Origin of the sequence: Rufibacter radiotolerans (assembly GCF_001078055.1) — a bacterium.
Classification (GTDB): domain Bacteria; phylum Bacteroidota; class Bacteroidia; order Cytophagales; family Hymenobacteraceae; genus Nibribacter; species Nibribacter radiotolerans.
The window spans coordinates 1,900,863-2,016,205 of sequence record NZ_CP010777.1; the positions used below are offsets into that span (position 1 = coordinate 1,900,863).

The following is a 115,343-nucleotide window of genomic DNA, read 5'->3' on the forward strand; positions in this document are numbered from 1 at the left end:
ACTGTTCCAGAGAATCTCAATATTGGGGGTGTTCTTCACCCGGTTCTGCATGATAATAGAGGCGCGCATCTCATCGCGGCGCACAATCATGTAGACTTTCTTGCAAAGGTTGGAGAGGTAATGGGCCTCTTCACAGGCGGTATCGCCGGCACCCACAATAGCAACCTCCTGGCCGCGGTAAAAGAAACCGTCACAAACGGCGCAGGCAGAAACGCCGTTCCCGTTTAGGCGGGCCTCAGACTCCAGACCCAGCCATTTGGCCGAAGCCCCGGTGGCAATGATCACGGTGTCTGCCTCTATTTCTTTCTGCTCATCTATGGTGACGCGGTGGGGCTTTCCGGAGAAATCAACGGAAGTGGCAATGCCATAGCGGACATCTGTGCCGAAACGCTCTGCCTGCTGACGGAACTCCTCCATCATTTGCGGACCGTTCACGCCTGTAGGGTAACCTGGGTAATTTTCAACGTCATTGGTGATGGTCAACTGACCGCCCGGCTGCAAGCCTTGGTACATGACCGGCTTTAACCCGGCACGCGAAGCGTAAATGGCTGCGGTATAGCCCGCAGGGCCAGAACCGATGATAAGGCATTTCACGCTTTCCTTTTGGTTTTCCATATCAGGTATAATTTGGGAGTGCAATATTACGAAAAATTTCACGGACGGGGGCAGGTTCACTCCTCCTTCCCGCACCGTCAATTTTCCCGGGTATGCCACTCGCTTTAATTTTGTCTAGTACAGGGCCTTTCTCCCCAGCGGTAAAAGTACCACCTATGATCTAAAGTATCGCTTTGCCGGTGGTAACCTGAGGTAAACTTCCCTTTTAGGTAAAAAGGACAATTTCCTGTTTTGGGCCTGTTTTCCAGAAAACACCCCTAAAACAGGAAGGATAGTTTTGGAAACCGCATAAAAAAAGCCCTGGCCGGTGAGAGCCAAGGCTTTTAGAAAGTTAAAGGTTAGATCCTTATCCCAGGTACGGCTTCAAGGCCTTGCTGCGGGAAGTGTGGCGTAAACGTCTGATCGCTTTTTCTTTGATCTGGCGCACGCGCTCACGGGTCAGGTTGAATTTCTCGCCAATCTCTTCCAGGGTAAGGGAGTGCTCTCCGTTCAGCCCGAAGTAAAGGGTGATCACGTCAGCCTCCCGCTTGGTCAAAGTAGATAAGGCTCGTTGTACCTCTTTGCGAAGAGAGTCGTTCATGAGGCCGGTATCCGGAGACTCTTCGTCTTCGTTTTCCAGTACGTCTAACAGACGGTTTTCCTCGCCTTGCACGAAGGGTGCATCTACCGACACGTGTCTGCCAGAGATCTTCAAAGTATCCACTACCTCAGCGGTGGTAAGTTCCAGTACTTCAGCGATTTCCTCTGGAGAAGGCTCCCGCTCAAATTTCTGTTCCAACTCTGAGAAAGACTTGGAGATTTTGTTCAGGGAACCTACGCGGTTCAAAGGCAAACGTACAATCCGGGACTGCTCGGCTAAGGCCTGCAGAATAGACTGACGGATCCACCATACGGCGTAAGAGATGAATTTAAAACCGCGGGTCTCATCAAAACGTTTCGCGGCTTTGATCAGGCCTAAGTTGCCTTCATTGATCAAGTCACCCAGGGAAAGCCCCTGGTTCTGGTACTGCTTTGCCACCGACACCACGAAGCGAAGGTTGGCTTTGGTTAATTTCTCGAGGGCGAATTGGTCGCCTTCTCTGATGCGCTGGGCAAGCGTTACCTCCTCGTCCGGGGTGAGTAGGTCCACCTTACCAATCTCCTGTAAATACTTGTCAAGGGATTGGCTTTCACGGTTGGTAATCTGCTTGCTTATTTTCAGCTGTCTCATTGGAGTGTATTTCTATCTGTGTAAGTCTCTTAATTGGTAGGCTGGTTAAAGAACACCTACCTAAGCTCCAAAAGTTCTCATAAAATGAAAACACCTGCTAACTGTTACAATTCCAAGACTTTTAACCTGTCAAAAAAAAGGTAAAAGCCCTTTCGCCTGGCCGTACTTATCCTTTTAAGAACGAGTTTGGCCAGGCGAAGGACGTAATATGGTTAGTCGTTTTTAGGAGCTGCTTCTGAGCGCTCTGGTCTTGGCAGCAACGCTTTGCGAGATAGCTTGAATTTACCGGTCTTAGGGTCAACGTCTACCAGTTTCACCTGGATTTCCTCCCCTAGTTCCAGTACACCTTCCATACTTTCCAGACGCTCCCATTTCACCTCAGAGATATGCAACAGGCCGTCTTTGCCGGCCATGAACTCTACAAAGGCCCCGTATGGCTGGATAGATTTTACCTTACCGGTGTACACCTCTCCTACCTCAGGAACAGCCACAATGGCTTTGATCTTAGAGACGGCCATTTGCATCGCTTCCTGGTTCGTGGCGAACACATTCACGTAGCCTTTGTCGTTTTTCTCCTCAATTTGGATAACGGCACCAGAATCACGCTGGATCTGCTGGATTACTTTACCGCCTGGCCCAATGATAGCGCCAATGAATTCTTTCTCAATGATGATATTGGTAGAACGCGGGGTATGCGGTTTGAAATCTGCGTTAGGCTGAGAGATGGTTTTGTTCATCTCACCTAAGATGTGCAGACGGCCGTTTCTGGCCTGTGCCAATGCCTGACCCAGGATCTCAAAGGATAGACCTTTCACTTTGATGTCCATCTGGCAGGCGGTGATGCCTTTAGAAGTACCGGTTACTTTAAAGTCCATGTCACCCAGATGATCTTCATCTCCTAAGATGTCAGAAAGAACGGCAAAGTTACCTGTGGTTTCGTCCATGATCAGACCCATGGCTATACCAGAAACCGGTGCTTTGATCTGGATACCAGCATCCATCAGGGCCAGGGTTCCAGCACAAACGGTAGCCATGGAAGAAGAACCGTTAGACTCCAGGATGTCAGAGACAATACGGATGGTGTATGGGTTTTCATCTTCCGGCGGCAATACCTTCTTCAAAGAACGCATGGCCAGGTTACCGTGTCCTACTTCTCTACGGCCGGTACCGCGCATAGGCTTGGCCTCACCGGTAGAGAACGGTGGGAAGTTATAATGCAGCATGAATTTGTTGTAGCCAGAGAACATGGCGCCATCAATCATCTGCTCATCTAATTTAGTACCTAAGGTAACAGTGGTCAACGACTGGGTCTCACCGCGGGTGAATACCGCAGAACCGTGCGCCGACGGCAGGTAGTTGATCTCTGACCAGATAGGTCTGATCTCGTCCAGGGCACGGCCATCTAAACGGCGACGCTCTTTTAAGACCACGTCACGTACGGCGTCTTTCTCTGCATCATGGAAATATTTTCCGATGAGGGTGGCGTCATAGGTATGATCTTCTGGCAGAGAAGCGACAAACTCTTCTTTGATGGCTTTAAAGGCATTCTTACGCTCGCCTTTAACGGTATTGCCAGAGGCAGCCACGGCATACGCTTTTTCATACACTGCCTTGGTGATCAATTCCTTCAATTCAAGGTCATTGCTCTCATGGCTGTATTCCCGCTTGTTAGTCTTTCCTACCGCCTGGCCTAACTCTACCTGAACAGCTACCTGCTCTTTGATGGCCACATGGGCAACGCGAATAGCTTCCAGCATGTCTTCTTCAGACACCTCGCTCATCTCACCTTCCACCATGGCCACGCTGTCTGCGGTACCGCCTACAATCAGGTCGATATCGGCGCGCTTCAGGTCAGAAAGCAAAGGGTTGATCTGGAACTGGCCGTCAATACGGGCCACACGCACCTCAGAGATTGGTCCGTTGAAAGGAATATCAGAAACAGACAGGGCAGCAGAAGCGGCCAGGGCAGCTAACGCATCTGGTAAGATCTCGGCATCGGCAGAGATAAGGTTGATGATCACCTGGGTCTCAGAGTGGTAATCATCTGGGAACATAGGACGAAGGATACGATCCACCAAACGGCTGATCAATACTTCATAGTCAGACAGACGGGCTTCTCTTTTCAGGAAACCACCTGGTATTTTACCCGAAGAGGCGAATTTCTCCTGGTAGTCAACAGACAATGGAAGGAAATCAACTCCTTCACGGGCTCCAATGTTAGAGACCACCGTGGCCAGCAACATGGCATTTCCGCAACGTACCACCACAGATCCGTCAGCCTGCTTGGCAAGCTTGCCGGTTTCAATGGTAATATCACGGCCATTGGCCATGCGGATGGTTTTAGTTATAGCGTTATATGACATCATTCTTGAGATAAGAGGCAATCAATGTAAAAGGCGCCCAAAGGCAGAGAGCCAGGGGCGCTAAAAGAAAGAGAGGAAAGCAAAGGCAAAAAAAAAGATTAGGGAATCCGGTTAATGAATTCCCTAATCTTCTTAAGTATGTTATTTACGAATGCCTAATTCAGCGATAATAGCGCGGTAGCGCGTAATGTCAGTCTTAGTAAGGTAATTCAATAATCTTCTTCTCTTACCAACCAGTTTCAAAAGACCCAACCGAGTGGAGAAGTCTTTTTTATGAACTTTAAGGTGGTCTGTCAGGTGATTAATTCTGGCAGTAAACAATGCGATTTGTGATTCAGCAGACCCGGTGTCGGTATCTAATTTTGAAAAACCGCTGTTTTGGAAGATCTCTTTTTTCGCTTCGGTAGTTAATTTCATTGCGTCTAAATGTACTAATCTTTTTTTTGCAGTCGAATATATAAGCCGCAAAGTTAGCAATCAAACCCAAATATTCAAATTCTTCATTAAATAAACTACCTGTATTTCTTTACGCCACCTTAGCCCGCTTGAACCTGGCGGCTATTTTCCTCCAGAAATCTACCTCAAGCAAGCTGGAGTCATTACGGGCCTGGTACAGGAAGAAAATTCCCACCGGTAACAGAATCAGGTTGGCTGCCCACATGCCCAAAGCCACCGGCGCTACTCCTTCCCTTCCCCATTTCTCGCCTAGAATGCTCATCACGTAGTAGACAATGAAAAAGGCGATGGAAATGATCACCGGCATGCCCAACCCGCCCTTCCGGATAATAGCGCCCAACGGGGCTCCAATCAGGAACATGATAAAGCAGGCAAAGGCTTGGGTGAACTTGCGGTAAATCTCAATCTCATAGTTGTTGCGCTCGCGCTTGATGGTGGCCAAGCGGGAGGTATAGGAACTGGTAAAGCTTTTCACGTTGCGCGCCGCATTGGCCGCGGTGCGCACGTCATCTACCGTGACGGCCGGAAGGGCAGCTAATTTGTAGTTTTTAATGTTGGAACTGTCTGCGTACGGCTTGGAGGCGAAGTAGGAATAGAAAGGACGAACATTAGGCTCCAGCAGCTTGGTCTCCGTGGAGATCTGTTTTTGTAGAGAATCAGTGACCTGGCTCAGCTGATTGATGTTCTTCATCATCTTGTTTTCAGAAAACCACTGCGAGTTGGTGCGGGTCATCTGAAAGGAGGAAAGGTTCACCACAATCTTGTTCTTGGAGAAAGCCTGCCGCAGATAGCCCGAGCTTTGCCCGTAGGCGTTGGGGTTATTGGACCGGTCCTCGGCAAAGGTCTTCCCGTTGAACATCTCCAGCACCAGGTACTGGTCATTGAACTGGGTGTACATCTTACCTGAGTCTGCCAGCATGACAATGGCGTTGCCCTGCCCGTTGCTGTGGTCATAGATCATGATGTCTTTAAGCGTTTGCCCGTCTGGGAACTTCTTTCCTACCCTAATGCTGCGGTTGGGCAAACCATTGTAGAAAGAGCCTTCCTTTAAATCAAGGGAGGGCTTTTTCTGCCGGATGTCCCACATTAAGCTGTAGGCCTTGAGGTTGGCCTTGGGCACGATGGTGTTATGGAAGAAAAAGGCGGCAATAGTCAACAGCACCGCAAAGAAGAAGACCGGGCGAAGCGTTCTAATGAGGGAAATGCCGGAGGTTTTGATGGCCGTGAGCTCATGATGCTCGCCCAGGTTACCGAAGGTTATGAGCGAAGAAAGCAGGATGGCCAGCGGGAAAGCCATGGGCGCCAGGTTCAGGCTAAAATAGAACAGAAGCTCCGCAATTACGCCCGCGCCCAGGTCTTTGCCTATGAGGTCGTCCAAGTATTTGAGGATCACCTGCAGAAGCAGAATGAATTCCACTACCGCAAACGTGAGGACAAAAGGCCCTATAAAGGACGTAAGAATAAGTTTATCTAATTTTTTCATGCAAGCGAGCCAGTTCCGTGTGCCCAGGCAAATAAAAGGTCCGGCACATCAGAATAGGCCAAAATTACGAAAAGAGGCCGAAACTATGGTTATCCGCCAATCAACTCCCGTAACGTCAGCACCTGGTTATCCCAAAGTTCGGCTAGCTGTTCAACGTCTCCCACGTCTGTGTAGTCTGTTACGCGCAGATATTGTTCCTGGGTTAGCTCACTTGATTCTATGGTGAAGTCTATGTAGCTGTAGTCATGGGGCACGCCATTACCAGTCTCCGGAAAAGTCAATCGCACGGATTTGTTGGTCCGGTGGCTGGTCATTTCAGCAATATAATTCTGATTATCCCAGGTGAGGCGGTATCTACGGTCACCAATCTGCTGGGCGGCTTCGCACAGCCATTGGGCCAACCCAGAGGCCGTGCTCAGGTAAGGGTACAACATTTTGGGCGAGGCGTTGAGGGAATACTCTCGGACAAACTTTATTTTACTCATAGACACTATAGCAAAAAAGTAAAGGGTAATGAAAGGGTATGGTAAGATGGGGGCGGCTTATGTTTCTCAAGTAAAGGAAAATATTTTATACAAAAAAACTTGTGTGGTTATAAATCTTTCTCCTACATTTGCACCCGTAAAAGGCGGGGTAGCTCAGTTGGTTAGAGCACAGGATTCATAACCCTGAGGTCAGGGGTTCAACTCCCCTCCCCGCTACAAAGCTCCACCTGGCGGTGGAGCTTTTTTTATTTATATCCTGAAGGTGAACCGGTTAGCTACCTGCCCAGAATTTCAGGCGCCTTCTCCAACTTCAAATAATCCTGGTTTGAGACCGTTTTAAGAAAAACGGCCCTGAAACACCTCCTCCCCTATTTTACCGGGTTCTCCTCCTATTCCGCTGCTGCTAGTGTAATTTCCTTGCTGGTCTCCCGGCATTAAAACGATTTATTTTTCTGGTTCTCCCTTAAAAAGCAATCCCTTTAAAAGCAAAAAGCCCCTGCCGCCAGACGCGAAGGAGCTGTTTGAGGATGGGAAAAAGCAGGCTTTACCAATTTAGGAGTCATAGGCAATTTCTACCACCTGTACTACTTCTTCCGTTGGACCGAATTTTAGAGGAAGTTCCTGCCCCAAGGAGGCTCCCTGCAGGGCTTTGGCAATGGGTGCGACAAACGCGATGCGGCCTTCCGGCAGAGAGGCTTCGTCTACGCCTACAATGGTGAAGGTGCGTTTAAGGCCAGGCTTAGGTCCTTTCTTGGTTTCAATGGTGACCCTGGCGCCAAACCTAACCTGGTCCTGTGGTTGGTCGGTGGGGTTGATTACCTTGGCGCTGTTTAGTCTCTCCAGTAAGGCGTTGGTCTGAGTTTTTAAGATGGTGAGTTGGCGGGTGCGGTTGGCCTGGTCTTCGCGGTCCTGTTCCACTTTAGCCCTTTGTAGTTCCAGTTCCAACAGCTCGGTTTTTAGCTGCTCCAGGCCCCGGGGAGTGACATAGTTGGGAGTTCCCGCAGGCAAGGCAGCCCGGGGCGCAATAATCGGGGCCTCGCCCGCATCATCTTCTTTTACAAATGCACGACTCATGCCGGTATTAACGCAACAGGTTCCTAGGTGGTTATCTGGCTACGTCCTTTCCAGATTTACAGGCATTTAAAACTCTGTCAGAGAAGGAATAACTGGAGTTACGTTTTGGGCCTACTTTCAGTAAAACAGGCCCAAAACGCAGGAAGGGTTTTCAGAAATGGAAGGCTAAAGAGCGGGAAGTGCGTCCGCCTTGAGCCGAAGTATCCGTTCTTTCTCAGGGTCCATTTCATCTACCTGGGTAAGTAGGCCCACTACCAACCCTACGGCTCCCATGGCTAAAAATGTATTTCTGGCCTTGGTGTTTTGCGCAAAGCCAAAAGCCCAGGGGGCCGCCAGGGAAAATACGCCAATGGCCAGGTCCAGGGCAACGTGCGCTTTAAAGGGCATGACCGGGACAGCTCCCCATTCGGCCTTGGTGATGAGGCCAGAAATCATTGTGCCGGCGCTAATAGCCCGGCAAAGGGTGGTGGCAATGGGTTCTTCAGTAAAGCCCACCGTTTCAGGGGCGGTCGCTACGGCTGGCACAAAGGAAGCGTCTGCAATACCATGATATAGCCTAGGAATAGGTTGCCACATAACAAATCTCGTTTTAGGTGAATCAATAAAAAACCACTCAATGCATGGTGATTAACTATTACCTTACGCACCTCCAAAAGCATAGTTCCTGGGTCTGGAAAGACCGCGGGTAGAAAAGAGGGCAAATGTTTACTGACTTGCCTGAAACTAAGCCTCTGTTTTTTCCACCTCTTTCGCCGTGAGTATTTCTCTACCGGACCAATCCTTTTTTAAATGATAATCTGATTTTACTATTTTAAATAAATTATTTACCTTTTCTAATATAATTGTCTTTTATCTGGAACCTTTTTGGGTTTTATTGGCTTGCCTATACAGCCAAAGCTGCCACCATTTCTTCCCTTACCCTTACTACATGAAGATAAATTTACCCTTCCTTTCTGTTTTACTGGTTTTCCCTTGTTTTTTCAGCCTTGGCCGTAGTTATGCCCAAACAGGTAATTGGACGCCAGCCAATGCAGATCTGAGTTTTCCGCGCACCTTACTAAAAGCGGCGCAGGTTCCGGCGGTGCAGCAATCCATTTCCTCGGGCGAAAGATTAACCCTTTACGCTGGGGTATATGGCAGCTCAAACACCACAGAGTTTTCTGATAATACCACCTCTAATGGACGAAGGGCCCGGGCCACCATCGCCAAAAACGCCGCCTTTGTGTTGCTGCTTGACCGCAAACCGGATGCTGGAACTGTTATCACCCTTCCGGCAGCTGAAAGAACTAACCTGCTGGCCAAAACCAAAACGTTGCTGGAAGGAATTAATACTAACGTGGAAGTATACGCATCCTTTTCTGGGGCTTCCTACACAGAATGGCAATGGCGTTCAAAGGAGCTAATTGATTACATGATTGCCTATGACTTGTTAAAGGGAGCCGGGCAAACCAATGAGTCCCTGTCCTTGGCCCGGACCAAACTGCAGGAATTTGCAGGAAACCTTTACAAGCAAGCCACCACTGCCTTTTTGGGGAACGCCTTTTTTAACCAGGTCAAGAACAACCACACGCTCATGACCACTTCGGCCCTGGGCCTGTCTGCGGTGGTTTTGAATGATGTGGGCGGCACCGATCCCTGGCTCCAGCCTACCAATTGGATTAACACGGGCCTTTACCACCTGGACAATGTGCTTTGGCGCGATGCCAGCCGGCAATCAGATACCCTGGTTGTGGCGGGCTACGCCGAAGGCCCTTATTACTTCAAATACGCCTTCCTGAACTGCCTCCCGTTCATCAGGGCCATTGGCAATTTCCTGCCAGACGGCCGGTTGCCTTATACTTTTAACACCACTACCAAAAGCATCCGGAACCCTTTCTATGACCCGGCCTATGACAAGCTGTATGATTGGATTGCCACTATACAGATGCCCGATGGCCGCACTCCTGCCCTGGAAGATTCTTTTATAGACATGGCTATGCCAGAGCTAGCCCTCACCGGGAAAAGCAAATATTTGAACCCCATGGCCTTTTCCAATTTTGCCAGTAGCCAGATGAATTCCCTGCCAAGGCAACTTTCGGATATTACCGTAGACATGCGGGCCGCATTTCTGGCCTCCAATCTTCAGTATTCTACACCGGCAAACCAAAAGCTCACGGCACTTCCCGCCAGCGGGAACCTTGTCTTCCGTTCAGGGAACGACTCTCTGGCCAGTTACCTGCACGTGTATGGCAAAAATGGCCGTGCCCAGCAGGTTACAGGCGGTCATAACCACGGCGATGCCAGTTCTTTCCTGCTGCACGCCAAAGGACAGTTATTGGCCCTAGACCCAGGGTATTTGAGCAACGGCAGCCGGGGCAGCGTGGGCGAAGGAGTGCACCATAACCTTATTCTGGTAGATGGAGCCGGTCCCACCATGGGAACCTCTGGTGCCACTAATGACGCGGAAGGGTTTGTCCAGAATGCAGTCTCAACGGGCCGATTGAGCTACGGCGAGGTACGGACTTCCTACCTGGGCGCCACCATTACCCGCAAAACTCTTTTTGTGCGCGATTCTTATTTCCTGCTGGCAGAAGCGGTGAGTTCAACCAGTGCGCATACCTACACCTGGCAACTGCACGGCTATGGGCTGGAAGGCGGCTCTGCGGCTACCGGTACGTTCACAGACAGCCTGGCCTTCCACTCAGGTACCTGGCAGAAAAACGGGGTAAACTTGAAGGCGCATGTGACCGCCACCAACGGGGCCTCCACTTACGGCAAAGCCGCCAATGTCCACGAACTCACTTATAATACCACGGAAAGCCATACCACCTTGCAGGTTCAGAAAGCCGGCGTGCCCAACGTGCAATTTTTGTCTCTGCTACACCCTTACACCACCAGGGCATTAGGGGTTAAAACCGTGAGTACTGCTCAGACTGCCGCCCTTGCCATGGGAGAAAATGAGTACCAGGACCTGGCCTTCGCGCAGGCGGATACGGTGGCGGTCAGCCTGTTCAGTTTGCCGCAGACGGTCACGGCGGATGCGCTTTTTACTTTCTTTTCCCTGGATAAAGCAGGAGAATTCGCGCAGGTATTCATGGAGACCGGGAAGACCCTCACCTACGGAAGTTCTTTCTACATGGCCTCCAGCAGGCGCGCCACCCTGGCCTGGCAGAAGTTGAATGACCTGGAATATGAAGGCTATGCCAGCAAAAGCACGGTCCTGACCATTACTCTAGATAAACCGCCAGTGACCGTGACCGGCGCCAACCTGGACCAGTACAGTTATGACCCGGTAGCTAAGGAAGTAAGCATCACCTTAAGCGGCCCTTCAGCGTTCAAAGTTAATTTTACCCCCACCCCACTTCCCGTAAAACTCACGCAGTTTACAGGCAAACGCCAGCAAAATAACGTGTTATTGACATGGGAAACCGCCTCTGAAAAAGATAACAAAGGCTTTGAGCTACAGCGCAAAACGGCGGAAATGCCAGGATTTGAGACTTTGACCTTTGTTAAAGGCAACGGCACTTCCAATGTAGTGAACAGGTACAGCTTTGAGGACGCCACCGCTCCTACTTCCACGGTGTATTACCGCCTGAAGCAACGGGACCACGACGGAAACTTTGAATTCTCCAAGGTCATTGCCGTGGCTGGCTCCAAAACTGCTGCTCCTCACTTCACCGTCTATCCTATTCCCGCCGATGAGGTCGTCAATCTATATTACAACCCTTCCGGCACCCCGGTCCAAATGAGACTTTCGCGCTCTGATGGAAAGGTTCTCCAGCAGGTTTCCTTTCAGGGGGAAATGCAACTGTCTACAGCTCTGTTGGTCCCGGGCTTGTATTTCCTGCATTTGCTAGACCTGCAAGGCAACCCGCTCTCCCCTGTCCGTAAATTGATTGTGAAGCATTAAGGGTTCCCTGATAACCAGAAATTGCTAATAAAAATACATCCTGCTGTTTTAGGGCTGTTTTATGAAAAACAAGCCTAAAACAGCAGGATGTATTTTCTCTTTCCTATCCTAGGAAACCTTATTTCTTTTTGAAGCCCTGAATGAAGTTGCGTGTAAAATCAGACAAAACCAGGGTTCCGCTAATGCCTGCTCTTTGGACTAAGAGGGTATCCCAATGCTCGGTCCCATGCCAGAATATTTGCTTCAAAGCCGAAAGCGCCTCGGGGCTGTAAGAGGCCAGTTTTGCGGCAAACGCCAACACCGCCGCATCCATTTCCTCTGTGGTCTCAAACAGGTGTGCGTACAAGCCTTTCTCTTTCGCCCAGGCCGCCGACCGGAATTCCCCGGCGTCTAAGGCTAGTTCGGAGAAAGCCGCCAATCCAATTTTGCGCTCTACGGCCGGTCCAACCACAAATGGTCCAATGCCCACGGCAATCTCACTTAGTTTCACAGAAGCCTGTTGGGTAGCGAAGCAATAGTCGGTGGCTGCCGCTACACCTACCCCGCCGCCAATTGCTTTTCCCTGCACACGGCCTATAATGATTTTGGGCGAGGTCCGGCAGGCATTGATCACCTTAGCAAAACCAGAGAAAAACTCCAGGCCCTGCTCCTTGTTCTGGATAGCGATCAATTCATCAAAAGAGGCACCCGCGCAAAAGGTCCGCTCTCCTTCGCTGCGCAGAACTATTACTCTAACGCTTTCATTTTCGCCAGCTTGAGTAATAGTGTGTGCTAGCTTATTTAAAAGTAGGCCAGGCAAGGAGTTATGCGATGGATGGAAGAATGAGATGACGCCAATGCCACCTTCCTGGAGCGTGAAGTCTACTTTACCTGTTTCGGTCATTTTATAGGATGCTTTGTTCTTTATGTTTTTGCTCAGGATTCCCGGCTAGCAATATTCGGCAAGCCTAAACTGAGTTTTACTTTTTGAAACGAGAGGAAATTTTGCTGAAGCTGTTTTGAAGCCGATTTACTGAAAACAGGCTCAAAACAGCTTAGGCATTTTAATGGCGCTTAGGCTTGGTCCAGTTTTTTGACCATGGTCATGATGGTGGCAATGGCTACAGTCTCCCCAATCTCATCAGTCACATCAACCAGCCATTTCACAATCCCTTTTGCCACGTCTTCCTCGCTTCGTTTTTCCTGGGCTACTTTTTCCTTCACGGTGAGTTTCACCCCAATGGTCATGCCTGGGTACACCGGTTTGGTGAAGCGGCAGTTCTCCAGACCATAGTTCAGCAACACCGGACCTTTCTTAGGATCCACGAACATGCCGGCCGCTTTAGACAAGATATAGTACCCATGGGCTACCCTTCCGGTGAACAAGGTTCCTTCCAAAGAGGTAGCGTCTACGTGGGCATAGAAATGGTCTCCGGAAACGTTGGCGAAGTTGGTGATATCTGCCTCGGTGACCGTATGGCGGTGCGTGACCCAGGTCTCAGAGATCTCCAGTTCCTCAAAATGCTTCCGGAAAGGGTGCACATCTTTCTCCATCTGTTTGGCACCCTGCTGGTACACACCTGTTATGGCGGTAATCATGGAAGGCGACCCCTGAATGGCGGTGCGCTGCATGAAGTGCTTCACGCCTCGTACCCCTCCCATTTCCTCGCCGCCCCCGGCCCGACCAGGTCCGCCGTGGGTGAGCATTGGCATGGGGGAACCGTGGCCGGTGCTTTCCTTCGCGCATTCGTTGTCCAGCACCAGAATACGCCCGTGGTGGGTTGCCGCTCCTATAGCGAATTCCTGGGCAATGGTTGGGTCTGCGGTGGCAATGGAAGCCACCAGGGAGCCTTTCCCAAGTTTGGTCAGTTCAATGGCCTCGCCCAGATCTTTGTAAGGCATAATGGTAGCCACCGGACCGAAGGCCTCCACCTCATGGGTATGAGTGAATTTGAAAGGCTGGCTGTTCAGCATGACAATGGGAGAGATAAACGCGCCTTTGTCCTGATTGGCCCCAATCAGATTCACCTTGTCTATGTCTCCATATACAATAGGCGTTTCGCGGGCCAGGTCGCGCACCTGGTCCTGAAGCTTTTTCAGTTGCTCCCTGCCCACCAATGACCCCATGCGCACGCCCTCCGCCTGCGGGTCCCCGATGGCGGTTTTGGAAAGCTCTTTGCCCAGCGCAATCTGTACGTCTTCCACCAGTTTTTCCGGTACGATAGCGCGCCGGATGGCGGTACATTTCTGACCGGCCTTGGCGGTGATTTCTTTTCTGATTTCCTTGATGAACAAATCAAACTCAGGAGTGCCGGGCACTGCGTCTTCACCCAGCACCGAACTGTTCAGCGAATCAGCCTCCATGGTGAAAGGAATAGCTTCCTGGATGATTCTGGGATGAGCTTTAAGCAAGCGGCCGGTATAGGCTGAGCCAGTGAAGGTGACCACATCCTGGTACGTGAGGTGGTCCAGAATGCCTTCGCCGGTGCCGGTCACTAGTTGCAGGGCGCCTTCTGGTAAAATGTTGGAGGCAATGATCTCGCGGACCACGGCTTCGGTGAGGAAGGCGGTGATAGGCGCTGGTTTCACAATGGCAGGCATGCCGGCCAAGAGGTTCACTGCGATTTTCTCCAGCATTCCCCATACCGGGAAATTATAGGCATTGATGTGCACGGCCACGCCTTCTTTGGGTACCAGAATGTGGTGTCCTATAAACGTGCCGCCCTTAGACAAACCAACCGGCTCATCTTCCACAAAATACGGCTTATCTGGGAACTGCTTACGCAAAGAGGCGTAGGCAAACAGATTTCCAATACCGCCTTCAATGTCTACCCAACTGTCAGCACGGGTGGCGCCGGTGCGGTAGCTGAGTTTGTAAAACTGTTCCTTCCGCTCGGTGAGGTGCAATGCTAGGGCCTTTAGCATGCGCCCGCGTTCCTGGAAGGTCATTTTGCGCAGGGCCTTGTTTCCTTTCGCGCGGCCGTATTCCAGCATGGCATTGAAATTAAGCCCGCCGCTGTAGGCCACACAGATCAAATCGCCAGTCACGGCATCTAAAATCTCGCTTTCTTTTCCAGAGCCGGGGGTCCATTGGCCCATGGCATAATTCTGCAATACTGCGGTCATATTTTTGATTGTTAGTTGCTGGTTGTTAATTGTTAGGAAAGATGAAAAAGGTGCTGGTTGGGTTTTGGGGCCGTTTTATGAAAAACAGGCCTAAAACACCGAGCCGCTGTTTCTTGCTAGCTTTTCCGTTCGTTCCAGGTTTGGTAGCTGGCTACTTGTTTCTTGCGGTTTTCGGGCACTTCCCTTAGGGGTTCGCAGGGTTTGAGCATGGTGTGGCAGTCGGCTGGGAGTTGCATGTAGATTTGGGTGCCATCCGTTTTCCAGGCCACCATCTCGTCACTTACCTGCTTGACAATTTTGGACGGGTTTCCCACCACCACACTGCGGGGCGGAATCTTTTCGTCGGCCTTAAGAAAACAAAGGGCGCCCACAATGCTTTCATCACCCACCTCTACCCGGTCCATGACCACGGCATTCATGCCCACCATTACGTTGCGGCCAATAGTGGCACCATGGATGATGGCCCCGTGACCGATGTGCACCATTTCCTTCAGTAGCACCGTGGTGCCCGGGAACATATGGATGGTGCAGTTTTCCTGGACATTGCAGTTATCTTCAATAATGATCTCGCCCCAGTCGCCTCTAATAGCTGCGCCGGGACCCACGTACACGTTCTTCCCGATAATCACATTGCCGGTGACCACAGCCTGCGGATGCACGAAAGAGCTTTCATGCACCACCGGAATATAGCCATTGAATTCGTAGATCATGCCCGTTCAATAATGGCGGCATACCCCTGCCCCACGCCTACGCACATGGTCACAAGCGCATACCGTTTGTTTTGTCTGTGTAGCTCAAGAGCCGCGGCGTTCAAGATTCTGGCCCCGCTCATGCCCAGTGGGTGCCCTAACGCGATAGCACCGCCATTGGGGTTTACGCGGGAATCCTGATCGTCTACTTTAAGACCTCTGAGACAGGCCAGCACCTGAGAGGCGAAGGCCTCGTTGATTTCAATCAGGTCTATGTCTTTCATGGTGAGACCGGCGCGTTGGAGGGCCATCTCAGTGGCCGGCACAGGCCCGAAGCCCATGTACCTGGGTTCTACCCCGGCAGCACCCATAGAGACAAAGCGGGCTTTAGGCGTTAAGTTATAATTTTTTAAGGCGTCTTCCGAAGCAAACAACAAGGCAGCAGCCCCATCATTCAACCCGGAGGCATTGCCTGCCGTCACGGTGCCTTCTTTATGAAATGCGGGTCTCAGTTTGGCCAGCACTTCCAGCGTGGTGGATGGTTTGATAAACTCGTCCTGCGCGAAAATTGTAGGCTCCCCTTTCTTCTGCGGAATAGAAACCGAGACAATTTCCTCCGCAAATCTTCCCGCTTCCTGTGCTTTAGTGGCTTTTTGCTGGGACCAAAGTGCAAAGGCGTCCTGGTCTTCACGGGTAATTCCCTCGCGGCGAGCCAGGTTCTCGGCGGTCTCGCCCATGCCATCCACCCCAAAGGCTTCTTTGATTCTTGGATTGATGAAGCGCCAACCAAAGCTGGAATCGAACATCTGGGCATCGCGGCCAAAAGGAGTGCTGGTTTTGGAGATTACCCAAGGTCCCCGGGTCATGTTCTCTAATCCGCCAGCCACAAACAGTTCCCCGTCCCCGCACTGAATGGCCCGGGCTGCCGCCACTGAGGCCGACAACCCAGAGGCGCAAAGGCGGTTCACGGTCTCTCCAGGTACTGAGAAAGGCAAGCCTGCCAAAAGCAGCGACATGCGGGCCACGTTGCGGTTATCTTCGCCGGCCTGGTTGGCGCAGCCTATGATCACATCGGCAATCGCCGTAGGGTCTGCCGTGGGGTTGCGCTTCATGAGTTCCTGGATGACCAGGGCGCCCAGGTCGTCTGGTCTCACCGTGGCCAGTGCACCCCCAAAATTCCCGATGGGCGTCCGGATGCCGTCCACTAAATATGCTTGCTTCATGTTGGTTGGTTTCTTTTGTGGTTTACGCGTTTTAGGGCCATTTTCCAAAAAACAGGCCAAAAACGGGTAAGTATACCTATTGGAAGAACTGCCTCTTTTCCCGCACCATCTGCCGAAGAAGTACACTGGCCCGGTACCGGTCTTCATGGTACTCCTGGTACAGGTGGTCCAGAGTTTCAAGTATTTTTTCCAGGCCCAGTTCATCGGCCCAGGCCAAAAGGCCTTTGGGGTAGTTCACGCCTTTGGTCATGGCCAACTCCAGGTCTTCTTTTGAGGCCACTTTCAGGTACAAGGCGTCTATGGCCTCATTGATGAGCATGGCCAGTATGCGGTGCAGCACCTGGGTTCCCAAGGCTTCGTCTTGGGTTGGTTCTGACTGAGTGGCGCCTTCGCGGTAATCATAGAAGCCACGTCCCGATTTTTTGCCGTAATACCCTGCCTCAAACAGGCGCTTTTGGGTAAAGGACGGTTTGTAGCGGGGATCATAGAAGAAAGAGGCGAAGACTGATTCGGTGACGCGGTAGTTAACGTCATGGCCAATAAAGTCCATGAGCGTAAAAGGCCCCATCTTAAAGCCGCCTAAGTTGGTCATGGCCCAGTCAATGGTGGCCATTTCAGCGATGCCTTCTTCCAGAATCCGGAGGGCCTCACCGTAAAACGGACGAGCGACCCGGTTCACGATAAAGCCGGGCGTGTCTTTCACGATCACCGGCATTTTACCCCAGGACTGCACCTGTTGTTTCATCTCTTCGGCCAGGCCCTCACGGGTTTGTACCGCCGGAATGATCTCCACCAGGGGCATGACCGGGGCCGGGTTAAAAAAATGGATACCGATGAAGCGCTCAGGCTTTTCACAGGCCGCGGCAATGGAGGCAATGGAGAGCGAAGAGGTATTAGAGGCCAGGATACAGTACTCTGGCACAATCATTTCCACCTCTCTGAACAAGTTTTGCTTTACCTCCAAATCTTCCACCACGGCTTCTAACACTAAGTCACAGCTCCCGAAATCCTGATAGGCTTCGGTGAAGTTCAGGCGGTCCAGTATCTCTGCGGCGTCTATCTCAGAGAGCTTCCCTTTTTTAGAAAGTTTGCCCAAGGTGTCTTTGATATTCTGAGCCGCGCGTTCCAGCGCCTTGGCGTTTTTGTCCAGCAGGTGCACCTTGTGGCCCGCCGTGGCCAGGACCTGGGCAATGCCCGTGCCCATGGCCCCACTTCCTATAATGCCTACTATCATTGCCCGGTAAAATTAGGTTGTCGCTTCTGAATAAAGGCCTCTACCCCTTCCTTGAAGTCCAAGGTCTGGCCCGCCTGTTGCTGGTAGGCTGCTTCATGCTTAAGTTGCTCTTCTAAGGAATGCTGAAAGGTTTTGTTGAGGAGTTGCTTGGTATAGGCTAAGCCTTTGGTGGGCATCTGGGCCATTTTCTGCGCCAGGGCCTGTACCTCTGCGGCAAAAGATTCTTCGGGGAAAGTCTTGTAAATCATGCCCATTTCTACTGCCTCGCGGGCAGTCACCTTGTCACCGGTCATCATCAATGCCGAGGCCCGCTGCATTCCCACCAGACGGGGAAGGAAAAACGTGCCGGCACTGTCTGGGATCAAGCCAATTTTACTAAAAGCCTGAATAAACGAAGCCGATTCCTTGGCCACCACAATATCACAGGCAAGGGCCAGGTTTGCCCCTGCTCCGGCGGCTACTCCATTCACAGCGGCTATCACGGGCTTGTTCAACTGCCGAAGCAGTAAAATAATAGGGTTATACTGCTGCACCACAATCTCAGAGATCTCCAGGCTTTCGGGGCCGGTGGCCTCAGCCAGGTCTTGGCCGGCGCAGAAGGCCTTGCCTTCACCGGTCAGAACCACGGCCCGCACCGTGTCATTGTTGGCGCAGGTGCGAAGGTGCTGCTGCAAGGCCAGTGCCATTTCGCGGTTAAAGCTGTTATATACGGTGGGCCGGTTTAAGGTAATGGTGGCTACGCCGTTTTCAAGGGAATAAGTGATGTAGGTACTTTCGGTCATAGTTTTATTTGAGGCACTTGAAATAGTCAAACGGTTCCAGGCAATCCAGGCACTGGTAATGGGCCTTGCAGGAAGTGGAACTGAATTGGCTGATTAGTTTCGTGTTTTCAGATTTACAAAGCGGGCACCGCACCACGGTGTCTCTCCCGAACAGCGCATGGATGTCGCCATTAGGTTCTACCGGCGGCGCAATGCCATAATCCTCCAGCTTTTGCTTTCCTTCAGGGGTAAGCCAATCCGTAGTCCAGGCGGGGCTGAGCTGCAGGTCCACCTTTACGTCTTTGTACCCTTCAGAGAGCAGTTTTATTTTAATATCAGTGGCAATGGTATTCATGGCCGGGCACCCCGAATACGTGGGTGTAATGGTCACTACTACTTTGCCATCTTCCTGCACTTGCACCTTGCGCAGCACTCCCAGGTCCAAAATGCTTAGCACCGGGATCTCCGGGTCCGTGACCTCCTCCAGCAGTTTCCATATTTTCTCTTCAGGGGTCACTTTAGTTGGTATCAAGTAGCTGGTATCAGGTAGCAAGAAAAAATTGTAAGATGCTTTTCCGTTTTGAGCCTGTTTTACTTAAAACAGGCTCAAAACGGAATTCCCTACCACTCCAGGCCTGGATAGGACCGTTGCAGGTATTGCAATTCGGTTAAGATGTAGCCCAAGTGCTCTGAATGCCGGCCGGTTTTGCCGCCTTTCTGCATGAACACATTTTGGGGCACCTCCAGGGTAGCCTCCGCGAACACTTTGGCCACGTGGGCGTCCCACTGTTCCTTTAAGCCAGCGTAGTCCGGAAGGATGCCCTGCTGCGCCAGTTGCTTTTCCGTGTCCGTCATCATGAAAAGCTCTCCCGAGTACATCCAGAGGTTGTCTATGGCTTTCTGAATGCGGCTTTTGCTTTCGGGGGTACCGTCGCCTAATCTAATTACCCATTCTGAACTCCATTTTAGGTGATAGCTGGCTTCTTTAAAAGATTTGGCTGCAATGCCAGCCAAGCCTTTGTCTGAGGTATTTTGCAACTGCTGCAGCAACTGAAAATGGAAGCCGTCAAAAAGGAATTGCCGCAGTACCGTATCTGCGAAGTCTCCGTTGGGTTGCTCTACCAGCAGCGGGTTCTTGTACTCTACGGCATCACGAAGGTAGGCCAGGTCATCTTCGGTGTGGCCCTTGCCTTCCAGTTCAGCGGCGTATTGAAACAAGCTTCGGGTTTCGCCAATCAAATCCAGGGCAATGTTGGCCATGGCCAGGTCCTGCTCTAAAATAGGTCCGTGGCCGCACCACTCTGATAGCCGATGCCCTAAGATCAGACTAGTATCGGCTAACTGAAGCGTATAATCCAACAGCAGCGCCCGAAGCTCTGGGGAATACTCCTGCACGCCTTGGGTGGGTTTATTCTGTAAGTCCATGGGCATTACATGTTTTTTATTTCGGGAGGCACTTCATAGAAGGTAGGGTGACGGTAGACCTTGTCATTGGCAGGGTCAAAGAAGGAGGCCGCCTCGTCTGGGTTGGACGCGTGCACGTTCTTTGATTCCACCACCCAAATGCTCACCCCTTCCATGCGGCGGGTATACACGTCGCGGGCGTTCTGGATCGCCATTTCGGCATCGGCGGCGTGCAAGCTGCCTACGTGTTTATGGTCTAGGCCTTGCTTACTTCTGATGAAAACTTCCCAGAGGGGCCATTCTTTCTGTTGCATGTTCTATTGAATGAATGAGTGGTTGAGAGATGGAGAGAATGAAAGGGTTAGGCGACTTGTTTTTCGGCTTCGCGGCGGGCGCGTTTCTCGGCGTGGGCCATAGCGGCCTCGCGTACCCAGGCACCTTCTTCGTGGGCTTTCACGCGGGTGTTTATGCGGTCTTTGTTGCAGGGTCCGTTGCCTTTAACCACGTTCCAGAACTCTTCCCAATCTACATCACCGTAATCGTAGCCGTTTTTAACTTCATTCCATTTCAGGTCTTTGTCGGGTACGGTCAACCCTAGAAACTCAGCCTGTGGCACCATCATGTCCACGAACCGCTGGCGCAGCTCATCATTGGTAAAGCGCTTGATTTTCCAGCGCATAGACTGCTCGGTGTTAGGTGATTCTTCATCCTTGGGCCCAAACATCATTAGCGTTGGCCACCACCACCGGTTAAAGGCTTCCTGGGCCATTTTCTTTTGGGCCGGTGCCCCGTTGCACAGGGTCATCATGATCTCAAATCCCTGACGCTGGTGGAAGCTTTCTTCCTTGCACACCCGCACCATGGCCCGGGCGTATGGTCCGTAAGAAGTCCTGATCAAAGGCACCTGGTTCATTATGGCGGCACCGTCCACTAACCAGCCAATGGCTCCAATATCGGCCCAGGATAAGGTAGGATAGTTGAAAATGCTGGAATATTTGGCTTTGCCCGAATGCAGGTCATTGATCATCTGGTCACGGGACGTGCCCAGGGTTTCGGCGGCGCTGTATAGGTACAAGCCATGGCCCGCCTCGTCCTGCACCTTAGAGAGTAGAATGGCTTTGCGCTTAAGTGAAGGGGCGCGGGTGATCCAGTTGCCTTCGGGCAGCATGCCTACAATCTCTGAGTGGGCGTGCTGCGAGATCTGGCGCACCAGGGTTTTACGGTACTGGTCCGGCATCCAGTCTTTGGGTTCAATGCGGATTTCGTTCGCGATCTTCTCCTCAAACAGCTCTTCCAGTGATTTATCTATGATCGTTTCCATACCTTCTTAACAGTTGAATTCTCTCTTACGTTTAAAAAAGCCTTAGCGGCATTAAATCTGTTTTAAGCCCGTTTTCTCAAAAACAGGCCTAAAACAGATTTTACTGGTCAAAATCTACCACCACCCGCTCGGTCAACGGACGGGCCTGGCAGGTAAGAATGTAGCCGGCGGCCACTTCCTCGGGTTCCAGGGAATAGTTCACGTCCATCTCTACTTCGCCTTCCAGCACTTTGGCCCGGCAGGTGCTGCAGACACCGCCTTTGCAGGAATACGGCACGTCGGCACCGGTTTCAGCGGCGGCGTCTAAGATGGTGTTGCCATAATAAGACATCTCCAGGTTAATGTAATTGCCGTCCAGTCGCACCTGTACTTTGCTGATCTTGTCTTCGGCCCCGGCCGGACGCTCCCGGCGCTCGGTGGCTTTCTGGCCTGCCTCCCCGGTGGTGAAGAGCTCAAAGTGGATCTTCTCTTTGGGTACTCCTGCTTCCTGCAGCGCTTCCTTCGCCCCGAAGATCATTTCCTCGGGTCCGCAGATAAAGCACTCGTCTATCTCTTCAGCTTTAATTATTTTCTGCAGGAACAGCTGGGTTTTCTGCTTATCAATGCGGCCAAACAAAAGGTCGGTGTCGCCGTGTTCGCGGCTCAAGATATGGTAGAGGCTGAAGCGGTCAAGAAACTTGTTCTTAAGCCCTTCCAGTTCTTCCTTGAACATGATGGAGTTGCGACCCCGGTTCCCGTACAGCAACAGCACCTGGCTTTTAGGCTCAGACAGTAAGATGGTTTTGATAATGGAAAGGATGGGCGTGATGCCGCTGCCGGCTGCTACCATCACGTAGCTTTTCTGCTGCTCGCGGTTCAATTGGGTATAGAAACTTCCCATGGGGGGCATCACTTCCAATTCCTCGCCGGGCTGCAGCCCCTCATTAGCGAAGGAAGAGAACCGCCCCTCCGGCACTTTCTTGATAGCCACTTTCCATTCATTCTCCAAAGGGCTGGAGCAGATGGAATAGGAACGCCGCAGCTCCTCGCCGTTGTGGTATCGCCGGAACGTTAGATACTGGCCCTGGGTGTAGCGGAAAGTATCTTTCAGTTCTTCCGGCACATCTAAGGTCACGGTCACGCTGTCATGCGTTTCGCGGTTAATGTTCTTGATCCTTACTTTATGGAATCTGCTCATAATTTTACCTCAACATATCTTTTCAAAAGGAACAGGCAACGGTTGGGTCCTTCTTTGTTTTGTCTAGCCACTAATTCCGGAAATCGACCCTCTCTAGGATTCCATGTTTCCGTTTTTCTCCAGCCCCTGGAAGAGAATGGTAAGGATGGAGTTTTCCAATTCTTCAATGGAGATACCTCTATCCTGCCGCCACCAAAGTTCTACCCAGCGCACCGCAGATAAGAGCGTGAACAGGGCCACGGAGGTATTCACCTCCCGCAGTTCCCCGGCCTGCTTTCCTGTCTCAATAAAGGCGGCCAGTTTATTCTCGTATTGCTTTCTAAGGTTCTTAAACTCTTGCAAGGACTCCGGCGAAAGGTATTTCCAGTCATTGTTGGCCACGGATACCTCCGCTCCCATGGTAGTCATGAGGTGAATATGCAGTTTCACCAGCGCCTTCAGCTTTTGGGTTAAGGTCAAGTTGGCTTGCTCAATCTCTGCCAGCTGGGTGACGTAGGTATTGGCAATGTCAAAACAAATGGTCTTCAGGATCTCATCTTTGGAGCTGATATAATGGTACATGGTGGCCGCATCCATGCCTACCTGCTCCGCCAGATCACGCATAGAGGTGCCGCCCACCCCTTTCTTCTTGAAAAGCAGGGCAGCTTCCTTGATGATTTCCTCGCGCCGTATGTCCTTTTTCTTCTTCATGGCTTATGCCCGACCTACGCGAACCTCTTTATTCATAAAATGCTCCAAGATCCAGGTTTAACAGGCAGGTAGAAGGTAAAGTACACTTCTCCTGGTACACCAAGTTTACAGGATTTAAACTAATAAGTCAAATGTTTGTTTGAATTTTTGAAGGTTATTCAAAATTTGTGGCTTTACTCCTTCCCTACTTCCTGTACTGCGCGTCTTAATAGTATATAAAGAGGTTCCTTCAAAAACTCCTATTAGTAAGGCTGAATTCTGCTTTGGAAACTTATCCCTTTAAAAGGCTTACCTTTGCATGGGGCAAGTCTTTTGCCCTCTATTTGATTTAGTGATTACCATGGAAGCGTTACCCAAGATCCTTAAGAACCTTAACATACCGCAGTTAAACGAAGTGCAGGAAGCGGCGCTGAATGTTACCGAGCAGAAAGACTTTGTATTACTGGCTCCTACCGGGTCTGGCAAGACGCTTGGTTTTTTGCTTCCTCTGTTGAAACGCCTTTCCACCACAGAGGCAGGCGTACAGGCTTTAGTGCTGGTTCCAACCCGAGAACTGGCGCTGCAGATTGAGCAGGTGTTACGGCAGATGGGCACGGGCTTTAAAGTAAACTGCTGCTACGGCGGGCACTCTACCTACCAGGAGAAAAAGAACCTGGCCCATGCGCCCGCGGTGTTGATTGGGACTCCGGGCCGGGTACTTTACCATCTTCAAAACGAGAACCTGGACCCCAGCTTTATTAAGACGCTGGTCCTTGATGAGTTTGACAAGTCACTGGAAATGGGGTTTCAGGAAGAGATGGCGGCTATTCTGGGGCAGTTGCCGCAAGTAGAGCGGCGCTTTCTTACTTCTGCCACCAACCTGAAGGAAATGCCCGCCTTTACAGGCATTAAAAACCCTACCGTGCTGGATTTCCTGCAGGAGGAAAGCATGGCCCCTGATTTGCAACTGAAGGTGGTACAGATTGAAGCCGGTGATAAATTGAACACATTGTTTAAGCTGCTCTGCGCCATTGGCCCAAAAACTACCCTGGTTTTCTGTAACCTGCGTGAGGCCGTGGAGAAGGTTAGTGAGTACCTGAAGGAAAAAGGGATGTCTTCCAGTATTTTCCACGGGGGCCTGGAGCAGCCGGACCGCGAACGGGCCATTATGAAATTCAGAAATGGCACCAATTACCTGCTCATCAGCACAGACCTGGCCGCGCGGGGCCTTGACATTCCTGAGATTGAAGCTGTGGTGCATTTTCAGTTACCAGACGCCGCTACCTTTACCCACCGCAACGGCCGTACTGCCCGCATGAAGGCCCAGGGTTCCAGTTACCTGCTGCTGCACCCAGAGGAAAAACCTGCGTATCTGCCTACATTGCCCAAACCGGAGAAATTACCCGCCAAAGCACAATTGCCCGCTCCTTCGCCCTGGGAAACTCTTTATTTGAGCGCTGGCAAAAAAGACAAGGTAAGCAAAGGCGATATTGCCGGACTCTTAATGCAAAAAGGCGGCCTAGAAAAATCTGAGGTAGGGCTGATTGAGATTCAGGACTCAGCCTCCTTTGCGGCCGTGCACCGTTCAAAAATCAACAAGACCGTTCAGTTGCTGAGGCAAGAGAAATTGAAAGGCAAAAAGGTAAAGGTGGAGCAGGCGAATTAGCCTGTCTTTGGTGGAGGGAGTGACTTTTGATATTGGAAGAAATGCTTTCTGGTCTTTATCGGCTTGAAGACCCATCTCAGAAAAGCCATTGTCGCGTTGGTTTGGGGCTGTTTTGGGAAAAACAGGCCTAAAACGTATTGTTTGGGTAAACCGGCAATGGATAGGAAGGGAATATACGGCAGGAGAGGTTTGAGAGGGAAAACACAATAATATAAGGGGGTAAAAAGAAAGCCTGCACCTCCTTTTCCCCATCTATATAACTTAAAAAGAATCCCTGAATTACTCGGCGGCGTCTTTGCTCTCTCCTTTGGCTGGTGGTCTTCTCCGGCTCTCGGGCGTGCCTACTTTGTTTTCCTCTTCTGGAGGAGTAGACGAGAAATTGCCAAACTTATCTACGTAAACCATCATGTTTTCCAGTCCGCCCCCAGCGGAGTTCTCCTGGCGTTCCTGTTTACGCTCTTCTTTGTCTTTTTTCTTTTTAAGTCTTTTTTGCTCTAGTTGCTTCTTCATGAAGCTGTTCTGTGATCTTGCCATTGCGTTAGGTAAAGTGAAACATAATTCTACCAACAGTCAAATCCTTATTCAGGAAGTGCGCGTTGCCAGTTTTGATACAGAGGGCAAAAGCCCCTTGTATCTTAATGAATACGGATATTCTAAAATGTTAGTCAGAAACAACCGGTAAATAGGTTCAGAAATCATGGTAGCACCCAGGAGGTAACGCACGCATGAACTTAGGAGGTCTTGAAAGGAAATGAAGCGCTTTTTAATACTACTTATTAGCGCTCAGGTATTTCTATGAAAAATTTCAAGATTTATCAGGAATCTTAAATCCAGCCGAAAAAAGCAGAAAGGAATAAGAGAAGAGATAATGGTTGCTTCCGGTACAAAGATAGGGAATAAAGGCCTGCTTTCCTAACCTAACGGCCCCTTTGGGCAGCTTTTGCTCCCTTATATACCTCTTTTAAAATATTCCCTTCTAAAACCAACAGACACAACCTTCCCTTAACCCAGGCTCTAAAAATTCTGAAGCAGAATTAAAGGACCTTTCTATTGTTCTATATAAATATGATTTCAGGATAAAGAGGAGGGTCTACAGGATAAAGAGCTTTAATACATTAAGAAACTTTCCTTAACCAAGGCTTGTGGCCAGATCAAACAAAGTCCTTCCTCCTCTTGAATTAAATTATTGAATGTAGAAAGGATTTTAACTAAGCATTTCTCCCACTTCAATTTGTTACCCTTGCCCATTTTTACCTACATTTTTTTATTAAACAGGCTTAATACTATGTAGGATTTGCTCGTAACCAAACACCTGTTAGCCTGTTAGATTCTTCTATATCTTTTTGGATATATAAATTTTATCCTACTTCAAGTATTCTTTATACAAGTTACTTAACATATTATCTTTTCCCCAACCTTAGTTTTGGATAACGGTATACGCGAAAAGTCCCGCATCCCCCTCTATACATCACGTTCTTATTATTACCTGCTTACAAGGTTTAATTCTACCCAGTAGACCACTCCTTGTACCAATTACACGAGAAGGACCCTGGCTCAGCGCAGGTGATTTCTTACCCATTCAATACCCGTCCTATTTTACAACCTAACAAACAAGTATGTTACACATCTATTCCAAACACTTGAAGAAAGCCCTTAGTGTTTTCGCCTTTTTAGTAGCCTTTGGAGGCCAGGTTCTGGCCCAGGCCACCGTTGATCCTAAACTTGTACAGGTTCTCCAGAGCGTGGAGGGTCCGGCCCAAGTGGTGGTAACCTTCTACGGAAATGGCGCCCCTTCCTCCTTACACCTGCAAGCGCTTAAGAACTTAGGAATTGCCAACGGTGTCACCTTTAAAAATTTACCCATTGCCGGGGTTTTGGCCACTTCTGCTCAAGTAGAGGCCCTCTCTAAAAGCCCCTATGTGCAGTCTTTGTTCTTGAATGAAAAACTAACCTACTTCAACAACAATGACACTCACTTAACCGGTGTCAAACGCCTCCGTGCCGACAAAAACATCACTGCCCGTAATAACGGCATGCCGGTGTCAGGTAAAGGTATAGGGGTTATGATAAATGACAGCGGTGTAGACGGCACCCATGAGGACATCAAACTGGGCAAAAACCTGGTTCAAAACGTGTTAGGGTCTATTAACCTGAACGCCTTTTCGCCCCTGGCGCCCGTTACTTTCCTTGAGAACGTTCCCAACACCGACAACAACTCTGGCCACGGCACGCATTGCGCCGGAACAGTAGGCGGAACCGGGGCAAAATCTGACGGCTTTTATGCCGGTGCAGCTCCCGGCGCTACCCTAATTGGGTATGGTACCGGTGCAGCTCTTTTCGTTCTAGATGGTATTGGCGGGTTTGACTATGCTATTACCAACCAATTCCAATACGGGATTAGAGTAATCAGTAATTCATGGGGCAGCAGCGGCAAATTCAATCCTAACCACCCCATCAACCTGGCCAGCAAGAAAGCTCATGACTTGGGTATGGTTGTTTTGTTTGCCGCAGGAAACGAAGGCCCTAGCTCAGACTCCCATAACCCTTATGCCATTGCTCCCTGGGTTATCTCAGTAGGGGCTGGTGACAAATTTGGTAAATTGGCCAGTTTCTCCTCACGCGGGGTGAAGGGTGAAGGCGGTTCTTTTACCATAGCAGATGAAAATTGGTCTTATGAGAATCGGCCTACGGTTGTAGCCCCTGGCGTTGATGTGGTCTCTACCCGGGTTTTAGCTCCCATCTCTTCCCTTTCTGCCCAGCAAGACGCTAATACTTTGGACCCGGCGCACGTGCCTTTCTACACCCACATGAGCGGAACCTCCATGGCAACCCCTCACCTGGCTGGCGTAGTAGCGCTTATGCTGGAGGCTAATCCTTCCCTTAGCCCTGCCCAGGTGAAGGCAATTCTCCAGAAGACAGCTACCAACATGCCGGGCCGTGAGTCCTGGGAAGTGGGTGCCGGCTATGCCAATGCCTATGCCGCCGTTGACCATATCTTCCGCAATACCTCTTTTGGAGCCTTCCTTAATTACACCAGAAGATTTAACAGCAGTGTCAATTCATCTTCTCAGAAAGAAAACTTTACCATTAATTTTAACCCGCTTACCACTGCCACCAATCAAATCACTTTCCAGGTGGCCAGCGGCACCAACAGCCTGGAAGCTAAATTTGAAGCCACAGGCCTGCTTGGCGAAACCGGAAACCCTGTAAACCTGATCCTTGTGTCTCCAACCGGCCAACAGTTCCGTTCCGGAATTCCGGTGGCCTTTGCAATCACGTATGACCGTGGTATGGCCGTGGCGAACCCTGCGCCAGGCACCTGGACCCTGAAAGCAGAAGGCTTGAATGGAGCCGCCGTTCCTGAAACCATTAAGGGAACATTGGTGCAGTCTCAAATTACAGGTACTACTGGTCTTAGTGACATTGCCGGACATGCGGCAGAGGCCTCTATCAAAATAGCCGTAGCTTCCCGACTGGTGGACGGATCAGCCACCGGGTATAGACCTAATGACGCCTTAAAAAGAATTGAACTGGCTGATTACCTCATGATGGGCCAGGGCGTAAGACAGTTCATGCCTACCAGCGGCGCTACCACCATCACAGACCTTACAGGAGCCCAGTTATTGTTAGGTGAGTCTGTACAGGCAAAGGGAGCAGCCCTCAGAGACAGAGAGCATGCCTTTAAAGGAGTGATGCTGGAAGCCTCAGCCGGAAAGTTCAACCCTACCGGCAACGTGAACAGAGCGGCCCTTTCTTATTCCTTGGTGCAGTCTCTTGGCTTGCAGAAGTTTGCTGAGGAACGCACCGGTAAAGCCGTAACCGTGACCGTAGACGGAAAAACCTACGCTATTGAAGACGCCTCTTCTATTCCGGCAGGATTGGAAGGCTACGTGAGCGTGGCGCTGGAACTGGACCTGATCAATGCCTATTATACCGTAACCCAAGGTCCGTTTGATCTGTTCCCTACCCTGCACGCTTCCTTTAAGCCTCTGCAAGACGTAACCCGGGCTGAGTTTGCGGTGATTGTTACCAGAACGCACTCTAGCTGGAATGCCGCTACCCAACCAATGGCCTCTAGTTCTGCGGTGGTGGGTTTACCAGAGAACGCCAAAAACTTTTCTTACCCTAATCCTTTCACCGGTTCCACTACCATTACTTATTCATTAGATAAGGCTGGATATGTAACCGTGGAAGTGTACAACCTGCAAGGTGGAAAGGTATCTACCCTGGTAGCGGAGCAAAAAGAAGCGGGTACGTTTTCTGTTCCCTTCAAGGCCAGCAATTTGCCCGGAGGAACCTACCTCTATAAGATCAGCTCTGCCGGCAAGGAAATCACCCAGAAAATGGTGTTGAGCCGGTAAGCTTTCCTGACCATTCCCCCAAAGGCCCCTCTCCCCCAGAAGGGCCTTTTTCTATTGTGGCCTAAGGCTTTTGAGTATCCTAAAAGTCTTATTCTGGTGCTTATTGAAAGCGATCGAAAAACCCAAAAACACGGTTACAACAGAGATAGAGTCTTGCCTGCAGGGTGCATTATAGTAAATTCATGCCATGGCAAAAGGAGCAAAAAACCTGAATGCAGGCTCTAAAGCCCTTTTTTAAGGTAAGCGGAAAATAATTTTATTTATTACAGGTGGAATTGAACGAAAAATTTCTTTTCTTGGTAGTATCTGTATAATTAAAAACAATATGAACAACGGTAAAGTAAAATTCTTTAACTCCGAAAAAGGCTTCGGATTTATCAAAGATGACAATTCAAACCAAGAGTACTTTGTACACGTTTCTGGTCTGGTTGACGAAATCAGAGAGAACGACGAAGTGACCTTTGAGTTGAAAGAAGGCAAAAAAGGACTAAACGCTGTGAACGTGAAACTCGCTTAGTCTTTCGCTATAAAAGACATTGAGAACAGGAAAAGCCTTACCCTTCGGTAAGGCTTTTTTTATGCACTGCTTTTATCCGTTCCCTCTCCTGTTTAATGAATAGGCATATACAGATGGATCAGAAATTTCTTCTGCAGATAACCCGCATTCCCTGTGGGCAGTAAAACTGTTTTGAGGCCGTTTTTCTAAAAATTACCTTAAAACAGAATTACCGTCTTACCCTCATTACAGCTTTGGAGGAGAATTCTGAGGCTTCTAAGTCAGCGTAATTCTATGGAAAGCACGTAAGAGAAGTTATTCTTTTATAATCACCTTAAAACTTACCCTGTGGCACACCCGCGCGACAAAGAAGGCCTGCTTCACCTGTATAATAAAGTATTACCTCCGCTGGCTGAAAAAACCTTCCAGCACCTACAGGAGGTTATTCCCTTGTTTGATGATTTTAAACTGGAAAAGGTACTGGACACCTGGAGCAAAGATAAAAACGCTTCCTCTGAGAAGGAGATCAGCCTGGAGAATGGCAACGTGCAGCAGATGGGCCTCAGGGTGCAGTTAACTGGTTTCCAAAAGGCCGGGGCCCAAACCTTTGATGTAAGCAAAGACCTGGTCTTCTTTCTGGAGTACTCCTCTTATATAGTAGGGCCAGACAAAAACACCGCCTGGCTGGAAAGATTCTACCTTCAACCCTGGTCTGCCAGGGAACTGGAAGAGATAGCCGAGAAATGGACTGATGAAGTGATAGAGGAAATCACCCATAAGCTGCAAGGGTTGGGCTAATGCAAGCCCAGTAATTTTGGGGAAGAAGTACGCTTTTTTCTTAAGACCCAGAAACGCAGTAAAAATTTAAAGTGCCTTTAAACAGTTAAATGGCCCTTTAAGAAGATATTTTGGGTTTAAAAATTGTTTTATTGAACGATTCCTGTACCTTGTTGGTAGTAATGTTATAATGAACAACAATATGAATCAAGGAACAGTAAAATTCTTTAATGATGATAAAGGCTTCGGCTTCATCAAAGACAGCAATTCAAATCAAGAGTACTTCGTGCACGTATCTGGTTTAATTGACGAAATCAGAGAAAATGACGAGGTTGTCTATGAACTCCAAGAAGGAAGAAAAGGACTAAACGCCATCAACGTTAAGCGCGCTTAGTCTTTCGCTATAAAGACACATTGCTGAAAAGCCTCTCCAACACGGAGAGGCTTTTTTTGTGCTTTAAATTTACAGCAGAAACCTGTTTTAAAGCCGTTTTCCAGAAAACAGGCGTAAAACATAAAGGCGTCCAACTTCCATTGAAAGAGTTAATACCGGTTGGAACTAGAAAGACCTAAAGGAAAGCGAAAGAAATTTATTCTGGTAACTCCAGGATGAATTCTTTCCCGGGCGCTACGGTAAGGGAATAGTTTTTTATCCAGGGGTTGTAAAGCCTGAGGGTTTTATAATTGGTGCCTTGTTCCAGGGCGAAGGTGGCCAGGTTTGGAATGGTGTTACGCACGGTAAAGGTGCGGGTGTCCAAGCCTTTGTAACCATGCCCATCTGGTAAATCAAAGCCGTATTTCTTGGGGTTGCCCAGTACTTCCTTCAGAGCCAGAATCCGGAAGATATAGCGGGAAGTCTCGTCGTTGAGATACAAGTCATAGAAAGAGCTCACGCCTTGCTTGTCCAGGGCGCGGTCCAGGCCGTTGACCCCGCGGTTATATGAGGCGGCAGCTGTGGTCCAGGACCCAAACTTTTTGCGGGCATTTTTTAGGTACCGGCAGGCGGCCCTAGTGGATTTCTCTACGTGGAAGCGCTCGTCCACCTCGCTGTTCACCAGCAACCCGTACCCGCGGGCAGTATCTGGCATCAACTGCCAGAACCCAGAGGCCCCCGCCGAGGAGGTCACCTGGCTGAATAAGCTTTCGGCTAGGGCTAAATAGACAAAATCTGCGGGCACTTCATTTTCCTGAAGTAACTGCTCAATCTGGGGCAGGTACCGGTGCATGCGTTTGAGGCCCAGCAAGGTGCTGGTGTGCAGGTAGGCATTGGTGATGAGTTCGCGGTCCAGGCGTTCGGCAACGTCTGGCACCTCTAACGGAACAGGTTCCCCGGCAAAGGTCATGGACGCAGGAAGGTCAGGGGCACGGTAGATCCGGGCGCCTGTAAAGGAGGCGTCTCCTTCTTCGGCTGCCCCCTGTTGTACAGCCCGCTGTCCGCATAGGTGCAGCGTAAGGGCCAGCATGACGCCTAATCCTACCGTTTTCCAAACTTGCTGTGACACTTTTTCCCTGGTTTATTCCTGTACTTCTTATACTTGTTCCCTGCCTCTCAGAGTTTCCCATCAGCCTAAAAACCTACGAATTTTCTACTGAAAAAGGAAAAGCATTTCTTCGGGGTAACGAGTTTTAACAAGGATACCGTATAAACAGTGCCGTTAAAAGTGAGAGGGCAGCTTATTTACCCATCATGACGCCTGGTAATAAAAGGAATTAAAGAACTCGGAGGCAAGCACAAGGAGGTTGGGTTACTTTGCTGTTTTAAGCCCGTTTTTAGAAAAATAACCCCAAAATATAAATTCAGGTTATAGGCACAAAAAGGCCGGTTTTGTATCTCTTTAACCCTATGAGATACAAAGCCGGCCTTTGGGGTAAAAATGGGATTAGCTACACCGCCACCCGTTGTAGCACCGCCTTGCAAGGAACTTTGGAAGTAACCTTGATCATATGTTGGGTGTGCAGGGGCACTTCAAAGAAGTCGCCGGGTTTAAGTTTGTAAAGATGTTCGCCAGCTATCATGTCACAAGTGCCTTCCACAATCAGAAAACGTTCATACTCGTCGTGGTGCACTTCATAGTCAGACATGTCTTTGATCCAGACAATGGCCGTGGTGGTTTTAGGTGTATGACCTATTATTTTCACGAAAATATCTTCCTCCTCTTCCTCAGAGAGGGTTAGATCAGCCCGGTTCAGCCAGGGGGCATAGGTCTCTAATTTAGAGTTTTTGGCCAACATAGGCGGATCTACTGCAGGCTCTCCTTTTGCCAGGCGTTGCAGGTAGTCAATGGTGGCCAACACCAAGGGTTTTACGGTTTCACGGGGGGCAATGGCATGTTCCTGGGCATAGGCCTCTACGGCTCTGCTGATCTGGTCAATCTCAGCTTTCACCTCTGGGTGGGCCGCAGCCATCTGCTCTACTTCCTGGGTTTCCTGGGGACTGGTGATGCCCATTACGTACAGCTCCAGAATTCCCGATTCTATGAAATTATAGATTGTACTCATGCTGCTCTTTCTGCTCCTAAGTGTTTAAATGCCATTTTCAGTTTCGCCCTAAGGTCCTGCTCAGAAAGCTGCAGCTGTTGGGCTGCTTCTGCGCAACTCTTCCCTTTCAGATAGATTAAGTCAAGGATCGCTTTTTCCTGCGGTTCCAAGTGACAGAAAACCTCCCTCACCCGCTTCTCATCCTGCAGCGTGCGCTTCATGGCTTCTTCGGCGTTCGCGTATTTTACTTTTTCTGAGCCTTCCGCCAGGTGCTGGTATTTGCCGGTCTTTACTGCTTCAATGGAAATGCCCCGGGCAAGGGCCAGCGCCCAGGTCAGGAACCTGGAGGCGGAAGGGTCATACACCTCAATGCGGGTACAAATGGCAATAAAGGTTTCTTTTAGCACCTCCTCGGCTATCTCTGGGCTATGCACAATTCTGGTAACCACCCCAAGCAAAATTGCCGCATATTGGTCATACACTTGGGATAGCGCCGTTTGATTGCCCCGCTTCAATGCCTTGATGAGAAGTTCTTCCGTATCGCCTCCAAACTTGCTTTCAAACATAGTAAATCAATTATCAGATACCTGTTAACAGAAAATGAAACAGGCCTGCCATTATTCTATAAATATAAGGGATTTATAGTTATGGAGTGATCTGTCTATAAAAGACCTTTTCTGATACCCCCCTTCCTTCTAAAAGACTATTCCCTGGGTTTTCAAGGGACAAACCTGTTAATCTTTTGGTTTTCCGTAAACTACACCATTGTTACACTTTAAACCTGCTATTCATGTTGCCGCCAGAAGATGATTATGATTTCAAGGTACCAGATGAACTCCCTATCTACCACAAAGGCCGGGAGATTTTCTCTTTGACGGCGCAGATAGTTGCCTTGATTGAAGAAGATGAGGAATCTCATGCCCCTTTAAAGGAGTTGATGCTGGAAGACGCCGCGATGCTCACCGTAAAGGTGGCCGGGGCCGAGGCGGCAGATCTTTATGATATCAGGATGGAAAATGCCGCCATTATCCGGAAAGCGGCCCGCGACCTTCTCCGGCACAGCGCCAGCCTGGAAATGTTCGGGTTTAAGGAGGTGCAGTATTTTAAGCTGCTGCGCGAGGCAATAGAAGAGTTCAGGTTATTGTTTATTGAGTGGGTACAGAGCTTTGACCCCTGGAACTATGTGGTGGACCAATGGGGACTCTTCAATCCACCGGGCATAAACCCAAGCCCTGAGGAGCAAGAAGACTAAAGAGAACTTGCTGGGAAGCTTTTTCCTGTTTTGAGCCTGTTTTGGCGAAAACAGGCTCAAAACACTTTTTTACGTTTTAAAGCCAAAACCTTTATTTGGCGGCACAGTAGAAGAACCGGGCCAACAAAAAACGCCTGGTCATGGTTATAACGCAGGGCCTATTGGATCTTACACATACATGAAGGAAATACAAGATATTGTGGCAGCCTACGCCCGGCACCAGGAAGCGGGCCTCCAAACTGCTTTGGCTACGGTGGTCAAGGTGGAGGGTTCCGCTTACAGGCGTCCGGGCGCACGCATGCTGGTGGCAGAGGATGGACAACTGACCGGTGCCATTAGCGGGGGCTGTCTGGAAGGAGATGCCCTCCGGAAAGCCCGTCTGGCCATGGCCCAGGGAAAGCCGACTTTGGTGAAATATGACACCATGGATGATGATGACGCCAAACTAGGCGTGGGCCTGGGCTGTAACGGTATTATCCATATATTGATTGAACCCCTCCTCCCTTTCCTTCAAGTTAACCAAATCGCCCTGCTGCAGGACCTGGTGCAGAACCGGCAGACGGGGGTACTGGTAACCTTGTTTTCTTTGCAAGACCGCAAAGGTCCCCAGCCCGGCACCTGCCTGCTTCTCAAGCAAGATGGTGCCCTTAACAGGGCAGGGCTTGGGGCTCTTCTTGAAGATAACCTTCTCCAGGAAGCCCGTACGGCGCTACACACCGGAGTTTCCACTATCCTGGACAACCTTCCACCCGGAAACCTTACGGCGTTTGTGGAGGTGGTGAAGCCCGCTATTGCGGTAGTGATTTGCGGAGCAGGAAATGATGTGATGCCGCTAGTCCAGATGACGCATGTGTTAGGCTGGCCCACCACGGTGATTGACGGCAGGGCGGCGTATGCCACGCAGGCGCGTTTTCCTACGGCCCACCAAGTGCTGGTAGCCAAACCGGAAGCTGTTTTATCGCAACTCACCGTAGACCAACACACCGTTTTCCTGCTCTTCACGCACAATTACAACTATGACCTGGCCATGCTCAGGCAGCTATTGCCGCTGTCATTGCCCTATATTGGGGTATTGGGCCCTAAGAAGAAAATAGACCGGCTGCTCACCGAATTGCGGGATGAAGGACACTCCCTCACTCCTGAGTTTCTGAAAGGCCTTTTCGGCCCTACCGGGCTGGACATCGGCGCTGAAACTCCGGAAGAAATTGCTCTTTCAGTTGTAGCGGAGATCAAGAAAGTGCTGTCTCAAAGACGAGGGACCTCGCTGAGAGAGAAAGAAACGCCTATCCATTTTCCTGCTTTGGAAGAAGCAAAGAGATAAGCTTAAATTGGATCTTTTTTAAACGTTTACCTGCATTGGTTATAGCTACCAGATTATAATACAGCTTTTTATAACTTCTACTAAATTACCAATGGGAAAGTGGATGCTTACATTAATTAGTATCCATATGAAATACACCAGTTTATTAAAAGCCCTTCCATGACAGGCATTATTCTTTTAGCTGCAGGTGGCTCTTCCCGGTTGGGGAAACCAAAACAGACCTTAGTATACCAAGGGCAAACCCTTCTGCAGCGCGCCGTTGAAACTGCTATAGCGTCTGGGTTTTCGCCGGTAGTTGTGGTATTAGGCGCTCAAGCGGATAAGCTTAAAACTGATGTGGAAACGTTACCAGTGACAATAGCCCTTAATGCCGACTGGCAGGATGGAATGGGTGGTTCTATCATCACGGGTTTAAAAACTCTGCTGAAACTGGCCCCGCAAACTGAGAGCGTAATTGTTCTTTTGTGTGACCAGCCCTTCGTAGACGCAAGCCTCCTGCAGGATTTAGCCCTTCAGCAGGCAGAAACCGGAAAAGGGATAGTGGCCTGTGGCTATGGGCAGACGGTAGGAACTCCTGCCCTCTTCCACAAACAATTTTTTCCCCAGCTTTTTACCTTAAGTGGTCAACAGGGAGCCAAAAAGCTTTTTACCCAATTCAAAGAGGATTTGGAGGTCTTACCCTTCTCGAAGGGGGAAATTGACATTGATACGCCAGAGGAATACGATCAATTACTCAGCCGCCTTTAATTAATCCATTTCATTAATGTAAATAGGATATCATCGTATTTATTAGTTATTTAAAACAGATTTACTTCTGTTTATTTTAACTTCAAATTTAGGTAGGGAGATATGGTTTATAAACTAAAGAACAGATAAAATAGAAAGGTTAGGATCGAGCGATTACTGTTAGTTGAAACCCTATTTATTTGGTGAATGGCTATTTGTGAGGTAGCTTTAGATTTCAGGGGAATGGAAGTTTATAGTCTCTTGGAAGAATTACTTACTTAAGAAAAAATGAATATCCTGCTTTTTGGAATAACAAGGGAGATAGTGGGGAAACAGGCTTTACAGGTTGCGTCAACCCCTTCCCTGGAGACCGTTGCCGATTTAAAACAGTGGCTATTTGCGCAGTACCCGGCCCTGAGAGAGTTGAAATCCCTGGCCGTAGCCGTGGACAGCGAATACGCCGAGGATGCCCAGCCTTTATCTGCTGGGCAGGAAATTGCCCTTATCCCGCCGGTAAGCGGAGGCTAATTGCAGGAATTTATGTTGATCAAGTTAGTTGATGAGGTAGATGTATTGGAAGCTTACCGCTATTTGCAGGACCCAGCGGCGGGTGGTATAGACCTGTTTGTAGGCACCGTCCGGAACCATGCCCAAGGCAAAGAGGTGGTAAAGCTGGTGTTTGAAGGCTACGCGCCTATGGCCCTGAAAGAGATGCAGAAGATTGCCGAGGCGGCCCAAGAGCAGTGGCCCATCACCAAACTGGTCATGCTGCATGCCTTAGGCGAGAAAGCCGTAGGAGAACCAGTAGTGATTATGGGCGTGGCTTCCGCCCACCGCGATGCCGCTTTTACCGCCTGCCGTTTTCTCATTGACGAACTCAAGAAAACGGTGCCCATCTGGAAGAAAGAGTATTACCAAGACAACAGCGTGTGGGTAAATGCCCATCCTTAATCCCTGCCATGAGTACACCCCTTTTGATTGATAAATATGGCCGGCAATTAACCTACCTGCGCCTTTCGGTGACTGACCGGTGTAATTTCAGGTGTTATTACTGCATGCCTGAGGAAGGGATGGATTTTGCGTCCCGGAAGGAACTGCTGTCGCTGGACGAACTCTACCAATTGGCCAGTATTTTCTGCGGCCTGGGCGTCAACAAGATCCGGATAACCGGGGGAGAGCCTTTCGTGAGGGCCGGCATCATACCGTTCCTCCGGAAACTCAGTCAATTGCCTGGCCTGGAGGAAATCACCGTTACCAGCAATGGCACTTTGTCTGCTTCCCAAATCAAAGACCTGCATCAGATTGGTATTAGAAAGATCAACATCAGCCTTGATTCCCTGGACTCGGACCGCTTCCACCGCATTACCCGCCGCGACAGCTTTGCCTCTGTCTATGCCTGCATCTTTCAGTTGCTGGAATCCGGCTTCGAGGTGAAACTGAACTGCGTGGTAGCCGAGAACAAGAACATCCAGGACATAATCCCTTTTGTGGAACTGACCAAAAAGTATCCGCTGGCCGTACGGTTCCTGGAGGAGATGCCCTTTAACGGAGGCACTGATTTTAAAGTACCCCTCTGGTCGCATCAGGAAATTTATAGCCATATTCTGGGCCATTACCCAGTGTTGGAAAAGCTGGAAAATCCCTTCGCCTCTACCTCCGTCAATTACAAGGTGCCTGGCTATACCGGCACCTTCGGGATTATTCCTTCCTATAGCAGAACGTTTTGCGGAACCTGTAACCGCATTAGGCTGGGCGCCACCGGTGAATTAAGAACCTGTTTATACGGGCCTGCCGCCACTAATCTGCGGGACCTGATGCGCTTAGGCTGGACCACCCAAAAATTGCAGCAGGAAATCCTGGAGGCGGTGAGCCACCGGAAAAAAGATGGGTTTGCAGCCGAAGCCAGCTTAATCCAAATTGGGGCGCATGCCTCCATGTCGGTGCTGGGCGGCTGACCGCTGGTATTGTCAAATTCTGTTTTGGGCCTGTTTTCCGGAAAACGCCCATAAAACAGTTTTTTTAAAGGTCTTTTTTAAACGGAGAAAAAGGCAAGATTTCAGCCTTCCTGTTTTGAGGCTACTTCTTGAAAAAGGGGCTCAAAACAGTAATTTTAACCTTCAGATCATGAGCACTTTATCTCATATAGATGACCAGGGATTACCGGGTATGGTAGACGTATCGGGTAAAAGTACCACCACCAGAACCGCCCTCGCAGAGGCAACCGTGCGGTTCCCTCTAGATGTTTTCAAAATCCTTTCGGCGCAGGATTTCCTAACCAAAAAGGGCGCGGTAATCCAGACGGCAATTATTGCGGGCGTCATGGCGGCCAAGAAAACCTCTGACCTTATTCCCTTGTGCCACCCGCTGGCCCTTTCTTCCTGTAAAGTGAACATTATCCCTACCGGCGAGGCGGCCTTGCACATCACCTGCCAGGTACGCTGCGAAGGCAAGACCGGAGTAGAGATGGAAGCCTTGACCGGGGCCTCGGCGGCGGCGCTTTGCATCTATGATATGTGCAAAGCCCTCACCCATGACATTAAAATAACGGACATTCAATTGCTGGAGAAGACCGGCGGAAAATCTGATATCCATGCAGGCGACCGGTAATTTGTATGGGCTGGTCTTAAGCGGCGGCCAAAGTACCCGCATGGGGCAAGACAAAGGCTTGCTGCAGTACCACGGCAAAACCCAGCGTCAGCACGCCTACCAATTACTGCAGCAGGTATGTGACCGCGTTTTCCTTAGCCTTCGGCCAGGCCAGGAGCATAACCTGGAAGACCAGATGGAATTTCTCCTGGACAACCACCCTTTCCGGGGCCCGATCAACGGGATTTTAAGCGCTTTACAGCAACACCCCAGCGCCGCTTTCCTGGTGATGGCCTGCGACTTACCCTTGGTTACTGAAAGCACAGTTTTAAACCTGAAACAGGAACGGGATCCTTCGTTAACGGTCACGGCCTACGCGGTCGAAGGCTCTGAATTACCGGAGCCCTTGCTGGCTATCTGGGAGCCTTCCGCCTATGAACCCGCCCTCGCATTTGCCCTGGGTGGTACCTTTTGTCCCCGCAAATTCTTGTTGCAGGCCCATACCAAATTGATCAGGCCCAACAATGCGGAGGAAATATTCAACGCCAATAACCCCGAGGAATATGCCTACGCCTTAAACCAATTGCGCCATGGAAAACAGGTATAGCCGCCAGGTTCAGCTTCCAGGGTTTGGGCCAGAAGCGCAGCAGAAATTACAGGAAAGCCGGGTGCTGGTCATAGGCGCCGGTGGTCTGGGAGTACCTGTGCTGCAGTATTTGGCCGGTATGGGCGTTGGGGTCCTGGGCATGGTAGACGGGGACCATATTAGCCTGAGCAATCTGCACCGGCAGGTGTTGTTTACAGAGGCCGAGGTAGGCAAACTAAAGGTAGAAGTAGCCGCGCAAAAGCTGGCGCAGCTTAATTCATCCATCCAACTGGTCCCTTTCCCGTTTCCCCTCACTCCAGCCAACGCCCTGGAAATTATTAGCCAATATGATTTAGTCATTGACGCCACCGATTCCTTTGAGGCCCGTTACCTCATCAATGATGCCTGCGTAATTCTTAACAAGCCGTTTGTGTATGGCGCTTTGCATCAATTTGAGGGGCAGGTGAGCGTCTTTAACTTAAACGGCGGACCTACTTACCGGTGCCTATACCCTACCCCTCCATCGGCCCAGGAAATTCCGGACTGCAATGCGGGGGGTGTTTTGGGCGTGGTGCCGGGTTTGGTAGGCTGTCAGCAGGCCCTGGAGGCGGTGAAGGTGCTCACCGGAATTGGAAAACCCTTATCTGGGTACCTGTTGCTGCTTGATTTCCTGAACCAGAGCCAATACCGGGTTAAATTGAAAGCCAAGCCTGAAAACCAGAATATCACTGGCTTGCAAGCATCATACGCGTTGGCTTCCTGCACTACCGTTCCTGAGGTACAACCCCAGGAACTTTGGTCTTGGCTTGAAGCCGGGAAAGAAATGAATTTGCTGGATGTGCGGGAGATGGCCGAATTTACTTCTGGCCATTTGGCCCAGGCAAAGCCAATGCCACTTTCGCAGTTTGAGAACTCAATCATGCCAATATCTCAAGATGTTCCCGTTGTTTTGTATTGCCAGAAAGGTGGCCGCAGCCTGAAAGCGGCTAAGCTGCTGCTTTCCCACAGAGAAGGCCGGCAAGTGTACAGCCTGGCGGGCGGACTGGATGACTGGCTGGAAGTGAACGGGCAAAAAGGAATGGCAGAATGTTAAGCCCTGATGTTCAGTTGGTTTTGCTGGTCATCTGCTTCTTCCTGGTGGCTACGCTTTACTCATCGGTGGGGTTTGGCGGCGGTTCCAGCTATCTGGCTTTGCTGGCTTTGTTTCTGCCTAATTTCCTGGAGATAAAATCGGTGGCCTTGTTGTGTAACCTGGTGGTGGTGTCAAGCGGCACCTATCTGTTTTACAAAGAAGGTCTTTTTAACCCGAAGAAATTCCTCCCCTTGGTGGCGCTCAGTATTCCGGCCGCCTTTTATGGGGCAACTATCAAATTATCACCCGCCTTTTTCTTTATCAGCCTGGGCCTCATTCTTTGCCTTTCAGGAATTTTATTGATCCTCCAGTATTTCAGGCCGCCTGAAAGCCAAACTTTCTCGCATGACCATTCATCAAAGGCAGCAGACCTCACCTTAGGGGCCGTTACCGGGTTTGTCTCTGGGTTGGTGGGTATTGGCGGCGGCATCCTGTTATCGCCGGTCTTGCATTTAATCAAATGGGCAGAGGCCCGTACCATTGCCGCGCTGGCTTCTTTCTTTATCTTGGTTAACTCGGTGGCCGGGTTAGTGGGGCTGGTGGCCAGTGGAAGTTTTCAGGTAAACCCCGGGTTGCTGTTCCCCTTGCTGCTGGCAGTATTGCTAGGCGGCCAATTGGGTACCCGCTGGAACCTGCAACTCCTGCCCCCTAAAGCCATTAAAGGCCTTACCGGTTTTTTTGTATTAATAATCGGCCTGAAACTGGTCCTGGATTTTAGTTAAGCCCTAGCCAATATGCTTTCTGTAGAAGAAGCGCTCCACCAAATTTTGCAGCACCCTTTCCCGTTTCAAGAGGAAGCAGTCCCTCTTTTACAGGCGGTAGGCAGGGTATTAGCCCAAAAGGTGCAGGCGGACCGCGACTTCCCTCCTTTTGACCGGGTCACCATGGATGGGATTGCGATAAAGGCCTCTGAGATTAAGGCAGACACCAGAACTTTCAAGGTGGAAGGTATGGTGCCCGCCGGTTCCCCAGCCCAGATCTTACAGAACAGCCACCATTGCCTGGAGGTGATGACCGGGGCCGTGCTTCCTTTGGGAACTGACGCTGTGGTACCCTATGAACAATGCCTGTTGCAAGAGGGAATAGCTACCGTATTAGCGGAAAACGTTTCATCTGGCCAGAATATTCACCGGCAAGGAACGGACGGTAAGGCGGGCGAGGTGCTCCTACAGAAAGGCACCAAAATTGCCCCCGCCCATATAGGCATCTTGGCCTCCGTGGGGCTTGCTCAGGTTTGGGTGTATAGGTTGCCAACCGTGGCCATCTGCTCAACCGGGGATGAATTGGTAGAGGTCACGGAGAATCCGTTGCCGCACCAGGTACGGCGGTCCAATTCTTATATGCTTGCCGCCGCGCTGGGGCAGGAAAATATTCAGGCCAGCCTATTCCATTTACCCGATCAGCCGGAGGAAATGACCAAAGAACTGAAGCGGATAACTGAAGAACATGAGGTGCTGATTTGTTCCGGGGCAGTCTCCAAAGGAAAGTTTGATTTCCTGCCCCAGGTGCTGGCGGGATTGGGAATGCAAAAGGTGTTTCATGCCGTGGCCCAGAAACCGGGTAAGCCCCTTCTTTTCGGGACCATGCCGGATAATAAGGTGATTTTCGGGTTGCCCGGTAACCCGGTCTCCACGTTTGTCTGTTACCACCTCTTTTTCAGGCCCTGGCTGCAGGCCTCGCTTCAACAGTCAAAAGAATTGCCAACCGCTCAGCTCACTCAGGATATCACCTTTGCCCCTTCGCTCACGTACCATGTGCCCGTAGTACTTTCCTATGAGAACGGAAAGATGCTGGCTACTCCGGTCAAGACCTCGGGCTCAGGAGATCTGACCAGCTTACTAAAAGCCACTGCCCTGCTCACGTTGCCGCCTAAAAAATCTTTTTTTCCGGCCGGCGAGGCTTTTCCTATTACCCTTTTTTAGCCGGCCCTTTAAGAGAAATCTTCCGTAAGCAAAAATAACAACACCTATACCGCTACAACGCCATGGAAAAACCAACCTGGAACGAAGAACGCTACATAGAATTAAACACTTACTTCAGGGTAAGGATACAGCAGTTACTGGAAACAGACCCGCACCTGCAGAAACAGGTGGCAGACGGTGCCAGCCTGCAGTTGGCGGAGATTATAGAGTGCATGACCTTAAATGACCAGGTAGCCTGGCAGGAATTCCTGGAACTGGACCAGATTAAAATGCACCGTGACCTCCAGAACCACCTGGAAGGAAAAGGCGCTCCCCTTGATTCCAAGACCGGCTTTTACCGCACGCCCCAGAACGGGACCGATGAGGAACCTCCTTTGTGGTAGCAACAAGCAAGTAACTAAAGCTGTAGCTTAAGAAGGAGTTTGATGATTTCCTGTTTTAAGCCTGTTTTCACCAAAACAGGCCCAAAACAGGAAATCATCAAACTGCAAGTGGCTCTAAAGCGGAAGAAGGCCGTGGGTTTTGGGTTTACCGCAAAGAATCAAAACTATACTGGGCATTGCTCCAGAAGTCATCCAGGGCAATGATGCGAGGCTTGAAAAAAGAAATGAGCGTGGGCCAGTCTTCGCGGTTAAAGATATTGACGGGGCTTATTTCTTTGTAGATGCGGCTGACGGTTTCGCCAAACTCATTGGTACCGTGCAGCTCCCACTCCCAGGTTTCCCCTAAGGTCTCATGCAGGAAAAGCTTCAGTTCCAGAAATTGCTCATATAACAGTTCCTGGATCTCCGGGTCCGGGTGGGTCATCTCAATACCAATTGAGGCGGTTTTCTTTTCGGCCCGCATCCTGAAGTACACATGCTTGAGGCCCGTCTTGTAATTGGACCAATTGATCTTGCCCCCATCCGCCGAGGGATGCGGGGCAATGTACTGCCCAAAGGTAGTCCAGAAGGCTTGTCTAAGTTGAGAGGCTTGTTCCCGGGTATACATGAATGCTTCTTTTGGTTTGGCTCAGAGGTTGCTACTCTTTTTTAAGGGCGCAGTCAGACTAACAGGTGCTTTTCTTCTGCCCTGTAAAAGCAAAGGCCTGCGTTTAAAGCCGTATAGGATAAATTTTTAATTTTACTGCCTCGGGAAACCCTTATTGAAATATAGGGTTTATACGGTATTTTTCTAAAACGCCTCAAATACCTATTTATGAGTATTCCAGATAAGCGGAAAAGGTAGGTACTTTGTCAGCAGATGGAGTTGATAAAACTTCCATTACAGGGTTTTTATGTTTGTTTGAAAAGGGGGCATCGGGGGACGCCCCCTTTTTACATTTAAACGCCTGAAGTTTCTCCTTGGGCTACCAGGCCTGGTGAACGGCTGGTCTGAGGTACTGGTCATAGATGGCCTTCACCCCTTCCATCTGGGCTGCACTTAAGGCCGGCAGCTCGGCGGCCTGAATGTTGGACCGCACCTGTTCTGGTCTGGAGGCACCCGGAATAACCGTGCTGATCTCGGGGAACATAAGCACCCATCTCAAGGCCCAGGCCGCCAAAGACGGCTCCGCCGGAAACAGTTTCTTCAGTTCCTCTACCGCTGCCAGCCCCTGCTCATAGTCTACCCCGGAAAACGTCTCGCCTTTGTCAAATGCCTCGCCGTGCCGGTTAAACGCCCGGTGATCCTCGGGGTTAAAGGTGGTGTTGCTGGACATTTTACCGCTGAGCAAACCGCTGGCCAATGGCACCCGGGCAATCAGGCCAATGTTGTTTTCCTTGGCGGCGGCAAAAAGCTGCTCGGTTGGTTTCAACCGGAACATATTGAAAATAACCTGCACCGTGGTCACGTTGGGGTATTTCATGGCCATGAGGGCCTCGTCCACCAATTCCACGCTCACGCCCAGGTTTCTGATCTTGCCCTGCTCTTTCAGCTTTTCAAAGGCGCCAAAAATCTCGGGTCTGGAATAGACCTCGGTAGGCGGGCAATGGAGCTGCACCAGGTCCAAGGTCTCCAGTTTCATGTTCTGCAGGCTTTCCTCCACGTAGCTAATCAGGCGTTCTGGGGTGTAGCCTTCGGCGGTGTGGGGCTGAATCTGGCGTCCGCATTTGGTGGCCAGGAACACTTCCTCAGAGCGGCTTTTCACCACTTTAGCAACGGCTGCCTCGCTTTGCCCATCACTGTACACATCGGCGGTGTCAATGAAATTCACGCCCGCGTCAATAGCCGCATGAATGATCTCCTCGGCTTTCTTTTCATTGAAGGGCTCTCCCCAGCCGCCGCCTACCTGCCAGGTACCCAAAGATATTTCTGAAACGTTGAATCCGCTTTTGCCTAGTTTTCTATAGTTCATGAGAGTGGTTATTTGTTATGAATGCTTCTTGCGTGTACCGCAAAAGGGCGCAAAAGGATAAGACAAATTTAACGGTGCTGCTCATACATACGGGCTGGCACTTTCTGTTGCAGTAAATTCACCTGGTCCTGGCTCAAGGGCGCAGACTGGGCGGCAGCCAAGGCCTGGGCCAACTGCTCTTCAGTCCGGATACCCAGCACCGCCGAGGCCACTGCCGGAGATTGCAGCGCGTACCGCACGGCCACCCCTTCCGGGTTACTTCCAGCGCCCGCCATTGTTTTTACCGCTTCTGCCGCGCGGGAAACTTCTTCTAAGGAATGGGAAAGATACGGTTTAGGTGGTTTGCCCAGGAGAAGCCCTTGCGCCAACGAGCCGCGGGCCAAGACGCTGATCTGGTTTTGGTTAAGCAAATCCAGCACCTGCTCCTCGGGCCGCCGGTCTAACAGGCTGTACTGCATCATGACACATACCAGGTTAGACCGCTGCACATATTCCCGTATCACATTAGGCCTGATGGAGGAAATGCCGTAATGCCTGATTTTTCCTTGCGCTTTGAGAAGCTCAAACGCCTCAATGGTTTCCTCAATGGGGTCTTCTAAAGTGCCGCCGTGTAGTTGGTACAGGTCCAGGTAAGAGGTTTGCAGGCGCTTCATGCTTTTTTCTACTGCCTCCAGAATGTAAGCCTTGGAAGGGTTCCAGTCCCAGCCGCTGCCATCGGGTCGCCATTGGTTGCCTACCTTGGTGGCCAGAATAACCTGATCGCGTTTGCCTTTGAAAGCCTTGCCTACAATTTCCTCGTTCCTGCCCTGGTCATAGAGGTCGGCGGTGTCAAAGAAGTTGATGCCTCCCTCCAGCGCCTGGTGCAGTAAGTTTATGTCTTCCTTTTCCTCACCCTTTAAAGACATGCACCCAAAACTTATCTCGCTTACCGGTAAATCTGATTTCCCTAAAGGTCTGTAGTTCATAGTCTCGAAATGTTAAGGCTAAGGTGGGGTTCTTCCTGCCAAAGATAAACCAAAACCCAGTGTAGAGGTAGTTTCCAAAAAGTAACTCCTAAACGACAAAGGGCATTCTTTAAAACGATCCTTAACGAATCAAAAGGCCCAAAGAGATTATATCACAAGAAAACACCTTTTCCGTTTTATGGCTATTTTCTGAAAAACGGCCCTAAAACGCTTCCACTCCAAACCAGAGTATGAGATACTTAATCCACTCGTTCGGGTTAGCGTATAAACCCGTAGTTACTTCCACAGCTTAATTTGTAAAGGGCAGAACCTGCTCCTTCACGCCTGAATAAAAAATCTATGCAAGCAGCACAACAGCACCTTTGGTGGCAGGAAGGCGTCATCTACCAGATTTACCCCAGGTCTTTCCAGGACAGCAACCAGGACGGAGTAGGAGATTTGCCCGGCATCATCCAGCGGCTGGACTACTTAAAATGGCTTGGCGTAGATGCCATCTGGATCTCTCCCATCTTTGAGTCGCCCATGGCTGATTTTGGGTATGATATCTCCAACTACACCGGCATTCATCCGTTGTTTGGCACCATGGCAGATTTTGACCAACTGCTGCAAGAGGCGCACGCCCGAGGGTTACGGGTTCTCCTGGACCTGGTGCCTAACCACACCTCAGACCAGCACCCCTGGTTTCTGGAATCGCGCTCCAGCAGAGACAACCCCAAGCGGGATTGGTACATCTGGAAAGACCCGCTACCCGATGGCTCCCCGCCCAACAACTGGCTGGCCATGTTTGGGGGCACCGCCTGGGAATGGGACGAGGCCACGCAGCAATATTACTACCACGGTTTCCTGAAGGAACAGCCCGACCTGAACTGGCGCAACCCCGAGGTGCAGGCCGCCATGCTGGACGTGATGCGTTTCTGGTTTGACAAAGGCATTGACGGATTCCGGATAGACGTGATCTACCACATGATCAAAGATGCCAACTTCCGGAACAACCCCGCCAACCCAGACTATACGCCCAACCAGGCTACTTATAACCAGTTGCTGCCGGTATACTCCACAGACCAGCCAGAGGTGCATGAAATTGTGCAGATGATGCGCCAGGTAGCCAATGAATACGAGGACCGCGTGTTGATTGGCGAGATTTACCTGCCCATCAGCAAGCTGGTCACCTACTATGGGGTGGACAATTCTGGTGTGCACCTGCCCTTTAATTTTCAATTACTCACCCTGCCCTGGGAAGCCCTGCAGGTAGCCTCGGCCATTGATGAGTATGAAGGTGCCCTGCCCCAGGATGGCTGGCCCAACTGGGTGCTCGGCAACCATGACCAGCCCCGCATCATCAGTCGGGTGGGCGCGGCCCAGGCCCGGGTGGCTGCCTTGCTGCTGCTTACCTTAAGAGGTACGCCTACTATCTATTATGGAGAGGAGATTGGCATGCGGGATGTGCCTATTCCTTTTGAGGAAGTGCAGGACCCGCAGGGCCTAAACATGCCAGACAAGAACCTGAGCCGCGACCCGGCCCGCACCCCCATGCAATGGGACACCAGTGAGAACGCCGGCTTCACCACGGCCAAACCCTGGCTGCGCCTGGGGCGCTCCTTCCACCGGGAGAACGTGTTGGTGCAGCAGGAAGACGAATACTCCATGCTAACGCTTTACCGCCGGCTCCTTCAACTTCGCAAACAGGAACCGGCTTTGGCCATAGGCAGCTACACCCCAATTTACTCAGATACCCAGATTGTTTCCTACCTACGGCAAGCCGAAGGCCATGACAGCTTTTTCATTCTCCTGAACCTCAGCCACCGGCCCTGCTATTTTAAAGCTAGAAACATGTCTATCAGGGGGACAGTGGAAGCGGCCACCCTGCCCGAGCTGGAAGGCATGGAGGTGAATGACACCCTTAACTTGGCGGGCGACGAAGGCGTGATCATCAGGTTAAAACGGTAAGTAATAATTCTATTTTAATTCCTGCGTAGGTCTGGCATTGGGTAAACCAACCTATGTTGGAAGAAGAAGTTTTAGAGGAAACAAGATGAAAAAAGTAGGCGCGGTCTATGCCGCCGATGGAAGATGTACGTTCAGGGTCTGGGACCCATTAAAGGAATCTATGGTCCTAAAGCTGGTGTCCCCGGTGGAGCAGCAACTGGAAATGCAAAGAGAGGCGCATGGCTATTTCTCCCTGGAGTTAGCCAACATTGACCCCGGCACCCGCTACTTTTTCATGCCCAACGGCGAAAAGGCCTTCCCTGACCCTGCCTCCTCCTTTCAGCCCGAAGGGGTGCATGGCCCCTCTGAGGTGGTGGACACCGGAGCATATCTGTGGCAAGACAGCACCTGGCGCGGCCTCCCCTTCCAGGACCTGGTTTTGTATGAACTGCACGTGGGCACCTTCACCCCCGAAGGCACTTTTGAGGCCATCATTCCCTTGCTGCCGGACTTAGTGGAGACCGGCATCAATGCCTTGGAATTGATGCCGGTGGCCCAGTTTCCAGGTGACCGCAACTGGGGCTATGACGGTGTATACCCCTATGCGGTGCAGGATTCATACGGAGGTCCGTTGGGCTTAAAAACCCTGGTGGACGCCTGCCACGCCCTGGGCATAGCTGTGTTCCTGGACGTAGTTTTTAACCACCTAGGGCCGGAAGGGAATTACCTGGGCAATTTTGGCCCCTTCTTCACCAACAAATACAAAACGCCCTGGGGCGATGCCCTCAATTTTGACGGAGACTGGTCTGATGGGGTGCGGGAGTATTTTGCGGGCAATGCCCTGTTCTGGTTTGAGGAATACCACGTGGACGGCCTCCGGTTAGATGCCATTCACATGGTCTATGACAACGGCGCGGTGCACTTCTGGGAATATACCCACCAACAGGTGAAACTCTTGGGCCAGAAACTGGGCCGGCCGCTGTACCTCACCGCCGAAAGCGACTTAAACAGCCCTAAAGTGGTGAAGGACCCGGAGATGGGCGGCTATGGCTTTGACGCCCAGTGGCTGGATGATTTTCACCATGCCCTCTATGTACTGCTGGATAAAAAAGGGAAAGACCGCTACAAAGACTTCGGAAAGCTGGAGCAATTGGCCAAGGCCTATAAAGACGGGTTTGTGCATAGCGGGGAGTATGTGACCTTTAGAAAACGCAAACACGGCGTGTCTTCTGCGGGGGTGTCCGGCGAAAAATTTGTGGCCTTCAACCTAAACCATGACCAGGTGGGCAACCGCGTGAAAGGCGAACGGCTAAGCGTATTGGTGAATCTGGATCGGCAAAAATTAGCCGCTGCCGCTCTGCTCCTGGCCCCTTACGTACCGTTGCTTTTCATGGGCGAAGAATACGGGGATACAGCTCCTTTCTACTACTTTATTAGTCACTCAGACAAAGACCTTGTCAAGGCGGTGCAGCAAGGCAGGAAAGAAGAGTTCGCGGATTTCGGATTTGACATTGCTCCGCCAGACCCGGTGGCAGAGCAAACCTTCCAGGACTCCAAGCTTCAGTGGGACAAAAGAACCAAGGGAAAGCATCACCTCCTGTTGCAATGGCACCAGCACCTTCTTCACCTCAGAAAGCAAGAGCCTATCCTAAGGAACTTCAACAAGAATGATGTGCTGGTGAATTTATTAGGAAATGCTGGATTGGTGCTGCACCGCCAGAGCATTGGCGGACAGGAACACCTGCTTTGCCTTTTCAACTTCTCTGAGGAGAAAACTGCTTTTAACTTTCCGGTTTGGGTGGAAAATTGGGAAAAGATCCTTGATTCTACAGAAACGCAATGGCAGGAGAAGAAAGGAAAAGCCGTTCCGCTACCTTCAAAGGTTACTGCCGGAAGCCAAATGCAATTGCCTGCTTTGAGCGTGGCGGTATATAAAGGCCAAGAGGAGATTGAGTAATAAGGGGCCGGCCTTTAAAAGTTTAGCCTTTGGACTGCGCCCTTTTTTCCTACTTTAAGGCACTGCCTTTCCTTTCCGTTTTAGATCTGTTTTCCTAAAAACAGGCCTAAAACGGAAATTGCTTAATGAGCATGGTACCTATTTACTGCTACAGTTTCCATCCTTACAATTTGGCCCAGGGGTTCAGGCCTTCGGTTTTAAACTTGAAGTAGAGTAGTAGGAAATACACCAGGTCCAGAATGAATATCCCGCTGTAAATCAAGATCAATAGGTAGGAATTAGGGAAGTACAGGTAGAAGAGCAATGAAGGGAAAAGCGTACCCACCATTTTACTCAGCGCAATGTATACCGATTGCCCCGCCATGCTGTTCCGCTTCAGGAACATCCTCACAAACAACACCGACATCATCAAATTCTGGGCGAAGGCCGCATAAATGCCAATGTAGTCGTTGAATTCGCGGGCCATGAGCATGATGGTGAGCGCGCAGAAAACCAGGGTAAAAAAGAAAGTGCCGTAGAAAAGCGGGCGGGGAAGATGGTTCGGGAATTCGCGCTTTCCGTACCTCAGGTATTGCGCTAAAATGCCTATGTCAAACAGCAGCCACAGGTAATCAATGTACAGTTGGGGTTTGGGGTGGGGATATACAAACGCGAAAATAAACTCCCAGGCCACGTTGGCGCACAATGCCACCATGGGCATGCCGTAGAGTTTATCTAAGTAGCCCCGGCGCAGAATCAGGATATAGGTAATGGTCCAGAATAGGCCGCTGCTAATCTGCAGGATCATTCCCAGGGTGGGGTCTATATGGACAGGGTTCTGTAACATTCTTTTCCCTAACAAGCCAAAGTTTGCTTTGTTTAGCGGTGAGGCCACATTAAGGTTGTGCTAAGAAAAGCCTTTACTAACCATTAATCGCTATTTATAAAGGGTCTGGAATTCATAACAGGTGCCTTATGCCAACCGCCTACACTGTTTTAAGGGTGTTTTCCGAAAAACAGGCCTAAAACACCCTTTCCCTTTTTCGCTGCCTTTTACGTAAACTTGAGTTCCCCGCATTACCTGCCAGAGGGAATCTGTTTCCTGTGGGCTTTTCCTTTCCATCACTTTAACTGCTACCGCTATGCCGCACACCTGGCCTCAACTCTCCTATGAAAAAGGGCATGAAACCTATGAGACCTTACACCTATTCACGCAGATTGTTGGGAAAATAAAGCTGTCTAAAATGCCCTGGACCAACCATTCCTGGCACGTGACGCTCAAGGTAACGCCCTACGGGTTTACTTCTGAGGCCTTGCAGGAAAAGGACTTCTCCTTCCAACTAGACTTTGATTTTCTCCAGCATCTTTTCCTGGTGAAAACCAGCACCGGAGAGACGCATTCCTTTGGACTGGAAGGCCTATCGGTGGCGGGCTTTTACCAGAAGGTGAAGGACCTGCTGCAGGAATTGGGAATTGATTGCCATATCCATACTCTTCCCAATGAGCTGGAAAACCCCATTCCTTTTGAGAAAGATGAGACGCACAGAACCTACTTGCCGGAGCAGGCCGCCGCATTACACCAGGCCTTTTTAAAAGCGCAGGAGGTCTTCACGGAGTTCAGGGCGGGCTTCAGTGGCAAATGCAGTCCGGTGCATTTGTTTTGGGGCAGCTTTGATCTGGCCGTTTCGCGCTTTTCCGGGAAAAGGGCACCCAAACACCCGGGCGGTGTCCCGCATTTACCTGACAAAGTGGCCCAGGAAGCCTATTCGCATGAAGTATACAGCTGCGGCTTCTGGCCTGGTAACTCCTCTTTCCCCAAGGCCGCCTTCTACAGCTACATTTACCCTGAACCAGACGGTTTAGCAGACTCAGCCGTTAAACCCGCCGCCGCTTTCTTTGATAAAAGCCTTCGGGAATTCATTTTACCTTACCAGGACGTGCAGCAAGCTTCCAACCCAACGGGTGTTTTAATGGAATTTTTAAACAGAACCTATGAGGCCGCTGCAGAATTAGCCCACTGGGATCGCAAGGAACTGGAGTTTGACTTTCATCCAGGTAAAGGCTGAACCCTTTGTGAAAACCGTTTCCAGTTTGAAAAAATCTTAACACCAAATAGGCTCATATTCTCGCCCTGAACGAAACTCATTAGCGAAGGGTAGCAACGTAAAGTACACGCCTTTGCAGTTCGCCCATAAGGCCCTTTTAGAATGACAAAAAAACAATGAAAATGAAAAATGGGCTACTTAGTTCTACTTTAACATGCTTGGTCCCTTTAAACAATCCCCATCGCGGAGGGTTATTTCCCAAACAAGAAATACTACCGACGAAGGGGAAATTGACATTTCCTTTTTAAGGCAATATAAACCAGAACCATGAGAATTTTATTGACGGGTACCACCGGGTACATTGGGCAGAGTTTGCTTCCGGCCTTACTGAAAGAAGGCCATGAGGTGATCTGCTGCGTTCGTGACAAAAACCGGTTCGACCTCAGTAAATTCCCTGATGCGAAACTGGAGGTGATAGAAGTCAATTTCCTGGACCGTGCCACGCTGGAAGCTATTCCAGAGGACATTGAGGCTGCCTATTACCTTATTCATTCCATGGCGACCCAGAACCAGGACTTTCAGAAACTGGAGGAAACCACCGCCCTGAACTTTAAAGACCGGATTCAGCACACCAAGGCCCGGCAGGTAATCTATCTGAGCGGCATTATTAATGACCAGCAGCTGTCCAGGCACCTGCAATCGCGCAAGCATGTAGAGGAGATTCTGGCTTCAGGCACGTTCCATCTTACCACCCTGCGGGCCGGTATCATTCTGGGTTCGGGGAGCGCCTCCTTTGAAATTATGCGTGATCTGGTGGAGAAACTTCCCATCATGATTGCCCCTAAATGGCTCAATACCCGGTCGCAGCCCATTGCCATCAGGAATGTGATTGAATACCTGGTGGGAGTTTTGGGCCGGGAGGAAGTGTATGACCAAAGCTATGACATTGGCGGGCCAGACATCATGACCTACAAAGAAATGCTGCTTGGTTTTGCCCGGGTCCGGAACCTGAAACGGAAGATTATCACCGTGCCGGTCATGACCCCGAAGCTCTCATCCTACTGGCTATATTTTGTCACCTCCGTTTCCTACCCGCTGGCCTCTAACCTTGTAAAGAGCATGAGCGTGGAAGTGGTCTGCAAAAAGAATAACCTGCAGCAGCTCCTCAACATTACCCTATTGCCCTTTGAAACTGCCATCAGGCTGGCGTTTGACAAGATTCAGAACGAAGGCGTGATTGCCAGCTGGAAAGATGCCCTCTCCACCAGGGTGCTGCACGGCGGAATACCCAAATTACTAAACGTGCCCACCTTTGGCTGCTTTAAAGATACCCGGCAGGCCGAGGTGAAGGACGTAGACAAAACCCTTCAGAAAATATGGGCCATTGGCGGCGATACCGGCTGGTACTACGCCGACTGGCTCTGGGAAATACGAGGCTTCCTGGACAAGTTAGTGGGCGGAGTGGGCTTGCGCAGAGGCCGCAAAAACAGCACAAAAATACACGCCGGCGAGTCCCTTGATTTTTGGCGGGTTCTTTATGCCAACAAGGAAGAAAAGGTTTTGCTGCTGTACGCAGAGATGAAATTACCCGGCGAAGCCTGGCTTGAGTTCAAGATAACCGACCATACCCTCACCCAGACCGCCACCTTCCGGCCGCTGGGCGTTTGGGGACGGTTGTACTGGTATGCGGTGTTTCCCTTCCATGGCTTTATCTTCAGTAACATGCTCAAGAGAATCGCCTCCTGAATAGTAACTAGGTGCATCACAGATATTTTTAATAAAAAAAGCCCTAAGCTAATGGCTCAGGGCTTGGTTCCTACTTATGGTCTTAGTGAAGATTTAATCTATGGGTGAGCCCTAAAATTTTTAAAGGCCGGCAGTTAAAGTTGATATGATTTTAAAGTCAACTGTGGCAGAGGTAAAGGTTGTATTGGTAGAGCCTGTCATTCTAAACTGCACTATGTTTCCTCCTTTGATTAAGTTCATCAGTTCATTCTTGTTGGCTTCCTCTAAGGGAACAGTAATGTCAGTAGAAGAAGGGGTGGAAAATTGAGTGGCTAAATCAAGGTTAGTGATGTTCCCAATTTTCTTAAAGCTGGTAGAACCGGATTGTGCAAACTCCAACTGCCCGTTTAAAATAGGTTTTACCGTATTGCCAGAGCTAGCGGTGAATTGGGTTACCTTTAAGGTGATGCCATCTAAAGTTAGATCCTTAATCTTATCCTTATGTTCCTTAAGGTCTCCATTGTTAAAGTCAACCTCTTTTATAGTAGCGTTAACCTGTTGGGCAGAGGCGCCAGTGATGGTTACAGGTACGGTGTTAGAGATATTAAAGTCCTTTTCCAAGGCATCCTCCAGACCTTCGCAAGAAGTTCCAAAGAAAACAATCATACAGGCAAACAGTGGGAGAAATAATCTTAATTTCATAATTTTTCTTTTTTTAAAATGTAATTATCTATTTTAATATTCAAAAATATACATGTTTTATTATATTCCAAATTATTACGATAAAAATTTTTCATTACCTTTTTTTAAGACCGTATTGGATTAAAACACATGTTTTGGCTAATGTTTATTTAATTGATGCTATTATTTTATTTATTCTATTCGTCATCCAGTAAAAATGGGAGCCTTTCCAATACACGCGTTGGCAGGAGCTGCATTGGTAAAACACGTCAAAGAATTGTCTGGTCTTTGGGGGCAAAACCGCTAACACTTACTGCTTGGGAACTTGGGTAATGGTGCCGTTACAAACCATGCAGCGGGTAAATGGTTGTACCTGAGCCATACAGCCATACCTGGTCAAGACTCCTTTGATCTGTTCCTGCCAGTTCTGTGACCTGATCCAATAGCCCCATTCAATGCTCTTTTGTTTCAGCAAGCCTACGTCCCGGGTCAGGATCACCCGTTTTTCGGTCTCACTGGCCTGGGCTATTTCTTGGTCATGGGCATTTGGGTCCAGGCGGGCATCAAATCCCAACAGCCGCAGGTACCGCGCCAATTTACCCAGGTGCACATCCAGCACAAACCTGATAGGCCGGGGCGCCGGGACTTGCAAAGGCGGTAAATGGTTTCCCTCTACTTCTGGCTCTACCGGAAATACCTCCAATTGGGCTGGCGCAACCAGCAACTCGGAAAATGGAATAGAAGATCCATTGAGAAGGATTTGCCCTACCTCTGGGTGGGGCACGCCCAGGGCTTCTATCACATCTTTCACAGAGGCGGTTCTATACAGTTGGTAAGAAATCCATCCATCCCGCTGCACCTTAGGCAGAAAATCGGTTAATCCTCCGTGAAACAAGATATTGACCAGGTTCCCCATTTTAATGGTTTGCAGATTTTACTTTCCCGTCTTTTCCTATTTGTAAGAAGTACGCCCAAAGGGTGTATTAGATGCGGCAGGTTTCTCTTGTCTTTTCAGGCAAGTTTCCTTAACGGCTACCAGTGAAGTGCCTTTCTCCCATGGCCATTCTTTTACTTGCAAAAGTTTACTTTCCCTGACTATACCGGGCCTTTTGAAATTTGCGGCTACCTAACCCAAATTGATTGCGTACAATTGGGGATACTTTATTCCAGAATATTTCCATACAACATATGAGCGAGCCAACTAAAGTACCTTCTACTTTTCTGCTAGGCGGAGAATTCACTATCAACCGGATGGGCTACGGGGCCATGCGCATAACCGGCGAAGGCATCTGGGGGCCCCCTAAAGACAAAGAAGAATCCCTAAGGGTTTTGAAACGGGCCCTTGAACTGGGCATTAATTTTATAGACACAGCAGATTCATACGGCCCCAATGTGTCTGAGGAACTGATTGCGGAGGCGCTTTACCCCTATCCTAAGGACCTGGTAATCGGGACCAAGGGCGGACTTCTGCGCACCGGCCCAAACCAGTGGCCTATCAATTCTTCCCCAGAGCACCTCAAAGAAGCCTTACAGGGAAGTCTGGAACGGTTGAAACTGGAAACTATTGACCTGTACCAGTTGCACCGGGTAGACCCGGAAGTACCCTTCGCCAAATCTTTGGAGTTTTTGCAGGACGCCCAGGAACAGGGCCTGATCAAACACGTGGGCCTTTCTGAGGTGACGGTAGAACAGATCAAGCAGGCGCAGGAGTACGTGAAGGTGGCCTCGGTGCAGAACATGTACAGCGTAGACAACCGCAAATGGGAGCCGGAATTGACTTTCTGCGAAGAAAACGACATCGCGTTTATTCCGTGGTACCCTCTGGCGGGTGGTAACCAGCAGGCTTTGGAGAAACTGAAATCCGTAGGCGACAAGCATCAGGCAAGCGTGCAGCAAATTGCCCTGGCTTGGCTATTGCACCGTTCGCCCAATATCCTGCTCATACCGGGTACCTCCAAAGTAAAACATCTGGAAGAGAACTACCAGGCCGTGAATATTAAACTCTCTGACGAGGATTTCTCTGACCTGGATAAGTTGAGTTCGGCAAATATTTCTGGGTAGCAAAATTGCCATTGTTCTATAAAAAAAGGGAGGCCGGTTTTACAAACGGCCTCCCTTTTTTGTAAGCTAACTTCTGGGCCCCTGTTTTAAAGCTATTTTTATAAAAACGACTTTAAAACGCTTTTAGTGAGCTAATTAAGATTTCTTCCAGTGACGTTCCAGAAAGCCGGCGCGGCCTGACCCAATGTGGTATCGGTTATAATGCGAGGGGTTCTTTTTGTAATAGTCCTGGTGGTATTCTTCGGCGCGGTAAAAAGGGGCAGCCGGTAAAATAGCCGTTACGATAGGTTCTTCATACGGACCCTTCTGCTGCATTTCCTCTTTAGAGATCTCAGCCTGCTCCTTCTGCTTTTCTGAGTGGTAGAAGATGGCGGTTTTATAAGAGGAACCCCGGTCGCCAAACTGTCCGCCGGCGTCGGTGGGGTCAATGGATTGCCAGAAAATGTCCAGTAACTCAGGGTAGGAAATAACCGATGGGTCAAAGGTGACCTGTACCGCCTCATAGTGGCCGGTGGTTTCAGAGCACACCTGCTCATAGGTAGGGTTAGGCACGTGGCCGCCGGTGTACCCAGAGACTACCTCCAGCACGCCCTCATATTTATGGAACGGTTTTACCATGCACCAGAAGCAACCGCCGGCAAAAGTGGCCACTTCATACGTTTTCTTTTCTTTGGGGATTTCGTCCGTCATCTTAGGTTCTGTTTGCAAGGGATACGGTTTGTTAGAGTTTAACTCAAATTCCTGGCTTTTGTTTCCTGGGCTCTACATGCGGTTAAAACTGATGAATGTGCTTCTGCGTTTTGGGCCTGTTTTTGGCAAAACAGGCCCAAAACGTATCTGGGTTTGCCCGCTCGTCACTTATCCACGGGGGTGCGTAAGTTGTGCGTAATCTCTGTAACCTTTTGTGACGGACTAGCCCTCAACTGCTTAGCGAAACAAGGTCAATTGGGGCAAGAAAAAAGCCCGGCTTTGCTGTAAGTAGACAATGCCCGGCTTGAAGGTTATTGGTTAAGGGCAGTAGGAGTCCCTTTTTTGATAGCCGCGTAAATGGCATCCTGAATGCGGGGCCTGATGTTAAGCGATAAAAGCTTGTTAGATACTTTGGGGTGTACCCTGTTGCTCAGGAATATATACACCAGGTTTTGCGCCGGGTCTACCCACACGCAGGTTCCGGTGTACCCTGTATGGCCGTAGGTGGCCGGCGACGCCAGTTTAGACGGATACCCTTTGGCGCTGTCTGGGTCCCAACGGTCAAAGCCCAGGCCGCGGCGGCTCACCGCTGATTGCTTGGCCGTAAACAAATCTACGGTGGTGGGTTTGAAATACTCCACCCCCCCGTAGGTGCCACGGTTCAGCATCATCTGATACAGGATGGCCATGTCATTGGCGGTAGAGAACAAACCGGCGTGGCCGGATACGCCTCCCAATCGGGCTGCGCCCCCGTCATGCACATAACCCTGCAGCAGCGACTTCCGGAAATAGGTGTCATCTTCGGTGGGCACAATGCGGTTCTTGTCAAAGCGCTGCAACGGCAGGAACCCCGCGGTTTGCATGCCCAATGGGCGGTAGAACCGCTCCTGTACCAACGCATCTAAAGGCTCCTGGGCCTGACGCTCTACCACTTCCTTGATCAGGTACATGGTAATGTCTGAGTACACATACTTGCCGGGCGTGGCCATCTTGGCCTGCAACATGCGCGGCCACATCACCTCCTTGTAATAGTCTTTGCGCAGGAACAGGCTGTCTCCAGCTTGTACCGTGTAAAGCTCTGACGGCGTTTTCTGCGCGTCTTTGGCCAGCACCGGTAAATTAACGCCCGCCGGCAAGCCTGACTGATGTAGCAGAATATCCTTTATGGTCAGGTTGGCTTTGCTGGTGTTTCTGGCCGATGGGATATAGGAACCCAGCGTACTGGTTAAGTTCACATGTTTCTGGTCATAGAGTTGCATCACGGCCATGGTGGTGGCAGAGATCTTGGTGATAGAGGCTAGGTCATAAATGTCGGTGATCTGGGTGAGGCGGCTTTTGCCATAGGTATGATGCCCATACGCCTTGTTAAAGATCACTTTCCCGTCTTTCACCACCATCACCACGGCACCCGGCGTAGCCTGTTGTTGAATGGCCTCTGCCACAATGGCGTCAATGGGTTGTTCCAGGTCGGCGGCGTTTATGCCTACCTCTTCCGGGATGCTGTATTTCAGTCGCGTGGCCTTGGTCAGGGAACCCGCTCCTTTCTGGTATTTAGCCGAATAGCTTTTGTCTAGCTTTCCGGTTACCGGTACGCCGCCAAAAATGGCTTGGGCCGCAAACTGCGCAGTAATGGGAGTTTCTTTCTCTACCCAGATCATGGGTGCCGTAAAGATGTCTGCATTGGATAAGGCGCTCTGTTTCCCATACACCGCCAGGACCAGGTGCTTGGTTTGTTGCAACTGCTCCAAAAACGCCCGCTTCACGTCATCTTGCAAAGCGGCTTCTGGCAACTGCACTATTACGGTCTGGTAGAATTTCAACTCATCTTGCAGGCGGTTAAACAAAGAATCATTGTCAAACCCAGAAGCGGCAAAGGAGGTGACGAAAGTATATTTATTAAGCAGGCTGTCAAACTGAGGACCGAAGGTGGCGCCCAGGTTAATGGAGGCAATTTTCTGGGACAGGTCTTTAATGGGAAGGAAGCCTTTCTGGTTGTTGAGCAACACCGTGGTCTTGGCGGCCTCTTTGTGTTGCTGCAGCCAGGTGAGGTTTTTCTTGCGGGAGCTTTCTTCCACGGGCCGTCCGGCAAAGCTTATCAAAATGATGAGGGCCAGGGTGAAATACTGCAGAAAACTCAACTGAGGGGAAAAACGGCGCATGGCGGGCAAATAAGCGTAAAGTCAAAAAGGGTTCTGGTAGGAAAGAGATACAAAATACATGCCTCTTTTACAGCTTTGGAAAGAGGCAACCTCTAAGCTTATAAGTGGAATTAGTTTAAAGGGCAACTTTCCTGCCCTCAAGATAAAAGAAATTTAGCATTGCCCCGGGGACTGAACCCAGGTTTATTTCTGCCGAAGGAAAATGCTTCTTGAAAAGAAAGTGCCGTCTTGCGCCTACCCCAACCCAGCTTCTTTGCCTAGCACCACCAGATCGGCTACGTTGGAGGTGCCCAGGCTGGCCTGGATGTTACGGCGGTGGGTATTGACGGTATGCACGCTTAAAAAAAGCTGATCGGCGATGGCCTGGGAGCTTAGTCCTTTACAAACCAGGTTCAGGATCTCTTTCTCCCGCTTGCTCAGACGGTTGATCAGGAGTTGGTTTTTCTGCGCTAGATTTTCCCTAAGGGCCTCAATCAGTTGCTTCTCCGTGTTCATGCGGGGGCTCATGTCTACGTCTACGCAGATAATGGACTTTACCTGTCCGTCCTGCTCATGGCAAAAGGCCTTGGCCCAGCCCATAAACCATTTGTAGGTATCCTGTTCTTTGTGTTTGGCCCTGAACATGCCGCCGTATTCGGCTCCGGTGTATTCCTGGTAGTGGGTAACGCTGTCCTTGGGAATGTTCAGATCTTCTAGGTGCACAATCTGGCGCATGTACTCCATGGTGCCCATGGCTTTTATTTCCTCCAGGGTGTAGCCCAGAGATTGCTCGTTGGTTTTGTTGCACCAGATCACCCCTTCTTTAAAATCAGAAAGGTAAATATTAGCAGGCACCTCCTGGACCACCCTTTCCAGGAAATCACATTTTTCCTGAAGTGCCTCTAACTTCCTCAATAGCTCATCTTTACCCAAGTCCTTATTCGTCATTCCCTACAAAAAATAAAAGATAGGCAGATTAAAGGAGACAATGATATTTATCACTTAAAGATAAAGAAGCCTTTTTTTATTTTCTACTACGGGTAGGGCAAATTCCTGCACTTCTTTTACTTCGCCAGAGGCTAAAGGTTGTAAGCGCATGTCTCCAATTCGTACCCGTATGAGCCTGAGGGTAGGAAACCCCACGGCCGCGGTCATTTTCCTTACCTGCCGGTTCTTGCCTTCGGTGAGGGTGATAGATACCCAACTGGTGGGCCCATGCCGATCATCGCGCACCCGCCTGGATCGCTCGGGGAAACCGGGAGCCGGGTCTAAACGGAAGGCTTTACAGGGAAGCGTCTGGTAAGGCTGTTTTTCATGTGATATCTCAATGCCGCCCGCCTGCAACTGGGCTATAGCCTCTGGGGTAATGATACCGTCTACCTGGGCGTAGTATTCTTTCTCTACCTTTCGGCCGCGCACGTACTCGCTCATTTTTCCGTCTGTGGTGAGCAGCAGCAAGCCCTCGCTGTCCTGGTCCAGGCGGCCAATGGCCATGGAACCTGCCGGAAAATCATACAACGTACCCAACAAGTGCTTGTTTTTAGGGTTGCCTATAAACTGACTGATGTAGCCGAAGGGTTTGTGCAGAAGAAAATGGCGGTGCTGAGGCTCAGACTCCATGAAGGGTATTTCTGTTTTGGCGCTAATTTCCGAAAAATGGCCTTAAAACGGAAATTGGGCTGCAGAAAGATGCAGGTTTTCTGGGCGAGATTCGCTTTTTTGAAAGGATTGATGGGTAAAAGGAAGGCTGGGCCTACCCTATTTCGGCACTTCCGTTCAGAGGCTGTTTTTCTTAAAACGTCCTTAAAACAGATGAGCGGAGGCTTGAAGAACTGTAAGGTGCTGGGTTCGCTTACCCTGGCAGAAGTGGCTGGTAAGAAGCACCCACCGGCACTTCATGGCCTTGCACCTGTATCTGGTGGCGTTCTATCTTGTCAATCTTGTCTTTGGCCACCAGGTAAGAACGGTGCACCCGGGTAAATTTTTCCGGCGGAAGCAGGTCCATTACTTCGCCCATGGTCATGCGTGACAGTAGTTTCTTCTCCTTTAACACAAAGGTCACGTAGTTGCCGGCGGCCTCCAGAAACAGGATTTCCTCAAAACAGACCTTTACCTGCTCATAGCCGGTTTTCAGGAAAATGAATTCTTTTGTCGGGGTGCGCTTTCCCCTTAGTTGTAGAAGTTCCTGCGCTTTGTTGCAGGCTTTCACAAACCTGGCCAGGGAGAAAGGCTTTAGCAGATAGTCTATGGCGTCTAACTCAAAACTGGTCACGGCGTGCTCAGAATACGCTGTGGTGAATATGACCATGGGTTTTTGCTGCAGGCTGGTGACAAACTCCAGGCCGGTGATATCGGGCATTTTAATATCCAGGAAAAGCAGGTCTACAGAGTTGGTTTGCAAATAGTCCAGGGCCTGAAAGGCGTCAGTGAAACAGGCCACCAATTCAAGGTATGGCACCTTGCCCGCCAGGGATTTGACAACTTCCAGCGCCATGGGTTCATCATCTATCGCAATTGCTCTCATGGATTTAAAGGGGCTCTCTTACAGGTGGCTTGATTACAGTTGAAGCGTGAGGTGGACAAAATACTCTTCGGGGGTGTTTCTGATGATCAATTCATGCTTGCCGGGGTACAACAGGGCCAGTCGCTGCTTTACGTTCACCAACCCAATGCCCGATTGGTTTTTCTCCGGGTCGTTATCGGTTTTGGCGTGGGCGCTGTTGTAGACATCAAAATACAACTTATTTTGGTCACAGTGCAGGGTTATTTTAATCCAGGATTGGTTTTTCAGGCTGATGCCGTGCTTAAAGGCATTCTCCACAAACGGGATCAACAACATAGGGGCAATGAACTTATCGTCTATCACGTCTTCTATTTTGGTCTGAATCTGGATGTTTGGCGAAGTAGAGATCCGGAGCATTTGCAGGTCTATGTAATTGCGCATGTACTCTACCTCCCGTGAAAGCAGAATCTTTTGCTGCAGGTTCTCATGCAGCATAAAGCGCATCATGTCACCCAGCATCTGAATGCCTTGCGCGGTGCGGTCGCTGTTTTCCTGCAGGGCGGTGCCGTACAGGGTGTTTAAAGCGTTGAACAGAAAATGCGGGTTGATCTGGGACCGCAGAAAATCAAGGTTGGCGTTGGAAGTACCTAATTCCTTCTGGAGCACGGCTACTTCTTCCTTGCCTTTCATTTGCCTCTTATACAGCATCCAGACAAGCGGTAGCGTGACAAACAGCTGGAAAATGCTGTTGACTAAGCTATAGGCAAAAGCTGTTTCCTCATCATGAATAAAGATTAAACTTACTAAGGCCACTGGCAGGTAAGCAAGGACCCAAACCAGCACGCTTTTGCTCATGTAGGACCGGAAAGGCTTTTTATTGGGTAAAGACTTAGGAATAAGGTAATAGAATGAGTAGCAGTAGTAAAGTATCCCCAAGGGGGCCGTAATTCCCCACGCTACAAGCACTTCTCCATCGGCATCGGCCAAAAACAACAGAAACATGCTCACCAGAAACACCACAAAAGCCGTCTGTACGTCACGGGTCAAAAACCTGAACCTGTTTTGAATTACCGCAGAGTTGGTAAGCAGGTACGTGCTCACATATTTGATAAAGGTATAAAAGGCAAACAGCGCAAAGAGGGTGAGAGTTGTATGGAAACTTTCTAAAAAAATGGACTCATACGTGTCTTCTTCGGTTCTGAACTGGCCAAAGCGGTACGCCTGCAGGTAGGTGTTGGTAATACTGAAAAGCAATCCTAAAAACAAAAACGCCAACAACACCCATAACACATTTTTCGCCACCTTCTCTTTGGCTAACAGTTTAGGGATTAGGATGAAGTTTAAAATCAACACCGTCAGGAAGGTTCCTATAAACTGGAGCAGCTGTGGCGTAAAAAAATTGCGGTAATAGTAAAAGCGAATGCCCTCGTCCTGGAATTTCTCTAAATACGGAACCTCTGGCCCTGTAACGAGAAAAAGCACTGCAAAGGCAAAGATGGTGATCGCCGCCCAGAATTCTATTTTACTTTGGAAGGTGGGTGTTGGAAGGATACTTTTCATCAGGCACGTTATTTATGGGGCAATGATACCGTAATGCCTTCGGGGGTTAAAATAAATGTGATGAAAGGGGGGTAAAAAGGGATGAATGGGTGTTTTTGCTTTCGCCCGGTTTGCCTTGATGGAGGGTTTTAGGATAAAGCATTTGCTTTCGCTGGGGTGCGCGCATTCCGCTTTCACCTTGGATTGGCCGCCTTTGCCTGAGTCCTTATGCTGTAATGTTTCATGGTTTCCCTCCGAGCGCTCACGGCCGCGGGGCCCCGTCTTTCCCCCTCGCACTGCCCTTGCGGCTTCTTTGCCTTCTGCCCTTAGTAAAGCCATTGCAGGGCCACAAGCGAGGCGCTCGGAGTAAAGACTGGAAACAGAATATGCGTGGAGGAATTTTTGTTTTAAGCACGTTTTCCGGAAAACAGGCCCAAAACGCTTTACCTCCTACTAAGCGCAGACTCTCCCCTTGAGGGGAGCGCAGAGGGGTGTTTACACAGGAGGGCACATTTGGACATCAACTCCGTTTCAAGCCCCTTTTTACCAAACCGCCCCCAAAAATGCTTTACAGACCAGAAACTTCATTTACTCCCCTCCCAACGGAAACTCTTCCAGCACGCTGTAGACCGGGTGCGGGGAGCCCAGGGTAGATTTCCAGAGGGCCAGGGTATTCACGGGGTACAAAACTTCGGTGACGGGGGCGACAATGGATAAATGGCGGGGCACGGTTCCCTCCTTCCTGAAGCGGCAGACAGTCACGTGCGGAATGAATTTCTCCTGCCTGGGTGGCGTGGGCGAAAGAACCTGGGTCAATTCCTGACTTAGGTGCGTGAATGCTGCGTTCGGCCGGAAGCGGGCCCAGACCAGCCGGGGCAACCGGGCTTTTGGACCGGGTTCCAGTTGCTCCAGTTCTAAGGTGAAGGGCTGATGCTTTTGGGCCACCTGACGCAAAGTCTCCCGTATGCTTCCCTGCTCTTGTACCGGTACATTCCCAATAAAATATAGGGTCAGGTGCAGGTTCTGTACCGGTATGTGCCTGACGGCGTCATCGGTATACTCCTGCCGGGCTTCGTCCAGGTAAACCTTCAGCGCTTCTGGTAACGGGGCAGCCACAAATAAACGGACAGTGTCTTGCATAGTGGTAAAGGCTTATTCTTCTTACGATGAATTCAAAAATGTGGGAATAGGGGAAGCTTAGGACAAGAAAAATGTTACCTGACACCCTTAAGGCAAGGTCTTCCCCTTTGGTTGTGGTCTTATCCTTCTCTTAGTATAGATCCTTTTTGTCTGTTCCCTTTGGTCTCCTTCCTCAGAATTTATGAACATGCTTGTTTTCTAAGCAAGAACTCTTTATTATTATAGGTCAAAAAACCTATAAATGATATTTATAAGCAAAACACCTTATAATTATTCTTTATAGATAATTCAACCTATGCAAGCAAATGCAACCCATGATAGCAGTTTTAACGGGTGATATTATAGATTCTACCTTGCTAAGCGACTCAGAGAGGGCTCGTTTAAACCAAGTCATGAACGAGGGCTTGACAACTTTGGTGGGCAAGGACCATTATGAGATCTTCAGGGGCGATAGTTTCCAAATTCTACTGGATACCCCTTCTCTGGCACTGAAAACCGCTATTCAAGTGCGGTGCCTGTTACGGAAAAGCCTGATCTCTGACCAATTGCACCAGAACCCCACCAGCAAGAAAGCCTCAAAGGCGAACCCTCTCCAGTATTCTTATAAAAGAGAGGTAGTGGACGCCCGTATTTCTATAGGCTTAGGGAAAACAGGCTATAAAGGACCCAACATCAAAACCTCAGACGGCGAGGCCTTCCAGCTGTCAGGGAGGGCGCTGGACAGCCTGAAAAGCAAAGGTCCCCGATTGGTGGTGGCAACGCCCCAGGAGGAGTTCAACGCGTACATGGAGGTCATTTGCTCGTTGCTGGATGTCTTTATTAATAATTGGTCGGTGCAGCAAGCCGAGGTAATCTATGAACTGCTGGAGGGCAAGAAGCAACAGGAAATAGCCGATATGCTTCATATCACCCAAGCCTCTGTGAGCCAACGCATCTCTTCGGCCCATTGGCAGGAAGTGGAGAAAGCAGTGGCCTTGTTTCAGCAAAAAACCAAAAACCTAGCGTAATGGCCGGCTTTACCCAACCAGAAATATTATTGCTGCTAAAGTTAGTGCTGGCGCACTGCCTGTCAGATTTCGCGCTGCAACCCACAGCCTGGGTAGAAAACCGGGCGCGCCGGAAGTTTAGATCCAGAAAACTGTACTACCACATTGGCATCACCGGGGTGGTCACGTTCTTGCTCTCGCAGAGTTGGCAGCTGGCGCTCTGGATTACCGTCACCCATCTGCTCATTGACCTCTGGAAAGCCTACCAGAAGTGCACCACCCTCTATTTTCTGATAGACCAATTGTTACACTTCCTGATGCTGGGGGTAGGCTGGCTCTACTATGTAAATGGCCACCTGGCCCCGGACGTTGTATTGAATAACTACCGCTTTATGGTGTACCTCACGGGGTTCTTTATCGCTACTTTCCCGTTGAGTATTGTCATAAAAGTGCTAACCGCCAAATGGGGAACTGGAAACAAACGGAGGCCTAAACCCATGAAGGATACGGCAGAAGATAATTCCCTAGAAGGGCCGAAAGTGCCTGCGGTACCAGAGGACAGCCGTTGGAATGAATTGAAAGAGGCCGGCCGCTGGATTGGCATTATTGAACGGGTGCTCATCATTTCGTTTGTGCTGCTGGACCAGTATGAGGCCATCGGGTTTCTGGTTGCCGCCAAAACCATTATCCGGTTCAAAGAGACAGACCAGCGCAAGTCAGAATACTTCCTGTTCGGTACCCTGCTGAGCATCAGCCTTTCCATTTTTCTGGCCCTGGTCATGAAGATGGCGTTGGGGCTGGAATAAGTAAGGCGAAAGAAAAGAACAAAGGCCCTGCCCTTTTTTAGGTTTAACCTTTAAGAGCAGGGCCTTTTAAATAGCCTTGTATAATACGCAGGGAAGAGCATTTTTGGAACAGGCCTTTAAGGCCCCATGCTCCAAAAATTAAAAGTCCTGACCCAGGGAGATTTCACTCACATTTTTGAGTTCGTTCAGGTCTTTGTACAGCTCCTTCACGCTCACGTTTTCCGGGAAATACACATACAGGAGAATCTTGGAATTTTGCTTGTTGGTAGACTGCACCACGTTAATGTTCTTGGTCACAATCTCATATTTCTCCAGAATAGAAAAGACCTTGCTGGTCTCCAGCTTGGCAGATTTGAAATTGATTTTCAGGGTTTTCAAGGCCCCTCCCCTAAAAATCCTTTTGCCAACTTTATCTAGGGTAGACAATACAAACAGCAACAGCAAGGTCACCAGAATGGCCGCCTCATACATACCTGTGCCAATGGCCAAACCCACGGCGGCCACGGCCCAGATGGTGGCGGCGGTGGTTAACCCGTGGGTGTTCACGCCCAACTTGTAGATAGCCCCGGCCCCCAGAAACCCTATCCCCGAGACAACCTGGGCAGCAATTCTACCCGGGTCTGCGTTCTTGTAATGAGAAAACGTCTGCGGAATATAAATGGAGATGAGCATAAGCAGGCAGGAACCCACGCAGATAATAATAAGCGTCCGCAGCCCTGCCGTATGCCGGTTACGCTCCCGCTCCCACCCCAAAAGCCCGCCCAACAAAATACTGAGCATAAGCCGGGCGGCAATAACGGGCATAGTGATTTCCGTAGAATCTAAAAAAGAGAAGTCCATACCATTTCTTAGGTTCAGCCCGGTGACAGGCGTTCCAACACTTAAACTTTAAAGATAGCCCTATTAACGCATCTGCCCAAAAAGGAGAGCTTCGGAGCGCCAGCGTCCGGATTAACTCCCATAAAAAGAAGAAATCATTCCTGAGCGAATTGTTTGACTAAACAAAAAGCCCTGTTCTAGGTAGTTCAGGGCTTTTTTCATGAAAGTGAGGCGAAGGAAACGCTAACCTTATATAAAGTAGAAGCGTCTGTTTTAGGCCTGTTTTCAGAAAAACAGGCCTAAAACAGACGCTTCCTTTTGTAATCCTAATCCGGGCTCCAGGACCTTATTTAATAGCCACCGGCACTTCCAGGTTCTCCCATTTCAAAAAAAGGCCTTTGGGTGTGATTTCATACACAAGGCTTTCATTCATCTTGGCAGATTTACGAGGCTTTACCAAAACGGTGAGCACATTGTTAGCGGGATCAAAGTTGGCGCCCTGGCGGGTTACGCCCCATTGGCCGGTCTGGGAGTTGAAGATGATCTGCCACTCTTTCTGGCCAGGCACCGCAAATAAGCTGTACTTACCGGCTTTAAGGGTTTTCCCTTGTACTTTAATGTCTTTGTCGGTGGTAAAGGTGGTGGCTTCATTGGCGCCCATGCGCCAGGCTTTTCCGTAAGGCACCAATTCGCCCCAAATGGTTCTGCCTTTCACAGATGGGCTGCTATAGGCCACGGTGATGGTGGCGGCCCCTACTTTACCGGTAGCCGTAGCGGCCGGACTTGCTTTGGGCTTGGCATCCTGGGCAAAGGCAGTGAAGCCCATGGCAAACAGGAAAAGGAAGGTGAAGAGAAGATTTTTCTTTGGCATGTTCATAGTAATTCATTTTTTGGTGATACTTCTAAAGTAAAGGTTTTTATAATTTAAAGAAAATTTAGGAGAAGAAAGGTTCCGGAATCCATTAGTCGCGGTTATACAACCAGGTCCACTCCCTTAACTGCTCTTCTGTCTTTTTGTTTATCTGGCCGGGCAATAAACGCCAGCCCCAGTTTCCCTCGCCTTTGCCCGGGGTGTTCATGCGGCCTTTCTCATCAATGCCCAGCACATCTTGCAGAGGCAGAATAGCGGTCTTCGCCACTGAGGCGTAGGCCAGCCGGGCCATGACCCAATAAATATCAGACTCGCTCAGGCCGCGGCCCACGTAGTGCTCAATCTGTTTATGGTGCGCCTTGCCTTCCTGGCGGTACCACCCCAAAGTGGTGTTATTGTCATGGGTGCCCGTATAGGCGATAAAGTTACGGCCGTAGTTATGCGGCATATAGGCATTCTGTGGCATTTCATCGCCCCAAGCAAACTGCAGAATCTTCATGCCGGGCAGGTTGAAATCATCACGCAGTTTCAGGACCAGGTCATTGATCTCGCCCAGGTCCTCGGCTATAAACGGCAGACTCCCCAGTTCTTTTTCTACAAAGGTGAAAAACTCGGCCCCTGGCCCTAATTTCCATTCGCCTTGCTTGGCGGTGGATTCGCCGGCGGGCACTTCCCAGTAATCGGCGAAGGCCCTGAAGTGGTCCAGGCGCACCAGGTCATACAGTTCCATATTCTTGCGCAGCCGGCCTATCCACCAGCTGTAGTCCTGTTCTTTGAGCACGTCCCACTTAAAGACGGGCATACCCCATAGCTGACCGTCTTCTGAGAAATCATCGGGCGGCACGCCGGCCACGCCGGTCATGTTCCCTTCGTCATCCACCGCAAAAATGTCCCGGTTGCCCCATACATCCACGCTGTCATAGCTAATGTAAAAGGGCATGTCTCCGAACATTTGGATGCCGCGGTTGTTGCAGTAAGTGCGCAGGTTTTTCCATTGCCTGGCGAAGATAAACTGCACCCATTTGATCTTTTCTATGTCTAGAGCATGCTCCTGGGCCAGTTGCTCCAGCGCCTCCGGGTCACGTTGTCGGTAAGGTTCCTCCCACTGGAACCAAGCGCTGCCGCCATTCTGCTCCTTCAACAGCACATACAGCCCGAAGTCATGTAGCCAACCGGCCTCTGAACCGGCGTAGTCAACAAACTGCTGCTGCAAGGTGGGGAAGTCGCCGGCTTTAAAGGTTTGCCAGGCGCGTTCCAGCAGCTCGTCTTTCACGCGTTTGGCTTGCTCATAGTCCACGCTGCCTGTTTGCGGCAGGTAATACGCCGGCAGTTCGTCATGGGTTAGCAACCCATCTTTCACCAACTGCTCCGGACTGATAAGCAAGGGATTGCCGGCCCGGCTGGAGATGGAACTGTAGGGCGAATACCCCTGGCCCGCCTCTATGGGGTTAAGGGGCAGCAACTGCCAGTACTTTTGGTGGCTGGCGTGCAGGAAGTGGGCGAAATTACGGGCCTCTGGGCCCAGGTCTCCAATACCGAAGGGCGAAGGCAAAGAGGTAAGGTGCAGCAGGATACCCGCCCCACGCTCACTCTGGGCTTTCAGTTTCAGCAGCGCCAACGGGAAAATCCCGAACAGGTCCCCCACCATAAGTTCATGCGCATACTTGCCCGTGGTCCGGACCAACAGTTCCTGCCAGTCTTTGGGGGCTTTCTCGGGCAAGATGATCTTGGTGTCTTTCCAGTCAATCTCATGCAAGGATTTCACGCCCTGCTTTTTGGCCAGAGCCGCCAGATGCAGCGGCACGGCTACCACCAGCCAGGTATCGAGGTGCTTGCGCACGAAGGCCAAGACGTGGTCTTTGTGTTCGCCTTCCACCTCCAGGGGCAGATAGGCTCCCTTAGAGAAAAGGTTGGCGTTGTTCTTCCGCTCAGTGAACAGCGTGCGGGTGAGCCAGAGTTTGATGCGGGCATCGGTGCGGCTCTGCCAGAGATCTTCCCATAGCGCTTCCTGCTTGTTCAGGTCCACCTCATTGAGTTCCTCCAGCCAAACCTGGCGCTGCTCATAGTCCACAGGGCGGCGGTTATCGGGGTCCACCAAACTGAAGTCCCAGAGTTCGGTGCCCTGGTACACATCGGGCACGCCCGGCGCAGTGAATTTCAAGAGTACCTGGCTAAGCGAGTTAGCGATGCCAAAGTTTATCGTTTTTGCCCTGAATTTCTCAAAACTGCCCCAAAACGGCCGGCTCTTATCCAGGAGCTTGACGGCAAAGGCCTTGGTAGCCGCTTCATAATCCTCATTGGGTGTGGTCCAGTTAGAATGTACTTTGGCCTCGCGCAGGGCTTTCTGCAAATACTCCTGCACCCGGTTCTCAAAATCATCCTCGTCCTGACCTGGCATAGGGAACGCGCCCAGCAGAGTCTGGTAAATGAGGTATTCGTCGTTGGCGTCTGGGGCGTTCTGCTGCTTAAGGTCTTGGTTGAGTTGGCGCCATTCCTGCACGGCCGCGGCCCATTCCTCGGGCATCTCGGTGAGCACGTTAAGGCGCGCGCGCACGTCCTCGCCGCGTTTGGTGTCATGGGTGGAGGTACCGTTCATGGCCAGGGGCCACTTTTTCTGCCGGTCCTGCATGGCGGCATGGAACTCCCCAGCGCTCATCCCGAAGGCTTCTGGCGCATCTCCTACCTCATTGTGCCCAATAAAGCGGTTATAGGTGTACATGAGCGTGTCTTCCACCCCCTTGGCCATGAGCGGACCGGTAAACTGCATGAGGCGCTGGTAGAATTTCAGGGCGCGGTCCTGGTAGGAATCATCTTCGCCTTCAGGCGCCGTACCTAAAATAGCCCCCTCCAGCAACTCCACCGCCCCTTCCATTTCGGGCCTGTTTTCCCGAATCTGGTTGAAAACCAGCTGCACAGCCTCTGCCTCGGCGCCGTCTATGGGCATTTGGTTACCATAGTAGCGATACACGGGGCACTGTATCAGAAACTCCCCAATGGCCGCTTTCAACGTTTCCGCGGGTACGGCCCCCAAGACGTCTTCGTGCACCAGGCGCTGCTGCAAAAACAGTTGGTACAGGTTTTCCAACTCGCCGCCCATGTGCTCGGTCAGGATGTGGGCCTTTTTTTCATGGATCTGCTGGTGCACCTCGGCGCCCTCTCCCACCAGTTGGTGGTAAAGTTTATCAAAGCCTTCTTTACCAGGCTGGAAGGTAAACAGGTTGTTGACCAGTGAAAGAAAATCATAACCGCTGCTGCCTTGGATGGGCCAATGTTCTGGCAACTGCTCGCCGGGCTCCAGGATCTTCTCCACCACTAGATACGTCTCGTCGCCTGTGAAGTCGCGGAGCTGCTGCAGGTAACCGGTGGGGTCATAGAGGCCGTCAACGTGGTCAATGCGCAGGCCCTGGAACACACCTTCGTCCTGCAATTGCTTGATGTACTGGTGGTAGGTGGCGAAGACCTCGGGATCCTGGATGTTGAGGCAGATCAAGCCGTTCACGGTAAAGAACCGCCGGAAGTTGATCTGCGCATCGGTTTCCTGCCAGTGGCACAGTTGGTACACCTGTTCTTGGGCGATTTGCAGGATTTGTTCTTTATCTGAATTGATTTCCTGTAAGCTGGTTTCTATTGCCGCCCGCACGGTGTTATCCTGCATCAAGGAAGCCAGCTGCTGCCGGAATTCATCCCATTGGAGGGCATATGCTTTGGGGTCTTCTTCTCTATGGATCAGGTCCAGTTCTTTCAGCAACCCCGCCAAGGCTTGGTTGGATTGCCCCACACTTTGCAGGATCGTTTCATACACCCGCGGATTCAAAGGATAGGCGCTGTCATAATAGTTAAGCACCAGGCGCTGCTGCGCCGCATCAAAGGCTACCTGCAGTTCACCGTTCTGCACCACCTCTTCCAGCTTCGCTCCTAGGAACGGGACCATCACTCGGCCGTTATAAAGAGGGCTGGTCCAGTTAATATCAAAGAATTTCTGGTACTGGCTCATGGCGCCCTTCTCAAGCACATCCATCATCCAGGGGTTATTGACGTGAAAGGCCATGTGGTTGGGCACAATGTCCTGCAGCCAGCCAATGCCGTTTTCCTTCAGGTTACCGCTCAGGGTTTTTAATTCTTCCTCGGTACCAATTTCCGGGTTAACCCTATGCGGGTTCACCCCATCATAGCCGTGCGTACTGCCGGGGGTGGCCTCAAAAATGGGCGAGGCGTAAATGGTGCTCACGCCCAATTTCTGCAGATAAATGATGATGCGCTCAAAGTCCTGGAAGGTAAATTTTTGGTGGAACTGCAAGCGGTAAGTGGCGACAGGGTTATACATGGGTGGTTGATTAGAAAATTGGGCGCTGAAGAGATTTGGTTGGACTTCTCACCCGCGGTCAACGATTTTGAAATGGGTGGATTTATTCTGCGTTTTAAGCCCGTTTTACGGAAAACAAGGCAAAAGCAGTTATATAGATTTGTAAATATTTAAAGGGTATTTCAGGAAGTTTATTCTACATCTTCTAATAGGAGAAACTTTTAATCTCTGACGCTACAGGCAGCTAACGCAAAAATATTTGGCTGGATGTTTTGGGCCTGTTTTCTCAAAAACAGGCCCAAAACATCCAGCCAAAAAAATGACTTTGGTCCTAGGGAAATTATTTGAAGGCTACCTGGTAAACCAGCGCACTTTCCGGCTGCAGGGTGACTTTGGAGCCACCGGCCGCCTTAAGCTCAGTCGCCTGCGGTCCATTCCAGTCAGGGGAAGCGGAGTCCAGCACCAGGTTCCATTCTTTGGCCCCAATGGGAAGTAGCAGCGTCTGTGGCTCAGCCGAGAAATTCATCAGGCACACTACCTGTTCATTTTGGTGCCCGCGCCGCAGAATCAGGGTTTGGTGGGCCTCGTTCTCCTCTACAGCCACATGCTCCCGGTTTAACTTCTTGAGGGCAGGAAGCTCTTGGCGCAGGCGCAGAAGCGTTTGGTAATACCGGAACATGGTTTGGTGCAGCTCTTCTTCCAGTAACTCCCATTGCAGCTTAGATTGCAAGAACGTCTTTTCAGCCATGGGGTCCGGGGCCTCGCCCTGGGCATGGAAAGCCGCAAATTCCGCTTTCCGGCCTTCGCGCACGGCTTGCGCCAGCTGAGGGTCTGTGTGGCTCACGAAGTACTGAAATGGGTTGGGCTCACTGTATTCCTCCCCCATCCAGAGCATAGGTAGAAACGGACTGAAAATAACGGCGGCGGCAGCCAGCTTTTGCATCTCAAAACTCACCAGTTGGCCCAGGCGCTCACCCAGCATGCGGTTGCCCACCTGGTCATGGTTTTGGCTGAACACGATAAACTGGTGGCCTGGGTTATGCTCTGCTTTAACACCGAAGCTCTTGAACCTGTGCGGCGAGTATTGCCCGTCATAAACGTAAGCATCGCGGTAAGCTTTGGCTAGGTCACAGATTCCGGTAAAGTCTGCATAATACCCCGTGTTCTCGCCAGTCATGGTCACCCTGAGCGCGTGGTGAAACTCATCTACCCATTGGGCGTCCATGCCGTAGCCTTGTTCCTCTAGCGGGTTAATGAAGCGGGTGTCGTTCAGGTCCAGTTCCACTATCATGTGGTGGGTCCGTCCGGTCTTTTCCATCAGGTAATTTACATGCTGCTTCATTTCCCTGAGGATATGCACCGGGCTGAAGTCTTTGATGGCGTGCACAGCGTCTAACCGGACGGCATCTATATGATAATCCCGGAACCACATGAGCAGGTTCTCAATAAAGTAGCGCCGCACGTCATCGCTCCAGGCATCATCAAAATTAATGGCCGGTCCCCAGGGAGTGTTGTATTTGTCTGTGAAATAATGGCCGTAGACTCCCAGGTAATTCCCTTCGGGGCCCAGGTGGTTGTACACCACATCCAGCACCACGGCAAGTCCTTTCTGATGACATACATTCACCAGGCGTTGCAGGCCTTTGGGGCCGCCGTAGGAATCTTGCACGGCAAACGGGAATACGCCGTCATAGCCCCAGTTTCGCTTTCCCGGGAACTGCGCCACCGGCATGATCTCAATCGCGGTCACGCCCAGTTCTATCAGGTAATCCAGCTTTTGCTCCAGACCTGCAAAGGTGCCCTGCGGGGTAAACGTGCCCACATGCAGTTCATACAACACATAGTCTTGGAGAGGAAGGTTTTGCCAGGACTCATCGTCCCACTGGAATTGCTCCAGGTCTGTGGCCTGTGAGGGACCGTGCACTCCCAGGGGCTGTGATTTAGAGGCAGGATCTGGGTATTCCTGTTCTTCGTCTATTCTATAAGTATACGTGTCATAGGCTTTCACCTGGTCGGTTACTTCATGCCAATAGCCGTGCTCGCCTTTGCGCAACGGAATGCTGGTATTGCCGTCATTGAGCATGAGTTCCACCTGGCTGGCCTTGGGCGCCCACACCAGAACTTCGGCCTGACCGGTAGAGGTAAAGCAAATCCCTAAAGGGCGTTTTGAAAAGTCGGCGTTACTCATCGTTATCCATTTGGGTTCCGTGCACATGATTTTTAAGGACCAGCACCGATCTTCCTTCCACATGGAATGAGTCTCCTGCGTTATACAGGGTACCCTGATCGTCTGCCAGGTTACGGAAGGTATCAATCACCACTATCCATTGGGCGCCATATTTCTCTGGGGGAAGCTGGAAAATAAGGGAGTCATGGTAGGCATTGAAAATCACGTAAAAAGAGTCATCAATGATTACCTCCCCTTTGGGACCCAGTGTGTGCACGCCACGCCCGTTCAGGTAAATGCCCAGGGACTTGGAATGGTCCTCGTCCCAATTCTCACCAGACATTTCCTGGCCGTTGGGTGTAAACCAGGCAATGTCTTCCAGGCCCAGGCCTTTAATAGGTTGGCCCTGGAACCAGCGGCGGCGCCGAAATACCGGATGATTCTTGCGCAAATGGATCAGTTTCCGGCTGAACTCCATTAACTCTTTGTCTGCCCCGGCCCAGTCTACCCAGGAAATCTCATTATCCTGGCAATAGGCATTGTTATTGCCTTGCTGGGTACGGCTCATCTCATCACCTGCCACCAACATGGGCACGCCCTGTGAGAGAAAGAGCGTTACCAGGAAATTTCGTTTCTGGCGGTTGCGCAGGTCTATGATCCACTGGTCTTCGGTGGGGCCTTCTACCCCACAGTTCCAGGAACGGTTATGGTCATCACCGTCATTGTTGTCCTCGCCGTTGGCCAGGTTGTGCTTCTCGTTATACGACACCAGGTCATGCAGGGTGAAGCCGTCATGGGCGGTAATAAAGTTAATACTGGCCGTAGGCCTACGGTAATCATCCATGTACAGGTCTGAGGAACCGGTGAACCGGTTGGCAAACTCGGCCAGCATGCTTTCCTCACCGCGCCAGAAATCACGCATGCAGTCGCGGTACTTCCCGTTCCATTCGCTCCAGCCGGGCGGAAAATTACCAACTTGGTAGCCACCATCACCCACATCCCAAGGCTCCGCAATGAGTTTCACTTGGGAGATCACGGGGTCTTGGTAAATGATGTCAAAGAAGGCGCTCAGGCGGTCAACGTCATGCAGTTCGCGCGCCAACGCCGAGGCAAGGTCAAACCGGAAGCCGTCTATGTGCATTTCCAGGATCCAGTACCGGAGGCTATCCATGATCAGGCGCAGCACGCTGGGCATGTTGGCGTTTAAGGTGTTGCCGGTGCCGGTGTAGTCCATGTAGTAGCGCTTGTCTTCCTCCATGAGCCTGTAATATGAGGCATTGTCAATTCCCTTGAACGAAAGCGTGGGGCCTTTTTCGTTGCCTTCTCCGGTATGATTGTACACCACGTCCAGGATCACCTCTATGCCGGCTTTGTGCAGCTCCTTGACCATGGCCTTGAACTCATTCACCTGTTGGCCTAACGTGCCGGAACTGGAATACCGCACATCTGGCGCGAAGAAACCAATGGTGTTATACCCCCAGTAATTGGTGAGGCCTTTATCCTGCAGGGTCCAGTCATTGATGAAGTGGTGCACCGGCAACAACTCAATAGCCGTAATGCCCATCTCCTGTAGATACTTTATAGTCACCGGGTGCCCGATGGCCGCATATTTGCCTCTAATCTCTTCGGGAATCTCTGGGTGCAGCTGCGTGAAGCCCTTCACATGGGCCTCATAGATGATGGACTTGTAGTAGGGTATTTTAGGCGCCTTATCCCCTTCCCAGTCAAAGTGCGGGTCTACCACCACCGATTTGGGAATGTAAGGGGCACTGTCTTTTTCATTAAAGCTCAGGTCCTCGTCTTTGTGCCCGAAGTTATAGCCATATAATGAGTCGTGCCAGTTGATGGTGCCCGAAATGGCTTTGGCATAGGGGTCAATCAATAACTTGTTGCGGTTAAACCGATGCCCCTCCAGAGGTTCAAAAGGCCCATTTACCCTATAGCCATATAATTGCCCCGGTTTTAATTCGGGAATGTAGGCATGCCAGACCTCATAGGACCGCTCCCGCATTTTAATGATAGCTGATTCTTGCTGGGCCTCCATCGAATCAAAAAGGCAGAGTTCTACGCCAGTAGCGTTGTGGGCGTAAAGGGCGAAATTCACGCCATTGCCGTCCCAGGTGGCCCCCAAGGGAAAAGGACTTCCCGGATACGAAATAATGCTCATAGTTTAGTTTTGTGGGTATGGAAGGAGGCCTGAGAAATTAATCTTTCTTTTTCCTCGCGTACCGTGTACGCAATTTTGGCTGTGTGGTCTATGGAAGGAGGAAGAGATTAAGCAAAAACTAAAGAAAGGTGGAGGGAATAGGAAGGTCAATCGCTCTTAAGGACAGTTTGGGTTTGCCATTAGTGAATGCTATAGGCCATTGCTGGCGTTGTGGCCGCCTATGCCTGAGTCCTTATGCTTTGGTTGTTTCATTTGTTCCCTCCGAGCGCTCACGGCCGCGGGGCCCCGTCTTTCCCACTCGCACTGCCCTTGCGGCCACTTTGCCTTCTGCTCTTAGCTAAACCTATTGCAGGACCACAAGCGAGGCGCTCAAGGTAAAGACTGGAATTGAGGAACGCGTGGGAAATGATTTTTTTACGATTTGCGTTTTGAGAATGCTTTAAGAAAAACGGGCTCTAAACGAAGTAGCGCCTACTACACCGCAGACTCCCCCCTTGAGGGGGGCGAAGGGGGGTGTTTACACAGGAGAGTAATAATGGCTGTCAGACTTGCCATCTTCCGACGATATCCTCAAGAGGCGCTGCCGCAGGGGATTGCAAATCCCCCTTTCGGTGGTTCCGGATTGCAAATCCGGAAGAGTGCTTTGGTACTTCCTACCACCAAGCTCAATACCCCCGCCGTTGTTGGTGTTCCCAGGGGCCAACAACCAGAGCTGCCACCAATCTCCATTTCAGTCCACGCATTTCCTCCCCTTTAAAAGGGACGACGAACTCCTGCAAACACTTCCATTTCCAGCCCGTTTTCCCCAAAACTGGCCTAAAACAGCCTTCAACAAATAAGCCGCCACAACTAATGCTGCGGCGGCTTTCCTAATCTATTTCCTTCTATCCTAGAAAATGAACTTGGTACTTAGGAAATTGGAGTTTCCGTCACTCACAATCTGATTGAAGAGTTGCTTGTTGTTCTCATTGAATTTGCTGGCGACCAATGACCGGATAGAGAAGGAACGAAGGGCGTCTACCACTGACAAGGTACCTTCGGCGCTGTCTTTGCGGCCGGTGAAGGGGAACACATCTGGCCCGCGCTGGCACTGGCAATTTATGTTCACGCGGCTTACCTGATTTACCAAGGGGTCAATGAGGAGGGAAATCTCTTCATGGTCCTGGCTGAAGATGCTTACCTGTTGCCCGTGGGTTGACTCAATGAGGTACTGAATGGGTTCTTCCAGATCATCAAATGGCACTACGGGTATCACCGGCCCGAACTGCTCCTCGCGGTAGAGTTTCATTTCTGCCTTTACCGGGTACACAATGGCGGGATATACAAAAGACTCAAAAGAGGTTCCGCCGCCTTCGTTGATCACACTGGCCCCGTGGCGGATGGCATCATCAATACATTCTTTTAAATAAGCCGGCTTGTGCGGCTCTGGCAACGGGGTAAGCGCTACGCCTTTCTCCCAGGGCATACCATATTTTAATTTACTTACGGCCGCCGACAGTTCTTCTAAGAAAGCATCTACCTTGCTGCGGTGAACAAAGATCACCTTAAGGGCTGTGCAGCGTTGGCCGTTGAAGGACAGCGCGCCCAGTACCGTTTCTTCCACGGATAGTTTAAGGTCGGCGTTTTGGGTAATGATGGCGGCGTTCTTGGCGTCAAGGCCAAGGATGGCGCGCAGACGGTTTACTTTGGGGTGCAGCTTTTTCAATTCGTCTGCTACCTTGCTGGAGCCAATGAGGGTGAGTACGTTGATCTTGCCAGACTGCATAAGGGCCGGCACAATGGCGTGGCCACGTCCGTAAATGGTGTTCACCACGCCTTCCGGGAAACTGTCTCTAAAGGCATCCAGCAAGGGGTAAAACAAAAGCGTGCCGTGCTTGGGGGGCTTGAAAAGAATAGTGTTGCCCATGATGAGGGCGGGAATCAACGTAGTGAAGGTCTCATTTAGCGGATAGTTGAACGGCCCCATGCAAAGCACCACGCCCAGCGGCGAGCGGCGTACCTGCGCGATGATGCCTTGCTCAATCTCAAATTTGGAGGACTGCCTGTCCAGGTTCTTGAGCGCGTCTATGGTGGCGTAAATGTATTCCACGGTGCGGTCAAACTCCTTCACAGAGTCGGCAAACGATTTGCCTATCTCCCACATGATCAGTTTCACCACCGTGTCTTTCTGGGCGATCATCTTGCGGGTAAAGTTCTCCACGCATTTGATGCGGTCATCTACGCCCATGGTAGGCCAGGCGCCGCGGCCGTTATTGTAGGCCTCCGTGGCGGCATCCAGGGCTTCCAATGCCTCTTTCTCAGTACAGACCGGGTAAGAACCAATAAGCTTACGCTGGTAAGAACCGTCTGCCTGGGCCAGCGCTACCGGCGAATACACCGCGTGGCTGGCACCTTCCCAAGCCTTCATAAAACCGTTGGAAAGGTATTCCTTCTGGTGGAGTTCGTGCGGCAAAGCATATTCCGCCGGAACTTGGTCTTCTGCTACAAAGATTGCCTTAAGGGCTTCTTGCGTGACCGGGGTAACTTCTTTTACTTCCATATTTAACATCTACTGGTTGATTCTATCTACAAGGCGCCAAAGATAAAATTGCTCTGTCACAACGTTTTCAATGTGCTTTTTAAAAACTTAATACTCTAAAGCTTAGCATATTTTGCAGCGGTAATTTAGACCATAATATTTAATATTTGCCAACATTATTAAATAAAAATCAACGCAATAGAAGTATTTGATTCATTTTAACAACATAAACTAATAATTGTTAGCAATTTTTGAATTATACTGTTTAAGCAATTATTAATCGGTTTTATTTGAAATGATGACAATTCAAACTGACTCTTAAGACTTGCTGGCATCAGGTAGGATGCTGTATATAGATTAATAAAGGATACATGGAATCTTGAGTAAAAAAGATAGGGAATGTTGAGATGTGTCAAAAAATCAGGCAGGTACCATAGTTTAGAATAAATAGGCGTTGGCTTCTTGAATTGAAACAGGATTTCCTGAATGCCTAACTGTTCAATTCTAAGCATTGGAATAGGTGCTTAAAGGCGAAATATTCCATTTAAGACTAACCTTTAGGGCTATTTTCTTGAAAACAGGTAGGATTTATGTACGGGAATAGAAAATTCAGAGAAGGGCGTAAAAAAAACTTAATTGCCAACCTTTAACCATTTAACCAGTTTACTTATAGGTTTTACACTGTTTGAGCGTAGAAACTACAATTTTCTTTTCGCTATATCTTGTTTACACTACATAATGCTATTACCCGTATACTTTTGTAAACTTCAATTTATAGAGGGAAAGAGCTTGTGCTTTTCATTTTCATGCTCTTTTGGCTAACTTCGCCGCGAGGCGTCACAACCTAACTAACCACACCTAAATAAGTAGTATGTCTGAATTTGCTGAACTAATTCTGGAGGGCAAATCGTACCAGTTCCCTATTGTAACGGGCACTGAGAACGAGAAAGCCATTGATATTAATGCTTTACGCGCGCAAACCGGTTACATTACCCTTGATTCCGGTTACAAAAACACCGGAGCCACCGAAAGTGCCATCACTTTTCTGGACGGCGAAGAAGGGATTCTTCGGTACCGCGGTTACCCAATTGAGCAATTAGCCGAGAAATCCAGTTTTATTGAGGTTGCTTACCTGTTGATCTACGGCAAACTGCCTACCCAGACAGAACTAGACAGCTTCGCGAATCAGATCAAAGTTCACACGTTGGTGAACGAGGACATGCGCAAGATTTTGGACGGTTTCCCGTACACCGCGCACCCCATGGGTATTCTTTCGGCGTTGGTGAGCTCGCTTACCGCTTTTTACCCAGAGTCTTTGAACCCTAACCAGTCAAAGGAGGAAGTAGACCTTTCCATTATTAGATTAATGGCCAAGCTGTCTACCATTGCTGCCTGGTCTTACAAAAACTCAGTAGGGCACCCGGTAAACTACCCTAAAAACAAACTGGATTATTGCTCTAACTTCCTGCACATGATGTTCGCGTTCCCAACCGAGGAATATGAACTGAACCCAGTGGTAGTAGATGCCCTGAATAAACTTCTTATCCTGCACGCCGACCATGAGCAGAACTGCTCTACCTCTACCGTACGTCTAGTAGGATCAGCCAACGCCAGCCTTTACTCTTCGGTTTCTGCCGGTATCAGTGCCCTTTGGGGACCGCTTCACGGTGGTGCCAACCAGGCGGTAATTGAAATGCTGGAAGCGATCAAAGCCGATGGCGGAGATTCTAAGAAATACATTGAGAAGGCAAAGGACAAAAACGATCCGTTCCGTCTAATGGGCTTCGGGCACCGCGTGTACAAGAACTTTGACCCACGCGCTACCATTATCAAGAAAACCGCAGATGAGGTATTAAAGGCTTTGGGCATCAATGACCCTATCCTGAACATTGCCATGGAACTGGAGGCAGCTGCCTTGACAGATCCTTATTTTGTGGAGCGCAAGCTGTACCCTAACGTAGACTTCTACTCTGGTATCATTTACCGCGCCATTGGTATCCCGACCGAGATGTTCACGGTGATGTTTGCCTTGGGTCGTCTACCCGGCTGGATTGCCCAGTGGAAAGAGATGCGCGAAGCGAAAGAGCCAATTGGCCGTCCGCGTCAAATTTACACCGGTGCTACTGAGCGGGATTATACCTCTATCAACGAGCGGTAAGATTTCTCCTACTTATAAAAAACAGAAAAGTCCGGCCCTGGTGCCGGACTTTTCTGTTTTACCCCTGTTTTCTGAAAAGTACCTCTTAAACGGAAAACCTCTATTTGCCTCCTTCTTTCTTGGTAAGGATGGGTTCAGCGGACAGGGCTTTTCCTTTGTTAAAGGATTTCCAACCGCGCCAAGTCCCTGTGGAGTCATAGTACTGCCAGTCGCCGTGCCATTGGTATTTCAGGTAGCCATTTTCCTCAAAGAGATAGGCAATTCCCTGGTGAGACACCTTTCCGTTGGGGTGGTAAAAGGTAGTCAGGACTTTTTTCTTGGCCGGCTTATAGCGTTCAACCCGTTCCAGTTTTCCGTCCGGGGAATAGGTTTTCCAGGTGCCCCGCTCCTTCCCGTGGTTGAACCTACCCACATACATGAGCTGCTCAGGCTTGTGGCTGTAATATTCCCGCCATTTTCCGTGTCGGTCTCCCCTTTTACCCACCTTGTTCCATTTCCAGGGCCATTCCACGGCCATGCTCTGAAAAGACAGTAGAACCAAGATCAGCAGTAAACCTGCCTTGTATACTTTAACCATAAGATTTGCTTTTCGAAAGTGTGCCTGCCACTTTCACAGGTTTTCCTTTACCTGAAAAAAACCCGGCTTGGACCCTAGCCTTATCAAGCAGGCGGAAAAGAGGGAAGTACAAAAATTTAAAAGACAAAGTCAAGACGACAGGTTATCAATTCATTCGTTAGATTAGGTTCAGAATCACTGCCCTAAACGCCTGAAAAAAGGGCAGCCCACCCTTAAACCTTTTACGTGTGAAAACTCCTGCCACCTCCCGTAAACGCGCAGCCAAACCAGCAGCTGCAGCCAAATCTAGCAAGGCCTTTGTCCTGGACACGTCCGTTATTCTGTATGACCATAGCGCGGTAGAGCATTTTGGGGAGCATGACGTGGCCATTCCCATCACGGTGCTAGAGGAACTGGACAATTTTAAAAAGGGCAATGACATCAAGAACTTTGAAGCCCGGGAGTTCATCAGGTTCATAGATAATCTGTCTACCGAACACATGCTGCAGACCTGGATTCCCTTGCCCGGTAGCAATAAAGGAAGGTTTAAGGTCTTGATGGGCAACGGCGCGCTCCTGGATGCCGAGAAAATCTTCAATGATGACAAAGCCGACCACAAGATCCTGAATGCCACCCTTTCGCTGCAGCAGGAAATGCCGGACCATAAGGTGGTCTTGGTTACCAAAGACATTAACCTACGCCTGAAGGCAAGGGCCCTTAACCTAGCCGCCGAGGACTACGAGACGGGCAAGATCCATAACGTTTCTAACCTGTACCGAGGGAATGATCTGGTGGAGGATATTCCGCAGACCGTTATTTCGCAGCTGTATGATCAGGGCGTTTGCCCGGTAGACGAGGCCTTGCCCAACCCACCCTCAGATAACCATTACTTTATTCTACGCAGCGCTAAGTCTTCTGCCTTAGCATATTATAACCCCAAAGATCGGGCCCTGGAACGGGTAGATAAGTTAACGGCCGTGGGAGTGAAACCCCGTAATGCGGAACAAACCTTTGCCTTGCATGCCATTCTGCACCCAGACATAAAACTTGTTTCTATCCAAGGCGTTGCCGGTACCGGAAAGACTTTATTGGCCCTGGCAGGCGCTTTGGAACAGCAGGAGGTCTACCGGCAGATCTACCTGGCCCGCCCCATTGTGCCGCTAAGTAACCGCGACTTGGGTTTTCTGCCCGGCGATGCCAACTCCAAGATTGCGCCTTACATGGAGCCACTCTGGGACAACCTCAAGTTCATCCAGAACCAATACCCGGAACACAGCCGCGAAAGTAACCGCATAAAGGAAATGGTGGAAGATGAACGACTGGTCATTACGCCGCTTGCCTACATTAGGGGGCGAAGCCTGTCTAACATTATCTTTATTGTAGATGAGGCCCAGAACCTTACCCCACACGAGATCAAAACCATCATCTCCCGGGCCGGCGAAAACACCAAAATCATTTTCACCGGAGACATTTACCAGATAGACACCCCTTACCTGGATTCCCAAAGTAACGGCCTCTCCTACCTGATTGACAAAGTCAAAAACCACCCGCTTTACGCCCACGTGACCCTTCAGCGCGGGGAACGCTCTGAACTGGCCAACCTTGCTAATGACCTTCTTTAATTGCTTATTGCTGATTGTTAATTGTTGACCTATCTGAATTGAAAAACCCGTTTTGAGCCTGTTTTCTGTAAACCAGGCTCAAAACGGGTTTTCTGTTTCCCAATTGATAACTGCGCTTTTCAAAAAAGCAATCAACAATCAACAATAAACAAAAAACTAAATTTTCACCAGGTAGCGCTCTTTAAAGATATTGAGGTGATGGCGCTCATGGCCAGCAATGATAAAAGCGAGCCCTGCCACAGTAACGGGTTGTCCGTTGGCATTACCCCGGCGGGAGAAAGCTGCTTCTGGCAGGGTATCTAATAAGGCAATGGTGGCGGCCCTGATAGCATGGTGCTCGGCCAGAAGGCCAGCCAAGGTTCTTTCCTCAAAATAACCGTTTCGCACGTAATCATTTTCATCAAAGCCAGGCAAAGGCGCCTGCTCGCCGCGGGCAATGCAAAGGGCGCGGTAGGCCATAATGCGTTCCGTGTCGTTCATGTGGCCCAGCAGTTGTTTAATGGTCCATTTACCGGGCTCATAGGCGAAGTCGGCCTCCGTGGCACTTACTCGGCCAAAAAGCTGATTCACTTCTTGTTGCAGTTTCTGGAGCAGATCCAGCACATCTGCCTGCTCAGGAATTGTCTGGATGTAGGAAGTATAATAGGCGGCGTAATCGCCGGGAAGTGGTCTAGGTATCATCGCGGTAGCGGCAAAGGTTAAAAGTGGGTGATAAAGCGGTTAAAAAGGTTTGTATCTGCATCCATACGCACAATTACTGCTCCTGGACATTGTCAAAGATTTCTTTTACGTTTCCCTTCTCCCTTTTAACCGCCTCTTTTTTGGTTAAAATGTCCCGCCGGAGCTTGTCCTGCTTTTCCAGGTAAGGACGCAGCTGCTCACTGGGGGTAAAAGAAATCTGCTGGATGGGAGAAGTTTCATCGTCCAGTTTCACCTCCAGAATATCGCACCGAAGGGCTTCCAGTTCCCGTAGAATGGCTTTGAATTTGCTGCGGGTGCCGCTGAACCGGTAGGTGTAAGTATCGGCTTCCCGTAACCCGTACCGCGTATAGGCCCCGGCCAGAAAAGACGCTTTTTCCTGCGGGGTCTTAAAGGCATTTGTCTTCAGGGTGCCTACATACACCTTCTGGTTGGCATCATTGACCTCTTTCTCCCATTTAAAGGAATAGGCATCATTAACTTTGTCGGCTAGCCGGTCTGAGTACATCAGTTTGAACTCATGGCAGTAATAGCAGTTTTTCTGCTCCCAGTTCTCCAAAGACAGCTGAATCTTGTCATAGGTCTTTTTATTATAGGTGGTCACCAAGGAGTCAAGGTATTGGAGCAGCTTGGCTTCGGTTTGGTGGAATTTATCAATGTAGATAGCCTCTTTAGGACTATCCTTTACCCATTGCCTTCCTTTAAAGTCTTCCACCAACCCTATCACGTAAGGTTCTATGAGCACTTTCTGGGCCTTGGCCTGCAAAAAACCAGTAAGAAGAAGCGTTAAGAGTAATATTCTTTTCATGCGCAGCGGTTTCTATGAATGGTTTATAAATAGGCTGTTAAATATAGAAATTTATAATTTTCTAACCTGCAAGAAGCCTCCGTTTCGGGCCTGTTTTTTAAAAACCAGGCAAAAACCAGGTAGAATTTATCCAGAAGCAGCGCCCAACCGTATATGCAGCAAAAATCTTCTGACTTTAACTATATCAATATGAGCTCACTTGCAGACAAAGGTTATAGCATCTCTAAAAACGCGGTCTTCAAATACATGATGTCTAAGGCCACCGGTCTCATGGGGAAACCCGTGAAAATTGGCTTGCTGCTGACCACCGCCTATGAGAAACTGAAGGACTCTAACAGCAATGAAAGCGGCGTGGACCAGATCAAAGATATCATGTTCCGGTTCATACGTTTGGTAAAAGCCTATTACAACGGAACCTACCGTGACATCAATACCAAGTCCATGCTGTTAGGCGTGGCGGTGCTGTTGTACGTGGCCACTCCCCTGGACCTTATCCCAGATTTTATTCCAATACTGGGCTTCGCCGATGACCTGAGCCTGATGGCCTGGTTTATCTCTGCCTTCCAGGAGGAACTGCAGAAATTCCAGTTATGGGAAGACAGCACCGTGGCCGTGGGCCATTCTTAAACAACTTCTGGTTTCATAGCCAGCACTGGCGCCCTGTTTTGAGGCTGTTTTTGAGAAAACGGCTTTAAAACAGGGCGCTTCTTTTTTGTCTGTTAGTCCCATCGTTTTTAAGTCTGCCTCTGCCCTTACTTTCATTAGTGTTCCTAGCGGCTGTTTACTATTTTTGAGCTGACTCAATTAACAACTAACGTATGTTCAACCGCAAGCAATTTTGCCTTTGGGTACTGTTAGCGCTGGGTTCTTTCACTGCCTCCGCCGATGAGGGGATGTGGCTGCCAATGTTGCTCAAGCAACTGAACGAGGCAGACATGCAGAAGAGAGGAATGCGCCTAACTGCCGAAGACATCTACAGTATCAACAAATCAAGCCTGAAAGACGCCATTGTGCAGTTTGGCGGCGGCTGTACCGGGGAGATCATCTCAAACCAGGGACTTCTGCTCACCAACCACCACTGCGGCTACGGCCAGATCCAGTCGCATAGCTCGGTAGAGAATGACTACCTCACCAACGGTTTCTGGGCCATGACCCGTGCCGAGGAAAAGCCTAACCCAGGCCTTACCGCCACGTTCATTGTTCGCATGGAAGACGTGACCAAACAGATTCTGGGAGACGTGCCTGCCAATCTGCCCGAGGCAGAGCGCGAGAAACAGGTACAGGCCAACATCAAGAAAGTACAGGCTGCTACCACGGCCGGCACCCATTATGACGCCATCATCCGGCCTTTCTTCTATGGCAAGGAGTACTACATGTATGTGACCGAGACTTTCAAAGACATTAGAATGGTGGGCGCTCCGCCCGAAAGCATAGGAAAGTTTGGCGGTGACACCGATAACTGGATGTGGCCTCGCCATACCGGTGATTTCTCCCTGTTCCGGATCTATGCCGGCCCAGACAATAAGCCTGCTGAGTATTCGCCTAACAACAAGCCTTACACACCTAAGCACCACCTGCCTATTTCCCTTTCTGGCATTAACCCCGGTGACTTTACCATGGTGTTCGGTTTCCCCGGCAGAACCACCGAGTACCTTCCCTCCCAGGCGGTGAGGGAGATCATGGAAATCTCTGACCCAGCCAAGGTGAAAATCAGGACCATGAAGCTGGGTTTATTGGACCAGGACATGAAAGCTGACCCAAAGGTTAGAATCCAGTACGCCGCCAAATACGCCAGCGTGAGTAATGCCCACAAGAAATGGATTGGCGAGATGCGCGGCTTGAAAAAGCTGGACGCCATCACCAAGAAACAAGAACAGGAACGGAAGTTTGCCGTTTGGGTGGCCCAGGAAACCGGCCGCAAAACCGAATATGGTCAGGTATTACCCCAGTTTGAGCAGAATTACGCCCAACTGGCCAAAGGCCCAACCCTGGCCCGCGATTACTACATGGAAGCGGTCCTGGGCGTGGAGTTACTGAACTATGCCCAGGCTTTTGCCACGCTTTCCAATAACATCCAGAAAGCTGATCCTGCCGCTATGGACGCGGCCGCTTTCCAGAAAGAAGTCGACAGATTAACTAAGGCGGCCACCGGCTTCTTTAAGAACTATAACCTGGCCACCGACAAAAAACTGTTTGCCAACCTGTTGCAGCTTTATGTAAAGGACTTAGATGCGAAGTATGTGCCTACCATTCTGCAAACGGTGACGAAAGATTACAAAGGAAACTGGGACGCGTACGCCAATTTCGTGTACGGCGCTTCTAACCTTACCTCCCAGGAAAAAGTGCAGGACCTTTTGAAACTCCCTATGGGTAAACTTCAGGCCAAATTACTGGCTGACCCAGCCGTTAACTTGATCAATGCTTTCTCTTCCATTTACCGGACCAGCGTGCTACCAACGTACACGGCGTTAAATGACCAGAACACGCTCCTGAACCGCACCTATTTGCAAGGCCTGCGCGAAATGCAGAAAGACCGCAAGTTTTATCCAGACGCCAATTCTACCCTGCGGGTATCCTTTGGTCAGGTAGACACCTACAAGCCCGCCGATGGCGTGACGTATGACTATTACACCACCCTGGAGGGCATCATGGAGAAGGAAGACCCCACAATCCCAGATTATAAGGTACCGGCTAAATTGAAAGAGCTGTACCTGAAAAAGGACTACGGCCCTTATGGCGTGAACGGAAAGATGCCGGTGGCTTTCATCGCTTCTAACCACACTACCGGCGGGAATTCGGGTTCACCGGTGATCAACTCCCGCGGTGAACTCATAGGCACCAACTTTGACCGTAACTGGGAAGGCACCATGTCTGATATCATGTATGACCCTGACCGGGTACGCAACATCAGTCTGGATGCCCGTTATTTTCTGTTCATTGTAGATAAGTTTGCCGGAGCCGGACACCTGGTGAAGGAAATGACTCTGGTCAACAACGGACCGCAGCAGCCTGCCCCTTCAGATGTGACAGTGAAAACGGAAACCAAAGTGAAGAAGGACAAGAAGAAGACCAAGATCAAAGAAAAAGTCAACTAAACTGGTTTTACCTTGTTTTAACAAAAATAGCCCGGAAACGCTCCGGGCTATTTTTGTTTCTGCCTGTTCATTCTTTTTCTACGGCAGCAAATACTTTATTCCTTCTCTTTCTTACCGCGCACCATCTGCTCAATGGTGTCCCACATATCTTGGGGTACCTGATCCAGGTAATTGAATTCGCCGCCGCCGTAGAGCCACTCACCCCCGTCAATGGTCACCACCTCCCCGTTAATGTAAGCAGAGTAGTCTGAGATAAGGTAAGCCGCCAGGTTCGCCAACTCCTGGTGCTCACCATAGCGCTTCACCGGAATGCGGTTTAAAGGGTCCAGCTTTTTGGCCAGGGCCTCAGGGAACAACCGGCTCCAGGCGCCTTCGGTAGGGAAAGGACCCGGCGCGATGGCGTTGGACCGGATGCCGTACTTGGCCCACTCAGCGGCCAGGGAGCGGGTCATGGCCAGCACCCCCGCTTTGGCAGTAGCGGAGGGCACCACGTACCCAGAACCAGTCCAGGCGTAGGTAGTCACGATGTTGAGGATAGTACCAGGCTGCTCGTTGGCAATCCAGTGCTTACCAAGTGTAAGAGTACAGTTGTAACTACCTTTGAGAACGATGTCTACAATCACATCAAAAGCCTTAGGCGACAAACGTTCCGTGGGGCTGATGAAATTGCCGGCCGCATTGTTCAACAAGGCATGCACGGCACCAAACTTATCCAGGGTGGCCTTCAGCATGGCCTCTACCTCCAGGGGTTTGCGCACATCACAGGCCACGGGCAGCACATGTCCTCCGGTCTTCTCCGCCATTTCCCGGGCAGACTGCTCCAGCACGTCCATCTTGCGGCTGGTGATGACCAGGTTCGCACCCAGGGCCAGGAAATACAGGCCCATGGATTTACCCAGGCCGGTCCCGCCGCCGGTAATGATAATTGTTTTTCCCTTCAGCGCATTGTCACGCAGCATTGGTTCAGTATAGGAGGCCATATGGATTTCGGTTTAGAAAAAGGAAAGTTAACAGTTCTTCTTGAGTAAGGGATATTTTAACCAAAAGACTTTTTTGGTAAGTTGCAGGAACCTGACTTACGCAGGAAAGGAAATGGTGCAGCCCTAAAAATGATCCCGCAGAAGCTTTTTAGCGGCGATGATTCCGCTCAGGCACACCCCCGGAATTCCCTGGCCAGGGTATACGGTATCTCCGCAGAGATAGGCTTTCTTACCATCTAGCCTGGCATCTTTCATTTGCCAGGGTTTAATGCGCTGGTACTGCGGGTAGCCGCCTACCTGGCCCCACTCCCGCCCGGTCCATTCAATCCAGGCCCCAGGGGTGGCAGCCTGCACGAAATGGACGTCTTCCTCCTTAAAGAATCCCTGCTCTGCCAGAAACCGTACCACCCATTTCTCCAGATCCTTTTTCTGCGTAATCCAGGTGGTGTGCGGGTGGTGCACGTGCGTACTCACCGAGGCCACGCATTTTCCTTTGGGCGCACGCAGCTCGTCCTCTGGGTGACTAAGGCTTACAAAAATACTGTCGCTCCCAATAAACGGAACGCCACCTGGCACATGCAATTGGTGGTGCAGCACTTGCGGTGTAGTGAGTGTCCGGTCAAAGACAATGCCCCAAGTAACTGCTCCGTTTACTTCCTCGGCTGGAAGCAAAATGGGCTTCAATTTTCGTTTTATATTCTCTTCCTGGTAAAGGGAATGGACATTGTTTATGGGCACGTTGAAAAACACGAACTCCGCTTCTATTAAGCCTTTATCGGTGGTAACTTCGTATCCGCCTTGAGGTAAAGGCACTACTTTCTGCACAACCCTGCCGTACAGCATTTGGCCTTGTTTTTCCTCCAGGTACTGCACCACCCTTTCGGCGAGTTGCCTGAGTCCGCCGGGCAGGTAGTAGTTCCCATATAAGGTGTAACACAGGGCGGTAGCCCCGAACAAGACATTCACTTCTGGATGGTAATTCTGGGCTGTGATCAAAAGTTGCTGGTCCACAAACTGCACAAACCGTTCGTTATCCAATAACTTGTGCCGGGAAAGCAAATCGCGCATAGTGCTAAAAGCCAGCGGTACCAATCCAATCTGCTCCCAGCGCACCGACATAACCGCTTCCCAAACATCAGAAAGATTACTAAAAGGAAAACTCAATTGCCTTAAGGAGGTGCGCCATACTTTCCGGCTGATGGCATAACAGGTTTCCCAAAACGCCTGCTGGCCTTCAGGCCCGAAAACCCGTTCGGCTTCCCTTATCCAATCTTCAAGACCTGGAAAGCGTGTTATTACCGTCCCATCTGTTAGGCGCACCTGCATGGGGGTCTCTAACCGAAGGGCCGGCAGTTGGATGTCTGTCTGGTCCAAAAGGTAACGCAGCGGCATGTCCGGGTCCAATCCCACCAAGGTGGTGGCGCCGGTCTCAAACCAGTAACCTTTGCGTTTGTAAGAAGAGGCGCAGCCGCCCGGATATTTGTTCTGTTCCACCACGGCTACCTGCAGGCCTTTCTGGGCCAGCAAGGCCGCCGCCGTAAGTCCGCCAAACCCGGCGCCAATAATGGCTACCTGTACCTTCTTTGTCTCCATGTACAAGCAGAAACCAATTCTGGCGGGTTTTGTTGCGCCGCAGGCTGCTACCAGCGTTCTTTGTGCCATGGCAACAAAAACAATAAGTGTAATGGGCTGCGGCTGGCTAGGATTGCCCCTAGCCGAAAAGCTGGTAACAATGGGCTACCAGGTGAAGGGGTCTACCACCACTCCCGGTAAAAAAGCCGTGCTTCAGGAAAAAGGCATCCAGCCGTTTTTTCTGTCTTTTCCAGAAAACATGCCCAAAACGGAGTTACAGGAATTCTTAACGGCTGAGGTATTAGTCATTAATCTTCCGCCCTCCAGATCTTCTTATGAAGCAAGCACTTATGAGCAGCTACTTGCTACCGTACTGGAAGCCAGATCCACTACATTAAAAGCAATTCTGTTTGTCTCCTCCACCTCGGTTTACCCCGACCTGAACCGCGAGGTATTTGAAGAAGAAGCCTTGGCCTCCCCTGAGGCTACTTCCCTTATGCTTAGGTGCGAATATCTGGTGCAGCAGGTTCCTAAGGTAACCTCCACGATAGTCCGCTTTGGTGGACTCATGGGTGGCAACCGGCACCCTGGCCGTTTCCTGGCGGGCAAGACTGCGGTTCCTAACCCAACGGGTCCTGTGAACATGATCCACCTGGCGGACTGTGTGGCCCTAATAACGGAAATCCTTCGGCAGCAAAAGTGGGGTTATACCTTTAACGCCTGCGCCCCTGTGCACCCGTCCAGAGAGGAATTCTATACTGTAGCGGCCCAACAATTAGGGTTGGTCCCCCCAGTTTTCTCGCACCAGGAAAAGACTAGCTTCAAACTCATCAACAGCGATTACCTCCAGAAAAAACTCCACTACTCTTTCCAATTCCCAGACCCGATCCAGTGTTTGTCTTCACCCGGGTTTTAAGGTCTATTCAGCCTTAAGCCAAACCAGACTGCCGTTTTTTGCCTATTTTTGTGATTTCAAGGGTAAAACAGATGCAGGAAACAGTAGTAGTGATTGGTGGCGGAGCGGCCGGATTTTTTGGGGCCATTACCTGTGCCGAAACGAATCCTGCCTTACGGGTGATTTTACTGGAGAAAACGACCAAGCTGCTTTCCAAAGTTAGGGTTTCGGGCGGCGGGCGATGCAATGTAACCCATGCCTGTTTCCAGCCCTCTGTTTTTGCCCAGCAATACCCCAGAGGCCAGAAAGCCCTCAAAAAACTACTGCCCATGTTTGGCGCCCAGGACACCGTCAATTGGTTTGAGACCCGCGGCGTAAAACTGAAAACCGAGCCCGATGGTCGCATGTTTCCGCAGTCTAACACCTCTGAAACCATCATGGACTGCCTTCTGCAGACCGCCCGCCAGGCCGGGGTAGAGATCAAGACTGGAGTGGGTGTTAATGCTATTAAGGTTTCTGAGCATGCCCCTAAATTCACTTTGGAGTTAAGCACTGGAGAAACAATTAGGGCTTCAAAGATATTAGTGGCCACCGGCGGAAACTCCAAACCCGAGAGCTACCAATGGCTGCAGAAACTGGGCCATACCATAGAAGCGCCCCTTCCTTCGCTCTTTACGCTTAACGTACCTAACTCCCCGTTCAAAGACCTAATGGGCGTGGCCGTCCCGAAGGCCAAAATCAAACTCACCGGTCAAAAACTGGAAACCGAAGGCCCCCTGCTCATCACCCATTGGGGACTCAGCGGGCCTGCGGTTTTACGCTTCTCGGCCTGGGGAGCTAAACTCATGTACGGCCTTCATTACACCGGCACAGCCCTGGTTAATTGGGTTCCCGATGAAACCGAGGACCAGGTGCGCGCTCAACTATTACAGCAACGGCAATCATCTCCTCGCAAATCCGTCTTCTCCAACCCCCTCTTCCAACTTCCGTCCAGGCTCTGGCAACGCCTCTGCGAGCTAGCCGAAGTTCCGGAAGTCGTTATCTGGGCAGACTTACCGGGCAAAGCCCAAAACAAATTGATTGAACTCCTGGTCAGAACTCCCTTCGCGGTAAAAGGTAAAACCACCTTTAAAGAAGAGTTCGTCACGTGCGGCGGTATTAAATTGGAAGAACTGCAGTTAGAACGGATGGAAAGCCGCCTTATCCCGGGACTGTTTTTTGCCGGCGAAGTAGTGGACATTGATGGGATCACCGGCGGCTTTAATTTCCAGGCCGCCTGGACCGGGGGGTATTTGGCAGGGAAAGCCATGGCGGAAGGAAAGTAATACAAAGTGTTTTTGCTTCTAGCTGGCTTGCCTGAATTTAGTTTAGAGTATAGGCAGCTTGCGGTTTCTTTAATAGTAATTTCCTATTCCGCCTTTGGCTAGCGTGGTGGCTACTGTCGCCTAAGTCCTTATGCTGGGTTGTTCCATCTGTTCCCTCCGAACGCTCACGGCCGCGGGGCCCTGTCTTTCCCCCTCGCACTGCCCTTGTGGCCACTTTGCCTGCTGCTCTTAGTAAAGCTTGACTATGGCCACAAGCGAGGCGCTCGGAGTAAAGACTGGAATTGAGGGAATGCGTGGGAATGCATGATAAAACGTGGGAATGCATGATAATATTTGATTTCACATTTTGAGGCCGTTTTCCTAAAAACAGGCCCAAAAGGCAATAACCTTTACAAAGCGCGGACTCTCCCCTTGAAGGGAGCGCAGAGGGGTGTTTACACAGGAAAACACAAATGCAGTAGATGAACCATCCTCCATTAAATAAGTACTTCACAGATAAGTCACAGAAGTAACTTCCGCGCCATAGTAGAGGGCCATTGGCACAGACACTCGTAGGAGCAGCGCACGCTACGAGGTCTTTTGAGCCAGCACAGTCTGCCAGCAAGCGGCTTTCCCTCCGCCCGCAGGGCGATAAAGGCATTGCAACGGACCAACAGCAACCCATGTCCTGCCCCGCACCATGCGGAGGGCCGCCACCGCGTAGCCCGAAGCATGGGCAGGGGCAAGCAGCGGCTAATCAAACGGCAGTAGCCTAAGCTCCCTACGCAGCAGATAGCCTTTGCCAGGTGGTACTTGAGTGATGCCCCGCCTGTCTGAGCGGCAGCGAGTTCGGGGCTTCTTGATTCTTTTGGTTAGGTTGAGCAGCAAGGAGAAAAGTGACAGACGCGGGCAGGCCGCGACTCCCGCTTGGAGGCTTGGTAGGAAGAGAATAGAAAGCAAAGGAGCAATGGCAAATAGACCAGCAGTAGAGTTCGTTGGTGAGAACACCAACAACGGCTAAACCCTAAAGGGCTAAAAATCCAGACTTTTCCTTAAAATAGGGCAAAAAAATAAACGCAGCATTCTTAGTGCTGCGTTTATTTTAAAACAGATACTAAACCCTTTATTAACTTTTAAGCTCTGTCCCTATCTTATACGGGAGGCTTTTCAGCAGGGTTATCTTATTTGAAATTATTTTTAGTAATCTCTTCTTTTTCTTTCCCGGAAGCTTCCGCCACCGCTGCCACCGCTGCTGCGACCACCACGGTCTCCACCGCCGAAGCGACTTCCTCCGCCGGCGCTGCCGCCACGGTCACCACCTCGGTCACGGTCGCCATAGCTACCGCCACCGCGGTTTCCGCCGTAGCCACCTCGGTCGCCGCTACGGTCACGGTCTCCGCCGTAGCCGCCTCTGCTGCCACCACGGTCACCGCCACGATCTCTGTCGCCAAATGGCTTGTCATAGAATTTCTTTCTAGGACGGTCTTCCAGCTCCTGTAGCTCACGTCCGCCTTCGGCAGGGTCCATGTTCTTCTTCTCAGCTTTCTGGAATTTCACGGTCATGCCGTTGATTTCAGTAACTGATAAGCGCTCCAGAATTTCAGGGGTGTATTCGGTTGGTACTTCAATGAAGCTGAACCGGTCATACAGATCAATATCACCTACTTTGCCACCAGGGATGCTGGTGCTGTTGGTAAGGATATCTACCAGGTCTTTGGGGTGCAGACGGTCTTTCTTGCCAAGGGTCACAAACAGACGGTCAAACCCGGCTTTAGGGCCACCTTTGGCCTCACCGGCTTCGGCGCTCTTCTCTTTGTTCTTGGTGTCTTTCATCACCAATTTCAGCAAGGCAGCGGCAATATCCATGGTAGTTAAATCCTGGTCAACCAGGCGTTCCACTTTAAGGACATACTTGGCCAAGCTACCCTTAGCAATTACCTCTTTCACCTGGTCTAACAGCAAGGTGGTGCGCACCTCGGCTACATCTTCATAGGTAGGCACGTTCTGACGGATGATCTTCGCTTTGGTGAAGCGCTCAATGTCACGAAGTTTGTAAAGGTCACGGCCTGCCACAAACGAGAAGGCTTTTCCAGACTTACCGGCACGGCCAGTACGGCCAATACGGTGTACGTAGCTTTCATCATCCTGCGGAAGGTCATAGTTGATTACGGCTTCCACGTTGTCAACGTCAATACCACGGGCGGCAACGTCGGTAGCCACTAGAATTTCCAGCGTACCGGCTTTGAACTTGCCCATCACGTTGGAACGCTGGTTTTGGTTCAGGTCACCGTGTAAGCCATCGGCGAAGTAGCCGCGGGCCTGTAGGTGTCCTACCAGCTCGTCTACCATGCGTTTGGTGTTACAGAAGATGATTACCACCTTAAAGTTGTACATGTCAATAAGACGGGTGGTTACATCCATCTTGCCGCCACTGCGAACCTCAAAGTAGATCTGCTCAATATTGGTCACGGTCAGTTGCTGCTGGGTTACCTTCACAATCTCAGGATTGGTCTGGTACTTGCGCGTCAGCTCCATGATTGGCTTGCTCATTGTAGCCGAGAAGAACACCGTCTGGCGGTTTTCTGGCATATGGCTCAGCACAAACTCAATGTCTTCCCGGAATCCCATGTCCAGCATTTCATCAGCCTCATCAAGGATGATGGTTTTGGTGGTTTCCAGTTTAAGAGTTCCTCTTTCAATGTGGTCCATCACACGGCCGGGCGTCCCGATCACGATCTGTACCCCCTGACGGAGGGCGCGTAATTGGCGCTCATAGGGCTGACCACCATAGATAGGCACTACGCTGATGCCTTTTTTGTATTTTACAAGTTTCTGTATCTCCTCTGATACCTGAATAGCCAACTCACGGGTTGGGCAAAGGATGAGCGCCTGTACTTCACGGTTGTTAGGGTCAATACCTTCAATAGTAGGTATGGCGAAGGCGGCGGTTTTACCTGTACCGGTCTGGGCTTGCCCGATAACATCACGACCTTCCAATAACACCGGAATAGCGGCAGTCTGAATAGGAGAAGCTTCTTCGTAGCCTAAGTCCACGATAGCGCGCTGGATTTCTTCCGACAACGGAAGCTCCTGGAATTTAATTCTTTCCATTAATTTTTGATAGTGTTTATAAAGACAATACACCTGCCCTAGGGTATTCGTCATTTATCAAGATTTCGTTGCGGGAAACCGCACAGAGGTTTGCTTGAGAAGTGCCTTATTGCCAAAAAATGAGACCAAACGGAGTCTCGGCGTGTATTGTGGGGCAAAGGTACGCAAATTTATAGCATGTTCCTAATATTCTACCCGAATGCCGGTAACTACTTTACAGGTAAGTGCCTAAACAGGAACTACTTTGCGAAAAAAATACCGAACCGGAGCAAACGTTAATTAAATTTTAAAAGTAGGTCTAATTAATGGACGCCTCGTATAAACACGTATAAACAAAATTAAACACGTATATAAGAATTGAATCAGACAGCAGAACCATCTCCCTCCCCCTTCCCACATGGGAATCCCCTTTAAGAGTCAGCCGGGCTTTCCATACTTGAACGCTTGGTGCTGATAGGATCAATGTATGGTAGGCGTATGGTGTAACCCAGAGGCCTAAAGCGGGTGTTGGCAGGAATTTTTTTTTTTGGTCTGATGATTCATTTTACTACAATCTCCAAAAACCAGCGGGAGTTTAACCTCATTGCTATAGGGTCGCTGGCCTTTAAGATGTATTCTCGGTTCTTGATGGACCGCACGGTACAAAACTGCACCCAGAATACGCTCAACGTGGTATCCGTGACCAGATTACCAGTTCTAGATCCGCATAAAAACAACTTTTACGTAGCCTTGATCTCAGATCTGGATGCCCCCGAATTGTACCCCTTATGTGACTATTTAATGAAAGCCCGCATTAACTTCGGGTATACGGTGGGCGAGGTCATGGCCTTGAACGACTCCCCCACTTATCTCAAGCGAATCCATAAACTCAAGAATTCCTTTGACGTGCTGGTGGAACTGGAGAATTTTCTGGTGGTAGACAGCCGTGAACTGAACAAGCAGGAGAAGCACGCCTTCCTCAGCACCAATTTCACCCTGCAACTACTCTGCATGCTCAAGCAGGTTTGCCAGACCGAATTTTCAGTTGCTGCTAAAACCACTACCTCCACAGCCCAGACCTTCCACTTTGGCGGCCGGACTTCCTATACCAGCCGACTGCCCTTTTTATAAGAAGCCCTTTACAAGCTCACGTAGCGCAAGAGGAATTCAACATAAGACAGTGCCAAATTAAGCCAAATGCGTTTTAAGCCCGTTTTAGCCAAAACAGGCTAAACCGCATTTGGCTTTCACCTTTACAAAGTCGCACAAAGCATCGCCTTGCGGGAAAAACCTGGAGCTTTGTCTTTCTATAGAAGAAGACGCATTTTTTGCCTATTTTCGTAAAAACAGCCCCAAAACAGGGGGGATCATATAGGAGAAGACAAACAGTTTCTGGTTAATTTATTACTATTTCTTAATTACCAATTCTTAATTCGCAAAAGTGCCTGCTACCTTTAAAATATATTCCTCTTCTGCCGGCTCCGGTAAAACGTACCAACTTACCAAAGAGTACCTTAAACTGGCCCTGCAGAGCGAAGATCCTTCCTACTACAAGAATATCCTGGCCATTACCTTCACCAATGACGCGGCCCAGGAAATGAAGACCCGTATTTTGGGGGCCCTGCGGAGTTTCAATGATTCTACCCAATCTGAGAAGGAAAAAGCCAAGAGCGACGATCTTTTGGTTAACATATTAAAGGAGATACAGGAAGAATACGATCAACCTAACTTAACAGAAGCCACTTTGCGCGGACGGGCGGCGCGGGTGTTTGACCACGTGCTCTTCCATTACTCAGAATTTGCCGTCAGTACCATTGACTCCTTCGTGAACAAGGTGGTGAGCGCCTTTACCACGGAGCTAAAACTGCCCCATAACTTTGAGGTAGATATGGACGCGCAGACGCTATTGAGCACTGCCGTGAGCCTACTTTTAAACAAGGTGAACACCAAGGACGAGAACAAGCTGCTGGCCGAAACCCTGCAGCAATATGCCCTGGAGAAAGCTGAGGAAGGAAAGAGCTGGAACAACCTCCCCGAAGAACTCGCCGACTTCGCCCGCCACCTGTTGAACGAGCAAACCTATGAGCACTTGCTGGACATAGGCAAGCTAACCTTACAGGATTTCAAGAAAATACGGCAAGACCTCTACACCCAGAAAACAGACATTGAGAAGCAAATTCAAGCCCTGGCGCAGGAAGCCTCTGACCTGATCCATACGCATAACATACAGCCAGAGGAGATGTCTTATGGCAAAAACGGGATCTACTCCTATTTCAGGAAGTGGAACGTGATCTTTGACATTACCACCGCTAACAGCAATGCCACCAAAACGGTAAACGATGACAAGTGGCCCAGCGCCAAAGCCAGCACCGGCGCCAAAGTCAGCCTGGACCAAATCAAAGGCCGGCTCTCTGAATTATACCGCGGCATTGAGAACCTAAAAGAGCGCGAAAGCCAAAACCACATCATCATCTCGGCCATGCTGCCGCACCTCTACAAATTGAGTGTGCTTAGTGAGCTGGAGCGCTGCATTCAGGAAATAAAGCTGGACAAAAACCTGGTGCACATCTCCGAGTTCAACAAGCGCATCACGGAGATTGTCTTGCAGGAGCCAATTCCCTTTATCTATGAGCGGCTGGGCGAGCGGTACCAGCATATCTTGATTGATGAGTTCCAGGACACGTCGGTATTGCAGTGGAACAACCTGTTGCCCCTGGTGGAGAATGCCTTGAGCGGAGGCGGTTTTAACATGGTGGTGGGTGACGCCAAGCAGGCCATTTACGGCTGGCGGGGCGGCGAGATGGAGCAGATATTGCATCTGCACCGCAACCAGACTCAGTTCCTGTACCAGAATTCCCGGTTTGAGGAGAACGTGGCCCCGCGGTATGACACCCTGCGCTGGACCCTTACCCCAGATCACCTGAACACCAATTACCGCAGCGCCCCGGAAATCATCACCTTCAACAATGAGCTGTTCTGGTTTATCAGCCAGGCCAACCCACAGTTTCCGCTGCTGCAGGCTATCTATGATGAACACTTCGCGCAGAAATCGCCGGCCGGCAAAACCACAGGTCAGGCGCACCTGCAGGTGCTGTTCACGCATGATGAGGACAGTCCCCGCCGCTATCACCTTGATTCCTGCGCCCGCACGGAAGAACTCTATGTTGGCTACGCCGAAGAGGACCTCCTCTCCTACCAGGAAAGTACCCTGCAACTGGTGCTGCAGATGGTGCAACAGGCCCAGGCCGATGGCTACGCCCCCCGAGATATTGCCATTCTGAGCCGCACCAACCGCAACAGCAAACTGGTGGCCAACTTCCTGAAGCAGAAGAAATACGACATCATCTCCCAAGACTCTTTGTCCCTGCAGTTTGCCGAGGTCATTAATCTAATCATTGCTTTCTTCCGGTTATTGAACCAACCGGCAAACGGCCTGGCAAGGTCGCAGGCCTTGTACTTGGTCTACAAAGTAGTGCACCAGGAACTACCCGATAATGTGACTACCAACAAGATTGCCTGGCTGGCCACCCATCAAAGCATTGACCCATTTTTCCAGTTTCTTCAGGAGCAGGGCTTTGACATCGCCTACCGCGATGCGGGCAACTTGTCTATCTATGAACTCACCGAGAAACTAATCAGAGTCTTTGACCTGCTGGGCAAGAACAATGAGTGCGAATACCTGTTCCGGTTCCTGGACTTGGTGCTGGAGTACACGCTCAAAAACAGCAACAACCTCAATAACTTCCTGGAGTATTGGGACCTGCACAAAGAGCACCTGAGCATCAACACGCCCAAAGACCGTGACGCCATCACCATTACCAGCATCCACAAAGCCAAAGGCCTGGACTACCCCGTGGTCATTGTGCCGTTCTGTGACTGGAGCCTGGAGCCGCAGCAAGCTTCTTTGCTCTGGGGCACGCTCCCGTCCAGCGTAGCCGGCGATAGCAAACTGCGCACCGCAGTGGTGACCCTTAATAAGAAACTGGAGCAAACCGCCCTGCAAGACCAATACACCCTGAAGCTGGAGAAGACCTTTATTGAAAACCTAAACATGCTCTACGTAGCCCTCACCCGCCCCGTGGACCGGCTTTACCTCATTGCCAAGGCGCAGGATTTCAAGAGCGGAAAATCTCAGAAAAACGTGAGCTATTGGCTACACAAGTTCCTGGAAAGCAAAGAGCTCTGGCAGGAAGGCAACTACTGTTACCAGCTATCCAAAGGCGCCCAGCAGGCCATCCACCACAACCCCATCTCTGAGGAAGTGTACGTGTTGGACAAGTTCACCTCTTCTGACTGGGCCAAGAACCTGAAACTGAAACAGCACGCCAACAATGTCTTCGACTTTGAGACCCAGCAGGAACACCGTCGCTGGAACCGTAAACTCCACTACGCATTGGCCCGCATCTCCTACGCCGATGAGGCGCCTAAAGCCCTTCGGCAATTGGTGCACCAGGGCATCATATCGCAGCGCGAGATGACTACCCTCACCCAGATGGTGACCCACGTACTGGAACACCCGCAAATGCAACGCTTTTTCAGCCGCACCATGACCGTGGAGAACGAACGCGAAGTGCTGGACGTGCGCACCAACCGCTACAAACCAGACCGCATCGTGTTCGGGGAGACCGGTGACGTGACGCTTATAGACTATAAACTTCCCCCCGCCAAGCCGGAATATTCTGAGAACCTGAATTCTTATGCGGCCCTGTTTAGGGAATTGGTGTTCAGTAAGATCACTTGTGTGGTGTATTATTTTGAAGAGGAGCGCGTGGAAGAATGGGAGTATGTGGGGGAAGAGGTGGAGTAGGAAGCCCTTCAACTTTCTCCATAGCGCAAGCATATTAATACCTTCTTCAAATGCCCCTTATCTCTTTTGTCATCCTGAAAGGAACTCGTGGGCGAAAAGTAACAGCGTGTCAACTATGCCATTACCGTTCGCTAACAAGCTCCTTCCAGGATGACAGCGAGAGGGAGGGCAGAACTAAGACACTTTCATCACCTTTCTCCCCTCCCACAACACTTTCTTCCTCTTTCCTCGTACTCTATCTACCAACAAGAAAGAGACCATGGATAAAATAGTCACCACCCCCGATGTTGTTTTAATTGGGGCCGGCATCATGAGCGCCACCCTGGGCGTGATGCTGAAGCAGTTGCAGCCAGATTTAACCATTGAGATATATGAACGTCTGGGAGAGGTTGCCTCAGAAAGCACCGATGCCTGGAACAACGCCGGCACGGGACATTCCGCTTTCTGCGAGCTGAACTATACCCCAGAGAAACCAGACGGTTCCATAGACATCTCCAAAGCCAACGTTATTGCCGAATGGTTTGAGCAGTCGCGTCAGTTCTGGGCTTTTCTAGTGGAACAGGGCATCATTGACGATCCCAAAGTATTCATTAGAAGCGTGCCGCACATGAGCTTTGTCTGGGGAGATAAGAACGTGGAGTTCCTGCGCAAGCGATTTGAAGCTATGACCACTTCTCCGCTTTTCCAGGGCATGCAATATTCAGAGGAATATGAGCAGCTCACCCGCTGGATGCCACTGATCATGCAAGGCCGTGACACTTCCCAGCCATTGGCCGCTACCCGCATGGAAGCCGGTACTGATGTCAACTTTGGCTGCCTGACCCGGCACATGTTCAAATACCTGAAGGAAATGGGCGGCGTGGATTTGTTCCTGAACCATGAGGTGCGCTCCTTCCGGAGGAAAGAAGACGGATTGTGGCGCGTACGCGTGAAAGACCTGAACACCAAGCAGAAGCGTAGGGCCCGCACCAAATTTGTGTTCATTGGCGCCGGTGGCGGATCTTTGCCCCTCTTATTGGAATCCGGGATTCCGGAAGGCGAAGGCTTTGGAGGTTTCCCGGTGAGTGGCCAGTGGCTGAAGTGTACCAACCCATACGTAATCGCCAAGCACCAGGCCAAAGTGTACGGGAAAGCAGCCGTGGGGTCTCCTCCTATGTCGGTGCCTCACCTGGATACCCGGGTGATCAATGGCAAGAAAGCCTTGCTTTTCGGGCCATATGCCGGGTTTACCACCAAGTTCTTGAAGAAGGGTTCCTTCTTTGATTTGCCGCTGTCTATAAAAGTCAACAACCTCAGGCCAATGCTGGCCGCGGGCTATACTAACATCCCTTTGACCAAGTATCTGATCAGTCAGGTGCTGCAGTCAGAAGAAGACCGTATTGCGGCACTTAGGGAGTACGTGCCTACCGCGAGGCCCGAAGACTGGGAACTGGAGATTGCTGGTCAGCGGGTGCAAGTCATTAAGAAAGACGAAGAAAAAGGCGGCGTCCTGGAATTCGGGACGGAAGTGGTGAGCGCGGCAGATGGTTCCTTGGCAGCTCTTTTGGGTGCCTCGCCTGGCGCATCAACGGCGGTGTCCATAATGGTGGACCTTATCTTCAAATGTTTCCCGCAAAAGGCAAACTCTCCCGAATGGCAATCTAAAATCAAGGAGATGATTCCCACGTTTGGGCATTCGCTCAAAGACGAACCGCAGCTAACCGAAGAAATGCGCGCCTACACCAGCCGTGTATTGGAGTTGGAAGAAGCACACGTTCCGCACCGCGGATAGTTTTTTCCCTATTCACCCAACCGCCGTTTTGGGCCTGTTTTTAAGAAAACAGGCCCAAAACGGCGGTTTCTTTTTTACTCCTTATTAGGCACCACAATCAACTCCACAGTATCCAGGTCTAAGGCGGCCAGATGCCCAAACCGGCCGGCATACACGCAACCCGCGTCAATATTAATCACGTCAATGTCTGGGGTGGTCACGGTGGTGGCCATCTGGTCTAAGGATATGGGCGTATGCCCATGAATGATTTTCCGGTTCCCTAGAATGGTTTTGTCTACCTCAAACTTACGGGTCCAGAGCATGGCCTCCGTGTCGGCAAAAGGGTCGGGCGCGCTGAAGTTGAACCCGGCATGCACCAGCAGGTAATCGTCTAGTTTAATGTATAGCTTCAGGTTCTCCAACTGCTGAAAGTAAAGTTCAGGAATCTGCTGCGGAGTGGCCACCTCAAAACTCTCCATGGCTTCGGCGCCGCCGTTCAAAAGCCATGTGGTCAGGTACGTAGAATCAGTTCTGGACTGCATTAGCATTTCCTCATGGTTCCCGCGCAGGGCCTCTACCCTATGCCCTTCCTTCTGTAGCTCAACTATGTAATCCAACACGCCTTTAGAATCGGGCCCGCGGTCAATGTAATCGCCCAACAGGTACAGCGTATCGGTGGTCTTGAGTTGTAGCTCCTTCTCCACTAAATACCGGAAGGTCTTTTGGCAACCATGAATATCTGACACTGCGTAACGACTCATTGGTAAAGGTTTAGGTTAAGGGCTAAAATGTACGTACGGGATTACCGGGTTTGGGTCTTCCAAAGGCAGGAATGTTTTTGGCCTGTTTTCAGAAAAACAGGCTCAAAACAAATTTTATAGCTTGGTAACAAGTATTACGTCTTCCCCCCAGAATGCCGTAACTTGCTTTTTATTACGTGCTACCAGATACGCTCCCCATGCAATCTTTCCTGCGGCAAGCCGCTGACCATATTTACCAGGCCTACACAGACCAGCTCAGTGACCTGTGCATTGTATTGCCTACCCGGCGGGCTACGCTTTATTTTAAGAATGCCTTGGCGGAGGCCGCGCCTACCGGCATCTGGTCGCCGCAGATTTACTCCATGGAGGAGTTTGTCTGCAACATGGCCAATGTAGAAGTATTGGAGCCTCTGCACCTGCAGCTGGATTTGTATGACATCATGCTGCGCTTTGACCCCAAGCTGGACTTTGACCAATTTGTGGGTTGGTCCTCTACCCTGCTGGAAGATTTCTCACGCATGGACATGGAGCTGGTAGACCCCGCCGCGGTGTTTGACTACGTGAGCGAAGCCAAGGCCCTGGAACGCTGGGACCCGGGTAAACCAGGTAGCAGCACGCCCACAGAAAACGTGAAGCAATATTTCCAGCTCTGGACCAACCTGGAACGCACCTACCATGCCCTGCGCCAGAAACTGCAGAAAGACAAGCAGGCCTACACTGGCATGGCCTTCCGGATGGTGGCCGACCGGATCAAGGACATTGCCAAAAGCGAGAAAGGCTGTTTTAGGTACGTGTTCATTGGCTTGAATGCCCTTTCCCGCGCCGAGCAGCACATCATTCAGACCTTATTGTCTGCCGGCAAAGCCGAGGTTTTCTTCGACTCAGATGACTTTTACATGAATCTGGAGTCAGATAAACGGGCGGGGCATTTCCTGAAGCGTTACAAAGCCAAATGGCCCCTGCCCGAGTGGAACTGGCAACAGAACCTGCTCCTTACCGATACCAAGGAAATTAACGCCATTGGGGTGGCCAATGCCAGCATGCAAGGCAAGATTGCTGGGCAGTTGCTCCGCGAGATCCGGGAAAAAGACCCCGCCGCCGAGATTGCCATCGTGCTACCGGATGAGACCTTGCTCTTGCCGGTGCTTCACTCCATCTCAGACGAGGTCTCTGATTACAACGTGACCATGGGCCTGTCATTCAAGGGTACGCCCCTGTTCAACCTCATTGATCTGCTTTTTGAGGTGCATCTTACGGGCGTGGTACAACCCACTGACTCCGGCTTCCGGATTAACCGCTACCACCACCTGGCGGTCACCAAGCTGCTGCAGCACCCATTCTTGCGCCGCTATGAGCAATACCTCAACAGCGTGGCTGAGCGCGAGACCGACCTTGATCTGTTCCAACACGTGCTGGACGAGATGGTACAACGGAACAGCGTGCTCCTCACCGCCGAAGAAATTATTAAGCTGGGTCGCGAGCACCCCATGTTCATTACCCTTTTTAGAACCTGGAACGACTGCACCGACCTGATTGACACGCTCTACCAACTGGTGGACGCCCTGGGCCGCATTTACCGGGTGGAAACTGAGAACCCCATTGAAACCGAGTACCTCTACATTCTTTACACCATTGTCAAGCGCCTGGACACGCTCTTTGATTGCCGCGAGCATAAGATCTCGGTGCGCAGTTTCAAGAAATTCCTGTATGAGCAGATAGGCAACACCAAGCTCCCTTTCAGCGGGGAACCCATCTCGCCTACCCAAGTCATGGGGATGCTGGAGACCCGCGCCCTGGACTTTGAGAACCTCATTATCCTGAGCGTAAACGAGAATGTGCTCCCCCAGCCTAAGAAGCAGAACTCGCTTTTTCCGTATGACGTGTTGCGCACCTTCGGGCTGCCTACTTATGCTGAACAAGAGAGCATTACCTCTTACTACTTCTACCGGTTGTTGCAGCGGGCCAAGCGCGTGAACCTGCTGTACGTGCTGCCTTCAGATACCTATGGTTCTGGGGAGAAATCAAGATTCATCCTGCAGTTGCAGCATGATCTGGCGCCCCGCAACCCCAACATCACTTTCCGGGAATTAACGGCGGTAGTAGAGCATTTGGACACCAAAGAATACGAGCCGGACATCATCATTCAGAAAGATGAAGAGGTGCTCAGCAAGATGAAAAACGAGCTGCGGCGCGGCCTCTACCCTTCCCATCTGAACCAGTTTGTCAACTGCTCCTTGCAGTATTATTTCAGCCGGATTGCCAAGCTACAGGAAGTGGAGGAGATTGATGAACTGGTGGGCGCTGATACCTTCGGGACGATTGTGCACCAGGTGCTGGAAGACTATTTCAGGCCGTTTGCCGAAGAGGCCCGCCCTATTGAGAAAGCCGATGTAGACGGGATGCTGGCCGGATTACCGGACAAAGTGCAGCAGGAATTCAAGCGCGGTACCCTGGGGAACCTGCCGGAGCAGGGCATGAACCTGATTCTCTACAAGGTGGCCGTGCAACTGCTCACCCGCTACCTGCAAGGGCTCCAAACTTCGGAAGAACTGCCGCTCTACATTCTTTCCCTGGAAGACACCCTGCAGACCGAATTGGAAGTAACCTTGCCTTCCGGCGAAAAGGTGCCCGTGCAGATCTCAGGCAAAGCCGACCGCATTGACCTGAGTGGCCGCACCCTGCGCGTGATTGACTACAAAACCGGCAAAGTGCTGGCCCCTAGCCTAAAAGTAAAACCCGAAGACCTGGAAGCCACCCTGCTGCACGACCGACACCTGGACAAAGTGCGGCAGCTTTGGCTGTACCGCTATATTCTAGCCAAAGAGATCCAGAAAGGCAGCCTTCTGGAAAGCAAAGTCCTGAACTTACCCAAAGCGCAGTATGAATACGAAGCCGGCATTATCTCCTTTAGGAACCTGGGCGCTGGGGTGCTCACCTCTGAGCTTCCGTTTGTAGATGCCGCCGGAGAACCCGCGGACTTCATGCAAACTACGGAGCGTCTTCTTAAAGACTTGGTGGTCCGAATGCTGGACCCCGCAGAACCTATAAGAAAAACCAACGACCTGGAAACCTGCCAATACTGCGCCTACAAAAGTATCTGCGCCAGAGGTTAGGTACTAGTTGTTGGTGATTAGTTATTAGTGATTAGGAGCTAGGGTTATAAGAGGCAATTAAAAATGGGTAAGGGAATCTGAAGTGAGTGCTTTTTGCAGAATGCTTACAAACAGTTTTAAGCCTGTTTTCCGCAAAACAGCCCCTAAACGGAAAAGCCTAATTTTCTCTTCCTGGAGGGAGAGGGTTAGGGGGCTACGGTTATTAAGCCCAAGGACCAAATTGGCTATAAAATGCTACCTATTTGGCACCTTCCTCCAGGCAAATTAAAGAATCACACACCAAGCTCCCCAGCATAAAAAAAGCACTTCCTCTACCACTGGAGAAGATGTGCTTTTTTGTTTTAACTTGCTGAGTTTTGTCAGCGAGCTTATATTTATTTGACCACCAAAACCCCGTTGGCTACAAAGACAATGTCTTTCTTTGGCTGGGTAATGCTGGCAATTTCTTCTTTGCTTTTGTTGGCGTCCTGGGCCAGGTGTTTCAGGTCTTCCACGCTAGTTTCTTTTACTTTGGCGGTGCCGTCCAATATCACCGTTTTGCCAACAATGTCCTGAGGCATAAAGAAGCCGTAGTCCTTAAAGTTGACCATGATAGGCTCACCATTGGCCCTGGCCAATTTCATAAAACAGCCTTTCTTTTTGCAGACCTCCACCACGGTTCCTTCCACTTTCCCGGTAAAAACAGAATCTGTAGCCAGTTTCGCGGTCATTTCCGGCAGTTGAATCGCTTTCTTGGCGTTCACTTTTTTACCGTAGGTCATGCCCGGCTTCGCTGCAGGAATATTGGTTTGCGCAAAGGCCACCGATAGGCTGAAAAAGGCAAACAGGAGGATAGATAGTCGTTTCATGGGATTAGTTCTTTTTAACAGTGTATTTTTAAGCCTTGGCATTGGCCCTTTGCACGTTAAGGACGAAGATAGATTGTTTTTAAATGGAAAAGCAATTTTGCTAAAGGTTTAACAAGCTGTTGCTTTAAGTATCTTTTCAACAAGCAGCACTTTGGTTTAGCCGAGTTTTACAAAAAACAGGCTTAAAACGCTAAACCACTTGCGGAGCAGGCAATACGCGGTGCAGCACCTTTTTGCTGGAGAAATATAGCGCCAAACCAAAAGGCACAAAACAAAACAACCAGGCCAGAATGCCTACCAGATTGGCTACCCAGACCTGTTGCAAGGCCATTAACCAGTCCGCCTGAAACATTTGGGTGAGTTTGGTCAGGGAGAAAGGAATGGGCGTTACCGGGAAGATGTATTGCCCCAGATCCACAAAGGGCACGTAAAGGGCCAGTTGTAAGGGTTGCATAAGGTAGCCCAGCAGAATGGTAAAAGCCACATTCAAACGCAGGCGCAAAGCCCAGAAGGTACACAAAACCGTGGTCAGGCCTATAAAAGGAATCACCCCGAAACCCACGCCCAAAGAAATAGTGAGGGCCAGCTGGTGGGGCGTAAACCCTTGCTTGGCCAGCGCCAACAACGGGTTCCAAAGCTTTTTGCATAAAAATTTTCCTATACTTCCATTCACTCGTAAAAACAATTCCATTCTTTCTAAAACTTCTTTTGGCTATAGTAAAGCCTTATAGGGGTAACGCTAAAAATGCGTGTTCTGTCTCATCTGGCGCAAATAAATTCTGCTTTTCAATCATGCAGTATCTCATGAGATAATCTTATACCGGACCAGAGTTTTCCTTGGCCGCAAAAGCCGGTGCGGGCTTTTCTTTAATACCTGAAACAACGGTAAGTAACCACCTGCTCACCACTTTAATTTTACTCAACAGCCCCCACCCTTTAGTACAGAACGCCCAACGGCTTGCTAACCCTATTACTATTGCGAATATTTTTAGAGTTTCGGCACTTAATTCTTAACTTTAAGTGTTGTTTTGGCTCACACACCCCTTGTTCCTATGGAATTCACGCTTCCCTTGCTTACTTTTTTAGTTGGTGCCATTCTGGTGTACTTCTTTCTGCAGGCCAGGCTAGCAGGGCTCCGGAAAACCATGCAGCAGCATGAAGTAGACAAAGCCTTCGCCGTGAAACAGCAGGAAGCGGCCCAGGCCGAAGCCACCAAGCTGCAGGAACGCCTCCGCCAGGAGTCCAGCAAGGTCATGGAATTGCACGCCGAGGTGACCCGGGCCGAAAACGACATCTACCACCTCAAGCAGAAACTTACCGACGAACGCGCCGAGCTTTCCCACCTGCGCGACACCTTCATGCAGCAGTTCACCCAGGTCTCTAACCAGGTACTCGTCAATAACGCCGAGCATTTCCGGAAGTCTTCTGCCGAGAACCTAGAGCAGGTGCTCTTGCCTTTAAAGGAACGCATCAAGGAGTTTGAGAACAAGGTGGAGCAGACCTATGAGAAGACTTTGAAAGACTCCACGTCCCTTAAAGAGCAGATCACTTTCATGGCGGGCCTGAACCAGCAGATGAGCCAAGACGCGCTTAACCTCACCAAAGCCCTTCGCGGAGAGAAAAAAGCCCAGGGAAACTGGGGCGAGTACCTGCTGGAAAACCTTTTGGAGAAATCTGGTTTGGAAAAAGACGTGCATTACCGCCGCGAGCAAGTGATGCAACATGATGACGCCAAAATCTTCCGGCCCGACGTGATCATTGACCTACCCGACAACAAGCACCTCATCATTGACTCCAAAGTAAGTTTAGTGGCCTATGATGCGTACTGTAACTGTGATGATGAAGCCCAGCAACTGATTTACCTCAAAAGCCATGTGCAATCCATGCGCACGCACTTTATAGACCTGGGCCGGAAAAATTACCAGCACCTCCACGGGGTCAATTCCCCTGACTTTGTGCTGATGTACATTCCCATTGAGCCGGCTTTCAACCTGGCCATACAGCATGACCGTGACTTGTTTTTGGAGGCCCTGGACCGCAACATTGTCTTTGTAACTACCTCTACCCTTCTAGCCACCCTGCGTACCGTAGCCAGCGTCTGGAAACAGGAAAGCCAGAAGCGCAACGTGCTGCGCATTGCCGAGGAAAGCGGGAAGCTCTATGACAAGTTCGCCAACTTCCTGGAAGACCTTAAAGACATTGGGGTGAACCTGGACCGCAGCCAGCAGAAATACCGCGCGGCTATGAACAAACTCACCGAAGGCAACGGAAACCTACTCAAGAAAGTAGAGTTGCTGAAAAAGCTGGGCGCCCGTACCAGCAAGACCATGGAAACCCAATGGCTCCATTTAACCCCAGCCCTACCCGAGGACTCTTCTGAAGACCAGAATCAACCGGAAGAAAGCCTGGAGGAAAGATAGTCTTGTCCGTTTTGGGCCTTTTTTTCTTAAAACAGGCTCAAAACAAAGGAGCGCAAAATGTATTGCCTTTTCTTTCAATAGCAGTTATAGCTGCTGCTGGCCTTTCAATTTATTCAGGAGTTCCTGTGTTTTCTGCCACTCCTTTAGTTTCTCCTTGTCTGGGTTCTTGGGAGGGGTAGCAGACTTGTAGAAGGCAAGAATGTTTTTCTTAAGGGCCGGGCTAAGTGCCTCAAAATTATCCTTTTCCAGCTTATGCAATAGTTCCGCATACGTTTTGTCGGCTTTCTCATAGCTGCCTTTCTCCGTGAGGTCTCCGGTGTCCAGATCAGTGTTTTTGAGTTGACCGTTGCCGGTGCCAATCTGCCTCAGTTCCTGGGTATATTTCTCAGCAGTGACGTTGAAGCTCTCCATGAAAATCTTTTCGGCCTCAGGGGTGGGTGGCACAAAGGCCAGTGCTTTGTTGGGCCCTATCTTTGGCAGCACTCTAAGTAACCAACTTAATAACCTTTGGAAGAGGTTGGGCTTATTGTACTCCCTTCCCCAATTCTTATGGTACTCGGTTTTACTTATCCGGTACTGAAAAGCCCGTTTAGTGGCTCCAGGTTTGGCCTTCTGAATTTCAGAGGCTTTCAGGTGCCAGGCAGCTTTGGTAAGGCTGGGAATCAAATTACTCACCGACCTTCTGAAAGATCCAATGGTAAGGTCAAGGCTCACAAATAAAGTCTTGAGTTCCAGCCCGTAAGTATTCTTAAAGGCTCTTTCCAAAACTTCCTTGCTTACCTCAAACCCAATGAAATCATGGTAGGCCTCAGGGGCGTAGTTTCCGCGGGCCACCTGCAGTACGTCAAAACCGAACTCCATTTTCACGTGCGCAGCAGGGTTCTCCTCATACGTCACTACATTCCCGAATTTCGCTTTCAACTCTGGGTAAACCATAGGCACCGCCCGGTTAGTCCCAATGGGGTGACCATAATTGTCTGCGTAGTAATGGGCCAGGGCACCTAAGGCAAACGCGTATTCGTCCAGGGTTTTGGCTTCCTGGAGCAGGGCATTAATGAAATCACCGCTCCGTACGTAATGGGTAAGGTCAGTGAAAAAGGTGTTCCCGAAGGGATAGTACCCCATGTCCTGGATGATGGCTCCTCCATAGGCATAGGCATGCGCTTTGGTGAGTTCTTCTTCGGTAGCGTTGGGGAATCTTTTTTGGAGAATGGGTACCAGCCCAGGCTTCCAGCACACATCAATGATGGCCTGGTGAGAAAGCACCCCATAGGCCGCACTGGGTCTGGAGAATAACAGCAAAAGGCCCCACAAAGGCCCTAAAAGGAAAATACGGCGCATGGTTAATATAAAAAGAGGGACTTCCAGGGAAATAAAAGCGTTGCCTGGCGCGGGTAAGGTATAAAAAGAAAGCGGACTAGGTAGCCCGCTTTCTTCTGTATGCTTAGTAATTGGCTTCCACGCCAGGTAAATCAATTAAGATAAAAGAACTGTCTGCCGTGGCCTTAATGCGCAGGGCATCTACATCTGAAGACCGCACCTGGTCGCTTTCCTGTACCTGAATACCATTCACAAACAACTCCCCTGATTTCACATAGATCAAGCCTTTCCTGATTGGGAAGGTTTTGAAGTCAATCTCTTTCCCGTCTTTCAGGTTGCAATAATAAACCGTTGAATTGGAGTTCATGTACACCACGTCTTCCAGCACTTTCTGGCCGGTAACCAACGGAACCAACTCATTCTTCTCCCCTAAAAAATCAACGGCTCTTTGTTCATAGCTGGGCGTTATGCCTTTTTTGTTAGGGAAAAACCAAAGCTGGTACAAGTGTAAATCTTTATCTGAGTTGTTGCGCTCTGCATGCCTCACTCCGGTCCCGGTGCTCATGCGTTGCACCTCGCCGGCTTTGATCAAGGTATTATTGCCCAGACTGTCTGTGTGCGTCACCTCTCCTTCCAACACAATGGAAATGATTTCCATTTCGGAGTGCGGGTGCTCCGGAAAGCCGCTGTTCCCTTTGACATAGTCATCATTGAAAACCCGCAGGGGCCCCCAATGCAGATTTTCCATATCATAATAGTCAGCGAAGGAGAACAGAAAGTATGACTCAAGCCAGCCATGGGAGGCACGGTGTCTATCTGCGGCGGAAATAACTTTGATCATAGGAAAGGGGTTGTTGTTCAAGGAATAGTACGTACTCCTGCCCCTGGGGTTTATTATGCCTTTCCTATATAAGAAAACCGTCTGTTTTAGGCCCGTTTTCTCAAAAACGGGCCTAAAACAGACGGTCTAAAACCAATGGTATTGGCTACTTATTTGCTCTTAATCTTTTTCATTTCCTGCTGCAGGTCAAGCACTAGGGCGGTAAGCTTGTCCAGGGAGATCTCTGCCATTGGGAAAGTGGTACTGATGTAGGCCTTTGCCTCCCAAAGTTCCACAATATCTTCAAAGCCTACCTCATATGGTTCATAGCTGGGGTTATCTGAATGAAGACGTAAAGTCTCCTGCTTCTGCTGGTAAATCCGCTTGAAGACAATCCCTTCCTGAAGGCTGACCACAATACATGGGGTGCCATCTTTCACGTCTTGCCAACGCTCCACGTAGCGGCCCACGATCACCGTTCCTGAAGGAATGGGGAGCATGGAATCGCCTTTTATTTCAAACGCCCGGTACGTACCCGGTGCCTGGATCATGGGCAGCCTGAACTTAGGCAGTTCCTCCATAAACTCAGGGTCTGCATACCCGTTCAGGTAGCCGGCGCTGGCCTTGTAAGGGACTAGCTCAATATTCTCCCGGTCCTGGTTATCTACGGTAATAGACAACACCTTCACGTTAGGCTGTCGGTTAGCTCCGCCGGCTTTCTGGGCATTGGGAAGGTCCGGGTTAATCAACTCATCTACAGATAAGCCGAACACTTGCGCCATCTTCACCAAGGTGGCTAGCTTAGGCTCAGCCCTACCTTCTTCATAGGCCCCAATCAGAGAACGTTTGATCTCCAGCTTTTCCGCCAGCTGTACCTGGGTTAAATTCTGTTGCTTTCTTAGGTATTTAAGGTTAGTGCTAAGCATAATTAAGCGATTAGGATATTCACTTAGTAAAAGTACTACTTATTTAGCAAATAACTAAAACTTTTGGCATTTCGCCATATTTTAATATTTCCTTTAAGTTAATTTTCTGCTTGTCAAATTGAACAACCCTCCTATACGCCAATTACGGCCTGTTTACCCCTATATATTTAGACTTCTATATAATGGTTTCGATATTAATAAAATATATTTTTTAATACTTGCACGGAAGTTGGATTTTTCTTTACATTTGGACAATTCTTCGTTGTGGCAATTCACGAAAAGTTGAACTTTACCAATCAGTTTCTACTTATGCATTTACTTTACTAACCTTAAGTATCTATGAAATCATCTACTTTCAAGAAAGCAGTATCGTTCTTCGCCTTAGCCTCGGCCTTCACAATGGCAGGATGCCAGAAAGACGGCCTTTTAGAGGAAACCGCCACTGCTTCAGCCTCTTCCGAGGCCTCTTCTGCTAGCTTGGTGGAAGGCAAGTATATTGTAGTTCTGAAAAACGGTGGTCCCGAAGAGTTAAGAGGACGCCTGTTGAAGAAACTAGGAATTGGCCGTGAGCGCATCACCGACCTTTCTGGCGGTTTCACTGGCAGGCTTTCCAAAGAAGAAGTACAGCGCCTTCTCCGCGACGGTGATGTAGCTTTTGTGGAGCAGGAACAAGCTATTATGTTGGGCAAGCCATCCACCACCACAAAGGCCCCTAAAGGCGGTGGTTCAACTGATACGTCCACTGGAGGTACCACCACTACTACGGATACTACCTCTACTTCCACCACTACAACTACTACTACAACTACCACTGAAACCTATCCTAACTCCACCCAGGTTATTCCCTGGAATGTGGCCCGCGTAGGCTACGGTGACGGTACGGGCAAGACGGTTTGGGTAATTGACTCAGGCGTGCAGTCTAACCACCCAGACCTGAACGTAGACAAAACCCGCAGCAAATCCTTTATCTCTGATGATCTATCTATTGAAGACGGATATGGCCACGGGACTGCTGTAGCGGGTATTATTGGCGCCAAAAACAATGGCGAAGGAATTATTGGCGTAGCCGCTAATGCTTCTATTGTAGCACTAAGAGTATTTGACAACACTGGTTACGGCACCCTTACCCGTATTTACAATGCCCTGAATCACGTGTACCAATATGGTAAGGCTGGTGATGTAGTGAACATGAGCCTTGGGGTATCTGCCTCTTCTATGCTGGATGACCTGGTGAAGAAAGTAGCCGCCCGCGGCATTTATGTAACCGTGGCCGCTGGTAACAGCTCAAAAGACTGCTCTACTCTCTCTCCAGCCCGTGTGGTTGCCCCTAACGTGTTTGTGGTATCTAACATGACCTCCCTGTCTGAGTTCAGCCCCTACTCTAACTTCGGTCAGTCTGTGAACGTAACGGCTCCTGGTACAGATGTTCAGATGACCTGGAAAGGAAGTGGCTATACTTACGGTAACGGTACTTCTTACGCCGCCCCTCATGTGGCTGGCATCCTGGCCCTTACTGGCAAAGTAAACAACCAAGGCCTGGTTGTAGGCGATCCAGATGGCAAGCCAGATCCAATCGCACTTAAATAAACTTAACTGGTTAATTACCTAAAGAAAAAGGCTCCCTTCAAATGAAAGGAGCCTTTTTCTTTAGGAACTATTTTGTTTTAAAACCGATAAAAATTCTACTTTCTGTTTTAGGGCTTCTTTTTAGAATATAGGCTTAAAACAGGAAATCAAGAACTCTCATATTAATAGGATAATTTTTAGTTAATTTTTAAACAGTAGCAGATTCCTTATTGTATCTTCCAATGGAAAGCCGAATTTTAAGGTAATCAATCTGTCCATCCAGGGTATCAAAAATCGGTTTCATGGCAGCGGTCTGTCCGGTTTTAAGAATAGCTTCCTTCACCCGCTCATACTCCCACTCTGAAAGGTACGGCCGTAAGTCTACATCATACCCTTGCTGGTACAGCGTAGCCAGGTGAGAGTAAATAGTAGCCAACTGGACCTGTCGGTTCACCGAAATCTCTTCTGGTGACAAACCTTGCCTGAGCATTTCATAGGTAACTAAATGGGTAGTTCCTTTGATTTTTGCCTGCTGTTGTGTAGCCTGCTGGGACAGAAAGCTCAGGATGGAATTGATAAAGATCTCGCCGTACTGTTCATACTTAGCCTGGGCCACCCCAGAGATAGCCAGAAACGCGAGCTTGTTGGTAGGTTTCAACTCGGCAATCTCCTGCAGGGTATTGTCATTGAACACCAGGTAGGGGGCTATGTTCCGTTCGGTAGCCAGATCTTTCCTGAGCTGGCGCAGATGGTCAAACAAGGCCACGGCACCGACACTGCGGGATTTCCCTTTCGATCTTCTTTCTTTTTCCTCTTTAAGGTCAATGGCCTGGAATTTCACCAGTTCCACCGTGCGTCCTTTAAACAACACCTCTTCGCTGGCATTATTCAGCTTCAGGGCGCCATGTTCATCATAGGCCACCTCCAGAAAACCCCGGTTGATCAGTTGGTGAATATACCGCTGCCATTCCTGGGCCGGCACATCTCTCCCAGCCCCAAAAGTTTTGAGTTTATCATACCCCCGGGACAAGCTCTGCTGATTGCGGGAGCCACGAAGAATATCCACCACTTGGGCAGAAGCAACGGTTTCCTTGGTGCGGGCCACCGCCGACAGTATTTTCTGGGCCAGTTCGGTTCCGTTGAAAGAAGTAGGCGGGTTATCACAGATATCACAGCTTCCGCAGTTGCCTGGGTATTCTTCCCCAAAGTAATGCATGAGGGTTTTACGCCGGCAGCTGGTGCTTTCGGCGTACTGCTGCATGCGGTCCAGCTTGGCTAAAGACAGCGCCTGCTCTTTGGAGTTCTCCCCCTGCGTAATAATATCGCGCAGGGTCATGACATCTGCCAGGCTATGGAAAAGCAGCGCTTCGGCGGCGGCTCCGTCACGGCCACCCCTTCCTATCTCCTGATAATAACTCTCCAGGTTTTTGGGCAGGTTGTAATGGATAACC

General features: G+C 50.2%; 92 protein-coding genes, 1 tRNA gene and 1 pseudogene (2 of these 94 cut by a window edge). 38 read left to right on the forward strand and 56 right to left on the reverse strand.

Translation table 11 applies throughout. From position 1 onward, the window contains the following. The 6 genes from trxB to TH63_RS07965 all read right to left on the reverse strand — a co-directional run. On the reverse strand, nucleotides 1–615 hold the 5' portion of the coding sequence (gene trxB, locus TH63_RS07940; protein ID WP_048920484.1) for a thioredoxin-disulfide reductase. 330 nt of this gene lie to the left of the window's left edge; only the first 615 of its 945 coding nucleotides appear in the window; it begins with the start codon at nucleotides 613–615; the stop codon falls past the left edge of the window. A gap of 346 nt (nucleotides 616–961) precedes the next feature. Further along, nucleotides 962–1,825, reverse strand: a complete 864-nt coding sequence (locus TH63_RS07945) for a sigma-70 family RNA polymerase sigma factor (protein WP_048920485.1) — start codon at nucleotides 1,823–1,825, stop codon at nucleotides 962–964. Nucleotides 1,826–2,037: 212 nt separating this feature from the next. Beyond that, nucleotides 2,038–4,188, reverse strand: coding sequence for a polyribonucleotide nucleotidyltransferase (gene pnp / locus TH63_RS07950; protein WP_048920486.1), 2,151 nt, complete (start codon nucleotides 4,186–4,188; stop codon nucleotides 2,038–2,040). A gap of 141 nt (nucleotides 4,189–4,329) precedes the next feature. Then, nucleotides 4,330–4,605 (reverse strand): 30S ribosomal protein S15, encoded by a 276-nt coding sequence (gene rpsO, locus TH63_RS07955; RefSeq protein ID WP_048920487.1) that lies wholly within the window; start codon nucleotides 4,603–4,605, stop codon nucleotides 4,330–4,332. 109 nt (nucleotides 4,606–4,714) lie between these two features. Next, on the reverse strand, nucleotides 4,715–6,127 hold the full coding sequence (locus TH63_RS07960) for an LptF/LptG family permease (RefSeq protein WP_048920488.1): 1,413 nt from the start codon (nucleotides 6,125–6,127) through the stop codon (nucleotides 4,715–4,717). 89 nt (nucleotides 6,128–6,216) lie between these two features. Beyond that, a complete protein-coding gene (locus tag TH63_RS07965) occupies nucleotides 6,217–6,612 on the reverse strand; it encodes an START-like domain-containing protein (protein ID WP_048920489.1) in 396 nt (131 codons plus the stop codon). Between the two features lie 142 nt (nucleotides 6,613–6,754). Here TH63_RS07965 and TH63_RS07970 point away from each other — a divergent pair. Then, a tRNA-Met gene (locus tag TH63_RS07970) sits at nucleotides 6,755–6,828 on the forward strand. A 336-nt stretch (nucleotides 6,829–7,164) separates the two neighbouring features. Here TH63_RS07970 and TH63_RS07975 read toward each other — a convergent pair. After that, nucleotides 7,165–7,686, reverse strand: a complete 522-nt coding sequence (locus TH63_RS07975; RefSeq protein ID WP_048920490.1) for a GreA/GreB family elongation factor — start codon at nucleotides 7,684–7,686, stop codon at nucleotides 7,165–7,167. A 165-nt stretch (nucleotides 7,687–7,851) separates the two neighbouring features. Then, on the reverse strand, nucleotides 7,852–8,262 hold the full coding sequence (locus TH63_RS07980; protein WP_048920491.1) for an SPW repeat protein: 411 nt from the start codon (nucleotides 8,260–8,262) through the stop codon (nucleotides 7,852–7,854). 352 nt (nucleotides 8,263–8,614) lie between these two features. On the opposite strand from TH63_RS07980, the gene TH63_RS07985 reads away from it, so the two are divergent. Continuing rightward, entirely contained in the window at nucleotides 8,615–11,575 is a 2,961-nt protein-coding gene (locus TH63_RS07985; RefSeq protein WP_048920492.1) for a heparinase II/III family protein, read from the forward strand. Between the two features lie 118 nt (nucleotides 11,576–11,693). Here the strand turns inward: TH63_RS07985 and TH63_RS07990 are convergent, their stop codons facing one another. The 12 genes from TH63_RS07990 to TH63_RS08045 all read right to left on the reverse strand — a co-directional run bounded on the left by TH63_RS07990 (nucleotide 11,694) and on the right by TH63_RS08045 (nucleotide 23,179). After that, nucleotides 11,694–12,458: an enoyl-CoA hydratase/isomerase family protein gene (locus TH63_RS07990; RefSeq protein WP_048920493.1), complete on the reverse strand. Its 765-nt coding sequence runs from the start codon at nucleotides 12,456–12,458 to the stop codon at nucleotides 11,694–11,696. 170 nt (nucleotides 12,459–12,628) lie between these two features. Then, on the reverse strand, nucleotides 12,629–14,680 hold the full coding sequence (paaZ, locus tag TH63_RS07995) for a phenylacetic acid degradation bifunctional protein PaaZ (RefSeq protein ID WP_048920494.1): 2,052 nt from the start codon (nucleotides 14,678–14,680) through the stop codon (nucleotides 12,629–12,631). Nucleotides 14,681–14,796: 116 nt separating this feature from the next. Continuing rightward, on the reverse strand, nucleotides 14,797–15,390 hold the full coding sequence (locus TH63_RS08000) for an acyltransferase (protein WP_048920495.1): 594 nt from the start codon (nucleotides 15,388–15,390) through the stop codon (nucleotides 14,797–14,799). Further along, entirely contained in the window at nucleotides 15,387–16,592 is a 1,206-nt protein-coding gene (pcaF, locus tag TH63_RS08005) for a 3-oxoadipyl-CoA thiolase (RefSeq protein ID WP_048922669.1), read from the reverse strand. The genes TH63_RS08000 and pcaF overlap by 4 nt, the downstream gene beginning before the upstream one ends. A 76-nt stretch (nucleotides 16,593–16,668) precedes the next feature. Further along, entirely contained in the window at nucleotides 16,669–17,826 is a 1,158-nt protein-coding gene (locus TH63_RS08010; protein ID WP_048920496.1) for a 3-hydroxyacyl-CoA dehydrogenase NAD-binding domain-containing protein, read from the reverse strand. Beyond that, a complete protein-coding gene (locus tag TH63_RS08015; RefSeq protein WP_048920497.1) occupies nucleotides 17,823–18,608 on the reverse strand; it encodes an enoyl-CoA hydratase-related protein in 786 nt (261 codons plus the stop codon). Before TH63_RS08015 ends, TH63_RS08010 begins: the two co-directional genes overlap by 4 nt. A 4-nt stretch (nucleotides 18,609–18,612) precedes the next feature. Next, the gene (gene paaD / locus TH63_RS08020; protein WP_197088656.1) at nucleotides 18,613–19,119 is read right to left on the reverse strand and encodes a 1,2-phenylacetyl-CoA epoxidase subunit PaaD; all 507 of its coding nucleotides are present in this window, start codon (nucleotides 19,117–19,119) and stop codon (nucleotides 18,613–18,615) included. Nucleotides 19,120–19,208: 89 nt separating this feature from the next. After that, nucleotides 19,209–20,012, reverse strand: coding sequence for a 1,2-phenylacetyl-CoA epoxidase subunit PaaC (paaC, locus tag TH63_RS08025; protein ID WP_048922671.1), 804 nt, complete (start codon nucleotides 20,010–20,012; stop codon nucleotides 19,209–19,211). Between the two features lie 5 nt (nucleotides 20,013–20,017). Continuing rightward, complete coding sequence (paaB, locus tag TH63_RS08030) at nucleotides 20,018–20,305, reverse strand: 1,2-phenylacetyl-CoA epoxidase subunit PaaB (protein ID WP_048920498.1); 288 nt, start codon at nucleotides 20,303–20,305, stop codon at nucleotides 20,018–20,020. 47 nt (nucleotides 20,306–20,352) lie between these two features. Further along, on the reverse strand, nucleotides 20,353–21,312 hold the full coding sequence (gene paaA / locus TH63_RS08035; protein ID WP_048920499.1) for a 1,2-phenylacetyl-CoA epoxidase subunit PaaA: 960 nt from the start codon (nucleotides 21,310–21,312) through the stop codon (nucleotides 20,353–20,355). A 100-nt stretch (nucleotides 21,313–21,412) separates the two neighbouring features. Beyond that, nucleotides 21,413–22,489, reverse strand: coding sequence for a 1,2-phenylacetyl-CoA epoxidase subunit PaaE (gene paaE, locus TH63_RS08040; protein ID WP_048920500.1), 1,077 nt, complete (start codon nucleotides 22,487–22,489; stop codon nucleotides 21,413–21,415). A 93-nt stretch (nucleotides 22,490–22,582) separates the two neighbouring features. Next, nucleotides 22,583–23,179 carry a TetR/AcrR family transcriptional regulator gene (locus TH63_RS08045; protein WP_048920501.1) on the reverse strand — a complete coding sequence of 199 codons (597 nt, stop codon included), beginning with the start codon at nucleotides 23,177–23,179 and terminating at the stop codon, nucleotides 22,583–22,585. 340 nt (nucleotides 23,180–23,519) lie between these two features. On the opposite strand from TH63_RS08045, the gene TH63_RS08050 reads away from it, so the two are divergent. After that, complete coding sequence (locus tag TH63_RS08050) at nucleotides 23,520–24,824, forward strand: DEAD/DEAH box helicase (protein WP_048922672.1); 1,305 nt, start codon at nucleotides 23,520–23,522, stop codon at nucleotides 24,822–24,824. 279 nt (nucleotides 24,825–25,103) lie between these two features. Here TH63_RS08050 and TH63_RS08055 read toward each other — a convergent pair whose 3' ends face one another. Continuing rightward, nucleotides 25,104–25,358, reverse strand: a complete 255-nt coding sequence (locus TH63_RS08055; protein ID WP_048920502.1) for a hypothetical protein — start codon at nucleotides 25,356–25,358, stop codon at nucleotides 25,104–25,106. Nucleotides 25,359–26,440: 1,082 nt separating this feature from the next. Between TH63_RS08055 and TH63_RS08060 the strand changes: the two genes are divergently transcribed. The 4 genes from TH63_RS08060 (at nucleotide 26,441) to TH63_RS08075 (ending at nucleotide 30,852) form a co-directional block, all read left to right on the forward strand. Next, nucleotides 26,441–29,185: a S8/S53 family peptidase gene (locus TH63_RS08060; protein WP_082161594.1), complete on the forward strand. Its 2,745-nt coding sequence runs from the start codon at nucleotides 26,441–26,443 to the stop codon at nucleotides 29,183–29,185. Between the two features lie 325 nt (nucleotides 29,186–29,510). Beyond that, on the forward strand, nucleotides 29,511–29,702 hold the full coding sequence (locus TH63_RS08065) for a cold-shock protein (RefSeq protein ID WP_048920503.1): 192 nt from the start codon (nucleotides 29,511–29,513) through the stop codon (nucleotides 29,700–29,702). Between the two features lie 327 nt (nucleotides 29,703–30,029). Continuing rightward, nucleotides 30,030–30,479 (forward strand): hypothetical protein, encoded by a 450-nt coding sequence (locus TH63_RS08070; RefSeq protein ID WP_048920504.1) that lies wholly within the window; start codon nucleotides 30,030–30,032, stop codon nucleotides 30,477–30,479. A 181-nt stretch (nucleotides 30,480–30,660) separates the two neighbouring features. After that, nucleotides 30,661–30,852, forward strand: a complete 192-nt coding sequence (locus tag TH63_RS08075; protein ID WP_048922674.1) for a cold-shock protein — start codon at nucleotides 30,661–30,663, stop codon at nucleotides 30,850–30,852. 196 nt (nucleotides 30,853–31,048) lie between these two features. Here TH63_RS08075 and TH63_RS08080 read toward each other — a convergent pair whose 3' ends face one another. The 3 genes from TH63_RS08080 to TH63_RS08090 form a co-directional block, all read right to left on the reverse strand. Then, nucleotides 31,049–31,960: a lytic transglycosylase domain-containing protein gene (locus tag TH63_RS08080; protein ID WP_048920505.1), complete on the reverse strand. Its 912-nt coding sequence runs from the start codon at nucleotides 31,958–31,960 to the stop codon at nucleotides 31,049–31,051. A 382-nt stretch (nucleotides 31,961–32,342) separates the two neighbouring features. Further along, entirely contained in the window at nucleotides 32,343–32,957 is a 615-nt protein-coding gene (locus TH63_RS08085; RefSeq protein WP_048920506.1) for a cupin domain-containing protein, read from the reverse strand. Continuing rightward, nucleotides 32,954–33,502 (reverse strand): RNA polymerase sigma factor, encoded by a 549-nt coding sequence (locus TH63_RS08090; RefSeq protein ID WP_048920507.1) that lies wholly within the window; start codon nucleotides 33,500–33,502, stop codon nucleotides 32,954–32,956. The genes TH63_RS08085 and TH63_RS08090 overlap by 4 nt, the downstream gene beginning before the upstream one ends. Before the next feature lie 224 nt (nucleotides 33,503–33,726). On the opposite strand from TH63_RS08090, the gene TH63_RS08095 reads away from it, so the two are divergent. The 12 genes from TH63_RS08095 to TH63_RS08150 all read left to right on the forward strand — a co-directional run bounded on the left by TH63_RS08095 (nucleotide 33,727) and on the right by TH63_RS08150 (nucleotide 42,844). Continuing rightward, on the forward strand, nucleotides 33,727–34,188 hold the full coding sequence (locus TH63_RS08095; RefSeq protein ID WP_048920508.1) for a hypothetical protein: 462 nt from the start codon (nucleotides 33,727–33,729) through the stop codon (nucleotides 34,186–34,188). 178 nt (nucleotides 34,189–34,366) lie between these two features. After that, nucleotides 34,367–35,509, forward strand: coding sequence for an XdhC family protein (locus tag TH63_RS08100; RefSeq protein WP_048920509.1), 1,143 nt, complete (start codon nucleotides 34,367–34,369; stop codon nucleotides 35,507–35,509). Between the two features lie 159 nt (nucleotides 35,510–35,668). Next, nucleotides 35,669–36,256 (forward strand): nucleotidyltransferase family protein, encoded by a 588-nt coding sequence (locus TH63_RS08105; RefSeq protein WP_048920510.1) that lies wholly within the window; start codon nucleotides 35,669–35,671, stop codon nucleotides 36,254–36,256. Nucleotides 36,257–36,523: 267 nt separating this feature from the next. Next, nucleotides 36,524–36,763, forward strand: coding sequence for a molybdopterin converting factor subunit 1 (gene moaD / locus TH63_RS08110; RefSeq protein WP_048920511.1), 240 nt, complete (start codon nucleotides 36,524–36,526; stop codon nucleotides 36,761–36,763). A gap of 12 nt (nucleotides 36,764–36,775) precedes the next feature. Further along, complete coding sequence (locus TH63_RS08115; protein ID WP_048922675.1) at nucleotides 36,776–37,186, forward strand: molybdenum cofactor biosynthesis protein MoaE; 411 nt, start codon at nucleotides 36,776–36,778, stop codon at nucleotides 37,184–37,186. An 8-nt stretch (nucleotides 37,187–37,194) separates the two neighbouring features. Then, nucleotides 37,195–38,190, forward strand: a complete 996-nt coding sequence (gene moaA, locus TH63_RS08120) for a GTP 3',8-cyclase MoaA (RefSeq protein ID WP_048920512.1) — start codon at nucleotides 37,195–37,197, stop codon at nucleotides 38,188–38,190. A 169-nt stretch (nucleotides 38,191–38,359) separates the two neighbouring features. Further along, nucleotides 38,360–38,842, forward strand: coding sequence for a cyclic pyranopterin monophosphate synthase MoaC (moaC, locus tag TH63_RS08125; protein WP_048920513.1), 483 nt, complete (start codon nucleotides 38,360–38,362; stop codon nucleotides 38,840–38,842). Then, nucleotides 38,826–39,428 carry an NTP transferase domain-containing protein gene (locus TH63_RS08130; protein WP_076606443.1) on the forward strand — a complete coding sequence of 201 codons (603 nt, stop codon included), beginning with the start codon at nucleotides 38,826–38,828 and terminating at the stop codon, nucleotides 39,426–39,428. Before moaC ends, TH63_RS08130 begins: the two co-directional genes overlap by 17 nt. After that, nucleotides 39,412–40,500 carry a HesA/MoeB/ThiF family protein gene (locus TH63_RS08135; protein ID WP_048920515.1) on the forward strand — a complete coding sequence of 363 codons (1,089 nt, stop codon included), beginning with the start codon at nucleotides 39,412–39,414 and terminating at the stop codon, nucleotides 40,498–40,500. Before TH63_RS08130 ends, TH63_RS08135 begins: the two co-directional genes overlap by 17 nt. Beyond that, nucleotides 40,494–41,261, forward strand: a complete 768-nt coding sequence (locus tag TH63_RS08140; RefSeq protein WP_048920516.1) for a sulfite exporter TauE/SafE family protein — start codon at nucleotides 40,494–40,496, stop codon at nucleotides 41,259–41,261. The genes TH63_RS08135 and TH63_RS08140 overlap by 7 nt, the downstream gene beginning before the upstream one ends. Before the next feature lie 12 nt (nucleotides 41,262–41,273). Further along, nucleotides 41,274–42,461: a molybdopterin molybdotransferase MoeA gene (locus TH63_RS08145; RefSeq protein ID WP_048920517.1), complete on the forward strand. Its 1,188-nt coding sequence runs from the start codon at nucleotides 41,274–41,276 to the stop codon at nucleotides 42,459–42,461. Nucleotides 42,462–42,523: 62 nt separating this feature from the next. Further along, on the forward strand, nucleotides 42,524–42,844 hold the full coding sequence (locus tag TH63_RS08150; protein ID WP_048920518.1) for a hypothetical protein: 321 nt from the start codon (nucleotides 42,524–42,526) through the stop codon (nucleotides 42,842–42,844). Nucleotides 42,845–42,989: 145 nt separating this feature from the next. Here TH63_RS08150 and TH63_RS08155 read toward each other — a convergent pair whose 3' ends face one another. The 3 genes from TH63_RS08155 to TH63_RS08165 all read right to left on the reverse strand — a co-directional run bounded on the left by TH63_RS08155 (nucleotide 42,990) and on the right by TH63_RS08165 (nucleotide 45,761). Beyond that, nucleotides 42,990–43,451, reverse strand: a complete 462-nt coding sequence (locus TH63_RS08155; protein ID WP_048920519.1) for a DUF4268 domain-containing protein — start codon at nucleotides 43,449–43,451, stop codon at nucleotides 42,990–42,992. Nucleotides 43,452–43,809: 358 nt separating this feature from the next. Then, nucleotides 43,810–44,796, reverse strand: a complete 987-nt coding sequence (locus TH63_RS08160; protein WP_048920520.1) for an aldo/keto reductase — start codon at nucleotides 44,794–44,796, stop codon at nucleotides 43,810–43,812. A gap of 68 nt (nucleotides 44,797–44,864) precedes the next feature. Further along, nucleotides 44,865–45,761 carry an aldo/keto reductase gene (locus tag TH63_RS08165; RefSeq protein WP_048920521.1) on the reverse strand — a complete coding sequence of 299 codons (897 nt, stop codon included), beginning with the start codon at nucleotides 45,759–45,761 and terminating at the stop codon, nucleotides 44,865–44,867. Between the two features lie 339 nt (nucleotides 45,762–46,100). Between TH63_RS08165 and TH63_RS08170 the strand changes: the two genes are divergently transcribed. After that, nucleotides 46,101–47,708, forward strand: coding sequence for an alpha-amylase family glycosyl hydrolase (locus TH63_RS08170; protein WP_048920522.1), 1,608 nt, complete (start codon nucleotides 46,101–46,103; stop codon nucleotides 47,706–47,708). A gap of 85 nt (nucleotides 47,709–47,793) precedes the next feature. After that, on the forward strand, nucleotides 47,794–49,644 hold the full coding sequence (treZ, locus tag TH63_RS08175) for a malto-oligosyltrehalose trehalohydrolase (protein WP_048920523.1): 1,851 nt from the start codon (nucleotides 47,794–47,796) through the stop codon (nucleotides 49,642–49,644). Between the two features lie 163 nt (nucleotides 49,645–49,807). On the opposite strand, the gene TH63_RS08180 is transcribed toward treZ (TH63_RS08175), so the two are convergent. Further along, nucleotides 49,808–50,470 carry a transmembrane-type terpene cyclase gene (locus TH63_RS08180; protein WP_076606622.1) on the reverse strand — a complete coding sequence of 221 codons (663 nt, stop codon included), beginning with the start codon at nucleotides 50,468–50,470 and terminating at the stop codon, nucleotides 49,808–49,810. 295 nt (nucleotides 50,471–50,765) lie between these two features. On the opposite strand from TH63_RS08180, the gene TH63_RS08185 reads away from it, so the two are divergent. Beyond that, nucleotides 50,766–51,689 carry a DUF5996 family protein gene (locus TH63_RS08185; RefSeq protein ID WP_048920524.1) on the forward strand — a complete coding sequence of 308 codons (924 nt, stop codon included), beginning with the start codon at nucleotides 50,766–50,768 and terminating at the stop codon, nucleotides 51,687–51,689. A 306-nt stretch (nucleotides 51,690–51,995) separates the two neighbouring features. Beyond that, nucleotides 51,996–53,414, forward strand: a complete 1,419-nt coding sequence (locus TH63_RS08190; protein WP_048920525.1) for an SDR family oxidoreductase — start codon at nucleotides 51,996–51,998, stop codon at nucleotides 53,412–53,414. Between the two features lie 120 nt (nucleotides 53,415–53,534). On the opposite strand, the gene TH63_RS08195 is transcribed toward TH63_RS08190, so the two are convergent. Beyond that, nucleotides 53,535–54,095, reverse strand: a complete 561-nt coding sequence (locus tag TH63_RS08195) for a hypothetical protein (protein WP_156180477.1) — start codon at nucleotides 54,093–54,095, stop codon at nucleotides 53,535–53,537. Nucleotides 54,096–54,240: 145 nt separating this feature from the next. After that, nucleotides 54,241–54,990, reverse strand: a pseudogene (locus tag TH63_RS08200) (Mut7-C RNAse domain-containing protein). 272 nt (nucleotides 54,991–55,262) lie between these two features. On the opposite strand from TH63_RS08200, the gene TH63_RS08205 reads away from it, so the two are divergent. Further along, nucleotides 55,263–56,135, forward strand: coding sequence for an aldo/keto reductase (locus tag TH63_RS08205; protein ID WP_048920528.1), 873 nt, complete (start codon nucleotides 55,263–55,265; stop codon nucleotides 56,133–56,135). A gap of 135 nt (nucleotides 56,136–56,270) precedes the next feature. Here TH63_RS08205 and msrA read toward each other — a convergent pair whose 3' ends face one another. The 7 genes from msrA to thpR form a co-directional block, all read right to left on the reverse strand. Next, entirely contained in the window at nucleotides 56,271–56,825 is a 555-nt protein-coding gene (gene msrA / locus TH63_RS08210; protein ID WP_048920529.1) for a peptide-methionine (S)-S-oxide reductase MsrA, read from the reverse strand. Between the two features lie 311 nt (nucleotides 56,826–57,136). Next, entirely contained in the window at nucleotides 57,137–58,984 is a 1,848-nt protein-coding gene (locus tag TH63_RS08215) for a serine hydrolase domain-containing protein (protein WP_053093759.1), read from the reverse strand. Nucleotides 58,985–59,218: 234 nt separating this feature from the next. After that, entirely contained in the window at nucleotides 59,219–59,911 is a 693-nt protein-coding gene (locus TH63_RS08220) for a LuxR C-terminal-related transcriptional regulator (protein WP_048920530.1), read from the reverse strand. A 54-nt stretch (nucleotides 59,912–59,965) separates the two neighbouring features. Continuing rightward, nucleotides 59,966–60,583, reverse strand: a complete 618-nt coding sequence (locus TH63_RS08225) for a pseudouridine synthase (RefSeq protein ID WP_048920531.1) — start codon at nucleotides 60,581–60,583, stop codon at nucleotides 59,966–59,968. Nucleotides 60,584–60,815: 232 nt separating this feature from the next. Continuing rightward, nucleotides 60,816–61,487 carry a LytR/AlgR family response regulator transcription factor gene (locus tag TH63_RS08230; RefSeq protein ID WP_048920532.1) on the reverse strand — a complete coding sequence of 224 codons (672 nt, stop codon included), beginning with the start codon at nucleotides 61,485–61,487 and terminating at the stop codon, nucleotides 60,816–60,818. Nucleotides 61,488–61,520: 33 nt separating this feature from the next. Continuing rightward, the gene (locus TH63_RS08235) at nucleotides 61,521–63,026 is read right to left on the reverse strand and encodes a sensor histidine kinase (RefSeq protein WP_048920533.1); all 1,506 of its coding nucleotides are present in this window, start codon (nucleotides 63,024–63,026) and stop codon (nucleotides 61,521–61,523) included. 567 nt (nucleotides 63,027–63,593) lie between these two features. Then, complete coding sequence (gene thpR, locus TH63_RS08245; RefSeq protein ID WP_048920535.1) at nucleotides 63,594–64,145, reverse strand: RNA 2',3'-cyclic phosphodiesterase; 552 nt, start codon at nucleotides 64,143–64,145, stop codon at nucleotides 63,594–63,596. 314 nt (nucleotides 64,146–64,459) lie between these two features. Here thpR and TH63_RS08250 point away from each other — a divergent pair, with 314 nt between their 5' ends. Both TH63_RS08250 and TH63_RS08255 read left to right on the forward strand, forming a co-directional pair. Continuing rightward, the gene (locus TH63_RS08250) at nucleotides 64,460–65,152 is read left to right on the forward strand and encodes a hypothetical protein (protein WP_156180479.1); all 693 of its coding nucleotides are present in this window, start codon (nucleotides 64,460–64,462) and stop codon (nucleotides 65,150–65,152) included. Continuing rightward, nucleotides 65,152–65,937 (forward strand): DUF3307 domain-containing protein, encoded by a 786-nt coding sequence (locus TH63_RS08255; protein ID WP_048920537.1) that lies wholly within the window; start codon nucleotides 65,152–65,154, stop codon nucleotides 65,935–65,937. Before TH63_RS08250 ends, TH63_RS08255 begins: the two co-directional genes overlap by 1 nt. A gap of 138 nt (nucleotides 65,938–66,075) precedes the next feature. Here TH63_RS08255 and TH63_RS08260 read toward each other — a convergent pair whose 3' ends face one another. From TH63_RS08260 to TH63_RS08285, 6 genes are all read right to left on the reverse strand, one after another. Next, nucleotides 66,076–66,777 (reverse strand): MgtC/SapB family protein, encoded by a 702-nt coding sequence (locus tag TH63_RS08260; protein ID WP_048920538.1) that lies wholly within the window; start codon nucleotides 66,775–66,777, stop codon nucleotides 66,076–66,078. Between the two features lie 325 nt (nucleotides 66,778–67,102). After that, nucleotides 67,103–67,627, reverse strand: coding sequence for a DUF2911 domain-containing protein (locus TH63_RS08265; RefSeq protein ID WP_156180481.1), 525 nt, complete (start codon nucleotides 67,625–67,627; stop codon nucleotides 67,103–67,105). A gap of 91 nt (nucleotides 67,628–67,718) precedes the next feature. Next, nucleotides 67,719–71,951, reverse strand: a complete 4,233-nt coding sequence (treY, locus tag TH63_RS08270) for a malto-oligosyltrehalose synthase (RefSeq protein WP_048920539.1) — start codon at nucleotides 71,949–71,951, stop codon at nucleotides 67,719–67,721. Between the two features lie 319 nt (nucleotides 71,952–72,270). Continuing rightward, nucleotides 72,271–74,118 carry a malto-oligosyltrehalose trehalohydrolase gene (treZ, locus tag TH63_RS08275; protein ID WP_048920540.1) on the reverse strand — a complete coding sequence of 616 codons (1,848 nt, stop codon included), beginning with the start codon at nucleotides 74,116–74,118 and terminating at the stop codon, nucleotides 72,271–72,273. Beyond that, nucleotides 74,111–76,264, reverse strand: a complete 2,154-nt coding sequence (gene glgX / locus TH63_RS08280) for a glycogen debranching protein GlgX (RefSeq protein ID WP_048920541.1) — start codon at nucleotides 76,262–76,264, stop codon at nucleotides 74,111–74,113. The genes treZ (TH63_RS08275) and glgX overlap by 8 nt, the downstream gene beginning before the upstream one ends. 889 nt (nucleotides 76,265–77,153) lie before the next feature. Beyond that, a complete protein-coding gene (locus TH63_RS08285; RefSeq protein WP_048920542.1) occupies nucleotides 77,154–78,803 on the reverse strand; it encodes an NADP-dependent glyceraldehyde-3-phosphate dehydrogenase in 1,650 nt (549 codons plus the stop codon). Nucleotides 78,804–79,653: 850 nt separating this feature from the next. On the opposite strand from TH63_RS08285, the gene TH63_RS08290 reads away from it, so the two are divergent. Further along, complete coding sequence (locus tag TH63_RS08290; RefSeq protein ID WP_048920543.1) at nucleotides 79,654–80,940, forward strand: citrate synthase; 1,287 nt, start codon at nucleotides 79,654–79,656, stop codon at nucleotides 80,938–80,940. Nucleotides 80,941–81,040: 100 nt separating this feature from the next. Here TH63_RS08290 and TH63_RS08295 read toward each other — a convergent pair whose 3' ends face one another. After that, on the reverse strand, nucleotides 81,041–81,517 hold the full coding sequence (locus tag TH63_RS08295) for a toxin-antitoxin system YwqK family antitoxin (RefSeq protein WP_048920544.1): 477 nt from the start codon (nucleotides 81,515–81,517) through the stop codon (nucleotides 81,041–81,043). Between the two features lie 227 nt (nucleotides 81,518–81,744). Here TH63_RS08295 and TH63_RS08300 point away from each other — a divergent pair, with 227 nt between their 5' ends. Continuing rightward, nucleotides 81,745–83,118, forward strand: a complete 1,374-nt coding sequence (locus tag TH63_RS08300) for a PhoH family protein (RefSeq protein ID WP_082161597.1) — start codon at nucleotides 81,745–81,747, stop codon at nucleotides 83,116–83,118. A gap of 156 nt (nucleotides 83,119–83,274) precedes the next feature. Here the strand turns inward: TH63_RS08300 and TH63_RS08305 are convergent, their stop codons facing one another. Next, nucleotides 83,275–83,799 carry a DinB family protein gene (locus TH63_RS08305; protein ID WP_048920545.1) on the reverse strand — a complete coding sequence of 175 codons (525 nt, stop codon included), beginning with the start codon at nucleotides 83,797–83,799 and terminating at the stop codon, nucleotides 83,275–83,277. A 73-nt stretch (nucleotides 83,800–83,872) separates the two neighbouring features. Beyond that, nucleotides 83,873–84,625 (reverse strand): hypothetical protein, encoded by a 753-nt coding sequence (locus tag TH63_RS08310; RefSeq protein WP_156180483.1) that lies wholly within the window; start codon nucleotides 84,623–84,625, stop codon nucleotides 83,873–83,875. A 189-nt stretch (nucleotides 84,626–84,814) separates the two neighbouring features. On the opposite strand from TH63_RS08310, the gene TH63_RS08315 reads away from it, so the two are divergent. Continuing rightward, nucleotides 84,815–85,252, forward strand: a complete 438-nt coding sequence (locus tag TH63_RS08315; protein WP_082161811.1) for a YkvA family protein — start codon at nucleotides 84,815–84,817, stop codon at nucleotides 85,250–85,252. 191 nt (nucleotides 85,253–85,443) lie between these two features. Next, nucleotides 85,444–87,720 (forward strand): S46 family peptidase, encoded by a 2,277-nt coding sequence (locus TH63_RS08320; protein ID WP_076606444.1) that lies wholly within the window; start codon nucleotides 85,444–85,446, stop codon nucleotides 87,718–87,720. Nucleotides 87,721–87,815: 95 nt separating this feature from the next. On the opposite strand, the gene TH63_RS08325 is transcribed toward TH63_RS08320, so the two are convergent. Together TH63_RS08325 and TH63_RS08330 are read right to left on the reverse strand one after the other, a co-directional pair. Then, the gene (locus tag TH63_RS08325; RefSeq protein WP_048920548.1) at nucleotides 87,816–88,700 is read right to left on the reverse strand and encodes an SDR family oxidoreductase; all 885 of its coding nucleotides are present in this window, start codon (nucleotides 88,698–88,700) and stop codon (nucleotides 87,816–87,818) included. A gap of 123 nt (nucleotides 88,701–88,823) precedes the next feature. After that, nucleotides 88,824–90,362 carry a phytoene desaturase family protein gene (locus TH63_RS08330; RefSeq protein ID WP_231583568.1) on the reverse strand — a complete coding sequence of 513 codons (1,539 nt, stop codon included), beginning with the start codon at nucleotides 90,360–90,362 and terminating at the stop codon, nucleotides 88,824–88,826. Here TH63_RS08330 and TH63_RS08335 point away from each other — a divergent pair. Then, entirely contained in the window at nucleotides 90,361–91,188 is an 828-nt protein-coding gene (locus tag TH63_RS08335) for an SDR family oxidoreductase (protein ID WP_076606623.1), read from the forward strand. The two genes, TH63_RS08330 and TH63_RS08335, sit on opposite strands and share 2 nt — an antisense overlap. Before the next feature lie 71 nt (nucleotides 91,189–91,259). After that, on the forward strand, nucleotides 91,260–92,492 hold the full coding sequence (locus TH63_RS08340; RefSeq protein ID WP_048922682.1) for a BaiN/RdsA family NAD(P)/FAD-dependent oxidoreductase: 1,233 nt from the start codon (nucleotides 91,260–91,262) through the stop codon (nucleotides 92,490–92,492). 1,176 nt (nucleotides 92,493–93,668) lie between these two features. Here TH63_RS08340 and TH63_RS08350 read toward each other — a convergent pair. After that, nucleotides 93,669–95,582, reverse strand: a complete 1,914-nt coding sequence (locus TH63_RS08350; protein ID WP_048920551.1) for a DEAD/DEAH box helicase — start codon at nucleotides 95,580–95,582, stop codon at nucleotides 93,669–93,671. A 534-nt stretch (nucleotides 95,583–96,116) separates the two neighbouring features. On the opposite strand from TH63_RS08350, the gene TH63_RS08355 reads away from it, so the two are divergent. The 3 genes from TH63_RS08355 to TH63_RS08365 all read left to right on the forward strand — a co-directional run bounded on the left by TH63_RS08355 (nucleotide 96,117) and on the right by TH63_RS08365 (nucleotide 102,139). Continuing rightward, on the forward strand, nucleotides 96,117–96,692 hold the full coding sequence (locus tag TH63_RS08355) for a hypothetical protein (RefSeq protein ID WP_048920552.1): 576 nt from the start codon (nucleotides 96,117–96,119) through the stop codon (nucleotides 96,690–96,692). Nucleotides 96,693–97,002: 310 nt separating this feature from the next. After that, the gene (locus TH63_RS08360) at nucleotides 97,003–100,368 is read left to right on the forward strand and encodes a UvrD-helicase domain-containing protein (RefSeq protein ID WP_048920553.1); all 3,366 of its coding nucleotides are present in this window, start codon (nucleotides 97,003–97,005) and stop codon (nucleotides 100,366–100,368) included. Nucleotides 100,369–100,627: 259 nt separating this feature from the next. Beyond that, on the forward strand, nucleotides 100,628–102,139 hold the full coding sequence (locus tag TH63_RS08365; RefSeq protein ID WP_048920554.1) for a malate:quinone oxidoreductase: 1,512 nt from the start codon (nucleotides 100,628–100,630) through the stop codon (nucleotides 102,137–102,139). Nucleotides 102,140–102,213: 74 nt separating this feature from the next. On the opposite strand, the gene TH63_RS08370 is transcribed toward TH63_RS08365, so the two are convergent. Beyond that, the gene (locus TH63_RS08370; protein WP_076606445.1) at nucleotides 102,214–102,879 is read right to left on the reverse strand and encodes a metallophosphoesterase family protein; all 666 of its coding nucleotides are present in this window, start codon (nucleotides 102,877–102,879) and stop codon (nucleotides 102,214–102,216) included. Between the two features lie 197 nt (nucleotides 102,880–103,076). Between TH63_RS08370 and TH63_RS08375 the strand changes: the two genes are divergently transcribed. Beyond that, nucleotides 103,077–105,992 carry a PD-(D/E)XK nuclease family protein gene (locus tag TH63_RS08375; protein WP_048920556.1) on the forward strand — a complete coding sequence of 972 codons (2,916 nt, stop codon included), beginning with the start codon at nucleotides 103,077–103,079 and terminating at the stop codon, nucleotides 105,990–105,992. A gap of 374 nt (nucleotides 105,993–106,366) precedes the next feature. On the opposite strand, the gene TH63_RS08380 is transcribed toward TH63_RS08375, so the two are convergent. Together TH63_RS08380 and TH63_RS19790 are read right to left on the reverse strand one after the other, a co-directional pair. Further along, nucleotides 106,367–106,840: a DUF4920 domain-containing protein gene (locus tag TH63_RS08380; protein ID WP_048920557.1), complete on the reverse strand. Its 474-nt coding sequence runs from the start codon at nucleotides 106,838–106,840 to the stop codon at nucleotides 106,367–106,369. 190 nt (nucleotides 106,841–107,030) lie between these two features. Further along, nucleotides 107,031–107,531, reverse strand: a complete 501-nt coding sequence (locus TH63_RS19790; protein ID WP_076606446.1) for a DUF2062 domain-containing protein — start codon at nucleotides 107,529–107,531, stop codon at nucleotides 107,031–107,033. A 361-nt stretch (nucleotides 107,532–107,892) separates the two neighbouring features. On the opposite strand from TH63_RS19790, the gene rmuC reads away from it, so the two are divergent. Continuing rightward, nucleotides 107,893–109,260 (forward strand): DNA recombination protein RmuC, encoded by a 1,368-nt coding sequence (gene rmuC / locus TH63_RS08390; protein WP_048920558.1) that lies wholly within the window; start codon nucleotides 107,893–107,895, stop codon nucleotides 109,258–109,260. An 84-nt stretch (nucleotides 109,261–109,344) separates the two neighbouring features. Here rmuC and TH63_RS08395 read toward each other — a convergent pair whose 3' ends face one another. The 3 genes from TH63_RS08395 to TH63_RS08405 all read right to left on the reverse strand — a co-directional run bounded on the left by TH63_RS08395 (nucleotide 109,345) and on the right by TH63_RS08405 (nucleotide 112,326). Further along, a complete protein-coding gene (locus tag TH63_RS08395; protein WP_048920559.1) occupies nucleotides 109,345–110,601 on the reverse strand; it encodes a zinc dependent phospholipase C family protein in 1,257 nt (418 codons plus the stop codon). Nucleotides 110,602–110,704: 103 nt separating this feature from the next. Continuing rightward, complete coding sequence (locus TH63_RS08400; protein WP_048920560.1) at nucleotides 110,705–111,421, reverse strand: pirin family protein; 717 nt, start codon at nucleotides 111,419–111,421, stop codon at nucleotides 110,705–110,707. A gap of 149 nt (nucleotides 111,422–111,570) precedes the next feature. Beyond that, nucleotides 111,571–112,326: a LexA family transcriptional regulator gene (locus TH63_RS08405; RefSeq protein WP_048920561.1), complete on the reverse strand. Its 756-nt coding sequence runs from the start codon at nucleotides 112,324–112,326 to the stop codon at nucleotides 111,571–111,573. Between the two features lie 339 nt (nucleotides 112,327–112,665). Here TH63_RS08405 and TH63_RS19795 point away from each other — a divergent pair, with 339 nt between their 5' ends. Then, a complete protein-coding gene (locus TH63_RS19795) occupies nucleotides 112,666–113,913 on the forward strand; it encodes a S8 family serine peptidase (RefSeq protein ID WP_053093762.1) in 1,248 nt (415 codons plus the stop codon). Nucleotides 113,914–114,100: 187 nt separating this feature from the next. Here the strand turns inward: TH63_RS19795 and recQ are convergent, their stop codons facing one another. After that, nucleotides 114,101–115,343, reverse strand: the 3' portion of a protein-coding gene (gene recQ, locus TH63_RS08415) for a DNA helicase RecQ (RefSeq protein WP_048920562.1). It continues 899 nt past the right edge of the window; the window shows 1,243 of its 2,142 coding nt (coding positions 900–2,142); its start codon lies beyond the right edge, outside the window; its stop codon occupies nucleotides 114,101–114,103.

Bases quoted from the DNA above. Each gene is read 5' to 3' on its own strand.
- TH63_RS08150 (WP_048920518.1), top strand. From the start codon at position 42,524: ATGGAAAAACCAACCTGGAACGAAGAACGCTACATAGAATTAAACACT.
- glgX (WP_048920541.1), bottom strand. From the start codon at position 76,264: ATGAGCATTATTTCGTATCCGGGAAGTCCTTTTCCCTTGGGGGCCACC.
- TH63_RS08015 (WP_048920497.1), bottom strand. From the start codon at position 18,608: ATGACCGAAAGTACCTACATCACTTATTCCCTTGAAAACGGCGTAGCC.
- TH63_RS08130 (WP_076606443.1), top strand. From the start codon at position 38,826: ATGCAGGCGACCGGTAATTTGTATGGGCTGGTCTTAAGCGGCGGCCAA.
- TH63_RS07980 (WP_048920491.1), bottom strand. From the start codon at position 8,262: ATGTGGCAACCTATTCCTAGGCTATATCATGGTATTGCAGACGCTTCC.
- TH63_RS08095 (WP_048920508.1), top strand. From the start codon at position 33,727: ATGTTGCCGCCAGAAGATGATTATGATTTCAAGGTACCAGATGAACTC.
- TH63_RS08155 (WP_048920519.1), bottom strand. From the start codon at position 43,451: ATGTATACCCGGGAACAAGCCTCTCAACTTAGACAAGCCTTCTGGACT.
- moaC (WP_048920513.1), top strand. From the start codon at position 38,360: ATGAGCACTTTATCTCATATAGATGACCAGGGATTACCGGGTATGGTA.
- TH63_RS08250 (WP_156180479.1), top strand. From the start codon at position 64,460: ATGATAGCAGTTTTAACGGGTGATATTATAGATTCTACCTTGCTAAGC.
- TH63_RS08135 (WP_048920515.1), top strand. From the start codon at position 39,412: ATGGAAAACAGGTATAGCCGCCAGGTTCAGCTTCCAGGGTTTGGGCCA.
- TH63_RS07945 (WP_048920485.1), bottom strand. From the start codon at position 1,825: ATGAGACAGCTGAAAATAAGCAAGCAGATTACCAACCGTGAAAGCCAA.
- paaB (WP_048920498.1), bottom strand. From the start codon at position 20,305: ATGCAACAGAAAGAATGGCCCCTCTGGGAAGTTTTCATCAGAAGTAAG.
- TH63_RS08315 (WP_082161811.1), top strand. From the start codon at position 84,815: ATGAGCTCACTTGCAGACAAAGGTTATAGCATCTCTAAAAACGCGGTC.
- TH63_RS08190 (WP_048920525.1), top strand. From the start codon at position 51,996: ATGAGAATTTTATTGACGGGTACCACCGGGTACATTGGGCAGAGTTTG.
- moaA (WP_048920512.1), top strand. From the start codon at position 37,195: ATGAGTACACCCCTTTTGATTGATAAATATGGCCGGCAATTAACCTAC.
- TH63_RS08090 (WP_048920507.1), bottom strand. From the start codon at position 33,502: ATGTTTGAAAGCAAGTTTGGAGGCGATACGGAAGAACTTCTCATCAAG.
- treZ (WP_048920523.1), top strand. From the start codon at position 47,794: ATGAAAAAAGTAGGCGCGGTCTATGCCGCCGATGGAAGATGTACGTTC.
- rpsO (WP_048920487.1), bottom strand. From the start codon at position 4,605: ATGAAATTAACTACCGAAGCGAAAAAAGAGATCTTCCAAAACAGCGGT.
- TH63_RS08350 (WP_048920551.1), bottom strand. From the start codon at position 95,582: ATGGAAAGAATTAAATTCCAGGAGCTTCCGTTGTCGGAAGAAATCCAG.
- paaA (WP_048920499.1), bottom strand. From the start codon at position 21,312: ATGGAAACGATCATAGATAAATCACTGGAAGAGCTGTTTGAGGAGAAG.
- msrA (WP_048920529.1), bottom strand. From the start codon at position 56,825: ATGACGGACGAAATCCCCAAAGAAAAGAAAACGTATGAAGTGGCCACT.
- TH63_RS08055 (WP_048920502.1), bottom strand. From the start codon at position 25,358: ATGGCAAGATCACAGAACAGCTTCATGAAGAAGCAACTAGAGCAAAAA.
- TH63_RS08140 (WP_048920516.1), top strand. From the start codon at position 40,494: ATGTTAAGCCCTGATGTTCAGTTGGTTTTGCTGGTCATCTGCTTCTTC.
- TH63_RS08335 (WP_076606623.1), top strand. From the start codon at position 90,361: ATGGCAACAAAAACAATAAGTGTAATGGGCTGCGGCTGGCTAGGATTG.
- TH63_RS08050 (WP_048922672.1), top strand. From the start codon at position 23,520: ATGGAAGCGTTACCCAAGATCCTTAAGAACCTTAACATACCGCAGTTA.
- TH63_RS08325 (WP_048920548.1), bottom strand. From the start codon at position 88,700: ATGGCCTCCTATACTGAACCAATGCTGCGTGACAATGCGCTGAAGGGA.
- TH63_RS19795 (WP_053093762.1), top strand. From the start codon at position 112,666: ATGAAATCATCTACTTTCAAGAAAGCAGTATCGTTCTTCGCCTTAGCC.
- TH63_RS08060 (WP_082161594.1), top strand. From the start codon at position 26,441: ATGTTACACATCTATTCCAAACACTTGAAGAAAGCCCTTAGTGTTTTC.
- rmuC (WP_048920558.1), top strand. From the start codon at position 107,893: ATGGAATTCACGCTTCCCTTGCTTACTTTTTTAGTTGGTGCCATTCTG.
- TH63_RS08285 (WP_048920542.1), bottom strand. From the start codon at position 78,803: ATGGAAGTAAAAGAAGTTACCCCGGTCACGCAAGAAGCCCTTAAGGCA.
- TH63_RS08065 (WP_048920503.1), top strand. From the start codon at position 29,511: ATGAACAACGGTAAAGTAAAATTCTTTAACTCCGAAAAAGGCTTCGGA.
- TH63_RS08000 (WP_048920495.1), bottom strand. From the start codon at position 15,390: ATGATCTACGAATTCAATGGCTATATTCCGGTGGTGCATGAAAGCTCT.
- TH63_RS08220 (WP_048920530.1), bottom strand. From the start codon at position 59,911: ATGACGAATAAGGACTTGGGTAAAGATGAGCTATTGAGGAAGTTAGAG.
- TH63_RS08075 (WP_048922674.1), top strand. From the start codon at position 30,661: ATGAATCAAGGAACAGTAAAATTCTTTAATGATGATAAAGGCTTCGGC.
- pcaF (WP_048922669.1), bottom strand. From the start codon at position 16,592: ATGAAGCAAGCATATTTAGTGGACGGCATCCGGACGCCCATCGGGAAT.
- TH63_RS08105 (WP_048920510.1), top strand. From the start codon at position 35,669: ATGACAGGCATTATTCTTTTAGCTGCAGGTGGCTCTTCCCGGTTGGGG.
- TH63_RS07985 (WP_048920492.1), top strand. From the start codon at position 8,615: ATGAAGATAAATTTACCCTTCCTTTCTGTTTTACTGGTTTTCCCTTGT.
- TH63_RS08045 (WP_048920501.1), bottom strand. From the start codon at position 23,179: ATGAAGAAGAAAAAGGACATACGGCGCGAGGAAATCATCAAGGAAGCT.
- TH63_RS08100 (WP_048920509.1), top strand. From the start codon at position 34,367: ATGAAGGAAATACAAGATATTGTGGCAGCCTACGCCCGGCACCAGGAA.
- TH63_RS08235 (WP_048920533.1), bottom strand. From the start codon at position 63,026: ATGAAAAGTATCCTTCCAACACCCACCTTCCAAAGTAAAATAGAATTC.
- TH63_RS08370 (WP_076606445.1), bottom strand. From the start codon at position 102,879: ATGAGTCGTTACGCAGTGTCAGATATTCATGGTTGCCAAAAGACCTTC.
- TH63_RS08260 (WP_048920538.1), bottom strand. From the start codon at position 66,777: ATGGACTTCTCTTTTTTAGATTCTACGGAAATCACTATGCCCGTTATT.
- treZ (WP_048920540.1), bottom strand. From the start codon at position 74,118: ATGAGTAACGCCGACTTTTCAAAACGCCCTTTAGGGATTTGCTTTACC.
- moaD (WP_048920511.1), top strand. From the start codon at position 36,524: ATGAATATCCTGCTTTTTGGAATAACAAGGGAGATAGTGGGGAAACAG.
- TH63_RS08320 (WP_076606444.1), top strand. From the start codon at position 85,444: ATGTTCAACCGCAAGCAATTTTGCCTTTGGGTACTGTTAGCGCTGGGT.
- TH63_RS08195 (WP_156180477.1), bottom strand. From the start codon at position 54,095: ATGAAATTAAGATTATTTCTCCCACTGTTTGCCTGTATGATTGTTTTC.
- TH63_RS08355 (WP_048920552.1), top strand. From the start codon at position 96,117: ATGATTCATTTTACTACAATCTCCAAAAACCAGCGGGAGTTTAACCTC.
- TH63_RS08255 (WP_048920537.1), top strand. From the start codon at position 65,152: ATGGCCGGCTTTACCCAACCAGAAATATTATTGCTGCTAAAGTTAGTG.
- TH63_RS08305 (WP_048920545.1), bottom strand. From the start codon at position 83,799: ATGATACCTAGACCACTTCCCGGCGATTACGCCGCCTATTATACTTCC.
- TH63_RS08295 (WP_048920544.1), bottom strand. From the start codon at position 81,517: ATGGTTAAAGTATACAAGGCAGGTTTACTGCTGATCTTGGTTCTACTG.
- TH63_RS08185 (WP_048920524.1), top strand. From the start codon at position 50,766: ATGCCGCACACCTGGCCTCAACTCTCCTATGAAAAAGGGCATGAAACC.
- TH63_RS08230 (WP_048920532.1), bottom strand. From the start codon at position 61,487: ATGAGAGCAATTGCGATAGATGATGAACCCATGGCGCTGGAAGTTGTC.
- TH63_RS08160 (WP_048920520.1), bottom strand. From the start codon at position 44,796: ATGAACTATAGAAAACTAGGCAAAAGCGGATTCAACGTTTCAGAAATA.
- TH63_RS08290 (WP_048920543.1), top strand. From the start codon at position 79,654: ATGTCTGAATTTGCTGAACTAATTCTGGAGGGCAAATCGTACCAGTTC.
- treY (WP_048920539.1), bottom strand. From the start codon at position 71,951: ATGTATAACCCTGTCGCCACTTACCGCTTGCAGTTCCACCAAAAATTT.
- TH63_RS08265 (WP_156180481.1), bottom strand. From the start codon at position 67,627: ATGCCAAAGAAAAATCTTCTCTTCACCTTCCTTTTCCTGTTTGCCATG.
- TH63_RS08165 (WP_048920521.1), bottom strand. From the start codon at position 45,761: ATGAACTACAGACCTTTAGGGAAATCAGATTTACCGGTAAGCGAGATA.
- TH63_RS08365 (WP_048920554.1), top strand. From the start codon at position 100,628: ATGGATAAAATAGTCACCACCCCCGATGTTGTTTTAATTGGGGCCGGC.
- TH63_RS07960 (WP_048920488.1), bottom strand. From the start codon at position 6,127: ATGAAAAAATTAGATAAACTTATTCTTACGTCCTTTATAGGGCCTTTT.
- TH63_RS19790 (WP_076606446.1), bottom strand. From the start codon at position 107,531: ATGGAATTGTTTTTACGAGTGAATGGAAGTATAGGAAAATTTTTATGC.
- TH63_RS08225 (WP_048920531.1), bottom strand. From the start codon at position 60,583: ATGGAGTCTGAGCCTCAGCACCGCCATTTTCTTCTGCACAAACCCTTC.
- TH63_RS08395 (WP_048920559.1), bottom strand. From the start codon at position 110,601: ATGCGCCGTATTTTCCTTTTAGGGCCTTTGTGGGGCCTTTTGCTGTTA.
- paaE (WP_048920500.1), bottom strand. From the start codon at position 22,489: ATGAGCAGATTCCATAAAGTAAGGATCAAGAACATTAACCGCGAAACG.
- TH63_RS08215 (WP_053093759.1), bottom strand. From the start codon at position 58,984: ATGCGCCGTTTTTCCCCTCAGTTGAGTTTTCTGCAGTATTTCACCCTG.
- thpR (WP_048920535.1), bottom strand. From the start codon at position 64,145: ATGCAAGACACTGTCCGTTTATTTGTGGCTGCCCCGTTACCAGAAGCG.
- TH63_RS07965 (WP_048920489.1), bottom strand. From the start codon at position 6,612: ATGAGTAAAATAAAGTTTGTCCGAGAGTATTCCCTCAACGCCTCGCCC.
- TH63_RS08310 (WP_156180483.1), bottom strand. From the start codon at position 84,625: ATGAAAAGAATATTACTCTTAACGCTTCTTCTTACTGGTTTTTTGCAG.
- TH63_RS08010 (WP_048920496.1), bottom strand. From the start codon at position 17,826: ATGATAGTAGGCATTATAGGAAGTGGGGCCATGGGCACGGGCATTGCC.
- TH63_RS08205 (WP_048920528.1), top strand. From the start codon at position 55,263: ATGAGCGAGCCAACTAAAGTACCTTCTACTTTTCTGCTAGGCGGAGAA.
- TH63_RS07975 (WP_048920490.1), bottom strand. From the start codon at position 7,686: ATGAGTCGTGCATTTGTAAAAGAAGATGATGCGGGCGAGGCCCCGATT.
- paaZ (WP_048920494.1), bottom strand. From the start codon at position 14,680: ATGACCGCAGTATTGCAGAATTATGCCATGGGCCAATGGACCCCCGGC.
- TH63_RS08375 (WP_048920556.1), top strand. From the start codon at position 103,077: ATGCAATCTTTCCTGCGGCAAGCCGCTGACCATATTTACCAGGCCTAC.
- TH63_RS08115 (WP_048922675.1), top strand. From the start codon at position 36,776: ATGTTGATCAAGTTAGTTGATGAGGTAGATGTATTGGAAGCTTACCGC.
- TH63_RS08405 (WP_048920561.1), bottom strand. From the start codon at position 112,326: ATGCTTAGCACTAACCTTAAATACCTAAGAAAGCAACAGAATTTAACC.
- TH63_RS08340 (WP_048922682.1), top strand. From the start codon at position 91,260: ATGCAGGAAACAGTAGTAGTGATTGGTGGCGGAGCGGCCGGATTTTTT.
- TH63_RS08400 (WP_048920560.1), bottom strand. From the start codon at position 111,421: ATGATCAAAGTTATTTCCGCCGCAGATAGACACCGTGCCTCCCATGGC.
- pnp (WP_048920486.1), bottom strand. From the start codon at position 4,188: ATGTCATATAACGCTATAACTAAAACCATCCGCATGGCCAATGGCCGT.
- TH63_RS08330 (WP_231583568.1), bottom strand. From the start codon at position 90,362: ATGGCACAAAGAACGCTGGTAGCAGCCTGCGGCGCAACAAAACCCGCC.
- TH63_RS08170 (WP_048920522.1), top strand. From the start codon at position 46,101: ATGCAAGCAGCACAACAGCACCTTTGGTGGCAGGAAGGCGTCATCTAC.
- TH63_RS08180 (WP_076606622.1), bottom strand. From the start codon at position 50,470: ATGTTACAGAACCCTGTCCATATAGACCCCACCCTGGGAATGATCCTG.
- paaC (WP_048922671.1), bottom strand. From the start codon at position 20,012: ATGGACTTACAGAATAAACCCACCCAAGGCGTGCAGGAGTATTCCCCA.
- TH63_RS07990 (WP_048920493.1), bottom strand. From the start codon at position 12,458: ATGACCGAAACAGGTAAAGTAGACTTCACGCTCCAGGAAGGTGGCATT.
- TH63_RS08380 (WP_048920557.1), bottom strand. From the start codon at position 106,840: ATGAAACGACTATCTATCCTCCTGTTTGCCTTTTTCAGCCTATCGGTG.
- TH63_RS08085 (WP_048920506.1), bottom strand. From the start codon at position 32,957: ATGAGTACAATCTATAATTTCATAGAATCGGGAATTCTGGAGCTGTAC.
- TH63_RS08145 (WP_048920517.1), top strand. From the start codon at position 41,274: ATGCTTTCTGTAGAAGAAGCGCTCCACCAAATTTTGCAGCACCCTTTC.